Source organism: Sphingomonas sp. (assembly GCF_048595155.1).
Lineage (GTDB): Bacteria > Pseudomonadota > Alphaproteobacteria > Sphingomonadales > Sphingomonadaceae > Sphingomonas_I.
The window spans coordinates 1-100,238 of sequence record NZ_JBMDXN010000110.1 but is presented as its reverse complement, the minus strand read 5'-3'; the positions used below and the strand labels follow the sequence as shown (position 1 = coordinate 100,238).

Genomic DNA, 100,238 nt, shown 5'->3' with positions numbered 1-100,238 from the left:
AAAAACACGACGGCCCCCACCAACCGGCGCGGCCCTTCCATTGTCAGCCGAAAACGGCGGCAATGTCAGCCGAGGCGTACCCCCGCGATGGAGGTAACGCCTGCAGACTGCGCCGAGAGCGGCATGTGACAATGAGACATTCGACCACCTCCTTTCCGTTGTTGACGATGCTTGCCAGATGGCGTCATTTTCAACAGGATCAAGAGCTTAGCGAAAATATGGTGATGCAGCTGTCACGCCGGATCAGGATCCTGCCCATCCGCCGCGCCTGAAGCTTCGGCGAAAGCGACGCCCGATTGTTCCTGCAGGGTTATCGGGCTGCCGTCCGCGCCTTTCACGTCGTGGGAAAGATCTTCCCGCAATCGGGCCGGCGCCCCCTGCTCACCCCGCAGCCCCTCTTCCGGCACCGCCTGATCATCCTCGCCATCGGGCTGGCCATAAACGCGTAGCGATTCGTCGGGGGCGGCCATGACTCTTCTCCTGCTGTGGACCTCAACATGTTCACACAGGAGCATAACGTCCGGCTGGCTAAGCTGTTCAGTCGAAAGCCGAATTTCCCGAAGCCACTCTGTTGCCCGCTATCAATCCTCGACGGCGGATTGCATGAGCCGGTCGGTCACGGTCCCGCCGCCGGCCTCGGGCGCCGTCGTCCAGCCCAGCCGCGGAATTGTTGCCGTGCGCCTGCCGCGGAAGTCGCTGTGGATCGCAAGCAATCCGCGGCTCTCCATATAGCCGAGCATGCGGCGGACGCGCCCGGGCGAACAGGTGCCATAAACCTTCGCGACTTCGCTTTCCGGCGGGCATGGCGCGCCTGCATGGGCTGCGCGCGCGATCAACATGAACACACCCAGCATGTCTTCCGGCGCATCCGCGGCCGACCGCAAGGCATGGTCCATCTCGGGCGTGGCCAGATCATCGGAAAACAGGCCCGCACGCGCCAGCGCCAGGGCGCGCGCAAATCCCGGCAGTTCCAGCGGCGGCCTGATCGCGCCTCGCATCCGGCAGCGCAGCGTGAAATCCTGGTACAGTGCGCCCGCCGGCCGGCCATCCGTGTCCGGATCGTCGATCATGTCGGCCAATACCAGATCGGCCAGCTTGGCATTATCCAGCGACGCAAGCATGTCCGGCTGCTCCGGCGGTTCCGGATCCGGGCTCGCCTCATCCAGCCGCGACAAGAGCTGCTCGACGGCTTCGGGTTCTTCGACCGGCGGCATCGGGACCGGTACCACCGGCGTCGTTCGGACCAGCAACGCCTGCCGTTGCTCGTCCGTCAGCGTCGGCAGCGGCGTCGCGAAGGACGGCACGCCCCGAACCTCGCTCTGAACTTCGCCGATGCGCAGCAATTCGGGACGCCGCGACAGAGCCGGACCCAGCGCCAGGAATTGGCCACGCTCCAGATCGCGGATCTGCTCCGCCTGGCGCCTTTCCATGCCCAGCAAATCCGCGGCGCGGATCATGTCGATGTCCAGGAACGTCCGTCCCATCAGGAAATTCGATGCTTCCGCCGCGACATTCTTGGCGAGCTTGGCAAGCCGCTGTGTCGCGATCACGCCGGCAAGTCCGCGTTTACGACCCCGGCACATCAGGTTGGTCATCGCCGCCAGGCTGATGCGGCGGGCGTCGTCGCTCACCTCGCCGGCCGCGGCGGGCGCGAACAATTGCGCCTCGTCCACCACCACCAAAGCCGGATACCATAAGGCACGGGGCGCCTCGAACAGGTGGTTCAGGAAGGTGCCGGCGCAGCACAGTTGCGCATTCACCTCCAGGCCTTCGAGGTTCAGGACCACCGAAGCACGCTGTTCCCGCACGCGCGCGGCAAGAGCTGCGATTTCGGCCTCGCCATAGCTCGCCCCGTCGATCGCGACGTGGCCGAAATGTTCTGACAGCGATACGAAGTCGCCTTCCGGATCGATAACGACCTGCTGGACCAGACCCGCGCTTTGCTCCAGCAAGCGCCGCAGCAGGTGCGACTTTCCGGATCCCGAATTGCCCTGAACGAGCAGACGGCTCGCCAGCAGCTCCTCCAGGTTGATGGTTCCGGAGCCGCCTTTACCCGCCGCTCCCAGCACGATGTTGGTCATGATCCAGCCTGTGCCCTATCGAATCTGGATCGAGCAAGCGCGGAGCCCGCCATGGCTGTCAAAACTAGCAGCGGCTTGATTAGTATGTTCCTCTTATGTTCTAATCTGCCCGACCTGTAATATCGCTTGTGAGTCGTAAGCCATGCCGCTGAAACTGTCCTTCGCCCGCCCAGACGCGATCCGGCACACAGGCGCGCGTCAGCCATTGTGGAATTTGGCGATGGAGGCCTGAGATGGGACGCTCGACGCTGGCCCAACAGCTCTGGCTGGATGTACCGGTTCAGGTGCGCCAGCTGCCGGCCGGTACGACGAAAGCCCGTCAGCCGCGCCGCGCCGCCAATGAAGCGGCTAGCGGCAATCAACTGGAATTGCATATGGTACCGCGGCCAAGGCAGGATGCGGCTCCACCGATCATATTGCCGCGTCCTGTCGCTGCACCTGTCACCGATGGTGCCTCGCCCACCGATCTTCGACCGAGTTTACCTGCCTTCACGATGTGGTTGCGGTCTCAAGCCAAGCGCGGTGGCGTCATCGGCGATCTGGCCAAAGCTGCGCAGACCGATCGTCTGTTCCCGAAGAACGGCAGCGCGGATGATGTGCGCGCACGGTTCAGCGCAGTCGGCGCCGACGGGGATGCGTTTGAGGCGCTTGATTATGCAGAGCGGGAGTTCGACCGACAGTCACGTCGAACGTGATCTGGCAAAATCAACTGCACCTGAACGATGGTTTACTTGCCCAGACAAGCGACGCCGGGCACAACCTCTGGCGATGAGCCCTCTTCCTGTCGAAAGCGTTGTCGGCGCCTTCCTTCTGGCATTTCCCGCGCTGTTTTCGATCGTCAATCCGATCGGCTCGGCCTTGATCTTTCACCAGGTGACGAGCGGGCGCAGTCGTGACGAGCGGCGGCGTATGGCTACCCGGATCGCTATCTATGCCCTCATCGTCCTGCTCGCGTCGCTCTGGTGCGGCGGCTATGTGCTGAACTTCTTTGGCGTCGGATTGAGCGCGCTCCGCATTGCGGGCGGGCTGGTCGTCGCATTCACGGCCTGGGGCTTGCTGATGCAGCCGGAGGCGCACGAAGCGCGCAAGACGAGTGCGGCCGAGCCGGCCCAGGAGGCGGTGGAAGACGTATCCTTCTTCCCTTTGACGATGCCGCTCACGACGGGCCCCGGCACGATATCCGTGGCCATCGCTCTCGCGTCCCAACGACCGGCGAGTGATGGGCATCTTATCAGCTTTTTTGGTGGAGTCAGCCTCGCTGCCGTCGGGATCGCGATGATCGTATGGGTCTTCTACCATTGGTCAGACGCGGTGACGGACTTGCTGGGGCCGGTTCAGGCGCGGGTCGTATCCCGTCTGATCGCCTTTCTGCTGCTCTGCGTCGGCGTGCAGATCATCGTTACGGGCGTGGTCGGCGTCATCGGTGGGGCGGAAATCCCGCTCCGCTAGCGGTACGCCCCACCCCCGCGCTGCCTTCAAGCAACAGCATCTTCATACGTGACAAGCAGCCTTGGGTCGCATCGGACGTTGGGGCATGGCACGGGACCGATGAAGATACCGCACTTGCTGGAGCCAACACTGCCCTACCATCATCTGTCCTTGCGCGCGCCGTCGCGGCCCGGTGACGATACCGGCCCGTCGCGCCGTCGCGCGCCCATGCCACACAATCCTGCGCACGCTTTTGCATCATGATGTCAGCGGAGCAAAAGCGTGTCCGCGGTGACGCGAGCCCGGTCGTTCGCCTGACGAACGTGTCTAAACGTTATGGCGGCAGCACGGCGGTAGCGCTCGATCAGGTGTCGCTGAGCGTGAGCCCGGGGGAGATATTCGGCATCATCGGGCAATCCGGCGCCGGCAAATCCACCCTCATTCGCCTGTTGAACGCGTTGGAGCGCCCGAGCGAGGGGCAGGTCGAAGTCGATGGCGTCGATCTTGCGGGCCTTTCTCCGGCCGAGCTACGCACCCTGCGCAGGCGCATCGGCATGATCTTCCAGAATTTCGGCCTGCTCTCCTCCCGAACCGTCGCCGGCAACGTGGCCTTCCCACTGGAGCTGACGGACGCAACGCGCACGGATCGCAACGCGAAGGTTGCCGCGCTGCTGAGCCGCGTTGGCCTTGCTGAATATGCCGATCGCTATCCGGCGCAACTTTCGGGCGGGCAAAAGCAACGGGTCGGCATAGCCCGTGCCCTGGCCACCGACCCTGATGTTCTGCTCTGCGACGAGGCGACCAGCGCGCTTGATCCGGAAACGACGCGCAGCGTGTTGGGCCTTTTGCGCGACCTGAACCGGGAGCTGGGATTGACGATCGTGCTGATCACCCACGAAATGGATGTGGTCAGGACGGTATGCGATCGGGTCGCCGTGCTGGATCATGGCCGGCTCGTTGAAACCGGTGCAGTCGCCGATATTTTCGAAAGCGGGGCGCATCCGGCGACCCGCCGCATGCTCGCGGCGCTTTCCCTATGAATGGCTGGTTCGCCAATGTGGATTGGGGCGACATCGGCCAGGCCTGTGTCGATACGCTGTTGATGCTGGGCGGATCATTGTTGCTCACGATCGCGCTCGGGCTGCCGCTGGGGGTGCTGCTCTACCTCACCGCCGACAAGCAGATCGCGCAGAACAAGCTCGCGAACGGCGTCCTGGGCGTGGTGATAAACGTCCTGCGCTCGATACCCTTCGTCATCCTGCTGATCGTGATGATCCCACTCACCGTCGCGCTGGTCGGCACCTCGCTGGGCGTCGCCGGCGCAATCCCGCCCCTGGTGGTGGGGGCCGCGCCTTTCTACGCGCGGCTAGTGGAAGGGGCTTTGCGGGAAGTGGACCGAACCACCATCGAGGCCGTGCAGGCGATGGGCACCAGCACGTGGCGCCTGATCACCCGCGCGCTGATCCCCGAAGCGCTGCCGGGGCTCATCGCGGGGGCGACGATCACCGCCGTCGCGCTCGTCTCCTTCACCGCCATGGCCGGAGTGGTCGGCGCGGGCGGTCTGGGCGATCTCGCCATCCGCTTCGGCTATCAGCGCTTTCAAACCGACGTCATGGTCGTGACCGTGGTGCTGTTGGTGCTGCTCGTCCAAGCTATCCAGCTCATCGGCGACCGTCTGGCGCGGCACTTCACCCGTCGCTAGGAGGGAGATATGAACCGTCGCTTCCTCATACTGGTCCTTCCCCTTCTGGCGCTTGCGGGCTGCGGCGGTGGATCAGCCAATGATGGCAAGACGCTTACTGTCGCAGCAACCGCGGTGCCGCATGCCGAAATTCTGGAATCGGTGAAGCCGGAGCTGGCCAAGCAGGGCGTCGATCTGAAGATCCGCGTCTTCAACGATTATGTGCAGCCCAATCTGCAAGTCGATCAAAAACAGATCGACGTGAATTATTTCGAGACCAAGCCGTATCTCGATGAATTCAACAAATCGCGTGGCACGCACCTGGTCGCGTTCGCCGGGATTCATGTGGAGCCGCTTGGCGCCTATTCGCGCAAGTGGAAACGGATCGAGGATGTCCCGCAGGGCGCGATCGTCGCAATCCCGAACGAGCCAAGCAATGGCGGCCGCGCCTTGCTATTGCTCCAAAAGGCCGGACTGATCCGATTGAGAGACCCGCGCAACCCGCTGTCGACGATCCGCGATATCACGGCCAATCCGCGCGGTCTGCAATTCAAGGAACTGGAAGGCGCCACATTGCCGCGCACGCTGGGCGAGGTGGATCTTGCGCTGATCAACACCAATTACGCGCTGGACGCCAAGCTCAACCCGACGCGTGACGCGTTGGCGATCGAGGACGGGGATTCTCCCTACGTGAACTTCGTGGTGGGACGCCCCGGCGAGGATAGCGATCCGCGCGTCATCAAGCTGATCGCTGCCTTGCGCAGCCCAGCGACCCGACAGTTCATTCGGACCCACTATAAGGGCGCGGTTCTGCCCGCATTCTAACCCCCCTGTACAGGCGCTGCGCGCACTGTCGGGATGAAAATCTCACGTACGGCCTTGGCCAGAAGATCCGGCGACACCAATCCCTGATCGAGCACGAAATTGTTGAAGGCCAGGCGATCAAAACGATTGCCGAGCGCAAGCTCCGCTTCCATCCGCAATTGCAGGAGGCGGGTATAGCCATAGAAATAGCTTCCGGCCTGTCCTGGCGCACGTGACGTGTAACGTTCGATTTCTTGCCGCGCCATCGCGGGTGACTGGCAGGCCTGATCGATCAGCACGCGCCGCGCGTCCTCGATCGAGATCATGCCGAGATTCAACATCGGATCCAGCATGGCACGGGCAGCGCGTAGCAAGCGGGCCTGCAGCGCCATCAGTTGGCCATCGAGCGGATGATAGGGAAGCGCCTCCGCTTCGGCATAAAGCGCCCAGCCTTCGACATTGACGCTGTTGAAGGCGTAGATGGCGCGTGCCTGCGAAACGCCGCGCTGCGCCATGGCGGAAAATTGCAGCTCATGCCCAGGCCGGGCTTCATGCGCGGCCACCGTCCACGCGACGGCAAGCGAATTGAAGTCGTCATACGCCGAATTGGGATCGGTACCGCCAACCCCGCTGGTCAGCACGAATACGCCGTGCTCGCCGTTGTTGTTGATCATGCGCGGCGCTTGCATGTGCGGCGCCGGGCTGGCCGCTGCCTCGGCATCCGTCGCTATGCGCATCTGCGTGGGTCTATCGGGCAGATCGACGATGCGCTCCCGCCGGATAACCGCTTCGTTCCGCGCCATGACCTCGGCATAAGTCGATTCCAGCTTGTCGCGCGGGATCGCCATCGTCTTGATCCTGCCGATCACATCTTGATAGCGCGTCAGCGTCCAGCCCTTTTCCCGCGCCACCTGTGGCGCAAGCGCGATCATCGCGGCGCGCGTCTCGGCGAATTCCACGCGTGCCTGCTGCATAAGCAAAGATGGCGGGATGTCGATTCCCCTCGTCTTCAGGCGAAACGCATAGACTTCAGCCGGCAGATGAAAGTCCCGCCGCGAGATCGGCAACACCACAGTCTCTTCCCAGGCGGTGTACTCCGCGACCTGCGCGTCGAGCTTGGCAAGCGCAGGCTCGGCCCCGGCGATATGATAGGTTTCGAAGAGCTTGCGGATCCCACGGGCGTACGTGCCGGCATTCGTGATCGCATCGTTCAGCGCGGTGCGATCTGGACCTCGCACGCCAGGGGTTCGCGTTTCGACGAAGCGCGCCTTAGCCTGCTCGACCAAGGGGGTGGTGCCGGGCCAGTCGCCAACGTAGCGGCGCAGCAACTCCAACGCTTTGCCCCGACGCTCCGCCGAGACCTGCTGGTCGAGAAGGCCGCTAATCCCCTTGAACATGAGGTTGGGCGCATCGGTCCATGCCACGAAGTAACGACGTTGCAGCCGCTGATCCTCCAAGTCGCGCTGGGCGGCCTGGATCAGGATCCGAAGATCTTCCTGAATGCGCGGATTGCGCTCCTGCGCGAGCCGCTGCTCCAGTTGTTGCAGCACCGGTTGCAGTGCCGCCGCGCGCCGCGCTTCCAGCTTCGGGCCGAGATCGATGGCTCGTCCATCATAGATCGCTGCCCCGGATTGCGAAGCCGTCTCGGGATTGAACGCAGCCTGCGCCGTGAGCAGCAACTGCGTATCGCGATCGCTGGTGGCGATCCAGCTTCGATCGGCCTCGGCAGCGGCAGCGGCAGCGGCACAGCCTTGGTAGAATATCGCACAAAGAAGCAACACGCGTACTCGCATACATCCTCCCCTTCGTCGCACGCCGCATGGCAAAACATACTTGGCAGGCCATGTCCGTGCTCCGCCGCTGGCCCGCCGGTCCGGCGGTGGCGGCATAGCCGCTCCCCTGGGCGATAACCGTTAAAAGGTGATAAGCATCACGGTCAGCAGCAACGGCCGCGACTGCCGGCACCATAGCGGGCCTGCTGACGCATCGCGAAGAAGGCGCTGGCGCTCAATACCGGCTCATCCGGATGGCATTGCGCCATATGCTCGCGATAAGCCCGATAATTGGGCACGCCGATGATCGTGCCGAGTGCCTCGACGATCCGCGCCACCCTCTGCCGCATCGACGTCATAGCGGCGCCGTAGCGGACGCTGTCTCCGCTGCATCACCTATGCCGGCGCGTAGCGCGCGAAGACTCGACCGTATCGCGAACCACAGGATCGAGAGAAGTATTGCGAGGAACAGGATGCAGAGAATTCCATCGATCCAGTCATTCATGACGATCCGGTGCATCTCCGCGGGGCTTTTCGCAGGCGCCAAAATCTCCCCTTCGACCAAGGATCGGCTGAACCTGCGGGCGTGCGCGAGGAAGCCGACATGCGGATCCGGCGAGGCCAGCTTCAGCATTCCCGCCAATACGGTGCAGGCGACGAGCCAAGTCGCCGGCACGATCGTGACCCACGAATATCGCGCCCGGCCCATCCGGAACAGCATCACCGTCGCAAGCATCAACGCGACGGCCGCCAGCATCTGGTTGGAGACGCCAAAGAGCGGCCACAGCGTGTTCACGCCCCCCAAAGGATCGGTGACGCCCTGATACAGGAAGAAGCCCCAGGCCCCCACGCACAGCAACGTCCCGATCAGAGCGGGGCCGAACGCGGACGTGTTGGCAAAGCGGGGCATGACCAGCCCGATCAGATCCTGCAGCATGAACCGCCCTGCCCGCGTCCCGGCATCAACCGCGGTGAGGATGAACAATGCCTCGAACAGGATCGCGAAATGATACCAGAAGGCCATGGCGGCCTTTCCGCCAAACACGCTGCTGAATACATGCGCCATGCCGACCGCCAGCGTCGGCGCACCGCCCGCGCGCGAGACGATGGTCGCTTCGCCCACGTCGCGTGCGGTGGCGTCGATCGTCTCGGCGGAGATCGGGAAACCCATCGCAGTGACAGAAGCGGCGGCCGTCTCGGATGTCGCTCCCACGACCGCCGGCGGGCTGTTCATCGCGAAATAGACGCCCGGATCGATGATCGATGCCGCCACCAGCGCCATGATCGCTACGAAGCTTTCCATCAGCATGGCACCATAGCCGACCAGCTTGGCGTCGGCTTCGCTGGCAATCAGTTTCGGCGTGGTGCCGCTGGCGATCAGGGCATGGAAGCCTGAGACGGCGCCGCATGCGATAGTGATGAAAAGGAACGGGAATAAAGGCCCCGACCAGACCGGTCCGGTGCCGTCCACGAAGCGCGTGATCGGCGGCATCTGCAGTACGGGCGCGACAAGCGCGATGCCAATCGCCAGGGCGGCGATCGCGCCGATTTTCAGGAACGTCGAAAGATAATCCCGGGGTGCCAGCAGCATCCACACCGGCAAGAGTGAAGCGACCGCGCCATAACCGACGAGGATCCAGCATAATTGCACGGGCGTGAAGGTGAACCAGCCCGCGAACATTGCCGACTGGGCGACATATTGCCCGCCAACAATGGCGAGGATGAGCCCAACGAAACCGATCAGCGACGCTTCACCCACGCGACCGGGGCGCAACCAGCGCATATAGACGCCCATGACGATCGCGAGCGGGATCGTCGCCGCGACGGTGAAGGTGCCCCAAGGACTGTTGGCGAGCGCACGCACCACGATCAGCGCCAGCACCGCCAGGATGATGATCATGATCAGGAAGGTTCCGAACAGGGCGATCCGGCCGGGGACCTCGCCCATTTCCATGCGCACGATCTCCCCCAGGGAACGGCCATCGCGCCGCATCGAAGCGAACAGGATCATCAGATCCTGGACAGCGCCCGCCAGGACAACACCGGCGAGGATCCACAGCATGCCAGGAAGATATCCCATCTGCGCCGCCAGCACCGGCCCCACCAGCGGCCCTGCCCCGGCAATCGCGGCGAAGTGGTGGCCGAACAGAACCTTCCGATCCGTCGCCACATAATCCAGCCCGTCTGCCAGCCGCACCGCCGGCGTGGGTCGATCGGGATCGACGCGAAGCACGCGCTCGGCAATGAACCGCGCATAGAAGCGATAGGCGATCAGATAGACGCACAGTGCCGAAGCCACGATCCACAACGCGTTGATCGGCTCGCCGCGCGCCGTAGCGACAACCGCCAGGGCAATGGTGCCAACGACCGCGACGGCGAGCCAACCCAGCTGACGCAACCAAAGCTTCAACGAAAACCTCCTCGCTAGTTCCGGAAGCCATGCCCGGAATTCCGCTCAAGGCCCAGTGCGATCCTATCCGCCCGCGCGTTGGCAAGTGCAGACACACGGCATTTTCGACCGAGAATGGGGATCTATGTATCGATGCTTAAAACATATCGAGGTTAAAAGAGCTTGGAAAAAGGCGTGCTGTACCTCTTGGCATGATCCCGAAAGGGCCGACACCTTAACATCTCTTAACCGCTTCGCTGCGTCTGCATTCCTTTATGCATCCAGCTGATGCAGCGCGATCTTCGTTCCAGCGACGCCTACCAGAACACGCTTTCATTCTATGAGCATCTGTTCGGCAGCGGGGTCTGGGGGGCGAGCGAACTCTCGATCGCGCCGGATGGGCGGTTCCTGCTGTTCTCGGGCATCCAGTGCAAGCACGGGGTGGAGGCCGGCCCCGTCTCCGACGTCTATCGCTACGACATTCAGGATCGATCACGCACGCTGCTGCGTGCTGACGCACGGTTGCCGCGACTGTCGCCGTGCGGCCAACAGGCAGCGCTTGTGCTGGAGGATCGTCTGAACAGCCGTGTCGTAATCTGCCAGTCCCTCACCGGCGAGACAGTATACACACTCCACGATCTGGGCCTGATCGAGCAGCTCGCCTGGTCTCCCGATGGTAAGCGGCTGATGCTGCTCATTCCCGGGCGATGCGCAGATGTCGCCGGCATCCACGGTGGTGTGGAGCTTCGGGATGATGGACTCGGCCCCTGCTGGCTACCGGACATTCTCCAACCAGAGGCAAAGGATCGCCGCCGCAATTGCTGGGTTTGGACCCCAGCTCAGGCGACGTTCCAACAACTCGATCTGCATGGGTTGAACGTCTGGGAAGCGAACTGGGTGGATGATCGCTCGATCGTTGCGGTGGCCAGCGAACGACCGTGTGAAAGTAGCTGGTACGCCGCCCGTTTGGTGATGATCGACGCCCGCGATGGACGCATCTCAACGCTTTACACGCCGACGGATCAGATCGGCACGCCAATGGCCGCACCGAACGGCGCGACGATCGCCTTCGTCGAGGCCCCTTGTAGCGATCGAGGCCTGGTATGCGGGACGGTCAAGATACTGGACATCGCCACGCGATCGGTGCGCGCGCTGCCGGTGCCGGATACCGATATTTCCAGCATCGCCTGGCGATCCAACGCAGACATACTCTATGCTGGCGTGAAAGGCTTGAAGACCGCCATCGGCACGATTGATGCCGCGACCGGCCGCGCGCGCGAAAGCTGGTCCTCCTCGACGCTCACGTGCGGAGACTATCTGCCGACGGCCCTTGCCTTCGGCGAGGGCGCCATCGCCGTTTTCGAAGGTTTCGCAACGCCACCGTTCATCGGACGGGTCTGCGGCCAACGCGTCCATATCGTTCACCCGCTGGACGGCGGGGCGGCACCCACCGGGACCGGCCGGATGGCCCATCGTGAATGGACGTCAAGAGATGGACTGACGATCGAGGGATTCCTCCTTCTACCGGAAGGTGGGGGCAAGGACATGCCCCTGCTCGTCGATCTGCATGGTGGCCCTATCTGGTGCCATCGCAACCGCTGGATGGCACGGCTACGCGCTGCACCGCTGCTGGTGCAGCAGGGCTGCGCCATCCTGTTTCCCAATCCACGCGGCTCGGTGGGGCGTGGAGACGCATTTGCGCGGCGCGTGATCGGCGATGTTGGCGGTGGGGATGCGACCGATTGCCTCGCGGGGATCGATACTCTCGTCGCGGCCGGCCTTATCGATCCGGCGCGAATTGCGGTGTCGGGCTCCAGCTATGGCGGCTTTCTGGCCGCATCGCTTGTAACCCACAACAGCCGCTTCGCAGCGGCCGTCGCCATCTCGCCCGTTGCAAACTGGTACAGCCAGCATTTCAGCTCGCAAATTCCTGCATTCGACGCCGGATTTTTAGGGGATGATCCCCGCAAACCGGCCGGTCCGCATTTTACCCGCAGTCCCGTTTTCGCAACGAATGGAGTGACGGCGGCTACGTTGATCCTTGCAGGCGGCCTCGACAGGAACACGCCGCCAGGCCAGGCGATCGAATTATATGGCGCCCTCGTCGAAGCAGGGGCAACGTGCGTCGCGGCCGTTTACCCGCAGAGTGGTCACAATGTTCGCAGCTATCCCGAATATGTCGATAGCGTAGCGCGGATCATGATCTGGCTCGACCAACATCTGTTGCCGGTCCCGGTCGCCGATCACTGACAACATGGTATTGTTGGATCGCCGGTCGGATGCTGTGGATCCGCACATCAAGCGACGTGATTTGGCCTAGGCTGCAACATCATGTCGATCATAAGCGCGGTCGCCAAGAACTTGGCACGACTATCCATTTTTAACATCCGCATGTAAGCGGAGGTTAATCTTCCCAGCAGAAGGTGGGTCGCAGGTCCAGCGGACGGAGTCCTTTGGCATTTCAATCCGATATGGTTAAGATTTAACGATGCCCGAGGTGAATCCCAGTCCGGAACGCTTCGATGTGGTTGCGCGACAATTTCGCGCGATGCGCGGCGTCCTGCTCGCGTGGTTCCGAAGGCGTGTGCCCGATCCCAGCGAGGCCGAAGATCTGCTGCAGGAAAGTTTCCTGCGGGTAACACAGCGGACTGACGGCGAGGCGATCCAGCAATTCGAAAATTACCTTTACCGAACCGCGCAAAGCGTTCTTGCAGATCGCAATCGTCGCCGCGGCGTTCGGGCGGCCGAGGCGCAAATGGCGCTGGAGCCGGATCGCTATGATGCCGATCAGGTTGATGCCCTGCGCGAGTTGTTGGCGAAGGAGAAACTTCGCCGGGTCGAGGCTGTTCTGATGACATTGCCCGAACGAACGCGTGCAATCTTCATACTACGGCGAATTGAAGGATTGCGTTATGGTGAGATCGCCGCCCGCTTCAGTATTTCCGTGAGCGCCGTCGAGAAACATATGGCCCGTGCAATCGAACATCTGCTGCGCAACGGGGGAGACCCCGCATGATTGTCAACAAGATTGCGCCGATCGACGTCGATGCACTTGATCCTATCAGCGCAGCGGCCTTGTGGCTGGAACGCTTACAGCGAGATGATGCTGGCCATTACGACGCGCAATTCCATCGCTGGCTCGCGGCGAGCGAGGCCAATCGCGCCGCCTGGGAACGGGCGCGGGATCTTTGGGACAGCTTCGAAGGGGCGGAGGGCACCGCAGAGTTTGACGGTCTGCGTCGCGAGGCTCTGGCCTTTGCACCGCGATCCCGTGCCTCGACCTGGATCCGCTATGCCGCTGCCGCGCTGTTGGTGGTGCTTGTCTCGAGCGCCGTACTGATCGGGTTGCGGAGAGCCGGAACCCCGCCCGCCCCTCAGATCGCAAGCACTGGCCAAGCCGATCTGCGCGGTTTCGGCGCTCCCGATTATGCCACCGGGGTCGGCCAACGGCGCAGCGTCACGCTCCCGGACTGGAGCAAGGTGTCGCTGGATGCCGACAGCGCGATCGACGTCGCTTATGTGGATGGCGCGCGGGCGGTGCGTCTACTGCGCGGGCAGGCTCTGTTCGATGTGGCCCATGATCCGGCACATCCTTTCCGCGTGGCGTCCGGCGACCGGGTGGTCACGGCCTTTGGCACAAAGTTCAACATTCGCCAGCGCCGCTATGAAACGCGCATCGCCCTTCTTGAGGGATCGGTTGGTGTCACCAAGGGCAATGATCCGCTCCATGTCGCGGCGGGCGCAGTGGAAATGCTGAAGCCAGGACAGCAGCTTACGGCGCGGGCCGGACAGGCCGACCGGATCGTTTCGGCTAGCTCAGGAGACAGTGTGGCATGGCAACGCGGAATGGTGCATTTCGATGCGGACACGCTTGCGGACGCTGTCGCCGAACTGAACCACTATAGCCGCGAGCAGTTGATCATCCGGGATCCCCAGGTCGGCGCCATGCGGATAAGCGGCACCTTTCGTGCCGGAGACGCTACGCGCTTCGCGCAAAGTCTGAGCATGCTTTATCCGGTACGCGTCACCCCGGCAGGTGATAACAGGTTGGAGATCACGCGGCAGCCTTAGGGCGCGGCGAATGCAGACTGCCGTTTCGATGCGATAGCGGCGTGGATGAGGAAATTGGGATGACGTGCGTCTTGGTGGTTGAACAACCGCTAAGAGGTTTAGGCTCATGCACCGCTGTATGGATCAGAACGACACATCCCTCGGCTTCATTGCGGAAATCAGCGGAGGCGAGATCACGAATATCGGCGCGATCGACGATGCTCCGGCTTGCACCAACCCGATCCGGATCGGCGCATTGGAGATTCTGCCGACGGCGCGCATCGTCCGCCTGAAGGGCGAAACGGTCGAGCTCGGAAGCCGCGCCTATGACGTGCTGATGACCCTGGTGGAACGGCGCGGGCAGATCGTGGCCAAGGACGTCATCATGGCGCATGTGTGGCCGACCACGACAGTGGAAGAGATCAATCTCCGGGTGCAATTGAGCTGCCTGCGCCGCGCCCTTGGCGAAGAGCGGTGGCGGATCAAGACGATCCCCGGCCGCGGCTACATGCTGGCGGATGATGATCCCTATCGGGCCAGCACGCCTCTTCCGGAACACGGCGAGCCTGTCTCCAAGGATCCCATCCTCATCATCGAAGCGAGCAGCGAAAACCGCAAACTGATCCGACACATGCTCGCGCGAGTGGGTGCGCGGGTGGAGAGCTTCGCATCGCTCACCGAATTCCTGAACAATCGTCGATCCCCGTCGCGCGCGGAACAGGCCGGCCTCGCTGCCATGGCCAGCGCGTTGGGCGATGGTAGCCAATGCTGAAACGGGCGGCGACGATGCCGCCCGCGAGACCTGAAGCCGGCTTGCCAATCAGGCCGGGGGGCCCTTACGGCGCCTTCTGCAACACCGTGTTGGGCTGACCAGGCGGCGCGAAATCGATCACGAGCAATTCGACCGGCACGTGGCCCATGTTGCGCGCGCGGTGCCATTTCTGAACATCTTCGACCACGAATTGTCCGCTTGCGAACTGCATCACATGGCCGGTTTCCGCGTTCGTGACCTCCAGCGCCCCGCTGATCAGATAGCCATAGCGGGGAAAGAGATGCTTGTGCACGGGCAGCGACGCCCCAACCGGAATCACATATTTCGAAACAGTCGCCTGTAAATGCCCGGCCGGCATGACGATCGGATCGCCCGAATTCGTGGTCGCGCCTTCGAAGAGCTTTCGGACGACCACCGCGTTCGCAGCGGCCGGCGCCGACCCAGCCTGCGCCTGGGCGCGCCCCTGTATGGCCGCGGCAAGCGCCACCGCCGACAGGAAAATGGGGACTATCTGTTTGGCCTGCATTTCAGCGATCACTCCTTATCTGCAATCGTGCAGATAGACGGAATCCGGGCTTCAAAGCCTCGTTGCCGTCTGTAAAAAGATGTAACACCTGCTCGCTATGCGACCCCACCTCGATATGCCAAGTTCACATATAGGCGAAATTCGGCATTGTTACGGCGGCTCTATTTCATATCGACACACAATTAATATTATTAACGCAGATAAATTTTCGATTTTTACGCGCTGATTGTACAAAATGCGCAATGTCGATCTATCTTTATCAGGGCGGAGCTGGCCGATACGACACCGATGCCGGTTGCGCTCCAATCGGTCTGAGGATCAATTTCCTCCAGCTCGGGGCCCACCAGGTCACGCATGAAAGCAGCCGTGCCGCAGCGGCTTGACCGCCGACGGGTATTACGCCCGCTCACTTCGGCAGGCCTTGTCCTCACCCTTTGCGCTGCTGCGGCGACGACCAGCCATGCCCAGCCGCAACGGGAAGATGTGCAATTCTGGTCGACGGTCACCCTTACGGCGTCGTCGACGCATTGGGATTTCAGGGGTGACGTGAATTCCGGCCTGACCGACGATGCGTCGCGCGCCGGGCGACTGCTCCTGCGCGGAATCCTGTCCTATCATATAACCGAGAAACTGTCGGCTGGTGGCGGCTACACCTACTTCAGCATCAACGATGGGATAGGGTCGCGCTTCAAGGAGCACCGGCTGGTTGAGGAGATCAGTTACCGCTCCTCGCAACATTCGGATCATACGCGGCTGACGCTGCGCATGCGCGTCGAACAAAGGATTCCGGAAAAGGGCGATCAGGTTGCGACGCGCTTGCGGCAATTCACGCGGATCGACCTGCCGATCCGCAGCGATGGCCTCAAAACGATTGCTTGGAATGAGATGTTTTACTCGGTGAATGCGACCAACTGGTCCAGCCGTTCCGGCTTCTCGACCATGTTCAACTTCGTCGGCGTGGGCGTACCATTGCGACCAGGGTTAAGCGCCGAGCTCGGCTACCTCAACCAAACTAACTTCCGCCCCGGCCGCAACGGCGTGCGCCATATCGCGCAAGCAACGCTGCTTGTGACGCTGTGAACGGCTGGATCACCTGATGGCGAGCTGCGCCGGCACATGCCGTACGCAACCCGCCATGCGCCGCCATCAGACAGATCGCGGCAGGGTGGAAAGGTTCATGCCGTAGCCGCCAGCATGCGCTGACGTGCATCATAGGCTGCCTTGAACGTCTGCTTCACCGGATCGAGCGCCTGCACGAATTCAAGTTGCTCACCCTCCGGCCCCTTGCAGTAAATCAGCGTCCAGCCGTTCGACTTCCCCTGCCGAATGGGATTGGTATTCGCGCTCATGGGCAATGCCTTGCGTTCGGCCTCCGTCTGCACCGTGACGATGCGATTGGCGCGCACTTGCGTCATGCCGCGACGCGCAGATTCCGCCTCGAGATCATGGATGAATTTATTGAAGTCGACATCGTCACGAATGTAGAAACAGATGTGCATCGAGCGCGGATAAGCAGGGCTCATATGATCCCGCGGCTCCGCCCAGCTGTCCCCATGATCCTGGGGCTGAACGGCATCGCGATAGTGAAGCAACTCGACCACGACATTGTCGAACTGGACGAAACGAACATCCAGTCGCTGGGCACCGCCCTTGAGGTCCGGTACGCCGATGGTGCGCGGATCGATCTTCTGCTCGTGTGCCAGTATCTCCTGATCCAGCATCAGCGTATTTTGCACGGCCTCACCCTTGAAGTCGCCATCCCGCATGACTTCGGTACCGCCCAAGACTTCGGTGTAGAATTCGAATGCGCGATCCAGATCCTGAACCGTTACTCCAAAATGCTGGATCCCCTGGAGACGGAGGCCAAGCGGCGCCTGATCACGATCCCGGACCTTGCCGCGCGGCGGCTGGGATGACGCGGAGCCGCCTGACACGACAGCGGAGGTTGCAAGGCCGGCCATGGTGGCCAAGCCGGCCGTCTTCAACAGATCGCGTCGTTCATAAATATTGGCACCATCACTATCATTATCGATCATGACATATCTCCTCTTGGCGGATCTGGATGATGAAATCCGAAGAAGGAGAAAAGATCAGATAGTTTATTGTTAAACAGACCATTCAAAATAAGGCGCGACAGTACAGTGATTTATGCCTGTTAATTCAGATGATGGATTATCCGCCGGTTACACTCATATGGCGGGCAACCGTCGGCCCTGAACCCGGTTCTATCCGGAAATGATGCCGAGCCGGCTTGTGTGCCAAGCCATGATCAATCGCCGCATCCAGCGCAGGGGCACCTCCCGCGCGCAAGGCATGCCGCAGGTCGACCGCATCATCGTGCCCCAGGCACGTATAAAGTTTGCCGTCCGTCGTCAGCCGGACGCGATTGCAGCCATCGCAGAAGTTCGCCGTCAGCGGCGAGATCAGGCCGAGCCGCGTTCCCCAAGGGGATCGCCAGTAGCGCGCCGGACCCGACGTGCGGTGCGCATCACGCTCGAGCGCGAACTCGCCCGACAGCCGCTCCAGGATTTCGGTTAGCGGCACGAACCGGTCCGCGCGATCCTCATCAATCGCGCCCAGCGGCATGGTCTCGATCAGGCTGAGATCGAACCCCTGCACACCGCACCAGCGCAGCATTGCCGGAACTTCCGTGTCGTTAAGCCCCGCCAGCACGACCATATTGATCTTTACGGCCAGGCCGCAGCCCTTGGCCGCATGCAGGCCGGCCAAGACCTTGTCGAGGTCGCCGCGCCGCGTAATCTGCCGGAAGAGAAGCGGATCGCGTGTGTCCAGGCTGACGTTGATCCTCTTTACGCCGGCGCTGTGCAGCCGGGCCGCACAGCGTTCCAGTTGCGTGCCGTTGGTTGTCAGCGTCAGTTCTTCCAGCCCCTGCCCAAGATGCGTGCCGAGATCCTCGATCAGGTCCAGGATATCGCGCCGCACGAGCGGTTCGCCACCGGTGATCCTGACCTTCCGGACCCCGCGCGCGATGAAGCGTCCCACGATCGTGGCAATATCATCCCGCCCCATTAGCTGGGTACGGGGGAGGAAGCGCATCTGCTCGCTCATGCAATAGCGACAGCGCAGATCGCAGCGGTCTGTCACGGAGACGCGCAAATAGTCGATCGTGCGGCCATATCGATCGATCAGGCCGGCAACCGAGGCCCCGCCCGTCATGATAGCGCGCCCGCCAAACGGCGCGGCTCCTCCCATGACGCTTCAGGGACAGCGATGGATGCCGCCACTTCCGCCGATGTCCGATCGATATGCGCAGCATAGGCCTGAACAATCTGCGCCAGGATCGAGACGGCCAACGTGTCCGGATCTCTTGCGGCGGGGATCAGCCCGATCGGCGCACGGACCCGCGCGATCGCCTGGGCCGAGCAGCCGCGCGCCAGCAAGGCCTCGGCTCGCCCCTGCCGTGTCGCCGCGCTGCCCATCGCGCCGATGTAGAAGGATGGCGTGGCGAGCGCCTGACACAGAAGATCACCTTCCCAATCATGATCGTGAAAGAGGAAGACGATCGCGGTATAGGCATCGGCCCCGAGGGTGGGCGCCGCACTGGGCGTCAACAGCGGCGACCCGGCCGCGCCGACGTCTTCGAGAACGGAACGGTCCGGGCTGAATACCGCGACGTCGGGCGTGTAAGCCCACGCCAGTTGCGTCAGCGATACCGCCTCCCGTCCCTGGCCGATGATGACCAACCGTGGGTCGGGATGATGGCGCACGTGGAAGATCCCATCGCTCCACCCGACCATGTCCGACGCCCCCGCAGCCAAGCCACCCAGATCCAGTTGCAGGCTCGCGCATCGTCTCGCCTCCAACAGGTCGATCAGACGGGCAAGCTGGTCCGCCGGCGGATCGGGCGTGAACAGCAGGTCAATCCCACCGCCACAGGGCAAGCGAATGTCCAGATACGGAGATCCGAGCCCGAACCTGACCTGCCTGCTCTGCCTCTCCTCAAGCACCGCCAAGGCCTCGGCGACGATGGCCGCCTCGACACAGCCGCTCGATAGCGCGCCGATGAAGGTTCCGTCCTCGCACACGCCCATATGGGCACCGGGCGCGCGCGCCCCACGTCCAATGACATCGGTGAGCGTCACCAAGACAACGCGCCGCCCTTGATCGGCAGCGGCGCGCAAGAAGCGGAAGATGGAAAGTGCGCCCTTCACGGTCGGCAAAGCCGCTTTGCCCGATACCGCGGCGTCGCCCGAGCCTGGCAGCGTTCTACGGATTTATGCACAGCGACACCGGTCATCGCCGAATGGCCGACGCTGCCGAACATTGCGGGACCGGTTCCGGAAACCTGTTCAGCCTGGTATCGAAGCACAGATGGGGAGCCCTGAAATCATGATCTTGCTCAGACCCGAGCCTGATCGTCGCGTAAGCACATCGCTCCACATACATCATGGTCAGTTGCACTTCCATTTTCTGGCCCGGGCCAGGACTGTATCGAATACTAAATATACCAGATCGATGAACCCCACAGTCTTAAAGGATGTGAATTGTTAATAGGGACGACTTGTCACTCGCCCGCCGCGTCTCGTTCGGGCGCTCTGCCAGGCGAGATGAACCCCATGTCGATATAGGCCAACGCTGCGAGGAAGTAGGCACCGATGCTCAAGGACGGCGAAACGAAGCCGACCAGCAGCGCAGATCCATAGATTGCGGGGCCGATCAGGAAACGGCGACGCACCGTTTGATAACGGGCGTCCGTCATGCTGTCATCGTACAGGCCTCGCGCCCTCGCCCATCGCAGCGTCATGTTGAACGTCAGAGCCTGGCCCAGTGCGATCACGGCGTAGATGATCGTCGCGATCCTCAGGTTGTTCGCCTCGTGATCGTCCCAATGCACGGCCACCAGCTTCGCAGCCCAGGGCAGCACGGCGATGAAGAGGAGAAGTATCAGGTTCAGCACCAGCAAACCTTGATCTGCGGTCCGGATCATCTGCCAAAGATTATGATGCACCAGCCACATCTGGCCGACGACCAGGAAGCTCATTCCGAACGCCAGATAAGAAGGCCATGCCCTAAGGAGATCTGTCGCCAGGTCGCTGCCGGCATGTGCGCCCGTCTGCATCAGATCATAGGCGATCAACGTGGATATAATCGCAAAGACGGCGTCGCTATAAGCTTCAGCCCGATGATATCCGCTGTCCCGGCTCCGCCTCAGAGGTGAAGACACGATAATCGCTCCAGCCTGCATGTTGCACATCAACGCCGCCGTTGCGGATTTTCTCAACGCGTAAGGCAATTTAACCTTATTTCATCGGACCTGCGATATCCTTGATCTTATCCGATACTGCGAAGCGAACGAGGAGTCGCGCAATGCAGATGTTGGAACACGCCACCGATGATTTTCCCAACCAATCGACGATCGAGGCGGCGCCCGCCACCCCGGTGGCTGCGATCACATCGCTCATCGTGCGCGGCGGCCAAGGCGACGCGATCGTCCAGGCCTTCAAGAATGCCCTCATCAGCCAGCCGGCAAAGCGCCGGCACATCATGACGCTGCTGCTGCAGCAAGAAAATGGGCTGAGCTTCGTCATCTCCCTGTTCAGAAGCAGGGAGGATCTGCAGCAATGGCAGGCTGCCGCCGAGCGCCAGCAGATGATCAAGGCTTTTGAAGATCATTCACTGCGTCAGCTCTGCACGATCCATCATCGGGTCGCCAAACTGACCGTGCCCAGCGACGAATCCGGGCCCAAGTGGAAAGTGCTGCTGACGACGTGGCTGTCGATGCTCCCGCTTTTACTGCTTCTCAACGGGACCTTCCTGCTGCTCGTGCCCGATATCCCGTGGCCCATTCGGCTGATCATGACGTCCTTCCTCCTGTCGATCAGCGTGATCTGGTTTGTCTCACCCTTCAGCCGAAGGATCACCAGAACTTGGCGCTTGAAACATCAGCAGATGCGGATCGAGGTACTTCCATAGATTTAACAAATAATTGCTCTTCTAGTTAGCGCTAGAAAACATGAATTAACTGCACCAACAATGACCAATGATGGATTTACTCCATGCTTAAGATCAGGTCGGGAGATTAAAATGACTCTTGCAGCATTCGAAATGTCACGACGCCACGTTCTTGCTGCGACCGCGGCGGCCCCCGTGAGGGCGGGTGCCGCCGCAAGCCCGGACGCTGCGAAAGTGAGTGACAGCACGCCTTCAGAGCGCGTCAGCTTGACGGTGAACGGCAAGGTTTACCAAAGCACGATCGATCCCCGCACGACGCTACTGGATCTGTTACGCGACCATCTGCGCCTGACCGGCACCAAGAAAGGCTGCGATCACGGTCAATGCGGAGCCTGTACGGTGCTCTCCGACGGACACCGGATCAATTCCTGCCTCACCCTCGCGGTCATGCAGAGCGGGCGGGAGATCACGACGATCGAAGGGATCGGGTCCGCCGAGAAGCTCCATCCTTTGCAACAGGCCTTCCTCGATCATGACGGCTATCAGTGCGGATATTGCACGCCAGGCCAGATTTGTTCGACGGTGGGCGCGCTGGACGAGGTGCGGCGCGGCGTACCCAGCCATGTAACGACCGACATCACGGCGCCGATGAAGCCGACCGACGTCGAAATGCGGGAGCGGCTGAGCGGCAATATCTGCCGCTGCGGAGCCTATGCCAACATCCACAAGGCGATCGCCCAGGTGGTGGAGACCCAGTCATGATCCCTTTCACGTATGAACGCGCATCCTCCCTCACCGCTGCCGTGGAGACGGTCTCGAGCACCGAAGGCGCCCGCTACATCGCCGGCGGCACCAACCTGCTTGATCTGATGAAACTGCAGATTGAGCGCCCCACCCACCTGGTCGATATCCAGGATCTGGCACTGGACGGGATTGAAGCGACACCGCAGGGCGGCCTGCGCATCGGTGCGCTGGTCAGCAACGCTGCACTGGCGACCGATCCTCGGATCCGGCGCGATTATGGCGTGGTCAGCCGCGCGATCGTGGCCGGTGCCTCCGGTCAGCTGCGCAACGCGGCCAGCGTGGGCGGAAACTTGCTGCAGCGCACGCGATGCCCCTATTTCTACGACACCAATCTGCCCTGCAACAAGCGTGTGCCGGGCAGCGGCTGCTCGGCCATCGCCGGCTTCTCCCGTTCGCTGGCGATCATCGGTGCCAGCGAAAGCTGCATCGCGACCTATCCCGGGGACATGGCAATCGCGTTGCGCGCGCTGGACGCTACGATCGAGACGATCAATGCCGCGGGCGAGCGACGCATGCTTGCACTGGACGAATTCTACCGACTTCCCGACGAAACGCCGCAGTTCGACAACGTTCTCGCCAAGGGCGAGCTGATCACCGCCGTGATCCTGCCGAGGCCAGCCGGTGGTACGCACCTTTATCACAAGGTGCGCGACCGTGCCTCTTACGCCTTCGCCCTTGTCTCCGTCGCGGCGGTTATCCAACGGGACGGAAGCGCACGCGTCGCCTTTGGCGGTGTTGCGCCCCGGCCGTGGCGCGTTCCCGAGGCCGAAGCGGAGGTCGCCAGCGGGTCGCGCCGCGTCGTCGAACGCGCCTTTGTCGGCGCCGCCCCCACGCAGCAGAATCAATTCAAGCTTTCCCTCGCCGAGCGGACGCTCGGTCTGGTCATGCAACAGGCGAAAGGAATCAGCGCATGAGGTTCGATACGCCCGCCGGGCTCAATCCCATCGATCAGCAGCGTGTCATCGGCAAGCCGATCACGCGGGTCGACGGCCCGCTCAAGGTAAGCGGTGCCGCGCCATATGCGTATGAGCGACATGATGTCGTCCCCAATCAGGCTTATGGCTTCATCCTGGGTGCCGCGATTGCCAAAGGCCGCGTCGAACATATCGACGTGGCGAAGGCACGGACCGCGCCCGGCGTGATCGGCGTGGTCACGACGCTGGACATGCCGCCGCTGCAGCAGGGCGAACATAATATCGCGACGCTGTTCGGTGGGCCCGATATCGTTCACTATCATCAAGCCATCGCGATCGTCGTCGCCGAGACGTTCGAGCAGGCGCGCGCGGCGGCGCATCTGATCGTGGTGGATTATGCGCGCTCGCCCGGCTCATTCGATCTCCAAAGCGCAAGCGCCTCCGCCAAGGTCACGCCGGACAAGGGCAATCACGGTCCCGATGCACCACCTGTGATCAAGGGGGGCGATTTCGCCGCCGCCTTCCGGGATGCCCCGGTGAAGCTTGATCGCACATATACGACGCCCGTGCACAGCCATTCTCCGATGGAGCCGCATGCCAGCATTGCGGCATGGGACGGTGACAAGCTGACGATCTGGACTTCATCGCAGATGATCGGCTGGTGGCATCCGGATGTGGCCCGCGCGCTATCGCTTCAGCCGGAACAACTTCGCCTCGACTCTCCGTTCATCGGGGGCGGCTTCGGCAGCAAACTCTATATGCGGTGCGACGCCGTGCTCGCCGCACTCGCCGCCAAGGCGGTCAAGCGTCCGGTAAAGGTCGCCCAGGCACGCACCTTCATGTTCAACAACAGCACGCATCGGGCGGCGACGATCCAACACATCCAGCTCGGCGCCAAGCGTGACGGCACACTGGTAGCGATCAGTCACACCAGTACCAGCGGCAATCTGCCGAAGGCCACGCCGGAGCCGGCCGCGGCCCAGACCGCCCTCTTATATGCTGCAGCAAACCGCGCAGTGACTTTGCGGCTTGCCACGCTCGACCTGCCGGAGGCCGCCGATATGCGCGCGCCCGGCGAGGCGCCGGGACTGATGGCGCTCGAGATGGCGATGGACGAGCTTGCCGAACAACTCGGGATGGATCCGGTGGAATTGAGGATCCGGAACGATACCCAGGTTGATCCCATCGATCCCAGTCGCCCGTTTTCGCAGCGCCATCTGATCGAATGCCTCAGAACCGGTGCAGAACGGTTTGGCTGGGCGCGACGCAACCCGAAGCCCGGCCAGGTTCGTGACGGAGAATGGCTGATCGGCATGGGCGTCGCGTCCGGCTTCCGGAACAACCTGATCCAGCCTTCCGCAGCCCGCATCACGCTTGAACCGTCTGGCGCCATCACCGTCGAAACGAGCATGACCGACATCGGCACGGGCAGCTACACCATCATCGCGCAAACAGCGGCCGAGATGCTGGGCGTCGATGTCCAGGACGTGACGGTTAAATTGGGCGACTCCCGCTTTCCCAAGGCGTCGGGATCGGGCGGCCAATGGGGTGCCAATAGCGCGACATCGGGGGTCTATGCCGCGGCGATGGCGCTACGCAGATCCATTGCAGAACGGCTTCAGATCAATCCCGATCAGGCGCAATTTGCCGGTGGCAATGTGACCGATGGAACTCATAGCGCCGCGCTACGCACCGCCGCCAAAGACGGCCCGATCATCGCGGAAGACGGCATGGAATATGGGGATCTGGCAAAAAAGTATCAGCAATCCACCTTCGCTGCGCATTTCTGCGAAGCAGCCGTAAACGCCTATACGGGCGAGATGCGGATTCGCCGGCTGTTGGCGGTCTGCGACGCGGGACGCATCCTCAATGCAAAGACCGCCCACAGCCAGGTGATTGGCGGCATGACCATGGGGGTCGGCGCAGCACTGATGGAGGAACTGGCGGTAGAGAAGCGCTTCGGCCTGTTCATCAATCATGATCTCGCGGGATACGAGGTTCCGGTCCATGCCGACATTCCGGATCTCGACGTCGTGTTTCTGGATTATCCGGACGACAAATCATCGCCCATGAAGGCAAAGGGCGTGGGTGAGCTCGGCCTCTGCGGGGTCGGCGCGGCCGTTGCGAACGCAGTCTATAATGCGACCGGCGTCCGTATTCGTGACTATCCGATCACGTTGGACAAGCATCTCGCGCATTTGCCAGCGATCGCATGATACAGGGGGGCGATCATGACGATCGCCCCACCGTTACGGGCTATCAAAGCACCGCGGTCATGCTGCCTCGAGAAAGCTTCGCACGATGCGGTTATATTGCTGAGGTTGCTCGACCATCGTCAGATGCGAGCAACCCGGCATCACCACCAGCTTGGCGCGTCCTGCAACGCCTTTTTGGATCGTCTGGTGACAGTCCATCGTGATCTCATCGAACTCGCCGGTCGTGAGCAGGGTCGGCTGGGTAATGGTGCCCAGATCCGCACGCCTGTCCCAATCCTTGATTTTGCCGGTGATCGTGAACTCATTGGGTCCGTTCAGCACGCGGTAGGCGATCGATTTGGCCAAGGCATCGAAGCTCACGAGCGCATCGGGCGTCGGCGGAACCCGAAGCACGAAGCGATCGTAAAATTGCTGCACCAGCGCGGCATATTCGGGCGTTTGCATCTTGCCGGCCGTTTCCAGCATATCCAGCTTCCTGGCATAGTCGCCCGGCATGCTGTTGATCAGCCGTCGCATGCCGGCGCTTGCCTGCGGAACGCTGGGAAGTGCGCCCGCCAGGATCAGCTTCTCGACGCCCGCGCCTCGTTTCTGGCATAGATATTCAATCGCCAGCAGCGTTCCCCAGGAATGACCGTAGAGGATCACCCGGTCCAGACGCAGCGCCTTGCGCACCGCATCGAGCTCCTCGACCGAACGCTGGATGGTATAGATCGCATCGTCGGCGGGAGCGTCCGCTTTCCCACAGCCTAGTTGATCGTAGAAGATCACCGGCCGATCCTCGGCGAGCGCGCTCATCGACAGAAGATAATTGTGCGCGGCACCGGGGCCGCCGTGCAGGGTCAACAACGGCGTCTTCGATCCATTGCCGAAGCGCCGCCAGTAAATGCGCCCTCCGGGCACGTTGGCATAGCCATCTGCGCTGGGAATAGCGGCGGTGACCGGGATCGCCGCACCGCCCACAGGGCCGATGCCCGCAATGGCCAACAGAGCCGCACCGCCTGCCAGACTTCGCCGCCGGCTCCACTGTAACGAACTGTCCACCAGCTCTCGCTCCCTCATCATAGCGTATATCCACACTGTAATATTAAATCTCGCCACGTTTTCGAGTGACGGTCGACCCCGATAACGATGTTTAACGGACTATTGATCGGAACCTGCACCGAATTGACACGCTATTTGCGGCGATACTTGCAGCGATGGTTTCGCACCACTGCGGGCGCGTGTCCTTCAGAATTGAAATCCAATGGACAACCCTAAATCGATCCCATTGCTGCCGCTCGTTGCAGTCGTAGCTATTCTGGAGATTGTCTTTCTTCTCAGCTGCGAACCGCAGCCGTCTCAGTTCCAGCGCCACGCAAGCTTTCCGGCAAAGGCCGGACCGGAGGATGCAGGCACTGCGCTCGCCATTCCATGCCCGCTTGCGAAGGCGCGCCCGCGCTGATCTGCGCGGGAATCGTCAAAGATGATGCCGGATCGCGCGTCGCATCAACGCAGCACAGGCCATGGCGCCACAGCCACCAGACACGAGCCAATGCCATCCGGCGCCGAACAGCAAGGCGGTGACGACCCCATCGGCAACAATTCCGAAGGTGCAGGAACCTGCAAACGGCAACAGAGCAAGATACCATCGCCAGCGGCCGCAGGTACGGTTGGATACGATCGTGCTGATCGCAAACACCGCTCCACACGATGCCAGGCCCGACAGCGCTGCGGCAGCGCCAATCGGGCAGCGCAACAGCCCGAACAAAGTGCCGAGTATCACCAGGTTGGCCAGCAACCCGGCCGCGGCGAGCGTCGCATTCGACACATCCTGTGCCCTTATGGCGCCGCCGCTGCGATGCTCGATGAGCATTGCTGCATACTCCCACATGACCTTGGTCGACAATTTGCTCGTGCCGCGGGTGCGCGACGCGAAGGTGAGCGGCACCTCGGCAACACGCAGCACACGATCGGACGCGAGGATGATATCCAGCAGGATCTTGAATCCGACCCCGGAAAGGCGATGCGCCACCTGTTGCATCACGCCACGTCGCATAGCGAAATAGCCGCTCATCGGGTCGCTCAGCGGAACCGAAATCGCTTGGTTCGCAGCCCATGTGGCGACGCGGCTGGCCGCAATGCGATGCTCGTCCCAATCGCCGGTCGAACCCCCGGCACAATGGCGGCTTGCATAGGCGATGTCGGCCTGCCCCCTCCGGAGAATGGCCAGCATCTCGCCCAGCAGGACAGGATCATGCTGAAGGTCGGCATCCATGACCGCGACATAGGGTGCCGACGACGCAAGGATGCCTTCGATGCATGCGGAAGACAGACCTCTTCGGCCGATGCGATGAAGGAGCCGAACGCGTGCATCTTCCCGATGCAGCGCGCGCGCCTGCTCTGCCGTGCCGTCCGGCGAATCGTCATCGACGATGATGATCTCCCAATGCACATCGGCCAGCACCGATCGGATCCGATCGACCAACTCGCTGATATTCGCCCGCTCATTGAAGGTCGGGATCACGACCGCGAATTCGGCAGGCGCAGCTCGTACAGCCGCCTGCACGCGTGTCAGCCCATCGCTGAACGGCAGTTGGTGCGCATGCGCCACATTCAGATCGAGAAGCATCATGTCCGGATCAACACAGCGTTTCGCCCATCCCCACATCCTTGTCGCGCACGCGGAAACGCGCGTTTACGTTGCAGACGGACTGTGTCGCCCTCGGCCTTTGTTTTACCCGTTCCAGGGAATAGGGTCTTGAAACACAGCAATAGTTGGCCCTGGAGGCCCTACCGGCTAGACGGCTGACATGCTGCCACCGCGAATAGGCCCTGTCCGACGATGCTCGACAACGGCCTGAAAGCCGTCTTCCTCGCGAACCGCGACAAGCTCTTGCGCTTTCTTGCCGCGCAAGGGGCGGGCGATGCTGCCGAGGATCTGTTGCAGGAATTATGGATCCGCGTGTCCGTGAGCATCTCCGGGCCGATCGCGCAGCCCCTCTCCTATCTTTATCGGGCCGCAAACAATTTGATGCTGGATCGCTATCGGGCAACCCGACAGGCGAGCAAACGGGATTCGGATTGGACCAACGTCGCAACCTCCGGACGCGACATGTCCGAAGAGCCGGCCGGCGAACGGCCACTCATCGCGCGCGAGCATCTGCGCATGGCGGAAGAGACCTTGGCCGGCCTTGGGGAGCGTGCTGCACATATATTTCGTCGACACCGCATCGACGGCATTCCGCAAAAGCAGATTGCGCAGGAATTGCAGATAAGCCTGAGCACCGTAGAAGCCGATCTCCGTAAAGCCTATCGCGCCATGCTGGATCTTCGGAGGCGTCTCGATGAGGCTTGACCCTAACGGCTCCGTCAAGGTTCACGAGGTATATCGATGAACCACAAATTAACTGACGAGATCGAGGATGAAGCGCTCGCGTGGCTCGTGCGCGTGCGCGATGATGATTTCGTCGCGTGGGAAGAACTCGAGCAGTGGCTCGGGGCCGATCCTCTTCATCTGGAGAGTTATCAGCGCCTCTCGGATGCTGATCGACGGTTGGATCCGATACTTCCGGGACATGGCCCAAAACCTCTTTTGCAGGATCAGGCACCTCCTGCGCAGCCGCGCCGTCGATATTGGGGCGGCGCCGCCGTTGCTGTCGCGGCAGCACTGATTGCGATGATCTCCGTCCCGCTCCTGCGGTCGGACAGCCATTATGATCTCATCACCGCGCCGGGCGAACAGCGGCAGCTTGTTCTGGCGGGCGGCACGATTGTTCGCATGAACGGCGGCAGCAAGCTCGTTCTGGATCGGGATAACGAGCGGTTCGCGAAGCTCGATCGCGGCGAGGCTTTGTTCGAAGTCCGTCACGATCCGGCGCGACCGTTCACGGTTCAACTGGATGGCGCACGGCTGGTCGATCTGGGCACACGCTTCAATGTCACCCGCTCTGCGACCGAAACCGACGTAGAGGTCTCGGAAGGCGCTGTGCAATATGTCGCAGCGGGCCAGCAGATCGATCTCGCCGCCGGCCAGCGCCTGCGCGTCAATTCGGCGGATGGCAGCGCCATACGCAGCAGCATCGCCCCGGCCTTGGTCGGCACATGGCCGCAAGGACGCTTCGTCTATTCCAATGAGCCGCTGTCGAAGGTGGCAGCGGATCTGGCCCGCTATTCCGGAACAGCCGTGCAGGTCGATCGCGACTTCGCCGATGAGCCCTTTACGGGTGTGGTCAGCGTGGCCGATCCGAAAGATCTGGCGCCACTGGCACCATTGTTCCGCGCCAGGGTAGTACGTGAGGGGAATCACTGGCGGATAACCCGATCTTGAAATGACCCGGCTGGCCACTTTTGTCGCCTTCATCATTGTCGCCAGCCCCGCTTACGCCGGCGATCGTCCGCTCATCATCGCGAGCGGAACGGTGGCGAGTGCGCTGAGCCAATTGTCGGCGCAAAGCGGGATCAGCGTGTCCATCGAGGATCCCTCCCTCTGGGCCAAGCCGGTTGCTGGTTTCTCGGCCGCGGGCTCGCCCGAGGCGGCGTTGCGACGCATTCTCGGGGCGGCCGGTGCGCGACCGGTAAAGCTGGGCACGTCGGTATATCGCGCCGTCTCGACGCGCCCATCCCCCCCTCCCGCACGAGCGCCACGGCCCGCCACGCCGCCCGAACCTGTCGCCGAAGGCGAAGTCGTGGTCACGGCCAGCAAGCGCGACCTTCGCCTGCTGGACTTCCCGGCAGCGGTCGAAATTCTCGACGGCAGCCGCTTTGTATCGGAGGGCGAACGGGGCACGGATACGATCGTCGTGCGCCTCGCCAGCGTGTCATCCACCTATCTCGGCGCCGGCCGCAACAAGCTTTTCATCCGCGGTATCGCGGATTCCAGCTTTACGGGCCCGACGCAGGGCACCGTCGGCCAATATCTGGGGGATATCCGCCTCACCTATAATGCTCCCGACCCCGACCTGCGCCTCTACGATATCGGATCGGTTGAAGTGCTCGAGGGACCGCAAGGAACCCTGTACGGCGCAGGCTCGCTCGGCGGAATCCTGCGCACCAATCCTAACGCGCCCGTCCTGAACCAGATCGGGGGAACGATCTCCGCGGGCGTATCCGCGACCGCGCATGGGTCGCCGGGCGGCGATCTTGGCGGCTGGCTCAACCTTCCCGTCAGCAGCGACGCCGCCTTGCGCCTGGTGGGCTATGGCATCACCGAGGGCGGCTATATCGACGATGTCGAGCGCGAGAAGCGCAACGTCAATCGTACCAGAACGGTCGGCGGCCGTGGGACTTTCCTTTATGAGCCGGGAGATGGCTGGCGCGTGCAAGCCGGCGCGGTGCTTCAGAGCAACCATGGGCGCGACAGCCAATATGCCGACCGCGATCTGCCGCCGCTCGAGCGCGCCAGTCCGACCCCGGGCGGATTTGATTCCGACTATCGGCTCGCGAGCCTGTCGGTCGAGAAGAAATGGTCCTCGCTTCGCTTCCAATCCTCCAGCGGATTGGTGCGCCACCGGCTGACCGAACAATATGATGCGACGATCGATCCGACGAGGCCGCAGCTCTTCGTCCAGCGCAACCGCACCGCCATGTTCACCACCGAAAACCGCCTCTGGAGCCCGCTTCGCAACGGTTTCGGCTGGGTCGTGGGCGCCAGTTACACGCATAATCGTACGACATTGGGCAGGCGATTGGGCAGCATCGCTGCACCTGCGCCGACCACCGGCGTCACCAATATCGTCAATGAAATAACCGCTTTTGCCGAGGCGAGCGTGCAGCGCTCCTTTCTGACGATCACCGGCGGAATCCGGGTGACGCACGATCGCCTCACCGGTTCTGCCAAGGATATACCCTTCGCCTCCTTCCAAAACCTGCTGCGAAGCGGCGTTACGGCCAGCCGATCGGAGGATAATATCATGCCGTCGGGCGCCCTTTCGGCGCGCATCGGCAATGGGGCACTGGCGTTCCTGCGCTATCAGGAAGGCATTCGCCCCGGCGGGCTCGCCGTCGAGGGCGCTATCATCCGCCGCTTCAAGGGCGATCATATCCGCTCGATCGAAACGGGGTTGCGCTTTGGGGAGGGCGCGCGGCAGCTGATCGGCGGTGCGCTCAGCGCATCCTATTCACGCTGGAACGACATCCAGGCCGACTATATCGACGATACCGGCCTTCCCAGCACCAGCAATATCGGTACCGGCCGAATCTATTCCGTCAGCGGCTCGCTCCGTATCAAGCCGACACCGCGCCTCGTGCTGGAACTCGCCACCACCTATAATGACAGCCGCGTGACCGAGCCATCGGCGGCTTTCCTCCAGTCGCTGGTCAATCAGATGGCGCGCTTCGACCTGCTGAAGGCGCAGCAGATCGCGCTCGATCCGCTCGGCCGCATTCCCAACGTCGCCAAATTCTCGTCGCGCGTCTCGGCCCGCTACGAGGTAATCCGATCCGACGCCTCCACACTGACATTGGAAGGGTGGACGCGCTATGTCGGTCGCTCCCGGCTCGGCGTCGGCCCGGTGCTAGGCGGCCAGCAGGGCCAATATTCCGAGACCGGGCTGTCCGCGAAGCTCGCGAAAGACCGGTTCGGCATCACGCTTGGCGTCAGCAACCTGTTCGACGTCGTGGGTAACCGCTTCGCATTGGGCACGCCCTTCGCGCGCGAATTGTCGCAAATCACGCCGCTGCGGCCACGAACCGTCCGCCTTTCGATCGAGCGCCACTTCTAGCTCCGCTCGCTCAGGCGTGCCGCAGGCAGAAGCGGGCGATTGCCGATGCCGCCCGCAACGACGCGGGCTTCGCGGCAACGTCGAACGTCTGACGAAAGGCGCGGATCTGCGCATGTTCGAACAGTTGATGGTCGGTGTGCGCAGCTTCGAGGGCCGGCAGGAGCATCTGCGGATGACCGATCACGCGGCCATAACGCCAATGGGCATAATCCTCATTGCCCAGCCAATCGGCACCATTGGGGTTGAGGAATACGCATGGCCGCGGTCGGCGCAGGAACTCATAGACCTGGCTACTGACATCGCCGAGATAGACGTCCGCCAACTCGGTATAGGTCATATCGATCGATCGATGGCTGCCCAGATCGATATGGATGTCCGGTCGGCCAACGCATGGCTCCAACAGGCGCAACGCCTGCCGGCGGGCACGGCCGCCCTCGAACAGACGCACGTGGGGGGCGACGATGAGATTGTAGCGGCCCGTCTCGACGATGCGGGCAATGATGTCCGGACCCCATCTGTGCCAGGAGCTTAGCTCACTCACAAAATGCGGGTTGTACAGCAACACGGGGCGCCGCCGGGCGAAGGGATAGGCGATGGCCGGCCGGATGCGATCGGCGGATTCGAACTTAGGATACCCCACAATCTCGAAGCAGCCGGGCTTCAGCAGGCCCTGCCGGATCATGCGCTCGCGCTGCTTATCGCCTGCGAGGAGAACGAAATCGAAGTCGGCGATGCGCGGATCATAGCCGGCCGATCGATCCCCGGCGCCATGATCGATATGGATCAGCTTCGGCGCGGTAATTCCCAAGCGACGCGCGGCGGTGGATGTCCTTTCCGGCACCACGATCGCGTCATAGCCGTTCAGCTCCTCCCGGGCATGGAGCAGGGTCAACTTCTTGGGCGGAACGCTGGAGCCCCGAACGCGCCCCAGCATGCGCAGCGACGCGGAACCGATCATCGCCAGGTCCGGCGCCGGGCCATCCTTGGGGATCACCGGCCGGATCAGATCCAGATGCGCCTCGCTGGTCACGCGGATCGCCACGGTCATGCCAGGCATCTTCGCCAGCGCCAGAGCCGTTTCCAGCCCATGTGGAACATGATGCAATTGGCCGGTGAACAGGAAGCAGACCCGCCGTGGTCGCGTCGCTGTGCTCTTGCCGGGCTCCCCCGGCGCCTGGCCGCTGACGAGATAGGGTGTCATGACGCCGACCCCGCTGCAACCGCGCCCGCGGTCGCATTGCGCTTATAGGCCAGGCGCACCCGCGATCCGATCTTTTGCTCGCCGACCAAATGATAGTCGCGCGCCAGCACCTTCTCGGCAATTGCGCGGGTAGCTACGTTGTAGCCAGGATCGGGACGGTCGGTCGTGACGACCATGTCAGGCGGCACATCGCGGAAGATGCGACGCGTCTCTTCCGTCGGATCCAACCCGAGCGACCCCTTTTCAATGTCATCATTGAGGTGGTTCGGGAAAGCCAGCTTGGTCGGAATGCATGCGCCGGTCAGCTGATAGAGAATGGGTTCGCCATCGAAGACCAACAGGCAGCCGTCCAGGTTGCGCGTGATCACGTGGGCGAATTGGGTAATCGGCTCGGCCTTGCCGCGATGCTTCAGGCGCTTCAGCGACGTTCCCGCCGCCAGAGCGATGCCCACCAGCAAGATCACCACCGCGATCGAGACACGCTGTTCGAAATGGGCCGAACGGATCGCGATGTGCGAATCCGGCCGCCCGAGGATCCGCGCGCAATACAAGCTGAGCGGAACCAGGACCGGCAGGAAATAGTGGATGAAATAGGTGCCGAACAGCAGCAGCCCCAGCACCGCCGACATCAGCCAGCCGAATGCGAAGCGGCGGGCATGCGCTTCCTCCGCATCGATCGCCGCCAGCTCGCGGCGGGAACGCCATTCGATGATGGCGCAGATCGCAAGCGGACTTGCGAGCTTCACGAAGGTGAGCACGCGGCCGATGAGCGTGCCGGCGGGCCAGGCGCCACGTTGAAAGATGGAAATGAAGTTGGTGTAGATGAAGGCATCGGCATAGCCGGCCGCGACATACCAGGCGAAGGTGGCCGCGGTGGGCAGCAATGCCACCGCAATCCATACCACGCCCCAGGCAAGAGCAGGGAAAAGGCCGAACCGCTCGCGCGCCCGCCACAGCAGGAAGACGCCGAAGAAAATGCCCTCGAACACCGCGGAATATTTGATCTGCAGCGCAACGCCCATGGCGAACATCGCCAAAGCGGCGAAGGCCAGGAATTTGCCCCTGCTCGCCCCAGCGCGCGTCCCTTCCAGCACAAGCAGCCCTGCGCCGGCCACGGGCAGATTGTAGAAGACCGGCGTCTGCCCGCCCGATCCGTCGAAGACGATCAGCCAGATGAGATAGGCGGTCGCGGCGATAACGGCCCCGCGCCAGCTTGCCATTCGGAGCGCCATGACGCCGATCAGGAAGGCGGTCAGCCCTGCGAAAATCGTGGCGACGATCTGATATTGGATGATGCCCACGCCACCGAGCATCCGGATAGCGGCATAGAGCAGGAAAATGCCAAGGGGTTTGCGGTCCCAGATATCGACGAAGGGAACCGCACCATGCAGCATGCGATCGCCGATCAGCAGGTAGAGCTGCTCGTCGACCTGGATCACCGGATTACCGAACTGCCAGACGCGGGTAACCAAGGCCAGGAGCATCGACAGCAGGAACAGGCTGGTGAGTGGGGATCGCTCCATCCGGCCGAAAAGACCGTCGGATGTGAGCGGCAAGGACGACGCAAACATACCGGATTGATGTCCCACAGCAGTCAGCCGAGCATCCACGATCACGTCCTTCACCACGGCCGACCGACATGGCCATAGACGCTCCGGCACCGGAAGGATGAGCCCGTTGCGTCCAAAGCGGTCTTAGTCGGGGTGAACTTCATGTCGGCGTCGTGCATCTTGTCGTCTCTGGCTTTGCCATCAAGACGATGCCGCCGGCGCGCGGCCTTGGGTCGATATACGATAGGTGCCGGCAAATCCGGAAATTGGCTGGGGCGGCAGGATTCGAACCTGCGAATGGCGGCACCAAAAGCCGCTGCCTTACCACTTGGCGACGCCCCAACAGCCGCGCGCTTATAGCCAGCGCGCGGCGCATGGGAAGGCTTAGAAAACGCGTTCGACCCACTTATATGGATCCGGCGCCAATCCGCGCTGGATATCGACCAGCGCGGTACGGAGCTGCTCCGTCTGCGATCCCGGCCCGCCGTCGCCGATTGTGAAGTCCAGTCCGTCCCGTCCGCGAACGCGCCCGATCGGCGTCACGACCGCTGCCGTACCGCAGGCAAAGGCCTCCCGCAGCTTGCCGCTGTGCGCATCATCCCGCCATTGATCGATCGAATATCGTTCCTCGCGCAGGGTCAGGCCGCGATCGCGCGCCAGCGTGATCAGGCTATCGCGCGTGATGCCCGGCAGGATCGTATCGCCCAGCGGCGGCGTTATCATCGATCCGTCGTCCATGACGAAGAAGACGTTCATTCCGCCCAGCTCTTCGATCCATTTCTTCTCGACTGTGTCGAGGAAGATCACCTGATCGCATCCCTCGGCGATCGCCTCCTTCTGGGGCAACAAGCTCGCGGCATAATTGCCGCCGCACTTGGCCGCCCCCGTGCCCCCGGGGCCCGCGCGGTTGAAATGATCGGACACCCACAAGGTCACCGAAGGCGCGCCACCCTTGAAATAGGAACCGACCGACGACGCGATCACGATATACAGATATTCGTCAGCCGGGCGGACACCCAGGAAGACGCTGCTCGCGATCATGAACGGGCGCAGGTAGAGCGCGGAGCCCTCGCCTTCCGGGATCCAGTCGCGGTCCGCCTTCACCAGCTGGCGGCAGGATTCCAGGAACAGTTCATCCGGCAGCGGCGCCATCGCCAACCGCTCCGCAGAGGCACGGAAGCGGCGCGCATTGGCATCCGCGCGGAACAGAGACGCGCCGCCATCCGTGGTGCGATACGCCTTCAGCCCCTCGAAGATCTCCTGGGCGTAATGGAGCACCGCGCTGGCCGGATCCATCTCGAGCGGGCGACGCTGGTGGACCTTGGCGTCATGCCAGCCCTGGCCTTCCTTGTAGCGGATCGTCACCATATGATCGGTAAACACGCGGCCAAAACCCGGATCCTGCAGGAGGCGCGCGCGCTCGTTGAGCGCCAGCGGCGCCTTGCTCTGCTCGAATGCGAAGGTCAGGTTGGAATCGCTCGCCATATTCGTGTGTAACCTATTCAAAATCTATGCGTCGGCGGTTGCAGGGGCCTAAGGTGCATGCCACATTAGGTCAATATGGCTGTCCCGTCCGCTTCCCCACTCTTCCTTCGCGAAACCGAAATACGGCGTGGCGCCGAGCTACTCTTCTTCGGTTATGGGCATCTTTACCGTCAAACCGACGAATGTCTTGCCAAACAAGGCATGGGACGCGCGCATCACCGCGCGCTCTATTTCATCGCCCGCCAGCCCGATCTTACCATCAGCGCGCTCCTTCGCACACTGGCGATCACCAAGCAGTCGCTCGGTCGTGTGCTGAGCGAGCTGACCGACCGTGGAATGGTGGAAACACGCGTCGGCCGCGAAGACCGGCGCCAACGGCTGCTGCGCCTGACGCCGGCCGGCGCCAAGCTGGAGCAGGAGCTGTTCGAAGCGATGCGCGCCCGGCTGTCGGCCGCTTACGCGCAGGCCGGCCAGGATTCGGTGACCGGATTTTGGCGCGTGCTGGAAGCTTTGATCCCGCCAGCAGAGCGTAACCGGCTGGCCGATTTCGGCGACATACCGGGCTGATCGTTCGCAGGCGCAGCAATGAGTTGCACAACCGCCCGGACGGCTTTATCCGACCCGGCTTATGAACATCGAACTCATCCCGGTGGGCAAGGACCCGCCCCACGAAGTCAACGTGATCATCGAGGTCCCGGTGGGGGGCGAACCGGTCAAATATGAGTTCGACAAGGCGTCGGGGGCGCTGTTCGTAGACCGGATCCTGCATACGCCGATGCGCTATCCGGCCAATTACGGATTCGTTCCGCATACGCTGTCCCCGGATGGCGATCCGCTCGACGCGCTGGTGATCGCACGGTCGCCCTTCATTCCGGGCTGCGTGGTTCGCGCACGCCCCATCGCGGTACTGAAGCTTGAGGATGAGGCTGGCGGCGACGAGAAGCTGGTCTGCGTTCCGGTCGACACCACCTTCCCTTATTATACCGATGTGGGCGAGCGGCATCATCTGCCGTCGATCGTGCTGGCGCAGATTGAGCATTTCTTCACCCACTATAAGGATCTTGAGGCTCAGAAGTGGGTCCGGATCGGCAATTGGGGTGACGCCGAAGAGGCGCGGACGATCATCCTGGAGGCCATCGCCGCCGCCAAGGCCGCCAAGGGCTAATCTGCTTCCTTATACTTCCCGGTCGCGGTAAGCCGCGCCTTTCGGGAGGATGATCGATGGCGGGGCATGGCTGGCGGCTTGGCAATCGCATTGCGCCGCCGCGTTTTCTGACGTTTCTGGCCATCATCTTGATCGGCTTGCCGCTGGGTGTCACCCGGTTGGGCTGGGCCGCTGGGTCGATGGCCGCGTTCGATGCCGCCGCATTGGTTTTCTTCATATTGATCGCACCGATCTTCCGCGATCGGGCGGAGGGCATGCGCCGCTCCGCAAAGGCCAATGACGCGAACCGTGCAGGCCTGCTCGTTATTACCGCGATCGTTTCGCTTGTCGTGCTCGCCGCCGTCACGGCGGAGCTCACCCGTCCAAAGACGCCGCCACCCGGGGAGGTGGTCCTGATCGTAGGCACGCTTGCGCTGTGCTGGCTGTTCACGAGCCTGATCTACGCGCTCCATTACGCCCACATCTTTTATGAGGAAAAGGACGGCAAGGACACCGGCGGAGTCAAATTTCCCGATACGGACGAGCCCAATTATTGGGATTTCATGTACTTCTCGACCTGCCTTGGCATGACGTTCCAGGTGTCCGACATGGATATCACCAGCGGCCGCATGCGTCGCGTGGTGATGTTCCACTGCCTCGCCGCATTCGTCTTCAACCTGGGAATCGTGGCGTTTACCATCAATGTGCTTGGCGGAAGCTCATCCTGAAAACGAGGCTGGACAGGAGAGGTCCGGCCGCGCAACAGCCTTCGCATGATGTCTTATCGTTCGCGGCTGTGCTTCGCTGTCTCCGCCCTGGTTCTCGCTACTAGCCCAGGCCTCGCCCAAATGTCGGATGCGCCAACCGGCACGAGCATGCCGCAGGCCGCGCCCCTGGTGGATACGATCCCGGCACCGCAGGACACCCCCTATCCCGGGACGATCAAGCTGGACGTCGATGCGACCGACATCGACCACCGCATCTTCCGGATCAAGGAGACGATCCCGGTAAAAGCGGGCCACCTAGTGTTGCTGTACCCCAAATGGCTGCCTGGCAATCACGCCCCCACCGGCCAGATCAACAAGCTTGCGGGCCTGGTCATCACGGCAGGCGGCAAGACCCTCCCGTGGCGACGCGATCCGATCGACGTCTACGCGTTCCATCTGGATGTTCCGGCCGGTGTGGACACGATCGAGGCGAACTTCCAGTTTATGACGCCCACTGCGGCCAACCAGGGGCGCATCCTCATGACGCCCGTCATGCTCAACCTGGAATGGATCGCGACAGCTCTCTACCCCGCCGGATATTATGTGCGGCAGATCATGGTCGCGCCCAGTGCGACCTATCCGGAGGGCTGGACGTCCGCCACGGCGCTGCGTCCGTCGGGGGCTTCCACAGCCAAGGGCGGCAAGATCCAATATGAAACCGTCGCCTTCGACACGCTGGCGGATTCGCCGACCATCGCGGGACGTTTTGCGCGCATCGAGCCGCTGACCCGCGACGTGACCATGAACATCATTGCGGATCGCCCTGATTATCTCGCCGCCAAAGCCGAGCATCTGACCAAGTTCAAGGCGATGGTCGATCAGGCGACGAAGCTGTTCGGGTCCCAGCATTATAATCATTACGATTTTCTGATGACGCTGTCCGATACGCTGGGCGGCCAAGGCCTGGAACATCACCGCTCGACCGAGATCGGATCATCGACCGGCTTCTTCACCGAATGGGATACCAGCGCGTCCTCACACAACGTCGTCGCGCATGAATTCGTGCACAGCTGGGACGGCAAGTTCCGCCGCCCGGCGGATCTGTGGACGCCGGACTATCGCCAGCCCATGGGCGGCAGCTTGCTGTGGGTCTATGAAGGGCAGACTCAATTCTGGGGCAATGTGCTGGATGCCCGCGCGGGGGTTGTTTCGAAAGAAGAAGCCCTGGACGCGCTTGCCAGCGTTGCCGCGACCTACGCGACGCAGGCCGGCAAACAATGGCGGCCGCTGGTGGACACGACCGAAGATCCGATCATTGCCCGTCGCGCGCCAGCGCCCTGGCCGAACTGGCAGCGTTCGGAAGATTATTACTCCGAGGGCCAGCTGATCTGGGTGGATGCCGACAGCCTGATTCGCCAACGATCGAAGGGCAAAAGGTCGCTGGATGATTTTGCGCGCATCTTCTACGGGATGCGCGACCGCGATTGGGGCGAACTCACCTACACGTTCGACGATGTCGTCGCAGCGCTCAACCAGGTCGAACCCTATGACTGGGCAACCTTCCTGCACCAGCGGGTGGATGCGGTCGCACCGGCCGCACCGCTGGAGGGCATCACCCGCGGGGGTTACAAGCTGGTCTATACCGATCAGCCGGGCTCGTGGTGGAAATCGCGTGAGAAAGCGCGCAAGGCCGCCGATTTCACCCTCTCGATCGGCCTCACCGTGGCCCGCGACGGCAGCGTGAGCCGGGTGAACTGGGACAGTCCCGCCGCAAATGCGGGCATCACGATCGGCACCAAAATCCTGGCGGTCAACGGCCAGTCTTATGGCGAGGACGATCTCAAACAGGCGATCAAGGATGCCAGCAGCAGCAAGCCGATCAACCTGATGATCCAGCAAGGTAGTTATTTCCGGACGGTGAGTGTCGCCTGGACGGGCGGTCTGCGCTATCCGCACCTCGAGAAAATCGACCCCAAGGCGCCGAGCACGCTCGACGCCCTCTATTCTGCAAGGAAGTAATCGGATGGCAGCACCCGCGCAGACCCTTCTCCTGTTCGGCGCGACGGGCGATCTGTCGCGGCGGATGTTGTTGCCATCCCTGTTTGGCCTCCATGCCGATGGACTGCTGCCGGCCGACCTGGAAATCTACGGCACCGCGCGCAGCGAGATCGATGACGACGCCTTCCGGAAAACCGCCGCCGATGCCCTGCAGTCGATCGTGAAGGATCGCGATCTGGCGCCCGATGTGCTCGATCGCTTCCTTGCCCGCGTTCATTATGTCGCAGCGGACGCTTCGCGGCCGGAGACGTTGGCAACTCTGGGCGAAGCGCTCGGCCCGCGTGCCAATGCCGGCCTGGCGATCTTCCTGTCGACGGCGCCCTCGCTGTTTGAATCGACGATCGCCGGACTGGAAGCCGCCGGCCTCGCCGGTCCTCAGACCCGTCTCGCGCTGGAAAAGCCGCTCGGCCACGATCTCGCCTCGTCGCGCGAGATCAATGACGCCGTCGCCCGGGTCTTTCCTGAAGCACGCACATTCCGGATCGACCATTATCTCGGCAAGGAGACGGTTCAGAACCTGCTCGCACTGCGCTTCGGCAACATCCTGTTCGAGCCGCTCTGGAATGCCAGCGCCATCGAGCATGTCGAGATCACCGTCGGTGAGACGGTCGGCCTGGAGGGGCGCACCTCCTATTTCGACGGCATGGGCTCGCTGCGCGATATGGTGCAGAACCATATGCTGCAGCTGCTCGCACTCGTTGCGATGGAAGCGCCCGCCCAATTCACGGCGACGGCGGTACGCGACGAAAAGGTGAAGGTGCTCCGCTCGCTGCGCAAGCTCGACGCCAAGGAAAGCGTGATCGGTCAGTACGTGGCCGGCGCGGTCGATGGCAAACCCGTGCCCGGCTACGCGGATGAGCTGGAAAAACCGTCGGATACGGAAACCTTCGTCGCGTTGAAGGCCCATGTCGACAATTGGCGCTGGCAGGGTGTCCCCTTCTATCTGCGCACCGGCAAGCGCCTGCCGCGACGCACCTCGGAGATCGTGATCCAATTCCGGCCGGTGCCGCACTCCATGTTCGCAGGCAAAGGTGCTGCATTACAGCCCAATCGCCTGCTGATCTCGATCCAGCCGGAAGAGAATATCAGCTTCACGATCATGGCCAAACAGCCTGGCCTGGATCGCGACGGCATCCGCCTGCGCGAAGTGCCGCTGGACATCCGCATGGCCAATGCCTTTGCCGACGTGCGCCGTCGCATTGCCTACGAACGGCTGCTGCTCGATCTGATCGAAGGCGATCCGACGCTGTTCGTCCGCCGCGACGAGGTGGAGGCGCAGTGGGAATGGATCGATGCCATCCGCGCGGGCTGGGAAGCCAATGGCATGACGCCCAAGACCTATCCCGCGGGTACCTGGGGTCCCGCGGCCGCCATTGCGCTCACGGAGCGCGACGGCGTGACCTGGCATGAATAACCCAAAGATGAGTGAGTATACGGCATGATCGAAGCAGAATGGTGGGAGCATGACGACGCAGAGGCGTTCGCCGAAGCGGTCGCGGGCGATATCGCCTTCATCATCGAAAGCGCCCTGGATGCCCGTGCGGCCGCGGTGATCGGTCTGTCCGGCGGCAATACGCCGGTGAAGGCTTACGAAAAGCTGGCTACCATGAAGCTGGACTGGAAGAGGGTCACCATCTTCCCGGTCGATGACCGTCTCGTGAAGGTGGACAATCCGCTCTCCAACGTCGCCATGCTGGCCAAAATCTTTCTTCCGAAGGGCGCACGGGTGATGCCGCTGGGCGCCGATAATGCCGACTACAAGGCAGCCGGCAACGCCGCCGACGCGCGCCTGCAGGATCTGCACTGGCCGCCGGATCTGGTCGTGCTCGGCGTCGGCGGTGACGGGCATACGGCCTCCATCTTCCCCGGCCCCGACCTGGAAGCGGCCTTGACCGCGCCGAAGACCCGGCGCGCCATCGGCGTGATGCCCGATCCCCTGCCGCCTGAAGCGCCGGTGGCCCGCGTGACCATGACGCGCGCCGCCATCTTGTCGGCAAAGGCCCTGATGCTGTGCCTGACGGGCGACGCCAAGCGCGCGATCGTCGAACAGGCGATCGAAGACGGCGCAGGGTCGAAGGTTCCGATCGGTCAGGTCCTCGCCGAAGCCGAGCAACCGATCGACATTCACTGGACCGCCTGATCGCGCTTCACGTCTGAACGGGCACGCCAGCCCGTTCAGTCACCCCCTCGGGTCTGGAGCAGCCACTGATCGCTGCCCTCCAGCCCGATCGCGGTGAGCACACCGGTCATATAAGCGCCGGTATCGATGCCGATGCGGTTGGGCAGCAGTTCCGCCGTATCCGACACGCTATGCCCATGAACGACGACGACGCCGTGGTGGGCGCGGCTCTCCAGGAACGGCGCGCGGATCCAGCGCAGATCCTGCCGCTCTTGCTGTGCCAGCGGTACACCCGGGCGGATGCCGGCGTGGGTGAAGAAATAATCGCCGAACTGCACACCGTCATGCATGGCCGCGAGGAAAGCGCGATGTGCCGGTGGGACATAGGATGGCAGCGTATCCGGCGTGAAATTATCGGGTGCGTCCAGCACCGCGCGCGGCGCCCCATAGCTTTCGAAAAGCTCGCGCCCGCCGTAACGCAGATAGTGGAGCATGGCGTCCAGATAGGGATCGTCGATCAGCTTCAGCAACATCTCCTCGTGATTGCCCATCACGAAATGGAGACGTGCAAAATTCGGCGGCTGCTTCAGGAAAAATTCGACGATCTCGCGCGATTGCAGCCCCCGATCAATCAGGTCGCCCAGCATCACCACATGCGTTTCGGCATCACCCCGCGCGCGATCGTCAGCCTCGATCTTGCCAAACAGCCGTTGCAGCAAATCAAACCGGCCGTGCACGTCGCCAACCGCATAAACGCGCTGCCCCGCCGGGATTTCAGCAGGAGGATGTGGCGTCGGCGCTTCAGCCGGCCTTTTACGCCAACGGAACAGGTTCATCGTTTCGATACAACGCGGACCGGCGGCACGATGTTGCAGATATCGATGGCGCCCGCCGGCCGCGAATAGAAACTGTCCTTCCGGTTCGCACGGGCGGCGACGTAGCGGGCAAAGTCCTGGCTGTGGTCCGACAGATATTCAAAGCGAGGGCGCGTTGCCGCAGGAAGCTCGGAGGCCAGCCTGACCGACTGGATCGGCGTGCGCTCCCCCGCCGTCTTGTAGAAGCCCAGCGCACCGGTCCCTCTTGGCAGGGATGAAAGATGTTCGATGCCGGCGATGATGCGGCCGACCAGGGCGATGTTACGATCGAGCTGGCGCGGGGCCTGGCCGATCACGACATAGAGTTCGGCGCCCGTACCGGTGTCGGGCGACAAATCCCGCCCTACCCCAACCATGCCATAGCAGTGGACAGGCCAGGCGCTCTCGCGATCGGAGGCGATCGGCCATCCGGCGTGGATGCCGACCCAGGGGGCATAGGAATCCCGTTCATGCCAGCCGTCCGGTGCGCTGGGGGTGATCGTTCCCGCGATGGCCGCTTGTCCTTCGGGGCTACTGCCCGCTGCTGGCGCCGGTCGTGCCTCCGAAGGCAAGGCGGTGGCGGGCACCACATAGTCGCTGTCGGGAACCTTGACCAAATCCGCCGGGAGCGGCTTCTTCTCGGTCGCGTCACCCCATTGCACCACGTAATTGTCCTGGACGCGGTTCACGCTGGTACCGTCCCACCAATGGTGGCGCGCCAATGCCTTGATGTTGGCGACGTGCCCGGCTGCGAACGGAGTCGGCATCAACTGAATGACGATCCGCCGCGCCTTGCCGCCACGGTCCGGAGAAAGATCCATCACGATCAGGCTGTCTGCCGGTATTGGGATCCAGGCTGCGCGTGGCGCCGCCGCCACGATGTCGGCAGGCGCTTGCGCGGCGCCCGCTGCCATAGGAAGCAACGCCAGGGCCGCTCCGCCGCTTACCGCCACCGCAATCAGGCCAGGATATTTCATGGGACGGACCCTGCCACAGGCTGGCCGCCTTGCGAAAGCCTTTCCCCTTCGATAGGGGGCACCATTCCAGCGGAATGGAGCGGTGGCCGAGTGGTCGAAGGCGCTCGCCTGGAAAGTGAGTATACGGCAAAACCGTATCGAGGGTTCGAATCCCTCCCGCTCCGCCATTCCGCTGGCCTCCCGTCGCGCCCTCTACAACCTGTCGGCAGATGCACTCTGCCAACCGCGAACACGCCGGGCCGCGCGCCAGATCTTTCTGAAGAACACTCTTGTTCCGCTATTCAAGCTATAGAAAGCTGTAACTGCTATAAGCAGCTCTGAAAGCGAGGAGAGTGTTGCCTAAAGTAAATCTTGTGTCGAGTACCGCAGGACGATTGCTTGCAGTTGTTGCAGCGGGTGGATTTGCCCTTGCCGGCATCGCTCACCTGTCGTCGCACAACGAGGATTCTCTTGACCACCGCGAACCACAGACGGTTGCTATACCGACTGTGCGGCCCTCTACACCGGACCGTCCCGCTCGGCCGCAGCCTGCCCAACCTCTTTCCAGTGCCGCCCTGCAGCTGAATCAGGACGTCGGCCGCTTGGGTAAGGCGTTCCCCGGCGATGTCGGGATCGCCGTTCGTGACGTCCAGACGGGATGGACGTCCGATTATCGTGGCCTGGATTACTTCCCGCAGCAGAGTGTCAGCAAATTGTGGGTCGCGCTGAGCCTGTTCGATCAGATCGATCGGGGGGCGCTTGGTCTCGCGAACGCGATTGTCGTCGGGCCAGAAGACCTGACCGTGTTCCACCAGCCGATCCGTGCGCTGGCGCTCCGCCCCGGCGGCTTTCACACGACCAACGAAGATCTGGTGCTGCGCGCGCTGACGCAAAGCGACAACAGTGCCAATGATCGGTTGTTGAACCTGGTCGGCGGCCCGTCGGTTGTCCGCACGACTTTGGGGCAGAAGGGTATAGCGGGGGTGCGATTTGGGCCGGGCGAAACGCTGATGCAGAGCCAGATCGCGGGATTGGAGTGGAAACGCGAATATAGTCTCGGCCAGCGCTTCTTCGATGCGCGGGAAGCCGTGCCAGCCGCGGCCCGCCGTGCGGCGTTCAACGCGTACGTCGCCGATCCTGTCGATGGCGCCACGCCGCTCGGCATCGCCGACGCGCTTGCGCGCTTGCGGCAGGGCACCCTGCTCTCTCCTGCCTCCACCAGTCGGATGCTCTCCATCATGGCGCAAAGCCGTACCGGGCCGCAGCGGCTCAAAGGCGGGCTGACCGATGGGTGGAGCCTCGCCCACAAGACCGGCACCGGTCAGGTCTTCCAGGGTGAGCAAGCCGGGTATAACGACGTCGGCGTCCTGACGTCGCCGAGCGGGCAATCCTATGCCGTCGCCATCATGATCGGTCGTACCCGTCAGCCCCTGCCCGCACGCATGAAATTGATGCACCGCGTCGTGGCGGCAACCATCCGTTATGATGCGCAGCTGGCTGCTCAACGTGCTGCTGCGCCCGCAGCGGCGGAGCGCAGTTCGTGAATCCTTGGTGGTCACGCAAAAGTGACGCGGATCGGGTGACCGAGCCGGTCGATCAAGGTCTTGCGGAAACGTGGCGGCTGCGATTGCGGCGGCTACGGCGGCCGGGTTGGCGATCCATTACCAAATGGAGCGGCGCGGCTGTGCTCGCGCTACTGCTGGCGGCGATTGCGTGGGCGACCTGGGTCGCGCCGCCGTGGGGGCCGATGCAGCCCGCGGGCAAGCCTACCTTCATTTTCCTGAGTGCCGACGGCACGCCGATTGCACGACGGGGCGGGCAAGATGCGCCGGTCGATGCCGCGAAGCTGCCGCTTCAGGTCCGCGGCGCCTTCATCGCCATCGAGGATCGTCGCTTCGCCTCCCATCACGGCGTCGATCTGCGCGGGCTGTTGCGCGCAACCTGGCGCAACGCGCGTGCGGGCGGCGTCGTGGAGGGCGGATCCACGATTACGCAACAGCTCGCGAAAACCGCCTTCCTGAGTTCCGATCGCAAGATCGGGCGGAAGGTGCAGGAGCTGATCCTCGCCGTCTGGCTGGATGCCTGGCTGAGCAAGGATGAGATCCTGTCGCGCTATCTGTCGTCCATCTATTTCGGTGACGGCGCCTATGGCCTTCGCGCCGCCGCGCGCCACTATTTCCAGAAGGCGCCGGAGGATCTCACGCTTGCGCAGGCGGCGATGCTGGCCGGCATGGTGAAGGCGCCGAGCCGGCTGAACCCGACCAACGACCTGCGCGCCGCGCAAGCGCGCTCTCGCCTCGTCCTCGCCGCGATGAGCGAAGAGGGGATGGTGAAGCCGGCCAGGCTGGCAGGCATCCGGCTGGCGGTACCGCACGTCGCCAATGACGAGCTGCCCGGCGGCACCTATTTCGTGGATTGGATCGCGCCGCAGGTCGAGGCCGCCGCCAAGCAGGAGGCGGGCCAGGTTCAGGTCCGGACCACGTTAGACCGCGGCTTGCAGAAAGCGGCTATCGACGCCTTGACCGGCGTTTTGAATTCGCAAGGCGCGGCCCTTCACGCGACCCAGGCTGCCATCGTCGTGATGCGCGCGGACGGACAGGTGGTGGCTATGGTGGGCGGCCGCAGTCACCAATCCAGCCCCTTCAATCGCGCCACCCAGGCGCGCCGTCAGCCGGGATCGGCGTTCAAGCTCGCCGTCTATCTGGCCGCGATGGAACATGGGTCTTCCCCGGACTCGATCGTGGAGAACAGTCCGTTGACGATCGATCAATGGACTCCGCACAATTATGGCAACCGCTATGGGCCGCCATTGCGGCTCCGTGACGCCTTCGCGCAGTCCAGCAATGTCGCGGCCGTTAGAATTGCCGAAAAGGTCGGACGTGGGCAGGTCACCGCTGCCGCCCGGCAGCTCGGCATTGAATCCCCGATCGCGTCCGGCCCGTCGATGGCGCTGGGAACATCGGGAACGACCTTGCTGGAGCTGACCTCGGCCTATGCGTCGATCGCCGCAGGGGCGTATCCGGTGAAGCCGCGCGGGCTGGTGGCACCCGCAGGAGCCGCTCCGGCGGCAACCGCGCTGCACCGCCTTGATCCGCGCGCGCGTGAGGCGATGCTGGACCTGCTGTGGACGGCGACCAACCAGGGAACGGGCCGCGCCGCCGCTCTCGCAATCCCGACCTTCGGCAAGACCGGCACCACGCAAAACCATCGCGACGCCCTGTTCGTCGGTTTCGCTGGGGGGCTGATTACGGGCGTGTGGGTCGGCAATGACGACAACACGCCAATGCGCGGCGTCACCGGCGGCAGCCTGCCCGCGCAAATCTGGCGTCGCTTCATGAGCCAGGCCGATCTGCGCGAAAGCGATCTGCCCTTGCCGACGACCCTGCAGGAAGCCATCTTCGAGCGGCAGGAAGCGATGCGCGCCGCCGCTGCCGAGCGTGAGGCCGCGGCCATGGAAGATGCGGAAGACGAGGAGATGTCGCCGCTCGAACGGTTCTTCGAGCCGCTGATCCCGCGCTTCCTGCGCGGCGATTCCGATCGGCGACGGCGATACGACCCCGAAGACCGCGATGATCGGCGGCGTTATGACGAGCCCTCTTACGACGAATGGTAGCCAAGGCGCGCCGGGCGGCCGCTACCGTTCGCGCGGCTCGATCCGTCTTGCTCAATACACCTTCTTGTAGCGCAGGCTCACATTGGACCCGCCGAACGACCCGGTCTGACTCAGCACGCTGAGTGCGCGGCTGAGCGAGATTTCCAACTGGGTCGCGGTAAAGCCCCGGGCGTCGGTGACGATCTCCACATAGATGTTGTTGGAGATGTACTTTCCGGCGGCCAGCGCCGTGCCGCGTCCGGCACTCTGATCCGCGCCGAGCACGCGCAGACGATCGATCCCGGCCAGTCCGCGCAACTTACCCAATGGATTGAGCCCCCCGCCCGACCCACGCAGCGAATTCAGCGCCGCGGCGAGCTGGATCGCCTGGGTCGGCGAAAGCGAGGTGATCGACGTCCCGAAGAGCAAGCGTGACAGCACCTCATCCTGCGGAAGCGATGGCGTGGAGGTGAAGCTGATCTGCGGCCGCTGCGCATAGCCGCCGATCGTGATCGTCGCGCTGACGCCTTCCACCGTGGTAGAGGCGGCGATGTCCAGCTGGGGATTCATCATGCCGCCCTGGAACGTGATCGTGCCGTGATCGAGCTCGAACCGCCGACCGGCGAAGCTATATGTTCCGCGCACGACCTCCAGCTTCCCGACGATGGACGGATCGGTCGAAGTTCCGCGCACGCGCATGTCGGTGCGCCATTCCGCCTCGAGCCCCATGCCGCTTACGAAGATCTGGTTATCCGCCCGCAGCCGAACATCGAGCTTCCAGTTGCTCGGCAGCGCCGGACCATTGGCTTGCGCAGCGGGCGCGACATCCCCCTTGCGGCGCACCCCGGTCAATTCAGGCACGGCAGCCGACCCCTCGCGCACGATCTGGTAGCGGGCCTCGGGAATGCGAAGCTCGCCCTTGATCAGGCCGCCCGCACCCTTGCTGTTGGTGATCGCCAGATTGCCCGAGACGGTCGCATCCAGATCGTCTCCCCGGGCGAGATGGGCGCGATCCAGCGTCACCTTCACGTCGATCGGGAAGCCGCTCGCGGCATCCAGTCCCACTTGCCCGCTCGCCGCAATGCTCCCCTCCCCCGCGCTCGCGGTCAGGCGGTTCAGCAAAAGTTGCGACTGTGTGAACCGTCCGTCGATCGCCATGCGCGAGAGCACAGTGCCGAAGGCTTCGTTCTCATAGCGTAGCGCGTTGGCGCGGATCACGCCGGTCACGGTGGGCCGATCCAGCCGCCCGCCAAAATCGGCGCCGATGGCGATCGGTCCAGACAGATCCTGGCGCGCGATGCCGCTCATGCTCCACAAGACCTCGGCCGGCCCATTGTAACGGATACCGCCGGAAAGCGGCGCGGAAAACAGGCGCTCGCTGATGCCTGCGCCGGCGCCGAGCGGCGCCAGCCGGGCCTGCATCCGGCCCAACACCGCGCCGCTCCGCTTGATCAGCGCCCGCACGTCGCCACCGGTCTGATTGAGCGTGCCGAGCAGAGCGATGTCGACCGGATCGGACACGGTCAGCGCGGCGGTCCGGTTGAAGCCGGTCACATCGATACGGGCGCGCACGTCGGGCACGGCGCCGCTCACATCGGCATCGACAGTCCCTGACGCCTTGCCGCCCAGGCCAAGGCCGGGCACGACCGCGTTGACAATGGCGATATCCATATTGCGCAGCACGGCGTGGATCTGGGTGCGCGCGCCATAACCGCCGGTCAGCTCCATCTGACCCTGGGGAACGATGATGGTGGTCGGCGCGAGGCGCCAGTCGGTGCCGACCTTGGTTGCGATGGCCGGCGCCGCCAGGCGGAACGCTACGCCGCTAACATGCCCGGTCAGATTGGCGACCACCCGCGTCGGCGCAAGCGCCGCCTGGCTCGCGATGTCGAACGGCGTGCCGCTGGCGGCGCCTGCGGCGACGAGCGCAACCCGGCCTTGCCCGGCGCGATAGGTGATCCGGCCGCGTGCGCGCGCAATCTCCAACGTGGCGCTGCGCACGGATTGTAAGGCGAAGCGTCCCTCGATCGAGGGCCCCGCTTGTTCCATCATTACGGTGGCCGACATCGTACCGCTGCCGATCGTGATCGGCGTGGTACCCGGAATGCGGGCCGCAGCGGCCGTCAACGCCACATCGGCACGCTGGATAGATCCTGCCGCACTGAGACGGATGTTCCCGCTCAGCCCGGATCCGACCAGCGCGAGCGTGCCGACGAACGGGCCCGCCGGCGCCTGCTGCACCTGTCCGCTGACACGGATCCCGGCGATCGTGGCAGAGGCGATGTCGACGCGTGTCGCGCCGTTCCCGACCGTCAGCACGGCATCGGCCGAAAGTGGCCCATAGTCGGATTGGCCGCGTGCGCGAATGCGGTAGCCGCCATTCGTGCCCTCCGCCATTGCATCCAGATCCCTCAAGCCCAAGCCCAGGCCAGGGCGATCGGCCCGCAGCCGGGCCAACGGTCGGGCGACCGTGCCGGTCACATCGACACGGATCGGGCCATAGGCATCGGATCGGCCGCGCGCATGGAAGCCGATGCGGCCATCCGTTCGATAGAAGCCGTTGCCGCCCACGATCTGGAAGCGCGGCGCGCGCAGCCGCAGGTTGGTGACCGTTGCTCCACGGGCAAGATCATAGGCGATGTCGGCGGTGATGAACGCATTGCCGCCCAACTGTTCGCGTACGCTGGCATTGTCCAGGCGCCGCGTCAGCATTTTGACATGGCCCTTGACCGCAAAACCGCCCCCCGCGCCCGGCACCAGCCGTGCGTCGGTCACCAGGTTGATCTTGCCGAGCCCATTCACCTCATAATCGTTGACGCGTCCTTTCAACGCGCCGGTGTAGGTGCCCTTGGTAAGATCCGCGAGGATGATCGCGGTCGCATCGATGCGGGTGGAACGCAGGTGCAGATTGTCGCTGGCGACCTTCCCATCCTGATAGGCGATATCGCCATCCAGCCGGATATTCTTCAACAATCCCCCCGCCGCCGCGTTCAGCCCGCTGATCGCGCCGGCCGTGGCATGTACGGGGATGCGGATATGGTTCGTATCGATAACGCCGTCGCCGCGGACCGATAGACCGGCAACGCGGATATCACCGAAGCCGATCGATCCCGCCGTAAGCTGATAGTCCGTCGTGGGCGCGGCAAGCGCGCCGTCCAGCTTGGCCTGCAAGCGCAGGTCGCGCGCGTGGAGATTGGGCGCGAGTGCCGACGCGTTCAGCAAACGCGCATCGACGCGCAGATCGCCAAAGCGGCTATTGCCAAGATCGATCTGGCCCTCGCTATGCAGCGAGAAATAATCGGAGCTCGCCTGGACGCGGGCGTCGATCTTTCGGTCCGCCAATTTGGCGACCAGATCCAGCGTCACCGCGGGCGTGGTTAGCTGCGCGGAGGGGCCGGACAACAGCAAAGACGGACGCACCACGCCCTTCGTCTCGAACGTGCCGTTCGTGCCGTTCAGCGCCAGTGTCCCCAGCGACGCACCGCCAAGCGCACCGCGCGCCTCGCCACGCCAATGGGCCCAGTCGCCGCTGCCCTTCACCGTCAGCATCAGCGGCTTGCCGAATTTGCCGTAGCTATCCACCAGCCCGCCGGCTGGCGCACGCAGATCCGCATCGATCGCGAGCCGGTTATCGTCGGGCACGGCATCCAGGATCAGGTGAAGGCGATCACCCCCGGCGAGATGGCTCCCGCGAACCGCCTGCGCGTCGAGGCGGATCTGCGCCCGCCGATCCGCGATGTTCGCCGATCCGCGCAAGGAAAGAGCATGGCGCTGGCCGGTGACCGGCGGCAGGATCGTCAGCTGCCCGACTTCGATCTTGCCCAGCGCGATGTCGAGATCCGGCAGCAACGGGGCGTCCGGATCGGCGGGAACAGATTTCAGCTCCGGCTTGCGCAGCAGCAGCGCCGTCGGCGCCTGCAACAGCCGCACGTCCACCTTGGAATGCAGATAGGAGAATGGCCGCCAATCGACGGTGAGACGCGGGATGCTGGCGAACATGCCGCGCGGATCTCGCACTTCGACATCGTGCAGCACCATCCTGCCGTAGATCGATCCATCGATCCTGCTGGCGCGGAAGTTCAGGCCGGACGCGGTGCTATATCCGGCAAGCCGATCCACCACGAAGCGCCGACCCGGCCCCGTGTCCACCGCCAACAGCCCAAGGACGATCAGCAGAACCAGCGTGGCGGCCGCGATCCCCGCCCATTTGACGATCCGCAGCGCCATCAGAAGGCCTGCCCGATCGAGATATAGACGCCCAGCTTGGACTCACCTGGACGTCGTCCCAGCGGCGTGGCGACATCCAGGCGGAACGGCCCGAAATTCGTATAGTAACGCGCGCCGATGCCCACGCCGTAGCGCATGTGGCTGATGCTGGGGCTGGAGCTTTCGCCGACGCGGCCGCCGTCGAAAAACGGCACGATCCCATAATTGCCGAAGCGATACCGCCCTTCCACCGAGAATTCGGTGAGTGACCGCCCGCCGATCGGATCGTTATTCTGATCCTTGGGACCAAGCTGTTGATAGCCATAGCCGCGGACGGATCCGCCGCCGCCCGAATAGAGGCGCCGCGACGGCGCGATGTCGTCCCGCGCCGCACCCACGATCGATCCGACCCGCACGCGGCCTGCCAGTACGAAACTGTTGGCCACGAGCGGCATATAGCCGGTCGTTTCGACCAGCATGCGGGCATAGGTGTCAAAGCCACCCCCGCTTTGCTTCTGCGCCTCCGGGCTGAGTTTCGCGGTGACACGGAAGCCGCGCGTCGGATCGAGCAGGCTATTGGATCGGTCATACCCGCCCTGCAGGGGCAATGCGGCGATGAAGTAGGTGTTTTTGGGACGCGTCAGATCCGCTGGATCGAACGGTGTCTCGCGGGTCGCGGTCAGTTCGCCTCCCAGCGAATAGGTCCATCTCTTCTGCCAGATCGGCGTCGATTGGCGTGACAGGCTGGTTGTGAGGCTAACCGACTGTGCGTCATAGGCATCGAAACGTTGCCGGCTGACCGCCACGCCGGCTTGAAAGGTGCGATCGCGCAGCCCGGCATTCGATCGGCGGAAGGTCGCACTGACTTCCTGCTGCTGGGTTCCTGCGGTCGCATCCAGCACCAACGCGCCTTCGGGGCTCCACAGGTTGTTGTGCGCCCAGCCGCCGCTCACCTTCACGCCCTCGCCCGTGCCATAACCGGCACTGGCGGATAAGGTACGCGCCTTGCCCTCAGCCTGCCGTACGAGCAGATCCACCGTTTCCGTTCCGTCGGGCAGCACCTCGCCGGTTCGAACAGGGGTGACCGACACGGTGGACAGAAGACCGGTCCCGATCAACGCTTGCCGCAGATCGTCCGTCTGGCGGCTGTCATAGATCTGGCCGGGCTTGAACCTCGGGAAGACGTTGAGGTGGTCCACGCCGAAGACGGGATCGCCTTCGGTTCGCAATCGCCCGAAGCGCGCCTTGGGACCGGCCTGCACCGGCAAGCTGTAGTCGCCAGTGAAGGCGACCGTATCGAGGAGGATGTCGCGCTGTCCGACGTCCACGAAGGGATAGCCCTGCTCGGGCAGGCGCAGCGAAACACGCGCCTCCGCATCTTCGATCCGTTGCGCCTGGATCGGCTGTCCGCGCTTTAGATCAAGCGCCTGCAGCGCCAGCGCTTGCGGCTCGGCCGCAAGCCCTGTGACAGCGATCTGGGCGAGGTTATATTGTTTGCCGGGCGTCGCGGTGATCGTGACGGGCACGGCGGCGCCGGGCGCTACCGCCGCCGGAATGGTGGCCAGCGCCGTTCCGTCGAAATAGCCTTCGGAGCGCAACAGGCGTTCGGCCAGCTGGACGTCCTCATCCGCCCGCGCGCGGATTTGCGTGGCGTTCGCCGCCTTCTTGCCATCGTGCAACAGCGCGGAGAGCGCGCGGAAGCGATCTTCCAGCCCGACCTGCTCAAAGCCTTCCAGCCGAAGCCCGTAGCGCAATTGCTGTGGCGCATCGCCCTTCGCCTGCTGCGTCGCCGTGGCCGGCAGAGGCTCGGCGTTGAAGGTCGCCAGCGGTGCCAGCGGCGCGTTGAGTTCGTTGTCCTGGGTCGGGACCGGCTCACTGGCCGTGGCGGGCGCAGGGGTGATCGCTGTCTGGTCGAGCGGCGGCAGAGCCGTTTCGAATTCGTGATCATCGCTACCAGCCGGCGGCTTCTGATCAGCCGGTTGGGCGATCAACGCGAAAGGGACGAGCGTCGCCGCCACGAAGATCCAGCAACGATGCCCCTTTTTCAATCTAAAGCCTTACCGATGGTGATGTTGTCATGATCCCGTTTTCTGCAATCATCCGGGGATGCCCTGCTCGCCAAGGGCAAGCCGGGTAGCGCTGTTCAACCTTGTTAGCCGTCCAGCTATCAAAGAAGACGAGGGACGCGGCCACAGGAAGCAATGACCGGACTAGTTGAGCGCATCTGCACTGTCTCCCCCTCAAAATACCGTCGGCGCCGTCCGTGGCGGCTTACACCATCGAGCATAATTCCTGCAAAACCGCAGAATAATAATCGCTCATCGGTGCCTTGGGGGCCGCAGGCACATCGAGCAGGCGATTGGCAACCGCCATTGCGCCATCGGACAGTGCATAAGGTGCAACCTCCCCGGTAACGACGTTCACGGTTGCAGGTATCGGCGCGCCGCGGGACTGATAGGACCGCCAGAAACCGCTCAGTTCGCGGGCAGCATCCATCCGCCCGTCCATCATCAGGTAGAGCGGTACGCGGATCGCATCGAAACCGAACAGCGGTGGCCGGCCGAAAGCGGGTGTAAAATCATTGGGCGCTGCGACATCGACCCAATCGGTGGGCAGACGCAGCGGGCCGAAGCGGGCGCCGCGCAGCAAGGCCTCGCCCCCGGCGATGACCGGGCCCCACATCTTCGCGCCATCGACCTGCTGGAACAAGCTCAGCGCCGGCCAGATGTAATAAGACGGATTCAGTGTCAGCCGGCCGGGATTTTCGAAGCCGCTCGTCCCCGGCAGCAGGAACACATGGTCACCCATCGGGCGTACCATCAGATCATGGATCGATTTACGGATAGCGGCGGCGCGTGTCTTGTAGCGACGATCGCCCCACCGCGCGCCGGCACGCGTCAACGCCCATGCGATCAGGATGTCGCCATCGGTGGCATTGTTGCGGTCCGCCACCGGATCGGGATCGGTCGGCACATAACGCCAGGAGAAGAGCGCGTCTTCCGATCGGGCGAGCGTGCGTTCGGTCCAGCCATGGATGGCATCGAACGTCTCGCGATCGCCCGCAGCCTCGGCCAGCACCATCCCATAGCCCTGGCTTTCGGTATGGCTGATCCCGCCATTGCCGGTGTCGATCACCCGGCCATCCGGTTGGACGAAGGCGGCCTTGAATTGATCCCAGGACGCGCTCGGCCGCGGCGCAGCACCGATATTACGATCGATCCGTCGTTCGTGAGAGAAAGCGCCCGAACGCCCCATGACCACGGCAACGCCCAGCAGAACGATCAGCCCACGACGATCAAGGCCCGTAGACCAGCTCGATGTAGTCTTCTCCGCTTTGCCGGATCCACGTGCGGAGCGCCGCCCCTCCGCCGACCGATTGGAACCAATGATCATAGATACCTACAAGCAGGGTCGGCGCTATTTCGTTCCAAAGGCTTTCTATTTTCCCGTCCAGCGTAGCCGGCAGGCCACGATGCTTGATGCGTATGCCCTCGTCGCTGAACGAGAGTGTCACATGGCCCCATTGCAGCTCTGACCAGAAGGCGTTCATCGCCGTCACCAGCGCGACATCATCCTCCAGATCCGTCACCGGGTTTAAAGCGGCGATGCGCGCGCCCACCGCCCGGATGAAACCAAGGGTCTGCTCGTCGCTGGCGGACGCCCTAATCTCGGCAAGCACCTGGATCAGCAGCAGCGCGATGGATTGGCGGGACGCTTCGTTCGACACGGAAATTCACTCGTTGATAGGGTTGGGCATGGAAGGCGGGCTCATGGTCGGCTTCCCAGCGATTGTTTGATCCCGATCGACGCCCGCAATTCATTGTAGGCGCCGAACGTGTTCAAGTTCAGGTCGCCACCGATCTTCATGGAATTGTTGACGCTATAATAAGCCGAACCCTCCGCCGCGACCCCAAAGCCGCTTTGGCTCTCATCGTCGAACCGGGCGCGCACGTCGGCATTCCTGGCCTTCAGCGAGTCCAAGACCGATTGGCCGAAGCGATCGGTCGGATAGAGCGGCGATGCGCCTTGCTCATAGCTCTGGAAACCAGGCGTCACGCCGGCGGTAATATCGAACAACGGCCGCCGCAGCGCATAGCGTAGCGGGAAGCTCACGCTCATGAAGCTCTGCGGGCTGAAATAGCCGCCCTGGCCATAAGTGAAGAAGTTCTGGTTATCCTTATACTTCTGGTAATTGCCGTTGATACCGACCGTCAGCGACGATTCACGTCCCTGGATCAGCCGCAAATAGCCGCCGACGTTGAACTGAACGCCGTGATTGTCCGGCACGAGCGTGCCGTCATAATGATAATAGGATCCGTCGGCATAGGCACCCGTCCCGTCCTTGTCATACGACAAAGATGCACCGCCGCCGCTCTTCATCACGGCGCCCCAGAAGCCACCGGTGACGGGATCGATCGTGCCGGCATAGGCGATGACGCTATCGGTCACCGGGCGGCGATTGGCCCAGACCCGCGCGCTCACATGTTGCGACAATTGCGGCGTGACCTCGACGCCACCCGTCACGTGATGCTTATAAAATCCAAGCGGCGTGGTTCCGACGTCGACGCTCACCAGATCGCTCTTGTAGCCGGCTGACAGCGCAACGCCGGATTTATGCTGGCTCGTTGCCTGCGTCAGAACCGACGGCACCTGGGCGACGATCGCCTGCGCCTCCGCCGTCGGATTGTGGCCGAAACGCGCAAGACCGGAACCGGTCGGGCGGCCCGCGTCCAGCGCCAAGGCATGCGCGCTGGCAAATACCCGTCCGCCGGCCAAGCCGGTCGAGACCGTGGCGGTCGCGCCGACTTCCTTAAGCTGGCTCAGGCCCTTTTCGCCGGACCGCGACCTGAAGTCCGTCACCATCTCCGCACGCGGCTCCGAACCTTCCGCCAACGTCTGCATGTCCCGCTGGATGTTGCGGAGCACGGGATCGCCGATGGCGGTGCCCGGCCCGGCCTGCGCCGTGGCGCCGGACTGGAAGCCGCCCGGCTGGAACGTTCCAGGCGTCTGCGCCGCGGCACCGGAGGACGACGCGCCAAAAGTCGGAACTGCGTTCGCAGCCGGATAGGGTGCGCTGCCATTTGCCGCCATCTGGTTGCCCAGGGGTGCCTGCGCCGGCATGCCGGGCGGCGGCGCCGCCATCTGCAGTGCAGGCGCGATGTAAACCACATTGCTCCGGCCATTGCCCAAGGCAAACGGATTGACTGGCGCCGGGGCCGCCGCGGCCGCGAACGGATTGTTGGCGGTCCGTCCGGCGAACGGGTTCGCACTCCCGAAGCCGCCGGCGAGATTGCCGGATTGCGCCGTATAGAGAAGCTGCGCCTGCTTCAGATATTTCAGCGCGCTGCCCTTATGACCGCGCGCCTGTTCCAGCCGGGCGGCCGAGAGATAGACTTCATAATCGTTGGGATTGGCCTGCATTGCCGCCGCCAGGGTCTGCTCCGCGAGCGAATATTCGCCGGCCGCAGCTGCCGTATCGATCAACCCAAGGCGCGCCCCCCGGTTGGTCGGCTCGCTGGCAAGCACCATCTGGAATGTGCGCGCCGCCTGCGGCTGCATGCCCCCGCTCTGGTAGAGACGCCCCAGCGCAGCGAGGATATCGACATTGCCGGGCGCCGCGTTCCATGCATTCTGCAGCAGATCGAAGGCGGGCGCATATTGGGCCGCGAGCCGCAGCCGGTCGGCCTGCGCCGCGGCGAGCACGCCGTTCAGCCGGGCAACCGTGCGTTGCCCCTGAGGCGAGGCGCCCGCCAATTCGCTCGCCCGTTGAACCGCCGACAAGGCGAAGGAATCCTGGCCGGCTGCGGCAAGGATGCGAACGATGGGTTCATAGGCTTCGGCCGTATCGGGGCCCGCGGTGAGCGCCTGTTGCGCATATTGGGTGGCACTGGCTGGATCGCCAAGATCGTTGAAGGCGGACGCGACCGCCGCCAGCTTGGCAGCGCTGATCCCGGGCGTCGCCGCGATCTGGCGAAGCCCCTGCAAGGCTGCGGTCTGCTGCCCTTGCGCCGCCATCGCCCGGACACGGGCAATAGCGGCGTCCGTTTTCACGCCAAGCGCGAAATTGACCATCTCCGGCGTCCGCTGCTGCGGCGGAATGCGGCCGATCAGCGCGTCGGCCGTCGCGACCTGACCCAATTCGCTGCTGTAAAGCGCGCCTGCATATAGCCCTTCCGCGCTCGTGGCCTGGAACAGCGGCGCGGCAACCGTCGCGGCCTCCGTAGGCCGCTGCTGCTGGATCAGAAAACGCGCATAATCATAGCGGAGCCAAGGATCGCTGGGATCGAGCACCAGCGCACGCGTGAACAATTGCTGCGCCTCGGCCGCGCGGCCATCCGCGACGGCCTGGCGCGCCTGCGTGCGGGCGGCGCTGACCTGAAGGTTCCGGCTGGCCTGCTGCGTGAGCCCGCTTGCCTGTGCCGCCTTGCCGTAGAGCGCGGACGCCTCCTCATAGCGCCCCTGCCGTTCATAGATGCTGGCCAGCAATTGGTTCGCCGGCTCGCGATCCGTGAAATTGGATTTCGCCAGTTGCTCGGCGGTCGCCTGTGCCTGCGCAACACGGCCGGCCGCCAGATCCTCCCGCGCCTTTTGCAGATCGCCGTAGAAGCGGGCCGCGGCAAGCGCCTGGTTCCATCGATCGCCACGCCCCCCGCGCGAGGCACGCTCCAGCAGCGATCGCGCTTCGGCGAAGGATCCATTGCGCAGCCGTACGACGCCAAGGCCGCCCAGGGCGTCGGCATCATTGGGGGATCGCGCAACGATACGCTCGAATCGCCGCGCGGCTTCTTTCAGGTCGCCGCGATCAAGCGCGCCGAAGGCTGCCAGCCTTTCCTCCCCCAGCTGGTCCGCAGCGGAACGAACGGGGGCGGCCGGTCTCGCCGGCGCCGGCTTGGCCGCAGGTGCCGCGGTTCGCGTCGGCTGTGCGGGGGCAGGCGCGGCCGGCTTGGGCTTGGCAGGCGCAGGTGCGGCCGCCGTGGTTCCAGGATTGGCGGGGTTCATCCCCGCGCGCGCCGCCGCATTGCTGGGATCGATCGCCAGCACGCGTCGGAAGGCCTGATTGGCCAGGTCCTGCCGGCCCCTGCTCTTCCAGTAGCGGCCCTGCTCCAGCAAGGTGGCGATGGGCGATGCCTCGGCGGCAAGCACGGCAGTCGGGGCAACGGCAACGATCGCGGCTGAAAGCAAGGTCGCGCGAAAGAGTTTCTGTCTCATCATTTCTCTAGGGCCCGCAGGCGCTTGCGCTCTTGGCGCTTCAACATGTGATAGATCGGGATCGCGATCAGCATCGCCGCGAACACCCCGCCAAGGGCCAGCAGCAGCGGACGCCCGCTCAGCCAATAGGCGATCTTCATCCATAGCGGCAATGAGCCGGACCAATAGCCGTCGCCAACGGCGAAGCTTGCCATGCCGTCGCCGGTGGAGACGGAGATGTCGCCTTGCACCTGCGCGTTCATCTTCACGTCCGCGAGACCGGCGATCATCGTCGGAAGATTGGTCGGATCATCGGCCAGAACCGCGACCACGCTGCGGCCCCGATCGAACGGGGATTCAAACGAGATGATGCCCGTGAAGCTATTGGTATTGTAGATATAATCCCCCACTTTCTTGGGGGAATCGTGGCGATCCGGCGAGATGAAGTCGAACGCCTGATCGATGACGTTCCGTTCGGTGACTTGCAGCTTGCCCGCCTGGAACCGCACCGGCGCACCGGCGAACAAGTCGCCCGAGCCGGCGAGATCCGTACCGCCGATCAGCAGGATATGCTTGCCGTCCGCTCGCTGCCGATCGAACTGATGCATCACCGTCACTTGCGTCGCTGGAGAGCCGGTAGAATCCCCCAGTCGTCCGAGCAGTTCGAGGTAGGCCTGAATGGTCGACAGCGCCGGGTTAGCGCCGAGCACGACCGCCGTTTCGCCCAAATCCGGCCGAATGGTGAAGGGATAGCCGGCACTCGCAAAGGTGGCGAGGTTGGGCAGGCGGATCGCATGATAGCTGTTGCTCAGATCGATCGTGCTGTCGGGCAGGATTGCGACGCGCACATTGTCCGGGATGGTGCCCTCGCACTGCTTCTTGTCGGCGAGGATCAGGTTATAGTCGAAGACCAGCTGGTTCTGGCCGAACAGGATGTAGCTCGGCAGGGTCACGCTGGCGCGCGACGTGCGGGTTGCAGCGCCCTCGCCCTTGCCGAAATAGCGATCGAAATAGATCGACCACATGCTCTGACCCGACAGCGGCAGCGTGCGAAGATACTGGTTGTTCAGCGACAGATCGAGCCGCGATGCGCGCGTATCGAGCCAGGTTGCGGCGGGATAGCGATAGCGCAGGTTCATCGTCGCGCCCTGATGGGGCCAGAAGAACAGATCGGGCGCCACCCGGAAGGCCGCAGTCAGCGGTCCCGGCGGCAGGCCGAGGCCCTGCAGCGAGCGCGGATCGACGATTTCGCCCAGCTGGATCGGCCGGTCCGTACGCAGCCAGCGGGGCGCGCTGTAGCGCGGCATGATGGGAATGCGCGCGCTGGCGAGCGAGGCAAGCGCCCCACCGAGCAAGCCGCGGTTGAGCGAAATCGCCGCTGCTGCCTGCTTCAGATCATGCTCATCGCGTCCCATCACCAGCATCAGCGTGCCGTTGGGATCGCTCGGATTTGCGACCACCGCCACCGACGGGCCGGAGATGGAGCCGCCAAACGATCCGATCCGCCGCTGGTTGGTGACGAACACGATCGCATTGCCGCGCGGGAATGTGCCGACCGAGGTCGGGAAGGAGAAGCCGCGATAGGATGCGAGGCCGCCGAACCAGGAGGCCAGGCTGCCCGCGGCCTCCAGCTCCCCATTGGTGGGGGCGCCAGGGAAAACAAAAGGCAGGACAAGCGACGTCGTCATCGCCCGATCGAAGAAGGGCGCCGGCAGGCGGGCCAGGTTGGGGCCGATCGGGACCCGCTCTGTCGTGATGTCGAGGAAGGAGCGCGTATTGCTGATATTCGCCCAGAGCGAGGAGTGGAACGGATCCTCGCAGTCCCGCGCATAATGGCCGATGAAGCGCAGATTGAGCTGGTTTTCGCCCGACAGGAACAGGGCCGGATTGATCGGGATGGACAGGGTCGTGCGGTCCGTGCCACCCTGCTCCAGCCGTACAGTCTGCACGGTTTCGCCATTCACGATGACCACCAACTGGCTGAGATCCGCCAGCAAAGCGGGCGAATAGGCCATGTTGAGGGTCAAGGTTGCCTGCGTCACCACCTGATCCGGACGCATGCCGAACGGGATGCCATATTCCCCGCGCGTACCCGCCAGGCGGATCGGATATTTTACCTGCAGGTCGCGCAGCGTCATGCGCTGCCGCGCGCCGCCTGGTGCGGCCGGTGGCGCGGCATCGGCCGCCGCCGCCGCTGCAGCGGGCGCAGCCTTGGCCGGCTGAGAATGGGTCATGGTCGGCAGCAGCAGGAATGAGCCGATGATCGCACCCAGGATCGCGACGGCCTTGATGATCGAGGAGCCGGCCGGGGCCGCGGCGAGCGGATCCCGTGCGACCAGTTTGCGGTCTTTGCGCCGCTGCAATGCCGCGGTGACGATCGCGCGCAGCGTGACGATATCGATGCCAACGATGTCCCGCACCGAGCGGAGCGGAGAGACCGACGGATGCGGGCGTTCCGGTTGCCAGGCATCGGCGCGGCCCATCACCGAACGGATGAGCAGGCGGATCTGCTCGACGCCCAGCGGCTTGAAGCTGACGTTGGCGATGCTCTGCTCCATCTTGATCGTGTCGACCGGTACGGCGAACGTATCGTCGCCCATCGGCATGGAAATGTGCGTGACCACGCGCCCGCGAATGTTGAAATCCTCGTCAATCGCAGCGGAAAGTCCGCCCATCGAAATGTCGCGCGTCTGCCCTTCGATCACGTAACCGTCGTCGAAATAGAGCGTGATCGGCAATTCCACGGGAATGCGGATGTGATTGCGCACCTGCCGTTGCTCGCGTGCGACCGATACCGCCGCCAGCAGGATGATCAGGCTGAACGTCGCCCAGACCGTGTTCAGGATCAGCGTATCGAGATGCACGTCGAAGACATCGGGGAAGAAGCTCTTGCCGAAGGCGAAGGCGATGCCGAACATCATCAGCCCGATCGTGATCAGATGCGGTTTGACCGTGTGCAGATCGAAATAGGTCTTGGTGAGGATCCCCCCCTTGTCGGTCACGTTGAACTTGCCTTTGCGGGGATTGAACAGGGTGTAGATGGTCGGCTTGACCAGGTGAAAAGCGAGCAGCGTCTCGTAAATCTCGCCCCAGAACGGGCGACGATCCCCGCCCTGTGTGCGATCGCTGGACTGCATCGACAGGAAAAGATGGGGGAAAGCGTAAGCGAAAATCAGCCCGGCCGAGGCGTGAATGATGTTCGCGCCCGCGATCAGATAGGCCAGCGGGGAGGTCAGGAACACGATGCGCGGCAGCGGAAACTGAAAGTGCAGCATCGCATTGGCGTAGCAAAGCCGCTGCTGCCAGGTCAGACCACGGCCCAGTAGCGGGTTATCGATCCGCATGATCTGCGTCATTCCGCGCGCCCAGCGGATGCGCTGGCCGATATGCAGGACGAGCCTTTCCGTCGCCAATCCGGCCGAAAGCCGCGCGCCGATATAGGCGGTATTCCATCCCATACGCTGCAGCTTCAGCGCGGTATGGGCGTCTTCCGTGACGGTCTCGCCGGCGAAACCGTTCGTCTGCTCAAGCGCGGTGCGGCGGATGATGGCGCAGGATCCGCAAAAGAAGGTCGCGTTCCACAGATCATTGCCGTTCTGGACCGCGCCATAAAAAAGGTCGCCCTCGCCCGGCATGTCCTTGGCGGCTTCCAGGTTCCGCTGAACCGGATCGGGCGTGTAGAAATGGTGCGGCGTCTGCAGCAGCGCCAGCTTGGCATCCTTCTGGAACCAGCCTGCGGTAAATTGCAGGAAGGCACGCGTCGGCACGTGATCGCAATCGAAGATGGCGATCAGAGACCCTTCGGTCTGCTTCATCGCCGCGTTAAGATTGCCCGCTTTGGCATGGAGATTGTCCGCGCGGGTGAGGTAGCCGCACTTTACAGACCGCGCGAAGGCACGAAATTCGGGCCGGCGACCGTCGTCCAGGATGAACACCCGGAACTTATCGGCCGGATAATCCATGTCCATTGCCGCATAAACCGTGTTCCGGACGATATCGAGCGACTCGTTATAGGTCGGAATATAGACGTCGATCGTCGGCCATTCGTCAGGCTCGCCTTCAATCTCGACCGGAGGGCGGTCGAGCGGCCAGCTCGTCTGGAAGAAGCCGAGAATGAGGATCAGCCATGCATAGACTTCGGCGAGGTAAAGCCCGGTCCCGAGCAACGCCTCCGGCAGCGAATTGAACGACAGCGTCTCGGTCGTCCGCCAATACATGTAACGCGTCGAGACAATGCCTGACAGCACGGCAATGACGAGCGACGATCGGCGCGAACGGTCGCGGCCGATCAGGACCGCGCCGACGATCGTGGAGATGGCGAACGCCCATTGCGCGCGCAGGTCCAGCGGCACGGTGATCACAAGCCACACGGCCATGAGGACGCCGATCCCGACGAAGACGTTGGCGATCATGCCGAGGATCGAGCGCCGCCGCAGGACGGCTGCCTGCGTCATGCTCCGGCTCTCAGCGTATCGTCCTGCTCCGTCGCAAGCCCGCAGCGGACCAGAACCGCGTCGGCCAGCACGGCCAGGTCCGGAATAAGCACGCTGGTTGGTGCATATTTCGTGAGCGGCTCAAACATTGCCAGCGTCTCGTTCAACGCTTCGTCGCGGCGGACCGAACCAATCAGCTGCTCACCGAACATCGCGCGTACGAAGGCATGGCTATCGCCGGACAATCGTTGGCGATCATCGACCTGATTCATGATGAACACCGTTTTCTCGAGGCCGATCGCGGGGTGATCCTGATCAACCTTGGTCAAGGCCGCCAAAGATGGTGCGCGGGGAAGAAGTGCACAGATATGGAGGGTGGCATGCGGCATCAGGATCGCTTTAAGATCGCGATCTCCTGAAGGAATGTCGGCAATGTAAAGCCTATTCGAATCCGAAAAGGCGCGACCGGATTGCAGATCGCGCCGAATAGCGGGGTCCTGTGCGGCCTGATAGCCTTGCAACAACTCGACGCCAGCGGCCAACAAGGGCTCGGCGTGGCGATCTCCCAAGGTGCTGAGCTCTTGTCCCGGCTGGATGCCGAAATAGAGCTTCATGTCATCTTGGAACGTGAAGTCGATCAGCGTGACATCAAGTCCGCGCTCAGCGAACTGGGCGGCGAGATAGGCACTGAGAAAGGTCGTTCCGACCCCGCCCTTGGGCGAATGGGAGATAATGAGCGTCACGCACCATGCCCCGACAATCCCGCCAGGAAATCCCGAACGTTGACCGTACCTTGCGGCGCGGGAGGCGCCTCAGCCCGCTTTTCATAGGCTTCGAAAATGCGGCTCCGTTCCGGCGAGGATTTCGCGGCGGGCCGCTGGCTAACATCAGCGGGCTCCGTAGGCGCGCGCAGGACCGCCCGGCCCAGCACTCGCGGGTCCCGCAACAGCGCCTGGAAAAGCGGCCAAGGCTCGATCGTCAGGAAAGGATCTGAAAAATCCCGATACTGAAAATCGTCGAGGTTGAGCCTTTTAAGAAGGCTTCTGGCGTCTTGGCGCACGACACACTCCAGGAAGTTCGAATTTCACACCGAAAGGGATCAATTTCCAGCGCTCATAGCGGACTTACGTCAAATGTCGACCAAGCGCACAAGGTGCCGCCCCATCGTTAGATTGCCCAGCCAGCCCTCGCTAAGCGCAACTACGCACCTGTCGAGGGCGGAAGCCGCTCTCACGAAGACGATGAGCCCACCCACTTAACGTCAACCGATAAAACCTTGCTATTACGTTGTAAATCTCGGACCGCGTAGTAGCAGCATCGGACAGTCATATTCCCCCTCCTGTTACCCATCTGCATCACATTGCTTGGTCGCGAGTGTCGAGGAAGGTGAAATCAAGATCAATCATTCATCGCGGCCGAATTCCGCCTCGCGGCGACTGACGGAAGGTCCCAATTTATATCCGTTTTGGATGTAATATTGGATATGTTACGCGGGGATGCGCGGAAGTCTGATGCCGTACCGAACCCTTACGCGCCAATGTGCCGTCGCTCATAGGATCGAAGGAACGGCTGCTGGCGTGAGCGGTTTGTGGTTCGATTTCCAACGAAAGGTCTCGATCCATGTCGTCCCGCCCGCCTGAAGATGATCCTATTGCCGCGCGCGACGAGGATCCGCTGAACGAGAATGACAATGATGAGCAGCGGGACGACGATCAGGCGCAGGACGTAGCGGATGATGCAATGGCGCTGGCCCGTGATCCTTTTGTGGAGAGCGACCATGGCGGCGCCAGCAATCCCGCGGCGGTGATGCCGGACGACGTGCCGGATCTGATCGACACGATGAACCAGATGGTCAGCAGTGGCCGGATCGACAACGGCGCCTATCAGGGCGAACCGATGATGGATGACGAGGAAGACCGGCTCGGCCAGACGGACAGCGACGACGATAACGACTAAACCCGCCTCTTCCCACATTAGAGCAATTGCGATCCCGTAGCGACCGGCGCCCGCCGGCTCCGCGACGGGATGGCTCGCCACAGCCCGCCGCAAAGCATCTGGACGCCGCTGCCGGCCGGTCTATGGGCGCTACAGCTGTAACACTGCTGTGCGTGCGCGTGACTTCGTCACTGTGGGGAGAACCGACATGAGCATCTGGACACCGCGTATCCTGAGCGTGCTGCGTATCATCACGGCGCTGCTGTTCATGGAGCATGGGCTGATGAAGCTGCTTCATTTCCCGGCCGCGCAACCGGGCGTGCCTGATCCTCTGCCAACGATTCTGCTGGTCGCTGGCGCCATTGAGGTAGCCGGCGGGGCGCTGATCGCGCTGGGCCTGTTCACGCGCGTGGCGGCCTTCATCTGCTCGGGCCAGATGGCCTTCGCCTACTTCATCGCTCACTTTCCGCAGAACTCATGGCCCGGCCTGAACGGCGGCGACGCAGCGATCCTGTTCTGTTTCATCTTCCTGTACCTCGCCTTCGCCGGCGGCGGGGAATGGAGCCTCGATGCAGCACGGGCCAAAAGCGAGACGCGCGGCTGAACGCGCCATCTGGCGGCGCTCACAAGCTTCGTCATGCTCGTACCAAGGCGGGCGGCACGCGAAGTTCGCCTCCCGTTCTTTTGCCGCTTCCTCGGTGGACGACGCGGGAACCTCCCCCTCCTTCCCGCGCTCTTGCCGGCGAAGGAGACATGGCATGGCGAATTTACTGGGCGCACTGATTGGTGCGGCGATCGACCGGCAGGACGGCGATAGCGGAATCAAGGGGGCCATCATCGGCACGGTCGCCGAAAGCGCGATCCGCGCGGTCGTGCCGTTGGTGGCGACCTTCGCGATTGGGTGGGCGGTGCAATATGGCATCCGCAAGGGCTTCCAGGCGATTTCCGGGCAAGATCCGGTGGGCAGCGACGGCCGATTGCAGAGTTCGTAAGGACAATTTGAATACCGGTCGGGACGGCACCTGAATGCGGTCCCGACCTTTCCGCCCTGCCCTTTTGGGACGGATTGAGCGCCCCTGCGTCGTCCTGGTTTGAAAAATGTTGGCGCCGGTGCCGACGGCTCCCTACCATTCGCCCCGAAGTGGCGGAAGGACAGGCATGGCGGAGATGGATGCGCACGGCGGCGGATTGCGGCGGCGTAGTTTTCTGGCTGGGAGCGGCGGGATCGGGCTGGCGGCATCGATCGGTGCCGGGCCTGCGCAGCTGCTGGCGGCCGCTGCGAAGGACGCGTCGCCTTTGCCGCCGGCTGGTCTAGGCGATCCGTCGCGGCAATTGCTGGACACGGGCTGGCGTTTCCATCGCGGCGACATCGTGCCGACGCCGCCCCGCACCCATGACGAAACCTATCAAAGCACCAAGGCCGGCGCGGCACAGGGTGCGGCGGCGATCAAATATGACGATAGCGGCTGGCCGGTGCTGGATCTGCCGCACGACTTCGTGGTCGAGGGGCCGTTCCTGGAGAGCGAGAATGTCAGCCAGGGCTATCGACCGAAGGGGATCGGCTGGTACCGCCATAGTTTCACGCTGAGCGAAGCCGAACGCGACCAATATCTGGAGCTGCAGTTCGACGGCATCGCCACCAACGCTACGATCTGGTTCAACGGCAATGTCGTGGCGCATGTGTGGAGCGCCTATAACAGCGTCTATATCGACATCACCGCCTTCGCGCGCTTCGGCGCGGAGCCGAATGTTATCGCGGTGCGCGCGGATTCCTCGCCGCTGCAAGGCTGGTGGTATGAGGGCGGCGGCATTTATCGCCATGTGTGGCTGGCGAAGCGGCCGGCCGTGCATATCGCGACCGATGGCGTCTATGCGCATCCACGCCCGGCAGACGCAGGTACCGCCGGCGGGCGTTGGACGATCCCGGTCGAGGCGACGATCGCCAATATCGGCCGCGACACCGCCGACGCGGTCGTGCGCGCCGTGCTGATCGATCCGGACGGGAAAGCGCTGGCGCAGGCGCAGGCGGCGCCGATCAAGGTGCCGCCGCTGGAGCGTGGCATCGCCCGCGCGGAGATCACCGTCGACGCGCCGAAACTATGGTCGGTCGAGACGCCGACACTCTACCGCGTGCGCACCAGCGTGATGGTGGGGGGTCGCGAGCTGCATGCGGTGGAGACGCCGGCGGGCTTCCGCACCCAGCATTTCGATCCGGCCCGCGGCTTTTTCCTGAACGGCCGATCGGTGAAGCTGAAGGGCGTGTGCATCCATCAGGATCATGCCGGGCTGGGCGTCGCGCTGCCGGATTCGATCATCGATTATCGCCTGCGCCGGCTGAAGGATCTCGGCTGCAACGCGATCCGCATGTCGCACAATGCGCCGACGCGCGAACTGCTGGACGCGGCCGACCGGCTGGGCTTCCTGATCATGGACGAGAACCGGCTGTTCAACAGCAGCCCGGATTATATGGCGATGCTGCAATGGATGGTGCGGCGCGACCGCAACCATCCCAGCATCATCCTTTGGTCCGTGTTCAACGAGGAGCCGCTGCAGGGCACGCGCGAAGGCTATGAGATGGTGCGGCGGATGGCGGCGGCGGTGAAGGCGCTGGACGATACAAGGCCGGTCACCGCGGCGATGAACAACGGCATGTTCGAGCCCGCCAATGTGTCGCAGGCCGTCGATGTGGTCGGCTTCAACTATCAGATCGACCAGTATGACAAATATCATGCGGCCTTTCCCGACAAGCCGCTGACCAGCTCGGAAGATACGTCGGCCGTTATGACGCGCGGCGAATATACGTCCGACCGCACCGGCGCACATGTGCTCGCCTCCTATGATGAGGAAGCCCAGCCCTGGGGGGCGACCCACCGCGCGGCTTGGAAGGCGATTGCAACGCGGCCGTTCGTCGCAGGCGCGTTCGTGTGGACTGGCTTCGATTACCGAGGTGAACCGCAGCCGTTCGAGTGGCCGACGGCAGCCTCGTCCTTCGGCATCATGGATCTATGCGGCTTCCCCAAGGCGGCTTTCTTCATCCACCAGGCGCAATGGGTGGAGGACCGTCCGATCCTGCACCTGATCCCCCATTGGAACTGGGCCGGCCGCGAGGGCCAGCCGATCCGCGTGATGGCGATGTCCAATGCCGAGAGTGTCGCACTGACGCTCAATGGCCGCCTGATCGGTGAACAAAAGGTCGATCCGTATGAGATGAACGAATGGCGCGTGCCCTATGCGCCTGGCCGACTGGAGGCCGTGGCGAAGCGTGACGGTCGGATCGTGGCGCGCGCGTCGGTAGAGACGACAGGCGCACCCGCCGCCCTGCGGCTGACGCCGGATCGCATGGTGCTGACGGCGGACGGGCGCGACGCGACAGCGGTGACCGTAGAGGCATTGGATGCGCGCAAGCGGCCGATCGCGACCGCCAATCTGGACGTCGCCTTCGACGTTGCCGGGGGGCGGATCATCGGCCTGGGCAATGGCGATGCCAACAGCCACGAGCCGGAGAAAGGGCGCCAACGGCGGCTGTATAATGGGCTGGCGCAGGTGATCGTGCAGTCGGATGCAGGGCGCTCGGGCGCGCTGACGCTGCGAGCCACCGCCGCCGGCCTGAAGCCCGGGCTAGCGCGGATCGCGGTTCAGTCCGCGTAACGCCAGACCTCTGGAAAGATGAACCGGCAGTCGATCGGCGATCTTACGCTCAACGTCGTGCAGCGTGGTCCTGCCGCCGGGCCGCGAATCCTGTTGCTGCACGGCTTCCCCGAAAGCCATGCCGCCTGGGCGGAAGTGGCCGATCGTCTGGCGGCCCGCGGGCGGCGCGTGATCACGCCCGATCTGCGCGGCTACGGCGCCAGCGATGCACCGCAGGGGATTGCCGCTTACGCGCTCGATCGTCTGGCGCAGGACATCGTCGCGCTGGCGGATGCGAACGGCGTCGCCCGGTTCGATCTGGTCGGGCACGATTGGGGCGGGATCGTCGCCTGGGCCGTGGCGGGCCGAGCGCCCGATCGGGTGCGCAGGCTGGTGGCGATGGCGGCACCGCATCCCGATGTGATGGGCCCGGCAATGCGGCGGCATCCACGGCAAATAGTGCGCAGCCTGTATATCGGCTTCTTCCAGCTGCCGTGGTTGCCGGAAGCCTTGCTGCGCGCACGCGACTATCGGCTGCTCCGGCGGTCGCTTGCCAAGACGTCGCGGCCGGGCACGTTCGACGCCGTCAAACTTGCCACTTATGTACAAAGCTGGCGCGGGCGGCTGACGACGATGCTGAACTATTATCGTGCGCTGCGGGTGCGACGCGCACCGATCGGCCGGATCGCCATGCCGAGCCTGATCCTGTGGGGCGCCGGCGATCGCTTCCTGAGCGTGGAGCTCGCGAGGGCTTCGGCGGCGATGTGCGACGATGCGCGCTTGATGGTGCGCGACGATGCGACCCACTGGCTGCATCATGAGGAACCCGCCTGGGTGGCGGAGACGATTGCGGGGTTTTGCGAGGACGGTGCCCGCCCTACGGCAGCTGCATGACGCCGCACATTTTGGTCGATGCCGACGTGCCAGTTGACCACCTAAGCCGCGCTTCCGGCTCCGGCTGTCCGAGCTACGGCTTGTGCTTCACGCCGGGCGTCAGCACGTAGAAGGTGTTGTGCTGGAGAGAGGCGGACGGTCGCATGTAGCCGCCGGGTCCTTTGGAGCCCTGCGTGCGCCAGCAGACCACGTTCGGAATTATGGCGTCAGCCGGAGGCGCAATCTCGGTCGCTGCGAGCTTGGCGTTCTCAACGTGCTTGCGATAGTCCTCGAAGCCAGGGTGCTTTGGGTTGTTAGCGATCTCCATAATATGGGTGACGTTCTTCATGAACTCCGCGTTCAGCTTAGGGTAGGCGGCGAACTCCCCGAACTGTCCACCGATGCGCAAAAGGTCGAGCGCGGTGTGGACCGCGTTGCCTCCGAAATAGGCCTTGTTCTTGAGCCGGTTCGCGAACACCTGCCGCATCAGCCGCATAGCCTTAAGCGAGTCCGCCTCGACGTAGCCGTCCATGCCCGGCGTCAGCGTCTCGTGCAGCATGACGCGTTCAAACAGACCAGCGTCCGAGCCTATGTCGTCGAGTTCAATTCGATCCACGAGAAGGCTCCTTTCGCAGCACCACCGCCTCGCCGTAGCGCTTGCACTGGTTGATGATCTGGTTTGCGTGCAACCGAGTCTCCAACGTCGTGCTGGTGCCGATCTGCGCCCGCGTGTCCACGAGGCCGTTGCGCAGGTCGATGCGACCAGCGCCTGACCGCATGTCGGGCGTCATCTGATTATACCTGCTCGCACCATAACCCTGGATGATTTCACCCTCCTCCCAGTAGACGTAAGCGATCCTATAGGGCGACACGGGGTCGGCTTCCTTGACGACGACGCAGAAGTGACCGACCGGCGCCTTCTCGTTCTCGTTGACGATGCGCTGCAACTCGGTCCGCCAGCCGCCAAAACCGGTCACCGCATCGGGCTTGGTCCAGCCCGCCGAGGCAGCGTGGGCGCAGGAAGCGAGCAACACGGCCGCCAGCATGATCTGCTTCATTTTACCTTCTCCTTGCCTGCCTCAAACGCGATCCCGGCCTCTTGCCCCTTCTTGTGATAATAGTCTGTCCTGCCGCGCTAAGGGAGTCGTGGTTCTTTCACTCTGGCGTTGGCAGGGAGACAGTTCGACACATCAACCGGCAAGCGATCATGATCTCGCGTCAAACGTCGCGGAGCGTTCCCCCTGTCGCCGGAGGCCAGACGCCATTGCGGGGTTTTGCGGCGACGGCGACGCCCCTACAGCGGACGCATGACGCCGCATATATTGGTCGATGCCGACGCCTGCCCGGTCAAGGATGAGATTTACCAGGTCGCTTACCGGACCGGCGTGGCGGTCGTGATCGTGTCCAACAGCCATTTGCGCGTGCCGGATCATCCGCTAATCCGCCGCGTGGTCGTGAGCGACGGCTTCGACGCGGCGGACGACTGGATCGCGGCGGCGGCGGACAGGGCCGCGATCGTGGTGACGGCGGACATCCTGTTGGCCGATCGCTGCATCAAGGCCGGCGCGACGGTGATCGCGCCCAATGGCAAGCCCTTCACCGCAAGCGGGATCGGCGCCGCGGTGGCGACGCGCGCGATCATGGCGGATCTGCGCGCCGGCGGCGAACAACTGGGTGGCCCCGCGCCCTTCGCCAAAACGGATCGATCGCGCTTCCTGCAGGCGCTGGATACCGCCATCGTGCGGCTGAAGCGCGCGGGCCAAGTCTGAGCGCAGGACCCGACCTGTTCGCACATGCAGCACTACCGCTGAGAGGCAAGTCGTGATAGGCGCGGGCCATGCTTAACCTGAATGGTATCACGGTGCGTCTGGGCGGACGTACGATCCTCGATCGCGCAAGCGCGACGCTGCCTGCGCGTAGCCGCGTCGGCCTGATCGGGCGCAACGGCGCCGGCAAGTCCACACTGATGAAGGCGATCATCGGCCAGATCGATCCGGACGATGGCGCGGTCGAGATGCCGCGCGGCACCCGCATCGGCTATATCGCGCAGGAAGCGCCGAGCGGCACGTCGACGCCGATCGAGACGGTGCTGGCAGCGGATACCGAACGTGCGGCGCTGCTCGCCGAAAGCGAGACCTGTTACGAGGATGCCGACCGGCTGGGCGAGGTGCATGAGCGGCTGATCGCGATCGACGCCTATGGCGCGCCGTCGCGGGCGGCCCGCATCCTGGTCGGTCTCGGCTTCGACGATGAGATGCAGCAGCGGCCGCTCGACAGCTATTCGGGCGGCTGGAAGATGCGCGTCGCGCTCGCCGCTTTGCTCTTGTCCGAGCCGGATCTGCTGCTGCTGGACGAACCGTCCAACCATCTCGATCTGGAAGCTACCTTGTGGCTGGAGAATTTCCTCAAGGCCTATCCGGCGATGATCGTCGTGATCAGCCATGAGCGCGATCTGCTCAACAAGGTGGTCGACAATATCCTCCATCTGGAGGGCGGAAAGATCACGCTTTACGCGGGCGGCTACGATTCCTTCGAGCGCCAGCGCGCCGAGCGTGCGGCGCAGCTGGCGGCGGCCAAGGCCAATCAGGATGCGCAGCGCGCGAAGCTGCAGGATTTCATCGCCCGCAACAGCGCCCGTGCGTCGACCGCCAAGCAGGCGCAGTCGCGGGTCAAGGCGCTCGCCAAGATGCAGCCGATCGCGGCGATGGCCGAAGACCCGACCTTGTCCTTCGACTTCCCCGATCCGGACGAGCTGCGCCCGCCGCTGATCACGCTCGATCTGGCGAGCGTCGGCTATGCCGGCACACCGATCCTGCAGCGGCTGAACCTGCGGATCGACCCGGACGATCGCGTCGCCCTGCTCGGCCGCAACGGCAACGGCAAGACCACGCTTGCCCGCCTGTTGGCGGCGCAGCTCACGCCGATGGACGGGGAGATGAACGCCACCGGCAAGATGCGGGTCGGCTATTTCACCCAATATCAGGTGGAGGAACTCGACAGCGACGACACGCCGCTGGAGCATATGACGCGGGTGATGCCCGGCAAGTCGCCGGCAGCCGTCCGCGCGCAGCTCGGCCGCTTCGGCTTTTCGGGTGATCGTGCGACCGGCAAGGTCGGCAAGATGTCCGGCGGCGAGAAAGCGCGACTGGCGCTGGCGCTGATCACGCGGGATGCCCCGCACCTGCTGATCCTCGACGAACCGACCAACCACCTCGACGTCTATGCGCGCGAGGCGTTGGTGCAGGCGCTCAACAGTTATTCGGGCGCGGTGTTGCTGGTCAGCCACGATCGGCACATGCTGGAGCTGACGGCCGACCGGCTGGTGCTGGTCGACAACGGCACCGCCCAGGAATTCGCCGGCAGCCTGGACGATTATACCGATCTGATCCTGGGCCGGAACCAGCCCAAGAAGGACGGCGGCAAGTTCAACAAGAAGGACAAGAAGGCCGCCGCTGCCGAGCGCGAGGCCGCCGCGGCGCTGCGCAAGCAAGTGCAGGAACATGAAGCGGCCGTCGCCAAGCTGACCGCCGACAAGAGCGCGATCGACCTTGCGATGTTCGACCCCAAGCAAGCCGAGCCCAACTTGGCCAAGCTGGCGATGGGCGATCTGATGAAGCGGCGTGCCGATGTGGCAGCGGCCCTGGAAGCCGCCGAAGCCAAGTGGATGGAAGCCAGCGAAAAGCTGGAAACAGCCGCCTGAACCTCTCCTCCCCGAGCTTGCTCGGGGAGGGGGACCGCGCCGCAGGCGTGGTGGAGGGGAAAATCGACCGATCTCTCCGGGCGGAACATCCCCCTCCACCCCCGCTTCGCGGCGGTCCCCCTCCCCGGCAAAGGCCGGGGAGGAGATATTCCGGGGAGGAGATATTAGTGCAGTTTCGCGATGCTCAGGCCGTCCGCCTTGGCGCGCTCCTTCACCGATTCCTCGCTGCGGGTCAGTGCCTTGGCGATTGCCTTGAGAGCCATGCCTTTCTTGGCGAGCATATGCAGCTTCTGGATCTCGTCCTGCCGCCACGGCTGACGATGCCGTTCGAACTTTTCGGCCATAGTCTATCCCTTCATCGCGCCGGCCGCCTGCTTGGCACAATGCTACGCGGTCGGGAAGCGAACGCGTGAACCCTCGTGCGCGCTCTGCCGGGCGCCGGCGATGATCTGCAGCCCCCTGACTGCATCCATCGGGTCGACCGGCGGGGCCGCCCCGGTCAGGATCGCATCGGCGACCGCGCGATAGAAAGAGGGCCAGTCGCCGCGCGCGCTCGGCATCGGATGCGCACCGTCGGCGTCGGTCAGCACGCCATGAAGATCGGGCGTTTCCTCGCCAAAGCCGGCGTCGCCCGGGCGCGCACCCGCCCGCAGCGCGGCTTCCTGCGGATCGATGCCATATTTGACGAAGCTCCCCTTCGTGCCGTGCAGCGCGAACCGCGGGCGCGGCGCGGCGAGCAAGGTCGCGGCAGAGAGGATGACCCGGCGCGCGCCATAATGAAGCGTGATCTCGAAATAATCGTCCACCCGGCTGCCCGCGCGCTGACAGGCAATGTCGCCGGCGATCGCCTCGGGAGGCCCGAACAGCCGCAGCGCCTGATCGATGAGGTGCGGCCCGAGATCGGCGAGCAGGCCGCTCCCCTCCCCCGGCTCCTCTTTCCAGCCAGGCTTGATCGCCGGGCGAAACCGATCCCAGCGAAATTCGGCGAGCGCGATGTCGCCCAGGCGCCCGCTGGCGACGAGATCCGACACGGTCAGGAAATCGCTGTCCCAGCGGCGGTTGTGGAACACGGTCAGCATGCGCGCCCGCTCGTGCGCGAGCGCGACCAGCGCGGCTCCGGCGGCGGCATCTGGCGCGAACGGCTTGTCGACAACCACATGCTTGCCCGCGTCCAATGCCTGGCGGGCAAAGGGAACATGCGTCTGGTTCGGCGTGGCGATCACCACCAGATCCACGCTCGCATCCTCGATCGCAGCGGCGACGTCGCGCGAGACGACGGCATCGGGAAAGGCCCGATGCACGGCGTCGGCCTGGCTGGTCACCACCCGCGCCAGCCCGAAGCGCGGATCGGCGGCGATCAGCGGCGCGTGGAAGGACGCGCCGGCCAGGCCATATCCGATCACCGCAACCTTTATCGTCATGCGAACCCTCTCTTGTCTCGCAGGTTATAGACATTGATCGACGGGGCGATAAGTGCCGTCGCCCTCATCCTGGAGCGACCCATGGCCTTCCCCCTCCCTTATGTTGCCGACCCGTCCCGTTATGATGGCCGGATGCCCTATCGGCGGTGCGGGCGAAGCGGGCTGGATCTGCCCGCCATCTCGCTCGGCCTGTGGCAGAATTTCGGCGGAGCGGACGTGTTCGAAACGGGGCGCGCCATCCTGCGACGCGCCTTCGATCGCGGCGTCACCCATTTCGATCTCGCCAACAATTATGGCCCGCCCTACGGCTCGGCCGAGGAGAATTTCGGCAAGGTCCTGGCGACCGATTTTGCCGGCCACCGCGACGAACTGATCATCTCGACCAAGGCCGGCTGGGACATGTGGCCTGGGCCTTATGGGGATATCGGCAGCAGCAAGAAATATCTCGTCGCCAGCCTCGACCAGAGCCTCAAGCGGATGGGCGTCGACTATGTCGACATCTTCTATTCGCACCGGGTCGATCCCAAGACCCCGCTGGAAGAGACGATGGGCGCGCTCGCCCAGATCCACGCCCAGGGCAAGGCGCTCTATGTCGGCATCTCCAGCTACGAACCCGGCCTCACGCGCAAGGCGGCCGCGATCCTGGCCGAGTATAAGGTGCCGCTGCTGATCCATCAGCCGAGCTATTCCATGCTGAACCGCTGGATCGAGCACGAATTGCTCGGCACGCTGGACGAACTCGGCACCGGCTGCATCGCCTTCTCTCCAATCGCGCAGGGGCTGCTCAGCGACCGCTATCTCAATGGTGTGCCGCAGGATGCGCGCGCGGCGAAGGGGGGATCGTTCAAGGCGGAGCTGATCACGCCCGAGACGATCGAACATATCCGCGCGCTCAACGGGATCGCACAGCAGCGCGGCCAAAGCCTCGCCCAAATGGCCATCGCCTGGGTGCTGCGCGATCCCCGGGTCACCTCTGCCCTGATCGGCGCGCGCACGGTCGAACAGCTCGACGATTCGCTCGACGCGCTCAAGACGCTCGATTTCAGCGGCGAAGAACTCAGCGCGATCGATCAGCATGCCCAGGATAGCGGCATCAATATCTGGCGCAGTTCGTCCGATATCACGGCATTGCCGGAGCAGGCGCGCCGGTAACCGGCGGTCTCGTCGCACGGACACCGGACGCAGGCGGTGTCCCGCCCGGTTGGCGGTCTGGTGCTTACCAGCCCGCCATGGCGACATGGCCGGTCAGGCGATAGGGCATCGTCGCCATCGGCCGATCGATCGCACTGTCGCTGCTCCGGATAGTGTCATGCGGTGCACGGCGGATGCGGGCCAGACGCAGCCGTAGGCGGATCAGCTCCGCCGACTGCGAATCGCAGACGGGATAGGCACGCTCAAGACACAGCCCCCAAGACCCCAAAATATCGGCACGCTCATGCGACTTCGTACGCAACAGCATTAAACGACCGACCTCCGGACAGATAACATCCGATCGTCAAAAGCGTTGCTAAGCCGTTGAGGCCAGGATCGAAGTCGATCCGCCTTCCGCCGACCGCCAGCAAGCAATGCGGCCCGATCCGCGCCTGCACGGGCGTGCGATCAAGCGGCGGTGGCGTGGCTGGCGCGTCGGAAGCGCCAATTGGCAAGATGGGCGACGGCGATGGCGATGCTGCCCAGCACGGTGATCGGCATCTCCAGCGGCGTTTCGCCCCAGTGCAGCGCCGCCAGCGCCAACAGGGCCAGGCCGATCGTACCGGCAATCATCGGGCCCGCCAAACGATGACGTCTGTAACCCACGAACAGCGCGCCGGCCGTTGCCGGTATCGCCAGCAGCAGCGCGATCACATGGAAATGTTCCGGGATCGGCAGCACCGACGAGAGGACCGGGATCAGAGCGAACAGGAGCGGCAGCGCGAGGCAATGGGCCAGGCACGCGACCGTCGCGCCGATCGCGATTCCCTCGATAAGATCGGCCCGGCTGCGCATCACGGCACCCAGATGGACGTCGATCGCCCCAAAAGCAATGATATATTGTATCAAAATTGGGTGGGATGACGTTCAGCTTGGCCGATGCTAAGCCCTTGCCATGGCGCGGCAGCATTCCCCCGGATGGTTGTACCGGCACAAATTGCCGACCCGGATCTGGCATTGGTTGAACGCGCTGACGATCTTCATCCTGCTGATGAGCGGGCTGATGATCTTCAACGCCCATCCCCGCCTCTATTGGGGCAAAGCCGGCGCCAATTACGACCGCCCCTGGCTGCAGATCGGCCCCACGCCCAGCGGCGGCGGCCATGTCGTCATCGCCAACAGGATCTTCCTCCCGACGACCGGCATACTCGGCCGCTGGACGGACCAAAGCGGTCGCATCCAGACCCGCGCCTTCCCCTATTGGGCGACCATCCCCAGCCGCTACAGCCTCGCCGGCGCGCGGCGCTGGCACTTCCTGTTTGCCTGGATATTGGTGCTGGGTGGCACCGCCTATTTCGTCACCAGCCTGATCAACCGCCATTTCCGCAAGGACGTGCTGCCGTCGCGCGAAGAGCTAAAGCCGCGTCATCTGTGGCAGGATATCAAGGATCATGCCCGCCTGCGGCTGCCGACCGGGGATGCGGCGGGCCGCTATAATCCGCTGCAGAAGCTCGCTTATGTCAGCGTGATCTTCGGCCTGATCCCGCTGATGATCCTGACCGGGCTTACGATGGCGCCCGTCTTCAACGCCACCTTCCCCCAATTGCTGGATCTGTTCGGCGGGCGGCAATCGGCGCGCTCGCTCCATTTCCTCTCCGCATTCGGCCTGCTCGCCTTCATCATCGTCCACGTGGTGATGGTGATCCTGGCCGGACCGATCAACGAGATGCGCTCCATGATCACCGGCTGGTTCCGCACGCCCCCGGAGGACCAGCGCCATGGTTGAGCGGAAGACCCGGCCCGACCGATCGCGCCTTTTTCCCGTTCGGGCTGAGCCTGTCGAAGCCCTGCCCTTCGTGCCGAAGAAGAACGGCCCCCTTCGGCTGCCCGCCAAGGCAGTCGCTCAGGACGGCCCTTCGACAAGCTCAGGGCGAACGGAACGCGGCATGAACCGCGCAAACTCGCGCATCGAGATGTCCCGGCGCGGTGCGATCGGCGGCCTCGCCGTCGGCAGCGGCCTGTTGCTGGCCGGCTGCGATCGCGTCGCGACGACCAAAGCCGCGAAAGGGGCCTTCCAAGGCGCGGAGACCCTCACCTATCGCGTCAGCCGCCTGATCACCGCGCGCGACGCTTTGGCCCCGCAATTCACTGGCGCCGACATTTCGCGCGTGTTCCGGTCGAACGGCACCGCCATGCCGGGCTCGCCGGAGTATGCCCAATTGCTGGCGGGCAATTTTGCCGATTGGCGGCTGCATGTCGGCGGCCTCGTCGCACGCCCGCTCGCCATTTCGCTCGATCGGCTGAAGGCGCTCCCCCAACGCACCCAGATCACGCGCCACGATTGCGTGGAGGGGTGGAGCGCGATCGGCCAATGGACGGGGCCGGTGCTGGGCCCGATCCTGCAATTTGCCGGCCTGTCGAGCGCGGCCCGCTATATCGTCTTCCATTGCTACGACGATTTCGGCGGCGCGACCTATTATGAGAGCATCGATCTGATCGACGCCTTCCACCCGCAGACCATCCTGGCCTGGTCGCTTAACAACCAGCCCCTGCCCGTGCCCAATGGCGCGCCCGTGCGGCTGCGGGTCGAGCGCCAGCTTGGCTACAAACATGCCAAATATCTGCGCGCGATCGAGGCGGTGGCAAGTCTGGACCAGATCGGCGGCGGCAAAGGCGGCTTCTGGGAAGATTCCAGCGACTATGCCTGGTTCGCGGGGATCTAGCGCGCGACCATGTCAACACGACCCGTTCGTGCCCACGACCCGTTCGCGAACACGAGCCGCTCGCGAACACGACCCGTCCGCGAACACGGCCCGTTCGTGCACACGGCCCGTTCGTGCACACGAGCCGTTCGCGAACACGGCCCGTCCCTTAACATAAGCCGTTCGTGCCGAGTAGCGATCGAGTAGCCCGCCAGGGCGTATCGAGGGCGCGTATCGAGGCAATAGTGGGGACCACCTCTCGATACGCGCTCTCGACGAGCTCGATCGCTACTCGAGACGAACGGGTCATATCGAGGAACGTCTTAACATGAAATCCCCACGCGCCACCGCCCTCCTGCTAGCCTTCCTCGCCGCCGCCCCCGCCCCCGCGCAAGCCCCGCAGCCCCTGCCCGTCCACGTCGGCGGCCGCGCGATCGCCGCTCCCGACGGCAGCCTCACCTTCGGCTGGCCCGCCGTCTATGTCGAAGGTCGCTTTCGCGGCACCGCCATATCCGTCAGCGTCGAGACGGCGGACGATCGCCTCCAGCTCCTCGTCGACGGCACCCAAAAGGCGCTGTTGATCCAGCCCGGATCCGCCAGCCTGACCATCGCCGGCCTCGCCCCCGGCGACCATGTCGTGCGGCTGGAAAAGGTCACCGAAAGCCAGTCCGGCGGCAGCCGCTTCTTCGGCTTCACCCCCGCCGCCGGCAGCACCGCCTTGCCGCCCGCCCCCCGTGCCCGCCAGATCGAGTTTATCGGCGACAGCTACACCGTCGGCTATGGCAATCTGTCGCACGGCGAGACCTGCACGCAGCAGCAGGTCCATGACCTCACCGACAGCCAGCAGGCCTTCGGGCCTTTGGTCGCGCGCGCGCTCGGCGCCGATTATCGCGTCAATGCTTTTTCGGGCTACGGCGTGGTCCGCAATTACAACGGCACCAGCGCCGGGCAGAGCCTGCCCCTGATCTATCCCCGCCTGAAACCGGACGACGCCACCCATGTCGAGGGCGATCGCGGCGCCTGGCAACCGCAGGTGATCGTGATCAACCTCGGCACCAACGATTGGTCGACCCCGCTCCATACGGGCGAGCCCTGGGCCGACAGGCAGGCGCTCGCCGCCGACTATCGCGCCAAATATATCGCCTTCGCGCGCACGGTGATGGCCCGCCAACCGCAGGCGCACCTCATCCTGATGGGATCGGACCTTTTCTACGATCAGGTCCAGCAAATCGCCGCCACGCTCAATCAGGATGCGAAGAACCCGGTCGTCACGCTCCATTTCGGCGGCCTGGATATGGACGGCTGCCACCATCATCTGTCGACCAAGGACGACCGCACGGAAGCGGCGGCGCTAAAGGCGCTGCTGGAGCAGCATGCGGATTATTGGGGCGGGGCAATGCCTTAGGGTTGGGCACTTCGCGTTGTCGGTGAGGCTGAATGACTGGATTTGAGCCGTTTGTCGACTGGCAGGTTCCGGGAAATATCTGAGCCCAGTTGCCGTTCGCGTGTACAAACGTAGCGCGCAGCTCGCGACCAGACCCGGCAGGGAGCGCATGAGCCGGTTTACGCATGGTTTCGCGGAAGGAGCTGATGCTCGGTAGAACTGGCCATTTCGGAATGACGACATCATTTCCTCGCCCAGCGTGCGAAAACGATGGCCCGGATAAGCGGAAAGATCAGCGCAGCAAGTCAGGCAGGTCATAGAGGAGCTTCAACGCATCGGACCAGCCGACGTCGGAGAACAGGCGCAGAATTTCGACAAGCGCGACACGGCGCGTGTCGTCCTCGAAGATCGAGCGATGATCGGCGATATAGCGGGTGACCATCCGTACGATGACGGTAGCCGCCAGGCTCTCGTGATGATAGCCTTGGCGCGCCGCCGAGCCGGTCAGCAACGCACGCAGTGCGTCGAAGACGCCGGGGGGATCACTCGGGATCAGAAATTCGTAGAGTTCGACCAAGTGATGGTGCGTCGACGGTTCATGCGACGCGGCCAGCAACGCCAACATGGCACGGTAATCGTCGAGGAACCGGCGCATCGTGTCCGTCGACATCAGACCAACAGCCGCCTCGCGATTGTCGGCATGCGCGCCCGAGCCGAAATAGAGCTGGTCCATCAGGTGACCGATGATCGACTCCGCGGCGCGATAGATTGCGATGGCAGCCTCGCGCGCATCGCCCTCGACCTGCTCCTGCGTCACGGCGGCATGGCTTGAGGCCGATGCCGCTGAACAGGCCTCCAATATGATCATCGCGGCACGCTGCGAACGATCGGAGAGCCCGGCGTTACGTTCCTCGCCGCTCGCATAGCGCGTGAAGAACGCGCCGCGCAGCATCGACAGGAACGATGTGAAATATTCGCGGTGTGCGGCCGGATCGCCGGCCCAGGCGGTTAGCCAGTCGAGCGCTGCCTGCTCTTCCTGCCAGCACCAGAGCTGTGCGGTGAGACCGCCGAGCAGCTCGGCGACCTTGTCGCGGTCCGGTTGGTCGTCGCGCTCGATCGCCTCACGGCGCGCGCGCACGATCTCGATGATCGCCTTGCATTTCTCGACGTCGTGCCAAGTGGTGCGCGCTACTACATAGTGCAGGAAGAACCCCAGCACACCACTGTGCGGCTCATCCCGCGCAACCTGTTCGGCAAGCTCCCACATCCTGTCTCTTGCAACGTCCCATAGAGCCAGCAGCCGCTCCGCCGCCTGAAGGCGGACCTGGGGCGCTGGATCGGCGAGCATCGCGTCGAATTTGCCGACCAGTTCGGGATGCGTATCGCCGAAGCGCCGGGCAAGGCCGACATAGGCCTCAGCGGCGTAGACGCGGACTTCCCAATTTCCGTAGCTCAGGCTGTCATCATTGTCCTTTGGCTCAGGAAAGCGGCTCGCCCAAAGACGATCCAGCATCGCGAGCAATTCTTCGATCGACGGCAGACCATCGGTGCCGGGGACATAGGCCGGGGCATCGACGATACGCTCGACCGCGTTGCTGATATTGCCCCAGACGGGCTGCTCGACCTTCTCGTGAAGTGCGGCCGCATTCGCGTCGTACATGTCGATCGTCGCACGTGTCGCCGCCCACAAGGCGCCAAGCGCGGCCGCGTCGCTGGACGAGGGTGTGTTCTGCACCAGATCGGAAAGCGTCTGGGACTGCTCGACCATTTGGGCGTCGGGACCTTGCTCGGTATCGACGCCTTCCCTGGCGAGGATGCTGCGCGTCATCCTCCCTGTCGAACCCCGGCGGATCGATCCGGACCGGGTTGGGGGATTGCCGGCCAGTTCCTCGGCCGCGACCAGCTCGGCGCGTAACGCGCACATCGCGTCTGTGGCGATCGCGTTCGCATCGACCAGCGACAGGAAGCGGCTGAGCGTGCGCCGCCACCAGCGTTGCTCCGCTTCGTCGGTGAACAGATCGGATCGCAATGCCTCGGCTTCGAACGCCGCGCGCTCCTCAAGAGGCCGTGAGGGATACACCGCAGCAAGGAGCCGCACCGCGTCTCGGACAATATCTCCGTGTCGGAGAATCGTGATATTGGCGGCGAACGGCCAGAGCAGGTCGCCGACTTCATCGACGCGCTCGGCCCCAACGCCGAGGATGCGGGTCCACACCGCCGGCCCGGCATAGTCGCTCGCCGCGGCCTCGATCGTCTCAGCAAACGCTTCCGGCGAACACGTGCGTAGGTGCGCGACGAGCTGCGCCAACACATCGTCATCTTGTGTACCGTGGCGCTCTTCGGTGTCGTCCCAAGCCTTGAAGCTATAGTCATGCCCCAACAGATCGAATGGCGTCCGCCCCTCAACCGTGACGCGCTCGCGATCATCGCCGAGCGGCATCGTCCGGTCGGTATCGCCGAGCGCCGCTTCGACGATCGCGCGCGTGCCGAGCGGCACTGATTGTTCGAGGAGCCACGTCACGCGCCGGCCGAGATCATAGCGGCAGCCCTGATAGTCCTGCCTACGGTTCGACGAGAGCGGCATTATGCGACTCACCTGCCCGCCGAAATGGGAGGTGCTGTCGTCGGTGATGTCTTGCGAATAGAGCGATCGATAGATTTCGATCGCGAAGTCGGGATCGCTCCGCGCGATCGGAAAGATCTGCTCGGACAGCCAGCGGGCTTCTCGGTCAGCATTGGCCGAGAAATGCGGCTCGCGCAGTATCCGGTCGAGCAGCGCGCGCGATGCGGGGGGATCGGACGCGAAGCTCTTGCCGACGAAGCGGATCGCGCTGACCGCTGTCGCCTGCATCGGCGGATCAGCGGCCCAGGCGAAGGAAAGCAGCGCTCGTGCCGCGCGGCCGAACACGGGGAGCAGCTCGGCATCAGCAAGCTCGCCCTTGTCGAATAGCGTGTGGAGCAGGAAGCGCGTCGCGTCGGAAAGGTCGCGCGATCCGGTGGCGATCGCCGCGTCGGCGACCTTCGCCCAGGCAATCGCCTCGCTCGCCACAACGCTGCCTGCTTGATCGACGGCAAGCCCGACAAACCGGGCGAGCCGCGACAGCATCGTCGCCAGCGCGTCGTCGTTCGGCCGCGCTGCAATCAACGCCACCAGCCCCGCGACATCGACGGGGGTTGCAGCGCGCTTGATCGCGGTCCGCAGCGCGACATTTGCGAGGACCGGATCGACTGCAGTGTCGGCATAGATGTCTGCTACGAGCCGCCACACTTGCGCCTTGCCCTCAGCATCCTGACGCCAGAGCCGTTCGATTGCGAAGCGTAGCGCCGGTGCGAGCATCAGCGCGATCGAACTGTCGCCGCCAAGCTGGCCGATCAGGCGAACCGGATCGTCCCACTCAAGATAGAAGCGGCCCGCGACATGGTCGAACAGCACATGATGGGCGAAGCTGACGAGGTCACCAGTATCGGTGAGCACGCCAGTCTGGATCACCGCGTCGAGCTGATCGTGCCCAACAACCACCTTGCGCACCGCGAGCCGGCGCCGGCTGACCATCGCGCCGACCGTCGCCGAGGCGGCCTGATGCAAGGCGGTGCCGACCAGGCGGCGGTCTTCATAGGCATCGATCAGATCGGACTGGGTGGCGACGGTGCGGATGCTGTCAGGGCTTGCGCCGTCGGCGAGCAGCTGCGCGGCGAGCGAAAGATTGAAGACGTTGCGCAGCAGGTCACGAAGCTTGTCGGGTGCAGCGGCGAGCAGGCTGCCGAGATCGGACTCAGCAATACCGACCGCGTCGAGATCTTCGTCGGCGAGGCGCGGCACCTGGAAATGACGGACATTGCCCAGTCCGGTCTCTGCGAAAGCAGGATCGGGCGGCGTTCCCGGCATTGCATCGCGGAAACGGCGCCCGTTGCGCAGGTCGAACGTGCGGATCGACGCAATAACGGTCCAGTCCGTGCCCGACGCGGCGAGCGTTTCGATCAGCTTTGCGAACACGCCTTCGGCGGGTCCGCCGCGCGCGGCGTCGAGCGCATCGATGATGAGCAGCTTGGCGCCCGAACCTGGCGCCGCGTCCAGCACCTCGACCAGCGGATGCTCCAGCCCCAGCTTTGACTGGAGATTGGCGGCGATGGCGACGCCGGGAAAGCGATCGACCGAGAGAAATACGACCGTGTCGCCGGCGGAGCGGCGCGCCTGCGCGAGCGCGACCAGCGCACCGGTCTTGCCCGCGCCGGGTTCGCCGATCACGATCAACGAGCCAGAATTGGCCGCCGCGCTCAGTGGGCCGTCGCTGGCACGAGCAATCGGGATGCCGCCGGCGATCGGCAAGCGGGTGTGCCCGGCGAGGCGGTCAAGTTCGGCTTCGGTTGCCGCCGACAATCGCCCGAGATCAGCGGTATAATCGGCAGCACCGACGTCATTGTGACCGAGGCGGCGCAGCTCGCGAAGCAGCCCCGCGCGATCCGCGGGCGCGCCGTTACCGATCATGCCTCGGACAATGGACTTCAGATCGCGAAGCGGCGCATCGCCGGCGGCTTCGGAGCCGTAGAGCCGCGCACCGATCAGACGCGACGCTTCACGCCAATTGTCCTCGCCCTCATTCATCGAGAATCGCGACACACGGAACAGCCGCGCCATCATCACCAGATCGTCGCTGGTGGGCGGGGTCGCGGAAAGTGCCGTCCATGCGGTCCGGGCATGTGTCTCGAACAGGTCGAGCGCGTCGCGTTCGGCTTGCGACCGTCCGTTCTTGGTGGTGGACCAGGTTCCGCCGAGGTCGAATGCACGACATCCGCGTTCGAGCGCATCGAGCGTGCGCGGTGCGTCCGCTGCCACTGCCAGCACGGCACGAGCCTTGGCCGGATCGATCGCGGTCCCGGCATAGCGGGCATTGATTATCAGGCGCACAAGCTGGCTGATGGTTTTGCCCAGCGGACTCTTCGGGCTTTTCGCAAGACCTGCGCTGGTTTTGCTCTGCAGATCGATGCGGCTGGCATCGTCCTGATCAAGGCGGATGTCGTCTAAGCCGTCACCGGTTTCGAGCTGGATCGTTGTTGGAAGCGAGACATTGGCGAGGCCGAAGCGACCGCCGACCGGCAAGCGCGCGAGCAGGTGCGCGGCAAGCCAGGTGCCGACCTCGGCCTGAAAGTCCATGCCGCCCTCGGTCGCTCGCCCTCCGGCGCGCATCGGCGGCTCGCCAGCATAAGCGTCAGCCATGACCGGGCGCCTCGTGATAACGACAAGCATTTGGATGCAAATCGATCGATTGCAGCATGTGGATTTTCATTCTCAACACATAGGTGGAAGCCGCGCGCTTATACAGGTTCGTCGCTCTAACAGTTGTGGCATGTCCGTTCTCAGAACTGGTTTCAGGCCGCGCGCCGTTCCACTTCGTGGCATGCCGATGTTTCGGAACACCCTGCTCTGGTGGCTGATGGATCACACGCCTGACACAGCTGCCGAGAAAAATCGGTCACCACACCACCCGCTGCAGATCGTTTCAGGTGACAGGTTGCGAAGCGGGCGCTCAGCTCGTCACGGCAGCTTCGTCTCAAATCCTGCCTTCCTCTTGCCGCCTGAATGAACAGCGGCCTTCGGGATCGCGCCTTTGAGGTTGGAATGACAGTTTTTGGGGCGCAAAGCGGTCATAGGTGCCAACGTCTAATGTGTGTTCATAGTGCTCAGCCGCCAAGGCACAGCGGGCCACGGGTGCCCTTGACCATCGTACGCATATAGCGTACGATGGTGCGTTGGATATAACCACGGCGCAGATCTATGACGACACCTGATGCTGCGGCGCACAAATCATTAAGTTCGTTTCTGGTGTTTTTTCGTTTTCCCCTTCCTGCGGCCGGGTCCGCACCCCGCCCGCCGGCGGACACGCGCCACCCTCCCCAACAGCTCCTTCCGCCGAAATTGCATTGCCCCTCCCGCCCCGATACAGGCGGATCAAGCGCGCCGTATCGAGCCGCGGAGCGGGAGATTGTGATGCGCAAGGGTTCGATCGGGCTGGCCGCCGTCCTCCTCTCCCTCGCCGGCGCGGGCCATGCCGCGACCTTGGCGGCGGGCGATCTCCGCCCCGCGATCAGCCTCGACGGCGCCTGGCATTATTCGGTCGATCCCTATCGCGACGGCGAAGCCGGCTTCCATGGCGGCGAGCCCGGCCCCAGCAGCCGCCGCTACGCCGACGTGGATGTCGAGGCGGCGATGAAGGCCGATCCGACCGCGCTTTACGAATATGATATGGATCAGTCGCCCGTCGCGACTTTGCCCTCCTCCTGGCTGACGCACGCACCGGAGATGCGCCATTATCAGGGGCTGGTCTGGTATGAGCGCAAATTCGACGCGCACCCGACCGCGGGCAAGCGCCAGTTCCTGCGCTTCGGTGCGGTCAATTACCGCGCGACCGTCTGGCTCAACGGCAAGAAGGTCGGCGCCCATGAAGGCGGCTTCACGACCTTCGCAATCGAGGTTACCGGCGTGCTGCGCCCAGGCGAAAATCGCCTAGTGGTTGCGGCGGATTCGCAGGCCAGCGAGACGACCATCCCCCCATCCGTCACCGATTGGGAAAATTACGGCGGCATCACCCGCAGCGTGCGGCTGATCGAGACGCCCGCCACCTTCGTCGACACGATGTGGGTGCGGCTGACGCCGGACGGGCGGATCAGCGCGGACGCCCAGTTGAACGGCCCCAAGGCCGCGTCCCAGCCGATCACCGTACGCATTCCCGAACTGCACGCCACGATCGGCGGCAAGACCAATGCCAATGGCACATGGTCGGGCTCGATCGGCGTGCCCTCCCAATTGCAGCGCTGGTCGCCGGAGACGCCGAAACTCTACACCGTCTCCGTCACGAGCGGCAGCGACACGCTCACCGATCAGGTCGGCTTCCGCACCACCGCGGTGAAGGGCGCGCAGATCCTGCTCAACGGCAAGCCGATCTATCTGCGCGGCATTTCGGTGCATGAGGAAGAGATGGGCGCCAACCCCAGCCGCACGATCACGCCGCAGGCCGCGCACGATCTGCTCGCGCTCGTGAAGGACGGCCTGCACGGCAATTATGTGCGTCTCGCCCATTACCCGCATTCGGAGGTGATGACGCGGGAGGCGGACAGGATCGGCCTGCTCGTCTGGAGCGAGATCCCGATCTACTGGCGGGTGGCGTTCGACAATGATGCGGTGCTGGCCAAGGCGCGCACCATGCTCGCCGAAGAGATCGAACGCGATCGCAACCGCGCGTCGATCATCATCTGGTCGGTCGCCAACGAAACGCCGGTCAGCGCCCCGCGTACCCATTTCCTCGAAACGCTTGCCGACGATGCCCACCGGCTCGATCCCACCCGCCTGGTCTCGGCCGCCCTGCTTAACGATCGCACGACACGGGATGGTCATGCGGAGATGGTGCTGAACGATCCGCTCGTCAGCCATGTCGATGTGGTGGCGATCAACACCTATAATGGCTGGTACACGGCCGATACGCTGGCCGATGTGCCGGGCATCACCTGGCGGGTGCCGGCGGACAAGCCGTTGGTCTTCTCCGAACTCGGCGCCGATGCGCTGGCGGGCTTCCATGATCCCGTCACCATGCGCAAGGAATCGGAAGATTATCAGGCCGCATATTTCCGCCAGACGCTGAAGATGGCGGACAAGATCCCGACCCTGGTGGGCATGAGCCCCTGGGTGCTGAAGGACTTCCGCTCGCCGCGGCGCCAGCACCCCGTGTTCGAAAGCGGCTGGAACCGCAAGGGCCTGATCTCCCCGACCGGACAGCGCAAACAGGCCTTCGGCGTGCTCGCCGATTATTATGCGAAGAAGGCTGCGGGGGCGGCCAATTAGAAGATCCGACGGGCGATCGAGGGGAGTGAGCGTGCGTAAGACGATGATGTTGCTGTGCGTAACGGCCTTGGCGGGTTCGGCCGGGGCAGCCCCCAATCTGAAGCTCAACGATCAGGGCTATTTCGCCGAACCTGGGCTGAACGTGATGTCGTTCAGCGATTATTATCCGGATGGCCACCAGACCGGCGTCACCATCATCCAGCACGGCGTACGCGTCGCCGCCAATGGCGATTTGCGATTGGAGGCGTCGCCCGGCCAATGGTCGCCCATGCCGGCCACGGGTGAGCGTGTTGTGGATGAAAGGACGCAGACCGTGTCGCGTCGGCTGTCTTTCCCGGATCCCGCCAAGGATCGGACCGGCTTCAACCCGATCGTCTATCCGGACCTGAAGCTCGGCTACACCGTCAGCGTCACGCCGCTGGAGGGCGACAGCTTCCGCATCCGCGTCGATCTCGATACGCCGCTGCCGGCCAAATATGTCGGCAAGGTCGGCTTCAACCTGGAGCTGTTCCCGGGCGATCTGTTCGGCAAGAGCTGGCTGCTCGACCAGCAATCGGGCATTTTCCCGCGCCAGGCGAACGGCCCGATGACGGCGGATGCCGGGGGCGATCAGATTGCGGCGCCGCTGGGTACGGGCCGCACGCTGGTCGTGGCACCGGATAGCGACAGGCAGCGCCTCACCATCCGCAGCGAGACCGGAACTCTCAGCCTGATCGACGGGCGCGGCAATCTCAACAACGCCTGGTTCATCGTGCGCGGGCTGGTGCCGGTCGGCGCCACCAAAGGCGCGATCGAATGGGTCGTGACGCCGAACGTCGTTCGCGGCTGGACATATTCGCCCGTGCTGCAAGTATCGCAGCTCGGCTATACCAGCCACCAGCCCAAGCAATTGGTGATCGAACAGGATCCGGCCGATACCGGCGCCGACAGCGCGCACCTGTACCGGCTGACGCCGGGAGGCAGGGAGGAAGTGAAGACCGGCACGCCCGCCGCCTGGGGGCGCTTCCTGCGGTACGGCTACCGTACCTGGGACTTCTCCGACGTCACGGCGCCCGGCATGTACGTCATCACCTACCGCGACAAGACCAGCCAGCCCTTCAAGATCGGCGACGATGTCTATGATCGTAACGCCTGGCAGCCGACGCTGGAATATTTCCTGCCGGTTCAGATGTGCCACATGCTGGTGCGGGAGAATTACCGCATCTGGCACGGGCTCGATCATCTCGACGATGCACTGATGGCGCCGGTCAATCTCAACCATTTCGATGGCTATGCGCAGGGCCCGTCGACGCTGACCAAATATAAGCCGCTCGAACATGTGCCGGGCCTCGATGCCGGCGGCTGGCATGATGCGGGCGATTATGATCTGCGGGTCGAGAGCCAGATGGGTACGACCTGGCTGTTGGCGAAGATGATCGAGGAATTCGGCCTCGACTATGACGCCACGACGATCGACGAGACGAAGAAGCTGGTGCTGATTCATCAGCCCGACGGCAAGAATGACGCGGTTCAGCAGGTGGAACATGGGCTGCTGTCGGTGATGGGAGGCTATCGTGCGCTGGGTCGCCTGTATCGCGGCATCCAGGATGCGACGCTGCAGCAATATACCCTGCTCGGCGATGCCGCGAACTCCACCGACAATATCGTGGGCAAGCCCGTCCCGGGCCTGGGCAATTACTTCCAGAGCGTGCCGATCCGGTCCGACGATCGGCTGGTCTTCACCGAAGATAATCCCAACCGCGAGATCGAGGTGGCGGGCCAGCTCGCGACCGTCGCCCGCGTGATGAGGAGCCGCGACGCCAAGCTCGCCGCCGAGACGCTGGCGGCGGCGCGGAATGTCGCCGGCAAGGCGATCGATCGCGCCACCAGCGTCGAGGCCAAGGCCTTCGCCCTCTCCGAGCTTTACCTGACCACCGGCGACCACAGCTATATGGATCGGCTGATCGCGATGAAGCCGGACATCGTGGCGCAGATCGATAAAGCCGGCTGGGCCATCGCGTCGGTGATCGACAAAGTGCCGGACGCTGGCTTCAAGCGCGATGTGCGGGCCGCCGTCGCCGCCTACCAGGCCCAGCTTGCGACGAGCGCGCGGACGGACTCGCCTTATGGCGTGCCGTACAAGCCGGATATCTGGGGCGCTGGGTGGACCATTCAGGAATTCGGCGTGAAGCAGTGGATGCTGCACAAGGGCTGGCCCGATCTGGTGCCGGTGGCCAATTTCGTGAACGCGCTGAACTTCGTGCTGGGCGTGCACCCGGGCGAGAATAACGCCTCCTTTGCCTCCGGCGTCGGCGCCCACTCCGCGACCACGGCATACGGGGTCAATCGCGCCGATTGGAGCTACATTCCGGGCGGCGTGATTTCCGGCACGGCCCTCATCCGCCCGGATCTGCCGGAATTGAAAGTCTGGCCCTATTTCTGGCAACAGACGGAATATGTCCTGGGCGGTGGCGAGACCAATTACATGTTCCTCGTACTGGCCGTGAACCAGCTTTATAAGGGAAAACACCATTGAAGTTCTGGCGATCGACCGCGACGATAGCGCTCATCTTGGCGATTGCCCCCGCCGCGCAGGCGGGGCGCGTCAGCTTCGGCCGCACCAAGGACGGGCACGCCGCGCATCTTTATACGCTGACCAACAAGAACGGCCTCGTCGTGCGCTTCACCGATTATGGCGGCCTGATCACGGAGATCGACACGCCGGATCGGCTCGGCAAATCGGCCAACGTCGCCCTGGGTTTCCGCAGCGCCGGCGAATATGAGGCGCTGAACGGCGGCTATGGCTTCGGATCGCCGATCGGGCGGTTCGCCAACCGCATCGGCAATGCCCGCTTCACGCTCGACGGCAAGACCTACAGCTTCACGCCCAATGCCGGGCCGCACCTGCTCCATGGCGGGCCGCCCGGCTACAATATGCGCTTCTGGCGCGTGTCGATGAAACGGCTCGGCATCAATCACGGGGCCGTTCTGTCGCTGACCAGCCCGGATGGCGACCAGGGTTTTCCCGGCACGCTCAGGGTGCGGATGACCTATACGCTGACCGAGAATAACGAGCTGCGCATTGACTATCGGGCAACCACGACCAAGCCGACCGTGCTGAACCTGACCAACCATTCCTACTTCAATCTGGCCGGTGAAGGCGCTGGCGACGTCGGTGGGCACATCATCCAGATCAACGCCCGCAGCATCGCCGAGACGGATGGCCTCGCGCTTCCGACCGGCCGGATCGTGGAGGTGGCCGGCCCGTTCGATTTGCGGAGCCCCCGCGTGATGCGCGACGGCATCGATACGCTGCGGGCGGCAGGCCGGGGTGGTTACGACACGCCTTATGTCCTGGCGGACGCACCCCGCCCGACGCCCGCCTTCGTGGCGCGCGTGACCGAGCCGACGTCCGGCCGCATGATGGAGGTCTATACGACCGAGCCGTCGATGCAGGTCTTCACCGCCAATCATCTGAACGGCAAGGATTCCGGCCCGAGCGGGCGGCCCTATGTGCGCTATGGCGGCTTCGCGCTGGAAACCCAGCACCTGCCCGACAGCCCCAATCATCCCGAATGGCCGACCACCGTCTTGCGCCCCGGCCAGGTGTTCCGATCGACCACGATCTATAAATTCGTGACGCCCGTCGATCGGCTGCACAATTGAACGCTCGAACGCTGACGCGCCGACCGCGTTACATCGCCAGCAGGCGCGGCAGGTGCGGCAGCAGATCGCGGGCGAGGAAGCCGATCGGCCCGATCGCCTCGGCCGCGGCCCGGCCTGCCGCGCCGTGCAGCCATACGCCCCACCCGGCCGCCGCGACCGGCGCCATCCCGCGTGCCAGCAGGCCGCCGATCACCCCTGCCAGCACATCGCCCGATCCCCCGGTCGCCAGGCCGGGCGCGTCGCTGTCATGCACCAGCATGGTGCCATCGGGCGCGGCGATGATGGTACGGGCATTCTTCAGCACGACCACCGCCCCGAACCGATCCGCCGCCGCGCGCGCGGCACGTTCGGGGTCGTCCCCGATCGCGCGCTCCTCCTCGCCGGTCAAATAAGCCAATTCGCCGTGATGCGGCGTCAGGACGACCCGACCCTGATGCGCGGCGATCAGGGTCTCCAGCCCGGCCGCACAGGCGAGCGGTGCCGCATCGAGAACGATCGTGAGCGCCGCGCGCGGTGTAGCGATCACTTGACGGGTTAACCTGTCGACATCCGATCGCCCGCCCATCCCCGGACCGAAGATAAACGCGTCACAGCTCTCCAGCTGCTCGTTGATGCCGGCCGCGGCATCCGCGCCGAGCTCGCCATCCGCGCCCTCCGGCAAGGCGACCACGCCGGCTTCGGGCATGACAAGGCCAAGCGGGATTGCGGCCGCCTCGATCGTGCCCATGCGGACCTTGCCCGCACCCACCCGCAGTGCGGCCTGGGCGGTCAGTGCCAGGGCGCCGGGCACGCGGCGGCTGCCACCGGCGGCAAAGACGCGTCCCCGCGCATTCTTGTCGGCCCCATCCTCGCGCCGCGGCAAGGGATTGGCGGTCCGCCAGGCCAGGTCGAGACGCGTCATCCGCGCGCCGCCACGACCGGATCGGGCGCTTCGGTCCGGGGCATCTGCGCGTCGGCAAGCGGAAGCATGTCATTGTAGCGCGCCAGGACGAGTCCGCCGCTCCGTCCGGCCGCAGGATCGAAGCGATATTCGGTCACGCTGCAATTGCCGACGTTGGCCGTGCGATCGATGCGCAGGATCGCCTCTTCATCCAGCTTTTCCAGGATGTAGCGCAGGCAGAGGATCACGACCTGATGGCAGATGATCATGACCCGGCGCTCGGCATAATGGAGCGACACCGTGTCAAGGACGGAACGCAACCGCAGGATGACGTCGCACCAGCTCTCACCGCCCGGCGGGCGATGGTAGAACTTGCCCAGCAGCCGGCGGAATTCCGCTTGCTCCGGGTAGGTTTGGGCGATGCCGGTGGACGTCAGACCATCGAGGATGCCGAATTCCTTCTCCCGCAACCGTTCGTCGGGACAGATCGGATCATCCCCGGCCGTACCGCCAGCATCGCGAAACAGGGCGGCGGTCTGCAGCGTGCGCTTATAAGGAGACGAGAGCAGCACATCGGGGCGATCGGCCTCTGGCTGACGGGCAAACCATGCGCCGAGCGCGTCCGCCTGGCGGAGGCCCAACGGACTGAGCGGCACGTCGACGTCGCGCCCGTCGAGGGTGATACGATGCAATTCATCCCGCAGAGCGGCATCCCGCGCCACATTGCCCGCACTTTGCCCGTGCCGGACCAGCCATAAACGCTCGGGCCACCGTTGCGACATCATTCCGCCTCCGCCCATTCCAACCCCGCTGGTCCCAATAAGGTTTCTTTTCATGGAGATCCGCGTGCGCGAGGGACAGAAGCGGCAAACTGCGCGTTGAAGGGGTGAAGGAGAGACGTGATGGCCAGCCAACCCCCAAGCCCGGATATCCCGACCGACGTACCGATCGACGATCCGGTCCCCACCCCGACAGACCCCATTCCGCCCATTCCCACCGATCCGGTGATCGATGGCGCCGGCGGAAATCCCCTGATCGAAGGACCGTAAGATCCTGATGCCCCCCCGCGCGGCACGGCTGATCATCCGGCGCTGTCCTCCCGGGGCAACGCCGGATATCGAACCGGTCCGAAACGACTACACGTGTAATTGATCATTCAGCTTGGTTTTGTCATCTCGTGCACGACAGTATGTCGAGGGGGACGATGCCATGCGCGATACGGGCCGCACCTTGTTCCAGCGAACCGCATCGGCGATGGGGTGGTGGACCGGATCGGATCACGCCGCGGGCGAACGGATGCCGCTTCACGACACCGCCGCCACCATCGCGGAGACCGCAGTCGCGGGGGGCTATAGCGCGGGCCTGGTGGCGGCGTTCCGCCTCCCGATCCGAAGCCCTTCCGCCGTTGCGATCGGCTCTGCCGATCTCGAACAGGATTTGACCCTGACGGTCGACCATAGCTGTCCCGTCGGGAGCTGCCTGCGCCAGTTCATCGCTGCCGCCATCCTGCTGCTGGTGGAAGGCAACAGAATGCGGCTGACCGACCGAGCTATCCGGTTTGGCGGAGCCGAAGACGGCCTTGCAGGGACAAGCGTGCAGGACCTGCTGCACGGCGGCCGCGATTGCTACGACCGGCTGGAGCAGATCGTGACGCACGTAGCGGGCGAGAGCTTCGCGCAATTCGCAACCACCAACCTGTTGCTTGCCGCCGGTATGACGCAAAGCGTGTTGGCGGATGCCGAAGGCTTTCTGCCCCGACGCGCGACAGGCTATCGGCTCACCGCCGGGCGCGCGCACGCTTTCGAGACGGTAGCCGAGATCGGCACCGGCCTGCACGCGACAGCAGGTGATCTGCTGTTGTGGAACCGAGCGTTGTTGAACGGTCGGCTGCTGACGCATGCCGCAGTCGACCTGATGACGAACGGGTCGCGCGAAGGCACGCCCGGCCCTGAACTCGCGTCGATCGTCGAACGGCATCGCCTTGGCTGGGGGTTGGAAAGCGGTCGGATCCTGGGGCACCGCGCCTTCTGGCAGCGGGGCGAGGCGCCGGGGTTCGACGCCTGGCTGTTCCATTTTCCGGACGCGCGGATCGATCTCGCCCTGCTCGCCAATACCGAACAGGGTGCCGAGACGATCTTGGAGCCGATGCTGCGCGCGGTGTTGCGCGCCTAGCCGGAGTCGCGGCCGGCCTAGACCAGCCGGCTCTGCTTGATCGCGGCTTCGATGAAGCTCGCGAACAGAGGGTGCGGATCGAACGGCTTCGACTTCAGCTCTGGATGGAATTGCACGCCGACGAACCAGGGATGATCGGGGCGCTCCACGATCTCGGGAAGTTCGCCATCGGGCGACATGCCGGAGAAAACGAGACCGCCTTTTTCCAAGGCCTCGCGATAATGGACATTGACCTCGTAGCGATGGCGGTGGCGCTCCGAGATATCGGTGCCGCCATAGATATTGGCGGCATGACTGTTGCCGGCCAGGCGCGCGTCATAGGCGCCCAGCCGCATCGTGCCGCCCAGATCGCCACCCTGCTCACGCTTCTGCAGCCCCTCGGCGCTCATCCATTCGGTGATCATGCCGACGACGGGCTCATCGGTCGCGCCGAACTCCGTCGTGGAGGCCTTTTCGATCCCGGCCGTATTCCGTGCACCTTCGATGCAGGCCATCTGCATGCCTAGGCAAATGCCGAAATACGGCACTTTGCGCTCGCGGGCGAAGGCGACGCTCGAAATCTTGCCTTCGCTGCCACGCTCGCCGAAGCCGCCGGGTACCAGGATGGCGTTCATCGGCTCCAGCTTGGCCGCAATTTCTTGCTGGTCCTGCTCGAACAACTCCGCATCCAGCCAGCGGACGTTGACCTTCACGCGATTGGCGATGCCGCCATGAACCAGTGCCTCGTGCAAGCTCTTATAGGCATCCGGCAGACCGACATATTTGCCGACGACGCCGATGGTGACCTCCCCTTCCGGATTCTCGAGCCGGTCGACAATGTCATGCCAGCGCGTGAGATCGGGGGGGCTGCCAGGTTCGAGGTTGAAGGCCCGCAGCACGGCCGCATCCAGCCCGGCGGCGCTATATTGGATCGGCACTGCATAGATGTTCGGCGCATCGAGGGCCGGGATGACGGCTGTCAGCGGAACGTTGCAGAACAAGGCGATCTTGGCGCGCTCGCTCTCCGGCAGATCGCGCTCGCAGCGGCACACCAGCACGTCCGGCTGGATGCCCAGGCTCGTCAGATCGCGCACGCTATGCTGGGTCGGCTTGGTCTTCAGCTCGCCCGCGGCCGCAATGTAAGGCACAAGCGTCAGGTGGACGAAGCAGGTATTGTCGCGACCAAGATCGTTCCGCAGCTGGCGGATCGCCTCCATGAAGGGCAGGCTTTCGATATCGCCGACGGTGCCGCCAATCTCGCACAGCACGAAATCCAGGTCGTCGGTTTCCGCGCGGGCAAATTCCTTGATCGCGTCGGTTACGTGCGGGATCACCTGGACCGTGGCGCCAAGATAGTCGCCGCGCCGCTCGCGCTGGATGATCGACTGATTGATCCTGCCGGACGTGATGTTGTCGCTCTGCCGCGACGGTACGCCGGTGAATCGCTCATAGTGGCCAAGATCGAGATCGGTCTCCGCCCCATCGTCGGTGACGTAGACCTCCCCATGCTGATACGGGCTCATCGTGCCCGGATCGACGTTGAGATAAGGATCGAATTTCCGAATGCGCACGCGGTATCCACGCGCTTGCAAGAGCGCCGCGAGCGACGCCGCCATAAGGCCCTTGCCAAGCGAGGAGACCACGCCGCCGGTTATGAAGATGAACCGCGCCATGGGAGAAAAGGCTTAGCGGCCCGAACCCCAAATGGGCAAGCGGCGATTTGCCGCTGCCGTGCCGAAATGATTATTGAGCGAGCGGAACGGTGTTGTTGTCGGCGGGCGCCGGGGTCGGCGCAGGTGTAGCCGGGGTCGACACAGGCGCCGGGCTGCGTGCAAGGCTGGTGTCGATCCGGGTCGGGCTCTTGGACATGGTTACCAGCACCGCCAGGCCGATCGACAGAACCACGAAAATGGTCGCCAGAATCGCGGTCGTCCGCGTGAGGAAATCCGCCGCGCCACGTGCGCTCATCAGCCCTGCCGGGCTACCGCTGGAGGCCAGGCCGCCCCCTTCCGAGCGCTGCATGAGAATGACAGCCACGAGCGAAGCGGCGACGATGGCATGGACGACGAGAAGGAAGGTCAACATAAGCGCGCCCCGTTAGCGGAATGCATCACAAAGGGCAATCGAGTGCAGCGCAAGGTCATCGGGATGTCGGGTCGCTCCAAACGACATCCTGGTAGAGGCTGAACCGGGCGCCGACTGCCCGTTGTCCATGCAGGACGCAGACAGAAGCGACAACACCCATTGGTTACCGCCTTTATGCGTTCAACATCCCCCTGGCGGCATCAGCGAAGGCGGCGAAATCGGCATGGAGCGAAGGAAGCGCCTGCCGGAAATTGATGAAGCCGTGGATCATGCCTCCAGCCTCTAACCGATAGACAGGACCTCCCGCCGCCTCAACGCGATCGGCATAGGCGTGAGCGGCGTCCCGCAACGGATCCAGCCCCGCAGTATGCAGCAGCAGTGGCACCGGCGGGATCGGTCCATCCAGACAGTCGTGGCGCGGGTCGCCCGGCGGCGCGCAATACTGACGATCGAACCAAGCCATGTCATCCGCCCCGAGAAAGAAGCCTTCACCGAACGCGCGATAGGAGGGCCAATCGGTGCCGCCGCCGACATAAGGATACAGCGCCCAGCATGCCTTTACCGGAACGGCTGCAGGCCGGAGCGCGAGCTGCTGGGTGGTGACGATCGCCAGATTGCCGCCGGCACTGTCGCCGCAGGGGATGAGCCCCGTCACCTCGAAGCCGAACAGGTCCGGCGATTGCGCGGCCCAGCGGGCGGCCGCCTCTGCATCGTCAACCGCCGCAGGAAAAGGACTTTCCGGCGCCAGGCGATATCCGACTGCCAGCAGCGGCATGTCGAGCGTATCCGCCAGCCACGTACAGAAGCTGTGATGCGTATCGAGGTCGCCCATGACGAAGCCGCCGCCATGGAAGAAAAGGATAAGCGGGCCGGCCGTGCGATCGTGGCGGCGATCATAGAGCCGCGCGGGGATCGCGCCGCCGGGACCCGGCATCAGGCAATCCCGGATGCGCGCCAGCGGCAGTGGCGGCGCATCGGCCACGGCACAATTCGCCCGCATCACCAGCCGTGCCGCCTCGACCGGCAGGGTCGAGAGCGGCGGTGCGGCACTCTCCTGGATGAAGGCGAGAAAGCCGGCGACATCCGCGCGCGGCATTGCCGCACTCATGCGCTTTGCTCCATCAGCAGGACCGGCTTGATCACCGCGCCGGTCTCGGAATCCAGCACCGCCTGCTCGATCTCGGTGAAGGGATAGGTGCGCACGAGCTTTTCCATCGGCAGTCGGCCGGCACGATAATGATCGATCAACTCGGGAATGAAGCGCTGCGGATCGATGCCGCCCTCGACGACGCCGATAATGCGGCGGCCCATGCTCATCATGGCCGACGCATCCACCGGCACTTTAGGATCGGGCGGATAGACCCCGGCCAGCGCCAGTGTCCCACGGCCAGCAAGCAGGCCGACCGCGGGACCCAGCAACGCAGGCACGCCAGTTGTATCGATGATATAGTCGAACGGCCCAGCAAGCATGTCGAGGCTCGTCGCCGTTTCGGTGGCACCCAATTCGCGTCCAAGATCGAGCCGGTGCGTGTGACGATCCAGCAGCGCGATCCGGTTCGCGCCCGAGATCTTCGCCGCCATCACAGCCGCAAGCCCGACCGCCCCGGCCCCCAGTATCGCAATCGACTGGCCCGGGCGGACCTTGAGCGTCGCCAGTACGGTCCCGGCGCCGGTCTGGATGCCGCAGCCAAGTGGCGCCAGCAGATGCAGCGGCAGATCGGGATCCACCTTCTGCACGTTACGCTGGTGGGCCAAGGCCCGGGTCGCGAAGGCTGATTGGCCGAAGATGTTGCTGCCGACGCGATGCGCGCCGCGCCACAGCCCGCCCTGGTCCGGTGCCAATGTCCCCAGGAAGTTGCGCGGGACGAATTCCGGGCAATAACCGGGCTCGTGATCGTGGCAGGCCGGGCACATGCCACAGCTGTCGAAGCTGATGAGCACATGATCGCCCGGAGCAAGCCCGATGACCCCCGGTCCTACCGATTCCACCACGCCCGCACCCTCATGCCCGAAGACGGCGGGGAACGGCACCGGTGCGGCGCCGTCGCGCATCACCATATCGGTATGGCACACGCCGCACGCGACGATCCGCACCAATAGCTGATCACCGCCGGGCGGATCGATCCGAAGCGTCTCGATGCGGAATGCGCCGCCCGCCGTCTCGACGACGGCAGCCTGGATATCCATGCCGCGCGACCTTAGAACTTGAAGCCGAAGCGCGCATACCATTCACGCGGGCGATTATAGGTGCCGAAGAAGGTGCCGTCCGCGATGTTCGACCCGCCCGAGGTGAGGTAGCGGTCGTTCGTCAGATTGGTGGCGCCGATCGTCAGCGTCCAATGATCCCCCGGTTCCTGATAGGCGATGCTGGCGTTGAGCAGATCGACAGCCCCACGCCGGAGCAAATAGGTACGCTGGGTGTCGTTCCACACGCTGCTCGCATGACTCCAATCGGCCAGGAAGATGAGCGACCCGCCATTGCCGATGTGGGTCTCGTACCGTGGCGAGACGCTCGTCTTCCACTTCGGCGTCTTGGGCAGGGACGAACCGACGATCGTGCCGGCCTGGAAGGGGCTGGGCCCGCCGACGGCGGCGGCGGCGGCCGAGACGCTGGTATAAACGGCGTCGATATAGCCCAGCGAAGCATTGATCGTCAGCCCACGTGCCGGTGCGGCAATCGCTTCCAGTTCGAAACCGCGGATGCGCGCATTGCCCGCATTGGCGATGGTGGGCGAGGTCCCGATCTGAATGTTAAGCTGGATATCCTTGTAATCAGTCGAGAAGGCGGCCGCGTTCAGCTGCAATTTGTGGTCGAACAAGGTCGACTTGACGCCCGCTTCCCAGGTACTCGCTTTCTCCTCGTTGAAATCAGGCGCAACATTGCCTTGCGGGTTGGTCAGCCGGGTGGTCCATCCGCCCGTCTTGTAGCCGCGCGACCAGCTGCCATAGATCATCACATCGTCATTTGGGTGCAGTTGCACGCCGAATTTGGGTGAGAAGTCGCTGAACTTCTTGTGATTTACGCCTGGCACATAGACCCGCACCGGATTGTTGGGATCGGGATAGCCGAGGCCCGTCTGGCAGGTGACCGGCGCCAGCGGGAACGGCCCGTTGGGCGTGATATTACCGTTGGCATCGGAACAGCCGAACAGTTTGTAATTGAAGCCGTTCAGCTCCTGCTGTCCGCCTTCAAACTGTTTCTTCTCACGGGTGTAGCGGCCGCCGACGGTGAGTCCCAGCCAGTCGAACGGCCGATAGTCGATCTGCCCGAACCCGGCATAATTCTCGGTTTCCAGCCGGTTGGGTCCATCCACCTGCACCTGACCCTC

At 63.8% G+C, this 100,238-nt stretch carries 79 protein-coding genes and 2 tRNA genes; 42 read left to right on the top strand and 39 right to left on the bottom strand.

The window, feature by feature from the left end:
• Positions 1-233: 233 nt before the first annotated feature.
• Positions 234-470, bottom strand: coding sequence for a hypothetical protein (locus tag ACOJSI_RS17840; protein ID WP_420139657.1), 237 nt, complete (start codon positions 468-470; stop codon positions 234-236).
• Positions 471-581: 111 nt separating this feature from the next.
• Complete coding sequence (locus ACOJSI_RS17835) at positions 582-2,084, bottom strand: helicase HerA domain-containing protein (RefSeq protein WP_420139660.1); 1,503 nt, start codon at positions 2,082-2,084, stop codon at positions 582-584.
• Between the two features lie 230 nt (positions 2,085-2,314).
• Between ACOJSI_RS17835 and ACOJSI_RS17830 the strand changes: the two genes are divergently transcribed.
• The 5 genes from ACOJSI_RS17830 to ACOJSI_RS17810 all read left to right on the top strand — a co-directional run bounded on the left by ACOJSI_RS17830 (position 2,315) and on the right by ACOJSI_RS17810 (position 6,015).
• On the top strand, positions 2,315-2,776 hold the full coding sequence (locus tag ACOJSI_RS17830) for a hypothetical protein (RefSeq protein ID WP_420139656.1): 462 nt from the start codon (positions 2,315-2,317) through the stop codon (positions 2,774-2,776).
• Positions 2,777-2,849: 73 nt separating this feature from the next.
• Positions 2,850-3,530: a MarC family protein gene (locus ACOJSI_RS17825; RefSeq protein WP_420139655.1), complete on the top strand. Its 681-nt coding sequence runs from the start codon at positions 2,850-2,852 to the stop codon at positions 3,528-3,530.
• A 242-nt stretch (positions 3,531-3,772) separates the two neighbouring features.
• The gene (locus ACOJSI_RS17820; protein WP_420139654.1) at positions 3,773-4,549 is read left to right on the top strand and encodes a methionine ABC transporter ATP-binding protein; all 777 of its coding nucleotides are present in this window, start codon (positions 3,773-3,775) and stop codon (positions 4,547-4,549) included.
• Positions 4,546-5,211, top strand: a complete 666-nt coding sequence (locus ACOJSI_RS17815) for a methionine ABC transporter permease (RefSeq protein WP_420139653.1) — start codon at positions 4,546-4,548, stop codon at positions 5,209-5,211. Before ACOJSI_RS17820 ends, ACOJSI_RS17815 begins: the two co-directional genes overlap by 4 nt.
• A 9-nt stretch (positions 5,212-5,220) precedes the next feature.
• Positions 5,221-6,015, top strand: coding sequence for a MetQ/NlpA family ABC transporter substrate-binding protein (locus ACOJSI_RS17810; RefSeq protein ID WP_420139652.1), 795 nt, complete (start codon positions 5,221-5,223; stop codon positions 6,013-6,015).
• Here ACOJSI_RS17810 and ACOJSI_RS17805 read toward each other — a convergent pair.
• The 3 genes from ACOJSI_RS17805 to ACOJSI_RS17795 form a co-directional block, all read right to left on the bottom strand.
• Positions 6,012-7,787, bottom strand: a complete 1,776-nt coding sequence (locus ACOJSI_RS17805) for a DUF885 domain-containing protein (RefSeq protein ID WP_420139651.1) — start codon at positions 7,785-7,787, stop codon at positions 6,012-6,014. The two genes, ACOJSI_RS17810 and ACOJSI_RS17805, sit on opposite strands and share 4 nt — an antisense overlap.
• Before the next feature lie 143 nt (positions 7,788-7,930).
• Positions 7,931-8,125: a YbdD/YjiX family protein gene (locus tag ACOJSI_RS17800; RefSeq protein WP_420139650.1), complete on the bottom strand. Its 195-nt coding sequence runs from the start codon at positions 8,123-8,125 to the stop codon at positions 7,931-7,933.
• Positions 8,122-10,176: a carbon starvation CstA family protein gene (locus ACOJSI_RS17795; RefSeq protein ID WP_420139649.1), complete on the bottom strand. Its 2,055-nt coding sequence runs from the start codon at positions 10,174-10,176 to the stop codon at positions 8,122-8,124. Before ACOJSI_RS17795 ends, ACOJSI_RS17800 begins: the two co-directional genes overlap by 4 nt.
• 267 nt (positions 10,177-10,443) lie before the next feature.
• Here ACOJSI_RS17795 and ACOJSI_RS17790 point away from each other — a divergent pair, with 267 nt between their 5' ends.
• The 4 genes from ACOJSI_RS17790 to ACOJSI_RS17775 all read left to right on the top strand — a co-directional run bounded on the left by ACOJSI_RS17790 (position 10,444) and on the right by ACOJSI_RS17775 (position 14,977).
• Positions 10,444-12,405 (top strand): prolyl oligopeptidase family serine peptidase, encoded by a 1,962-nt coding sequence (locus ACOJSI_RS17790; protein ID WP_420139648.1) that lies wholly within the window; start codon positions 10,444-10,446, stop codon positions 12,403-12,405.
• A 238-nt stretch (positions 12,406-12,643) separates the two neighbouring features.
• Entirely contained in the window at positions 12,644-13,171 is a 528-nt protein-coding gene (locus ACOJSI_RS17785) for a sigma-70 family RNA polymerase sigma factor (protein ID WP_420139647.1), read from the top strand.
• Entirely contained in the window at positions 13,168-14,226 is a 1,059-nt protein-coding gene (locus ACOJSI_RS17780; RefSeq protein ID WP_420139646.1) for a FecR family protein, read from the top strand. The genes ACOJSI_RS17785 and ACOJSI_RS17780 overlap by 4 nt, the downstream gene beginning before the upstream one ends.
• Before the next feature lie 118 nt (positions 14,227-14,344).
• A complete protein-coding gene (locus ACOJSI_RS17775) occupies positions 14,345-14,977 on the top strand; it encodes a winged helix-turn-helix domain-containing protein (RefSeq protein ID WP_420139645.1) in 633 nt (210 codons plus the stop codon).
• A gap of 64 nt (positions 14,978-15,041) precedes the next feature.
• Here the strand turns inward: ACOJSI_RS17775 and ACOJSI_RS17770 are convergent, their stop codons facing one another.
• Positions 15,042-15,503 carry a cupin domain-containing protein gene (locus ACOJSI_RS17770; RefSeq protein ID WP_420139644.1) on the bottom strand — a complete coding sequence of 154 codons (462 nt, stop codon included), beginning with the start codon at positions 15,501-15,503 and terminating at the stop codon, positions 15,042-15,044.
• Positions 15,504-15,869: 366 nt separating this feature from the next.
• Here ACOJSI_RS17770 and ACOJSI_RS17765 point away from each other — a divergent pair, with 366 nt between their 5' ends.
• Positions 15,870-16,583: a DUF2490 domain-containing protein gene (locus ACOJSI_RS17765; protein WP_420139643.1), complete on the top strand. Its 714-nt coding sequence runs from the start codon at positions 15,870-15,872 to the stop codon at positions 16,581-16,583.
• A 95-nt stretch (positions 16,584-16,678) separates the two neighbouring features.
• Here ACOJSI_RS17765 and ACOJSI_RS17760 read toward each other — a convergent pair whose 3' ends face one another.
• The 4 genes from ACOJSI_RS17760 to ACOJSI_RS17745 form a co-directional block, all read right to left on the bottom strand.
• A complete protein-coding gene (locus ACOJSI_RS17760; RefSeq protein ID WP_420139642.1) occupies positions 16,679-17,539 on the bottom strand; it encodes a VOC family protein in 861 nt (286 codons plus the stop codon).
• A 136-nt stretch (positions 17,540-17,675) separates the two neighbouring features.
• Entirely contained in the window at positions 17,676-18,680 is a 1,005-nt protein-coding gene (moaA, locus tag ACOJSI_RS17755) for a GTP 3',8-cyclase MoaA (protein WP_420139641.1), read from the bottom strand.
• A complete protein-coding gene (locus tag ACOJSI_RS17750) occupies positions 18,677-19,675 on the bottom strand; it encodes an XdhC family protein (protein WP_420139640.1) in 999 nt (332 codons plus the stop codon). The genes moaA and ACOJSI_RS17750 overlap by 4 nt, the downstream gene beginning before the upstream one ends.
• 353 nt (positions 19,676-20,028) lie before the next feature.
• Positions 20,029-20,709 (bottom strand): TMEM175 family protein, encoded by a 681-nt coding sequence (locus ACOJSI_RS17745; RefSeq protein WP_420139659.1) that lies wholly within the window; start codon positions 20,707-20,709, stop codon positions 20,029-20,031.
• Positions 20,710-20,831: 122 nt separating this feature from the next.
• On the opposite strand from ACOJSI_RS17745, the gene ACOJSI_RS17740 reads away from it, so the two are divergent.
• The 4 genes from ACOJSI_RS17740 (at position 20,832) to paoC (ending at position 25,350) form a co-directional block, all read left to right on the top strand.
• Entirely contained in the window at positions 20,832-21,437 is a 606-nt protein-coding gene (locus tag ACOJSI_RS17740) for a hypothetical protein (RefSeq protein WP_420139639.1), read from the top strand.
• Between the two features lie 111 nt (positions 21,438-21,548).
• Positions 21,549-22,178, top strand: coding sequence for a 2Fe-2S iron-sulfur cluster-binding protein (locus ACOJSI_RS17735; protein WP_420139638.1), 630 nt, complete (start codon positions 21,549-21,551; stop codon positions 22,176-22,178).
• Positions 22,175-23,134, top strand: coding sequence for an FAD binding domain-containing protein (locus ACOJSI_RS17730; protein ID WP_420139637.1), 960 nt, complete (start codon positions 22,175-22,177; stop codon positions 23,132-23,134). The genes ACOJSI_RS17735 and ACOJSI_RS17730 overlap by 4 nt, the downstream gene beginning before the upstream one ends.
• Positions 23,131-25,350, top strand: a complete 2,220-nt coding sequence (gene paoC / locus ACOJSI_RS17725) for an aldehyde oxidoreductase molybdenum-binding subunit PaoC (protein WP_420139636.1) — start codon at positions 23,131-23,133, stop codon at positions 25,348-25,350. The genes ACOJSI_RS17730 and paoC overlap by 4 nt, the downstream gene beginning before the upstream one ends.
• 57 nt (positions 25,351-25,407) lie before the next feature.
• Here paoC and ACOJSI_RS17720 read toward each other — a convergent pair whose 3' ends face one another.
• Together ACOJSI_RS17720 and ACOJSI_RS17715 are read right to left on the bottom strand one after the other, a co-directional pair.
• Positions 25,408-26,391 carry a proline iminopeptidase-family hydrolase gene (locus tag ACOJSI_RS17720; protein ID WP_420139635.1) on the bottom strand — a complete coding sequence of 328 codons (984 nt, stop codon included), beginning with the start codon at positions 26,389-26,391 and terminating at the stop codon, positions 25,408-25,410.
• 415 nt (positions 26,392-26,806) lie between these two features.
• Positions 26,807-27,961: a polyprenol monophosphomannose synthase gene (locus tag ACOJSI_RS17715; RefSeq protein ID WP_420139634.1), complete on the bottom strand. Its 1,155-nt coding sequence runs from the start codon at positions 27,959-27,961 to the stop codon at positions 26,807-26,809.
• A gap of 210 nt (positions 27,962-28,171) precedes the next feature.
• On the opposite strand from ACOJSI_RS17715, the gene ACOJSI_RS17710 reads away from it, so the two are divergent.
• From ACOJSI_RS17710 to ACOJSI_RS17700, 3 genes are read left to right on the top strand one after another with little or no spacing between them, the layout of a single operon-like run.
• Positions 28,172-28,684, top strand: coding sequence for an RNA polymerase sigma factor (locus tag ACOJSI_RS17710; RefSeq protein ID WP_420139633.1), 513 nt, complete (start codon positions 28,172-28,174; stop codon positions 28,682-28,684).
• Between the two features lie 36 nt (positions 28,685-28,720).
• On the top strand, positions 28,721-29,656 hold the full coding sequence (locus tag ACOJSI_RS17705; RefSeq protein ID WP_420139632.1) for a FecR family protein: 936 nt from the start codon (positions 28,721-28,723) through the stop codon (positions 29,654-29,656).
• Position 29,657: 1 nt separating this feature from the next.
• Positions 29,658-32,048: a TonB-dependent receptor gene (locus tag ACOJSI_RS17700; protein ID WP_420139631.1), complete on the top strand. Its 2,391-nt coding sequence runs from the start codon at positions 29,658-29,660 to the stop codon at positions 32,046-32,048.
• Between the two features lie 10 nt (positions 32,049-32,058).
• Here ACOJSI_RS17700 and ACOJSI_RS17695 read toward each other — a convergent pair whose 3' ends face one another.
• The 4 genes from ACOJSI_RS17695 to ACOJSI_RS17680 form a co-directional block, all read right to left on the bottom strand.
• Positions 32,059-33,249 (bottom strand): hypothetical protein, encoded by a 1,191-nt coding sequence (locus ACOJSI_RS17695; protein WP_420139630.1) that lies wholly within the window; start codon positions 33,247-33,249, stop codon positions 32,059-32,061.
• Positions 33,246-34,772, bottom strand: coding sequence for an ArnT family glycosyltransferase (locus tag ACOJSI_RS17690; RefSeq protein ID WP_420139629.1), 1,527 nt, complete (start codon positions 34,770-34,772; stop codon positions 33,246-33,248). The genes ACOJSI_RS17695 and ACOJSI_RS17690 overlap by 4 nt, the downstream gene beginning before the upstream one ends.
• A 294-nt stretch (positions 34,773-35,066) precedes the next feature.
• Positions 35,067-35,141, bottom strand: a tRNA-Gln gene (locus tag ACOJSI_RS17685).
• A gap of 42 nt (positions 35,142-35,183) precedes the next feature.
• Positions 35,184-36,284 carry a branched-chain amino acid aminotransferase gene (locus tag ACOJSI_RS17680; RefSeq protein ID WP_420139628.1) on the bottom strand — a complete coding sequence of 367 codons (1,101 nt, stop codon included), beginning with the start codon at positions 36,282-36,284 and terminating at the stop codon, positions 35,184-35,186.
• A 75-nt stretch (positions 36,285-36,359) separates the two neighbouring features.
• On the opposite strand from ACOJSI_RS17680, the gene ACOJSI_RS17675 reads away from it, so the two are divergent.
• The 6 genes from ACOJSI_RS17675 (at position 36,360) to pgl (ending at position 42,333) form a co-directional block, all read left to right on the top strand.
• The gene (locus tag ACOJSI_RS17675) at positions 36,360-36,851 is read left to right on the top strand and encodes a MarR family winged helix-turn-helix transcriptional regulator (protein ID WP_420139627.1); all 492 of its coding nucleotides are present in this window, start codon (positions 36,360-36,362) and stop codon (positions 36,849-36,851) included.
• 61 nt (positions 36,852-36,912) lie between these two features.
• On the top strand, positions 36,913-37,449 hold the full coding sequence (gene ppa, locus ACOJSI_RS17670) for an inorganic diphosphatase (RefSeq protein WP_420139626.1): 537 nt from the start codon (positions 36,913-36,915) through the stop codon (positions 37,447-37,449).
• A gap of 56 nt (positions 37,450-37,505) precedes the next feature.
• On the top strand, positions 37,506-38,156 hold the full coding sequence (locus ACOJSI_RS17665; protein ID WP_420139625.1) for a DUF1345 domain-containing protein: 651 nt from the start codon (positions 37,506-37,508) through the stop codon (positions 38,154-38,156).
• Positions 38,157-38,201: 45 nt separating this feature from the next.
• Complete coding sequence (locus ACOJSI_RS17660) at positions 38,202-40,154, top strand: M61 family metallopeptidase (RefSeq protein WP_420139624.1); 1,953 nt, start codon at positions 38,202-38,204, stop codon at positions 40,152-40,154.
• 4 nt (positions 40,155-40,158) lie between these two features.
• Complete coding sequence (gene zwf, locus ACOJSI_RS17655; protein ID WP_420139623.1) at positions 40,159-41,607, top strand: glucose-6-phosphate dehydrogenase; 1,449 nt, start codon at positions 40,159-40,161, stop codon at positions 41,605-41,607.
• Positions 41,608-41,631: 24 nt separating this feature from the next.
• Entirely contained in the window at positions 41,632-42,333 is a 702-nt protein-coding gene (pgl, locus tag ACOJSI_RS17650) for a 6-phosphogluconolactonase (RefSeq protein ID WP_420139622.1), read from the top strand.
• Positions 42,334-42,368: 35 nt separating this feature from the next.
• Here pgl and ACOJSI_RS17645 read toward each other — a convergent pair whose 3' ends face one another.
• Together ACOJSI_RS17645 and ACOJSI_RS17640 are read right to left on the bottom strand one after the other, a co-directional pair.
• Positions 42,369-43,148: a metallophosphoesterase family protein gene (locus ACOJSI_RS17645; RefSeq protein WP_420139621.1), complete on the bottom strand. Its 780-nt coding sequence runs from the start codon at positions 43,146-43,148 to the stop codon at positions 42,369-42,371.
• The gene (locus tag ACOJSI_RS17640) at positions 43,145-44,143 is read right to left on the bottom strand and encodes a peptidylprolyl isomerase (RefSeq protein WP_420139620.1); all 999 of its coding nucleotides are present in this window, start codon (positions 44,141-44,143) and stop codon (positions 43,145-43,147) included. Before ACOJSI_RS17640 ends, ACOJSI_RS17645 begins: the two co-directional genes overlap by 4 nt.
• 76 nt (positions 44,144-44,219) lie before the next feature.
• Between ACOJSI_RS17640 and ACOJSI_RS17635 the strand changes: the two genes are divergently transcribed.
• The 3 genes from ACOJSI_RS17635 (at position 44,220) to ACOJSI_RS17625 (ending at position 47,735) form a co-directional block, all read left to right on the top strand.
• Positions 44,220-44,310: transfer RNA gene (locus ACOJSI_RS17635), tRNA-Ser, on the top strand.
• 414 nt (positions 44,311-44,724) lie between these two features.
• Positions 44,725-45,666, top strand: coding sequence for a serine hydrolase (locus tag ACOJSI_RS17630; protein ID WP_420139619.1), 942 nt, complete (start codon positions 44,725-44,727; stop codon positions 45,664-45,666).
• Between the two features lie 35 nt (positions 45,667-45,701).
• Positions 45,702-47,735: a transglycosylase domain-containing protein gene (locus ACOJSI_RS17625; RefSeq protein ID WP_420139618.1), complete on the top strand. Its 2,034-nt coding sequence runs from the start codon at positions 45,702-45,704 to the stop codon at positions 47,733-47,735.
• Between the two features lie 51 nt (positions 47,736-47,786).
• Here ACOJSI_RS17625 and ACOJSI_RS17620 read toward each other — a convergent pair whose 3' ends face one another.
• The 7 genes from ACOJSI_RS17620 to ACOJSI_RS17590 form a co-directional block, all read right to left on the bottom strand.
• A complete protein-coding gene (locus ACOJSI_RS17620) occupies positions 47,787-51,941 on the bottom strand; it encodes a translocation/assembly module TamB domain-containing protein (RefSeq protein ID WP_420139617.1) in 4,155 nt (1,384 codons plus the stop codon).
• The gene (locus ACOJSI_RS17615; protein ID WP_420139616.1) at positions 51,941-53,968 is read right to left on the bottom strand and encodes an autotransporter assembly complex protein TamA; all 2,028 of its coding nucleotides are present in this window, start codon (positions 53,966-53,968) and stop codon (positions 51,941-51,943) included. Before ACOJSI_RS17615 ends, ACOJSI_RS17620 begins: the two co-directional genes overlap by 1 nt.
• Positions 53,969-54,191: 223 nt before the next feature.
• The gene (locus tag ACOJSI_RS17610) at positions 54,192-55,175 is read right to left on the bottom strand and encodes a glycosyl hydrolase family 8 (RefSeq protein WP_420139615.1); all 984 of its coding nucleotides are present in this window, start codon (positions 55,173-55,175) and stop codon (positions 54,192-54,194) included.
• 40 nt (positions 55,176-55,215) lie between these two features.
• Entirely contained in the window at positions 55,216-55,647 is a 432-nt protein-coding gene (gene bcsD, locus ACOJSI_RS17605; RefSeq protein WP_420139614.1) for a cellulose biosynthesis protein BcsD, read from the bottom strand.
• 41 nt (positions 55,648-55,688) lie between these two features.
• Positions 55,689-59,129 (bottom strand): cellulose synthase subunit BcsC-related outer membrane protein, encoded by a 3,441-nt coding sequence (locus ACOJSI_RS17600; protein ID WP_420139613.1) that lies wholly within the window; start codon positions 59,127-59,129, stop codon positions 55,689-55,691.
• The gene (bcsA, locus tag ACOJSI_RS17595) at positions 59,129-63,520 is read right to left on the bottom strand and encodes a UDP-forming cellulose synthase catalytic subunit (protein WP_420139658.1); all 4,392 of its coding nucleotides are present in this window, start codon (positions 63,518-63,520) and stop codon (positions 59,129-59,131) included. Before bcsA ends, ACOJSI_RS17600 begins: the two co-directional genes overlap by 1 nt.
• Positions 63,521-63,558: 38 nt before the next feature.
• Positions 63,559-64,284, bottom strand: a complete 726-nt coding sequence (locus ACOJSI_RS17590) for a cellulose synthase operon protein YhjQ/BcsQ (RefSeq protein ID WP_420139612.1) — start codon at positions 64,282-64,284, stop codon at positions 63,559-63,561.
• Between the two features lie 877 nt (positions 64,285-65,161).
• Here ACOJSI_RS17590 and ACOJSI_RS17585 point away from each other — a divergent pair.
• The 5 genes from ACOJSI_RS17585 (at position 65,162) to ACOJSI_RS17565 (ending at position 69,997) form a co-directional block, all read left to right on the top strand.
• A complete protein-coding gene (locus ACOJSI_RS17585; protein WP_420139611.1) occupies positions 65,162-65,497 on the top strand; it encodes a hypothetical protein in 336 nt (111 codons plus the stop codon).
• 187 nt (positions 65,498-65,684) lie between these two features.
• Positions 65,685-66,080, top strand: a complete 396-nt coding sequence (locus tag ACOJSI_RS17580) for a DoxX family protein (RefSeq protein ID WP_420139610.1) — start codon at positions 65,685-65,687, stop codon at positions 66,078-66,080.
• A gap of 154 nt (positions 66,081-66,234) precedes the next feature.
• The gene (locus tag ACOJSI_RS17575) at positions 66,235-66,468 is read left to right on the top strand and encodes a hypothetical protein (protein ID WP_420139609.1); all 234 of its coding nucleotides are present in this window, start codon (positions 66,235-66,237) and stop codon (positions 66,466-66,468) included.
• A gap of 166 nt (positions 66,469-66,634) precedes the next feature.
• Positions 66,635-69,124, top strand: a complete 2,490-nt coding sequence (gene galA, locus ACOJSI_RS17570) for a beta-galactosidase GalA (protein WP_420139608.1) — start codon at positions 66,635-66,637, stop codon at positions 69,122-69,124.
• A gap of 18 nt (positions 69,125-69,142) precedes the next feature.
• Positions 69,143-69,997, top strand: a complete 855-nt coding sequence (locus ACOJSI_RS17565) for an alpha/beta fold hydrolase (protein WP_420139607.1) — start codon at positions 69,143-69,145, stop codon at positions 69,995-69,997.
• Between the two features lie 73 nt (positions 69,998-70,070).
• On the opposite strand, the gene ACOJSI_RS17560 is transcribed toward ACOJSI_RS17565, so the two are convergent.
• A complete protein-coding gene (locus tag ACOJSI_RS17560) occupies positions 70,071-70,592 on the bottom strand; it encodes a hypothetical protein (protein ID WP_420139606.1) in 522 nt (173 codons plus the stop codon).
• On the bottom strand, positions 70,579-71,034 hold the full coding sequence (locus tag ACOJSI_RS17555) for a hypothetical protein (protein ID WP_420139605.1): 456 nt from the start codon (positions 71,032-71,034) through the stop codon (positions 70,579-70,581). Before ACOJSI_RS17555 ends, ACOJSI_RS17560 begins: the two co-directional genes overlap by 14 nt.
• 249 nt (positions 71,035-71,283) lie before the next feature.
• Here ACOJSI_RS17555 and ACOJSI_RS17550 point away from each other — a divergent pair, with 249 nt between their 5' ends.
• Complete coding sequence (locus tag ACOJSI_RS17550) at positions 71,284-71,745, top strand: YaiI/YqxD family protein (protein WP_420139604.1); 462 nt, start codon at positions 71,284-71,286, stop codon at positions 71,743-71,745.
• 68 nt (positions 71,746-71,813) lie between these two features.
• Complete coding sequence (locus ACOJSI_RS17545) at positions 71,814-73,676, top strand: ABC-F family ATP-binding cassette domain-containing protein (RefSeq protein ID WP_420139603.1); 1,863 nt, start codon at positions 71,814-71,816, stop codon at positions 73,674-73,676.
• A gap of 164 nt (positions 73,677-73,840) precedes the next feature.
• Here the strand turns inward: ACOJSI_RS17545 and ACOJSI_RS17540 are convergent, their stop codons facing one another.
• Positions 73,841-74,020 carry a hypothetical protein gene (locus ACOJSI_RS17540; RefSeq protein WP_420139602.1) on the bottom strand — a complete coding sequence of 60 codons (180 nt, stop codon included), beginning with the start codon at positions 74,018-74,020 and terminating at the stop codon, positions 73,841-73,843.
• A 42-nt stretch (positions 74,021-74,062) separates the two neighbouring features.
• Positions 74,063-75,097 (bottom strand): oxidoreductase, encoded by a 1,035-nt coding sequence (locus ACOJSI_RS17535; protein ID WP_420139601.1) that lies wholly within the window; start codon positions 75,095-75,097, stop codon positions 74,063-74,065.
• 81 nt (positions 75,098-75,178) lie between these two features.
• Here ACOJSI_RS17535 and mgrA point away from each other — a divergent pair, with 81 nt between their 5' ends.
• A complete protein-coding gene (gene mgrA, locus ACOJSI_RS17530) occupies positions 75,179-76,249 on the top strand; it encodes an L-glyceraldehyde 3-phosphate reductase (protein WP_420139600.1) in 1,071 nt (356 codons plus the stop codon).
• Positions 76,250-76,313: 64 nt separating this feature from the next.
• Here mgrA and ACOJSI_RS17525 read toward each other — a convergent pair whose 3' ends face one another.
• Both ACOJSI_RS17525 and ACOJSI_RS17520 read right to left on the bottom strand, forming a co-directional pair.
• On the bottom strand, positions 76,314-76,556 hold the full coding sequence (locus ACOJSI_RS17525) for a hypothetical protein (protein ID WP_420139599.1): 243 nt from the start codon (positions 76,554-76,556) through the stop codon (positions 76,314-76,316).
• Between the two features lie 140 nt (positions 76,557-76,696).
• Positions 76,697-77,137 (bottom strand): MerC domain-containing protein, encoded by a 441-nt coding sequence (locus ACOJSI_RS17520; protein WP_420139598.1) that lies wholly within the window; start codon positions 77,135-77,137, stop codon positions 76,697-76,699.
• Between the two features lie 46 nt (positions 77,138-77,183).
• On the opposite strand from ACOJSI_RS17520, the gene ACOJSI_RS17515 reads away from it, so the two are divergent.
• From ACOJSI_RS17515 to ACOJSI_RS17505, 3 genes are all read left to right on the top strand, one after another.
• The gene (locus ACOJSI_RS17515) at positions 77,184-78,014 is read left to right on the top strand and encodes a cytochrome b/b6 domain-containing protein (protein WP_420139597.1); all 831 of its coding nucleotides are present in this window, start codon (positions 77,184-77,186) and stop codon (positions 78,012-78,014) included.
• A 160-nt stretch (positions 78,015-78,174) separates the two neighbouring features.
• Positions 78,175-78,951 (top strand): molybdopterin-dependent oxidoreductase, encoded by a 777-nt coding sequence (locus ACOJSI_RS17510; RefSeq protein WP_420139596.1) that lies wholly within the window; start codon positions 78,175-78,177, stop codon positions 78,949-78,951.
• A gap of 307 nt (positions 78,952-79,258) precedes the next feature.
• A complete protein-coding gene (locus ACOJSI_RS17505; RefSeq protein WP_420139595.1) occupies positions 79,259-80,335 on the top strand; it encodes an SGNH/GDSL hydrolase family protein in 1,077 nt (358 codons plus the stop codon).
• A gap of 271 nt (positions 80,336-80,606) precedes the next feature.
• Here the strand turns inward: ACOJSI_RS17505 and ACOJSI_RS17500 are convergent, their stop codons facing one another.
• Positions 80,607-85,529, bottom strand: a complete 4,923-nt coding sequence (locus tag ACOJSI_RS17500; protein ID WP_420139594.1) for a hypothetical protein — start codon at positions 85,527-85,529, stop codon at positions 80,607-80,609.
• Positions 85,530-86,300: 771 nt separating this feature from the next.
• On the opposite strand from ACOJSI_RS17500, the gene ACOJSI_RS17495 reads away from it, so the two are divergent.
• From ACOJSI_RS17495 to ACOJSI_RS17485, 3 genes are read left to right on the top strand one after another with little or no spacing between them, the layout of a single operon-like run.
• The gene (locus ACOJSI_RS17495; RefSeq protein ID WP_420139593.1) at positions 86,301-88,148 is read left to right on the top strand and encodes a glycoside hydrolase family 2 protein; all 1,848 of its coding nucleotides are present in this window, start codon (positions 86,301-86,303) and stop codon (positions 88,146-88,148) included.
• Between the two features lie 31 nt (positions 88,149-88,179).
• Positions 88,180-90,663 (top strand): glycoside hydrolase family 9 protein, encoded by a 2,484-nt coding sequence (locus ACOJSI_RS17490; RefSeq protein WP_420139592.1) that lies wholly within the window; start codon positions 88,180-88,182, stop codon positions 90,661-90,663.
• 35 nt (positions 90,664-90,698) lie between these two features.
• Positions 90,699-91,793, top strand: a complete 1,095-nt coding sequence (locus tag ACOJSI_RS17485) for an aldose epimerase family protein (protein ID WP_420139591.1) — start codon at positions 90,699-90,701, stop codon at positions 91,791-91,793.
• 28 nt (positions 91,794-91,821) lie between these two features.
• Here ACOJSI_RS17485 and ACOJSI_RS17480 read toward each other — a convergent pair whose 3' ends face one another.
• A complete protein-coding gene (locus tag ACOJSI_RS17480; RefSeq protein ID WP_420139590.1) occupies positions 91,822-92,694 on the bottom strand; it encodes an NAD(P)H-hydrate dehydratase in 873 nt (290 codons plus the stop codon).
• A complete protein-coding gene (locus tag ACOJSI_RS17475; RefSeq protein ID WP_420139589.1) occupies positions 92,691-93,458 on the bottom strand; it encodes a histidine phosphatase family protein in 768 nt (255 codons plus the stop codon). Before ACOJSI_RS17475 ends, ACOJSI_RS17480 begins: the two co-directional genes overlap by 4 nt.
• A gap of 117 nt (positions 93,459-93,575) precedes the next feature.
• On the opposite strand from ACOJSI_RS17475, the gene ACOJSI_RS17470 reads away from it, so the two are divergent.
• Complete coding sequence (locus tag ACOJSI_RS17470; RefSeq protein WP_420139588.1) at positions 93,576-93,722, top strand: hypothetical protein; 147 nt, start codon at positions 93,576-93,578, stop codon at positions 93,720-93,722.
• Between the two features lie 160 nt (positions 93,723-93,882).
• Positions 93,883-94,845, top strand: coding sequence for a serine hydrolase domain-containing protein (locus ACOJSI_RS17465; RefSeq protein ID WP_420139587.1), 963 nt, complete (start codon positions 93,883-93,885; stop codon positions 94,843-94,845).
• Positions 94,846-94,862: 17 nt separating this feature from the next.
• Here the strand turns inward: ACOJSI_RS17465 and ACOJSI_RS17460 are convergent, their stop codons facing one another.
• The 5 genes from ACOJSI_RS17460 to ACOJSI_RS17440 form a co-directional block, all read right to left on the bottom strand.
• Complete coding sequence (locus ACOJSI_RS17460; protein ID WP_420139586.1) at positions 94,863-96,497, bottom strand: CTP synthase; 1,635 nt, start codon at positions 96,495-96,497, stop codon at positions 94,863-94,865.
• A gap of 70 nt (positions 96,498-96,567) precedes the next feature.
• A complete protein-coding gene (gene secG, locus ACOJSI_RS17455; RefSeq protein ID WP_420139585.1) occupies positions 96,568-96,909 on the bottom strand; it encodes a preprotein translocase subunit SecG in 342 nt (113 codons plus the stop codon).
• Between the two features lie 172 nt (positions 96,910-97,081).
• Positions 97,082-98,017 (bottom strand): alpha/beta hydrolase fold domain-containing protein, encoded by a 936-nt coding sequence (locus ACOJSI_RS17450; protein WP_420139584.1) that lies wholly within the window; start codon positions 98,015-98,017, stop codon positions 97,082-97,084.
• Positions 98,014-99,096, bottom strand: coding sequence for an NAD(P)-dependent alcohol dehydrogenase (locus ACOJSI_RS17445; protein WP_420139583.1), 1,083 nt, complete (start codon positions 99,094-99,096; stop codon positions 98,014-98,016). The genes ACOJSI_RS17450 and ACOJSI_RS17445 overlap by 4 nt, the downstream gene beginning before the upstream one ends.
• 11 nt (positions 99,097-99,107) lie before the next feature.
• The coding region (locus ACOJSI_RS17440; protein ID WP_420139582.1) for a TonB-dependent receptor at positions 99,108-100,238 on the bottom strand (1,131 nt) is incomplete at its 5' end.

Excerpts from the sequence above, each read along its gene's own strand:
- ACOJSI_RS17840 (WP_420139657.1), bottom strand. The coding sequence starts at position 470 with ATGGCCGCCCCCGACGAATCGCTACGCGTTTATGGCCAGCCCGATGGC.
- ACOJSI_RS17830 (WP_420139656.1), top strand. The coding sequence starts at position 2,315 with ATGGGACGCTCGACGCTGGCCCAACAGCTCTGGCTGGATGTACCGGTT.
- ACOJSI_RS17825 (WP_420139655.1), top strand. The coding sequence starts at position 2,850 with ATGAGCCCTCTTCCTGTCGAAAGCGTTGTCGGCGCCTTCCTTCTGGCA.
- ACOJSI_RS17820 (WP_420139654.1), top strand. The coding sequence starts at position 3,773 with ATGTCAGCGGAGCAAAAGCGTGTCCGCGGTGACGCGAGCCCGGTCGTT.
- ACOJSI_RS17815 (WP_420139653.1), top strand. The coding sequence starts at position 4,546 with ATGAATGGCTGGTTCGCCAATGTGGATTGGGGCGACATCGGCCAGGCC.
- ACOJSI_RS17810 (WP_420139652.1), top strand. The coding sequence starts at position 5,221 with ATGAACCGTCGCTTCCTCATACTGGTCCTTCCCCTTCTGGCGCTTGCG.
- ACOJSI_RS17805 (WP_420139651.1), bottom strand. The coding sequence starts at position 7,787 with ATGCGAGTACGCGTGTTGCTTCTTTGTGCGATATTCTACCAAGGCTGT.
- ACOJSI_RS17800 (WP_420139650.1), bottom strand. The coding sequence starts at position 8,125 with ATGACGTCGATGCGGCAGAGGGTGGCGCGGATCGTCGAGGCACTCGGC.
- ACOJSI_RS17790 (WP_420139648.1), top strand. The coding sequence starts at position 10,444 with ATGCAGCGCGATCTTCGTTCCAGCGACGCCTACCAGAACACGCTTTCA.
- ACOJSI_RS17785 (WP_420139647.1), top strand. The coding sequence starts at position 12,644 with ATGCCCGAGGTGAATCCCAGTCCGGAACGCTTCGATGTGGTTGCGCGA.
- ACOJSI_RS17780 (WP_420139646.1), top strand. The coding sequence starts at position 13,168 with ATGATTGTCAACAAGATTGCGCCGATCGACGTCGATGCACTTGATCCT.
- ACOJSI_RS17775 (WP_420139645.1), top strand. The coding sequence starts at position 14,345 with ATGGATCAGAACGACACATCCCTCGGCTTCATTGCGGAAATCAGCGGA.
- ACOJSI_RS17770 (WP_420139644.1), bottom strand. The coding sequence starts at position 15,503 with ATGCAGGCCAAACAGATAGTCCCCATTTTCCTGTCGGCGGTGGCGCTT.
- ACOJSI_RS17760 (WP_420139642.1), bottom strand. The coding sequence starts at position 17,539 with ATGATCGATAATGATAGTGATGGTGCCAATATTTATGAACGACGCGAT.
- moaA (WP_420139641.1), bottom strand. The coding sequence starts at position 18,680 with ATGACGGGCGGGGCCTCGGTTGCCGGCCTGATCGATCGATATGGCCGC.
- ACOJSI_RS17745 (WP_420139659.1), bottom strand. The coding sequence starts at position 20,709 with ATGCAGGCTGGAGCGATTATCGTGTCTTCACCTCTGAGGCGGAGCCGG.
- ACOJSI_RS17740 (WP_420139639.1), top strand. The coding sequence starts at position 20,832 with ATGCAGATGTTGGAACACGCCACCGATGATTTTCCCAACCAATCGACG.
- ACOJSI_RS17735 (WP_420139638.1), top strand. The coding sequence starts at position 21,549 with ATGACTCTTGCAGCATTCGAAATGTCACGACGCCACGTTCTTGCTGCG.
- ACOJSI_RS17730 (WP_420139637.1), top strand. The coding sequence starts at position 22,175 with ATGATCCCTTTCACGTATGAACGCGCATCCTCCCTCACCGCTGCCGTG.
- paoC (WP_420139636.1), top strand. The coding sequence starts at position 23,131 with ATGAGGTTCGATACGCCCGCCGGGCTCAATCCCATCGATCAGCAGCGT.
- ACOJSI_RS17715 (WP_420139634.1), bottom strand. The coding sequence starts at position 27,961 with ATGATGCTTCTCGATCTGAATGTGGCGCATGCGCACCAACTGCCGTTC.
- ACOJSI_RS17710 (WP_420139633.1), top strand. The coding sequence starts at position 28,172 with ATGCTCGACAACGGCCTGAAAGCCGTCTTCCTCGCGAACCGCGACAAG.
- ACOJSI_RS17705 (WP_420139632.1), top strand. The coding sequence starts at position 28,721 with ATGAACCACAAATTAACTGACGAGATCGAGGATGAAGCGCTCGCGTGG.
- ACOJSI_RS17700 (WP_420139631.1), top strand. The coding sequence starts at position 29,658 with ATGACCCGGCTGGCCACTTTTGTCGCCTTCATCATTGTCGCCAGCCCC.
- ACOJSI_RS17695 (WP_420139630.1), bottom strand. The coding sequence starts at position 33,249 with ATGACACCCTATCTCGTCAGCGGCCAGGCGCCGGGGGAGCCCGGCAAG.
- ACOJSI_RS17690 (WP_420139629.1), bottom strand. The coding sequence starts at position 34,772 with ATGGAGCGATCCCCACTCACCAGCCTGTTCCTGCTGTCGATGCTCCTG.
- ACOJSI_RS17680 (WP_420139628.1), bottom strand. The coding sequence starts at position 36,284 with ATGGCGAGCGATTCCAACCTGACCTTCGCATTCGAGCAGAGCAAGGCG.
- ACOJSI_RS17675 (WP_420139627.1), top strand. The coding sequence starts at position 36,360 with ATGGCTGTCCCGTCCGCTTCCCCACTCTTCCTTCGCGAAACCGAAATA.
- ppa (WP_420139626.1), top strand. The coding sequence starts at position 36,913 with ATGAACATCGAACTCATCCCGGTGGGCAAGGACCCGCCCCACGAAGTC.
- ACOJSI_RS17665 (WP_420139625.1), top strand. The coding sequence starts at position 37,506 with ATGGCGGGGCATGGCTGGCGGCTTGGCAATCGCATTGCGCCGCCGCGT.
- ACOJSI_RS17660 (WP_420139624.1), top strand. The coding sequence starts at position 38,202 with ATGATGTCTTATCGTTCGCGGCTGTGCTTCGCTGTCTCCGCCCTGGTT.
- zwf (WP_420139623.1), top strand. The coding sequence starts at position 40,159 with ATGGCAGCACCCGCGCAGACCCTTCTCCTGTTCGGCGCGACGGGCGAT.
- pgl (WP_420139622.1), top strand. The coding sequence starts at position 41,632 with ATGATCGAAGCAGAATGGTGGGAGCATGACGACGCAGAGGCGTTCGCC.
- ACOJSI_RS17645 (WP_420139621.1), bottom strand. The coding sequence starts at position 43,148 with ATGAACCTGTTCCGTTGGCGTAAAAGGCCGGCTGAAGCGCCGACGCCA.
- ACOJSI_RS17640 (WP_420139620.1), bottom strand. The coding sequence starts at position 44,143 with ATGAAATATCCTGGCCTGATTGCGGTGGCGGTAAGCGGCGGAGCGGCC.
- ACOJSI_RS17620 (WP_420139617.1), bottom strand. The coding sequence starts at position 51,941 with ATGGCGCTGCGGATCGTCAAATGGGCGGGGATCGCGGCCGCCACGCTG.
- ACOJSI_RS17610 (WP_420139615.1), bottom strand. The coding sequence starts at position 55,175 with ATGGGGCGTTCGGGCGCTTTCTCTCACGAACGACGGATCGATCGTAAT.
- ACOJSI_RS17600 (WP_420139613.1), bottom strand. The coding sequence starts at position 59,129 with ATGAGACAGAAACTCTTTCGCGCGACCTTGCTTTCAGCCGCGATCGTT.
- bcsA (WP_420139658.1), bottom strand. The coding sequence starts at position 63,520 with ATGATCGCCAACGTCTTCGTCGGGATCGGCGTCCTCATGGCCGTGTGG.
- ACOJSI_RS17585 (WP_420139611.1), top strand. The coding sequence starts at position 65,162 with ATGTCGTCCCGCCCGCCTGAAGATGATCCTATTGCCGCGCGCGACGAG.
- ACOJSI_RS17580 (WP_420139610.1), top strand. The coding sequence starts at position 65,685 with ATGAGCATCTGGACACCGCGTATCCTGAGCGTGCTGCGTATCATCACG.
- ACOJSI_RS17575 (WP_420139609.1), top strand. The coding sequence starts at position 66,235 with ATGGCGAATTTACTGGGCGCACTGATTGGTGCGGCGATCGACCGGCAG.
- galA (WP_420139608.1), top strand. The coding sequence starts at position 66,635 with ATGGCGGAGATGGATGCGCACGGCGGCGGATTGCGGCGGCGTAGTTTT.
- ACOJSI_RS17565 (WP_420139607.1), top strand. The coding sequence starts at position 69,143 with ATGAACCGGCAGTCGATCGGCGATCTTACGCTCAACGTCGTGCAGCGT.
- ACOJSI_RS17555 (WP_420139605.1), bottom strand. The coding sequence starts at position 71,034 with ATGAAGCAGATCATGCTGGCGGCCGTGTTGCTCGCTTCCTGCGCCCAC.
- ACOJSI_RS17550 (WP_420139604.1), top strand. The coding sequence starts at position 71,284 with ATGACGCCGCATATATTGGTCGATGCCGACGCCTGCCCGGTCAAGGAT.
- ACOJSI_RS17545 (WP_420139603.1), top strand. The coding sequence starts at position 71,814 with ATGCTTAACCTGAATGGTATCACGGTGCGTCTGGGCGGACGTACGATC.
- ACOJSI_RS17540 (WP_420139602.1), bottom strand. The coding sequence starts at position 74,020 with ATGGCCGAAAAGTTCGAACGGCATCGTCAGCCGTGGCGGCAGGACGAG.
- ACOJSI_RS17535 (WP_420139601.1), bottom strand. The coding sequence starts at position 75,097 with ATGACGATAAAGGTTGCGGTGATCGGATATGGCCTGGCCGGCGCGTCC.
- mgrA (WP_420139600.1), top strand. The coding sequence starts at position 75,179 with ATGGCCTTCCCCCTCCCTTATGTTGCCGACCCGTCCCGTTATGATGGC.
- ACOJSI_RS17525 (WP_420139599.1), bottom strand. The coding sequence starts at position 76,556 with ATGCTGTTGCGTACGAAGTCGCATGAGCGTGCCGATATTTTGGGGTCT.
- ACOJSI_RS17515 (WP_420139597.1), top strand. The coding sequence starts at position 77,184 with ATGGCGCGGCAGCATTCCCCCGGATGGTTGTACCGGCACAAATTGCCG.
- ACOJSI_RS17510 (WP_420139596.1), top strand. The coding sequence starts at position 78,175 with ATGAACCGCGCAAACTCGCGCATCGAGATGTCCCGGCGCGGTGCGATC.
- ACOJSI_RS17505 (WP_420139595.1), top strand. The coding sequence starts at position 79,259 with ATGAAATCCCCACGCGCCACCGCCCTCCTGCTAGCCTTCCTCGCCGCC.
- ACOJSI_RS17500 (WP_420139594.1), bottom strand. The coding sequence starts at position 85,529 with ATGGCTGACGCTTATGCTGGCGAGCCGCCGATGCGCGCCGGAGGGCGA.
- ACOJSI_RS17495 (WP_420139593.1), top strand. The coding sequence starts at position 86,301 with ATGCGCAAGGGTTCGATCGGGCTGGCCGCCGTCCTCCTCTCCCTCGCC.
- ACOJSI_RS17480 (WP_420139590.1), bottom strand. The coding sequence starts at position 92,694 with ATGACGCGTCTCGACCTGGCCTGGCGGACCGCCAATCCCTTGCCGCGG.
- ACOJSI_RS17475 (WP_420139589.1), bottom strand. The coding sequence starts at position 93,458 with ATGATGTCGCAACGGTGGCCCGAGCGTTTATGGCTGGTCCGGCACGGG.
- ACOJSI_RS17470 (WP_420139588.1), top strand. The coding sequence starts at position 93,576 with ATGGCCAGCCAACCCCCAAGCCCGGATATCCCGACCGACGTACCGATC.
- ACOJSI_RS17465 (WP_420139587.1), top strand. The coding sequence starts at position 93,883 with ATGCGCGATACGGGCCGCACCTTGTTCCAGCGAACCGCATCGGCGATG.
- ACOJSI_RS17460 (WP_420139586.1), bottom strand. The coding sequence starts at position 96,497 with ATGGCGCGGTTCATCTTCATAACCGGCGGCGTGGTCTCCTCGCTTGGC.
- secG (WP_420139585.1), bottom strand. The coding sequence starts at position 96,909 with ATGTTGACCTTCCTTCTCGTCGTCCATGCCATCGTCGCCGCTTCGCTC.
- ACOJSI_RS17450 (WP_420139584.1), bottom strand. The coding sequence starts at position 98,017 with ATGAGTGCGGCAATGCCGCGCGCGGATGTCGCCGGCTTTCTCGCCTTC.
- ACOJSI_RS17445 (WP_420139583.1), bottom strand. The coding sequence starts at position 99,096 with ATGGATATCCAGGCTGCCGTCGTCGAGACGGCGGGCGGCGCATTCCGC.